The sequence below is a fragment of the Methylobacterium planeticum genome (assembly GCF_008806345.1).
In the GTDB taxonomy this organism is placed as follows: Bacteria; Pseudomonadota; Alphaproteobacteria; order Rhizobiales; family Beijerinckiaceae; genus Methylobacterium; species Methylobacterium planeticum.
The window spans coordinates 1-112,314 of record NZ_VZZJ01000003.1 but is presented as its reverse complement, the minus strand read 5'-3'; the positions used below and the strand labels follow the sequence as shown (position 1 = coordinate 112,314).

Genomic DNA, 112,314 nt, shown 5'->3' with positions numbered 1-112,314 from the left:
TCGTCGAACTGGCTGTCTACGGAGGTGGTGCCATCATGCTGCAATTCGCGTGGCGCCGTTCGACCGAGGATGTCGATGCGGTGGTGCGCGAGGGGTACGATGAGGCGGTTCTGGGACCATCCGTAGCCCATGTCGCCACTCGGATGAACCTCGACCCCATGTGGCTGAACGACGCCGTAGGCATGTTCACGCCGCTCGATGAGCAGGACACGCTTTTCATGCTGTCCGGCAGCTATCCTGCCGGTGCGCAGCCAGGGCTGAGAACCTTCGTCGCGAAGCCGCACTACCTCCTGGCGATGAAGCTCCAGGCCCTTCAGAACCTCGATCGCGGCGATCGTGACATCAACGATGCGCGGATGCTCGCGAGCCACCTCGGTCTGACCGACGTGGCCGAGCTGGATAGGCTCTACCGATCCATCTACGACGACGCGCCGCCTGAGACGGCGCGAAGCCGGTTCGCGGCTGTCGTGGAGGTGTCCAAGCCATGAGGCCGCGCTCCCTTCGCGAGGTTGTCGAGCGCTCCCGACGCGATCCGGATTGGGAGCATCACCTCCGCGAATTCCTCGACGCGTTCTACCTGGCCGATGGGGAGCGGGTGCGACAGACGGGCTTCATCGCGGAGGAGCCGGGGCTGCTGGGCCACGCGCGCGCCGATGCCTTCCTGGGCGGCGTCGGCGAACATCTGGCCCGGCGCTGGGGGCTCGCGGTCCCGGTCTGGGTCCGCGACGACGCCCGCTACCTGACGACGGCCATGTTCGTTCCGGACGAGAGGAACCTGCGCCCCTACCTGATCTGCGTCAGTCCCGTGGCGTTTCGGGCGCGCCTGATCTTCACCGGGCCCGATCCCCTGCAACGCGCGCGTTTCCCGTATCGGCGCGGCGTCGTCAGCTTCCCGGACTCGTTTCCGGGCGCGCCCGAGGCGTCGGCCTGATCCCGTCGCGGGTGCGTCCGCTCCGTCAGACCGATCCGACGGTCCGCAGCCGCGCCCGCGGGTGGATCTCCGCCTGGCTCATCACCGGCGTCTCGCGGCGGAAGCGCTCGATGATCGAGCGGACGAAGGGCCGGGCCTGAACGGAGGTGACGAGCACCGGCATCTCGCCCATGCGGGCGGCCGTCTCGAAACGGTCGCGGACGGTGTTGACGAATTCCGACAGTTTCGACGGCTGCATCGCGAGGTAGCGCTCCTCGCGCTCGCCGACGATCGATTCGAGGAAGGCCTGCTCCCAGCTCGGGGAAAGGGTGATGATCGGCAGCATGCCGTCCGGGCCCTGGTACTGGGCGCAGATCTGGCGGCCGAGGCGGGCGCGGACGTGCTCGACGATGTCGCGCGGGTTCTTCACCGAGCCCGCTACCTCGGCGATGCCCTCGACGATCGAGCCGAGGTCGCGGATCGAGACCCGCTCCGCCAGCAGGAACTGCAGCACGCGCTGGATGCCCGTCGTCGAGATCTGGCTCGGCGCCACCTCCTTGAGGAGTTCCGCGTGCTCCTTCGAGAGCTCCTTCAGGAGCTTCTGGACCTCGACATGGTTCAGGAGCTCCGAGACGTGGGCCTTGATGATCTCGGTCAGGTGCGTCGAGACCACGGTCGCGGCGTCCACCACCGTGTAGCCCTTGAGCTGCGCCTGATCGCGCAGGGACGCGTCGATCCAGGTCGCGGGGAGCCCGAAGGTCGGTTCCAGCATGTGCTGGCCCGGGAGCTGCACCTGGCCGCCCATCGGGTCCATCGCCATGAATTGGCCCGGGAAGATCTGGCCGGTGCCGGCCTCGATCTCCTTCACCCGCACCACGTAGGCGTTGGCGTCGAGCTGCACGTTGTCGAGGATGCGCACGGAGGGCATCACGAAGCCCAGCTCGGCCGCGAGCTGGCGGCGCAGGGCCTTGATCTGGTCGGTGAGCCGGTCGCCCGCCTCGCCGTTGACGAGGGCGAGGAGCGCGTAGCCCATCTCGAGCTTGAGGTCGTCGAGCTTGAGGAGGTCGGTGACCGTCTCCTCCTTCGCCGCGCTCGTCGCCGCGGCATCGATCGGCGCGCCGTCCGCATCCACCGGCGGGGCTTCCCGGGCGGTCTTGGCGATGCGCCACGCGGCGTAGCCCGAGGCCCCCCCGAGGGCCAGGAACGGCAGCATCGGCATGCCGGGCAGGAGCGCGATCAGCACCATCACGCCCGCCGACATGCCGAGCGCCTTCGGATAGTTGGCGAGCTGCTTGCCCAGCGCCTTGTCGGCGGAGCCCTTCACGCCGGCCTTCGAGACCAGGATGCCGGCCGCCGTCGAGACGATCAGCGCCGGCACCTGGGAGGCGAGGCCGTCGCCGATGGTGAGGAGCGTGTAGCTCTTGGCGGCGCCGAGGAACGGCATGCCCTGCTGGGCGACGCCGATGATGATGCCGCCGATGACGTTGATGAAGGTGATCAGGAGCGCCGCGATGGCGTCGCCGCGCACGAATTTCGAGGCACCGTCCATGGCGCCGAAGAAGGAGGATTCCTCCTCCAGCGCCGCGCGCCGGGCCTTGGCGGCCTTCTCGTCGATGAGGCCCGCCGAGAGGTCGGCGTCGATCGCCATCTGCTTGCCCGGCATCGCGTCGAGGGTGAAGCGGGCCGCGACCTCGGCGATGCGCCCCGAGCCCTTCGTGATGACGACGAAGTTCACGATGATCAGGATCGCGAACACGATGATCCCGATGACGAAGTTGCCCCCCATCACGAAGTTGCCGAAGGCCTCGATGACGTGGCCCGCCGCCGCCGTTCCCTCGTGCCCGTGGCCGAGGATCAGCCGCGTCGAGGCGAGGTTCAGCGCCAGCCGCAGCATGGTGGCGATCAGGAGGAGTGTCGGGAAGACCGTGAACTCGAGCGGATTGTCGATGAACAGGCCCGTCATCATGATCAGGACGGACAGGATGATCGAGACCGCGAGCAGCAGGTCGAGCAGGATCGCGGGCAGCGGGAAGATCAGCACCGTGAGGATGCCCATCACCGCCGTGGCGAAGAACAGGTCGGTGCGCCGCGTCAGCGCCTCGAGGTTGCCGCGGGTCGGCAGCGAGAAGCCGCCGAAGCGCGGGAGCCCGGAGGTCGTGGCCGGCACCGTCGCCGTTTCGCTCATGAGGCTCGCATCCCGCCGACGCACACGCAGACCCGGCAAGATTTGCCGGGCTTAGGGTTAGCGTCGCGTTAACGCGAGGGCCGCCGGGCTCCGCTCACGCTGGAACCCGCATCCGACCCGGTTGCTTGAAGGGACACGATCCGCAACCGCTCAGAGGCCTTTCCCATGCGCACGACTCTGGCACTCGCCGCTGTCCTGACCCTCGCGGGGGCGGGGGCCGCCTCTGCCCAGGCCAGTCCGGCTCCCGATCCGAATTCGGAGACGAAGGCCGGTCCGCATTCCGGCGGCATGCCCCACGGCACCGTCGGCGCGAAGCTCGAGACCGGCGCCAACAGCTTCACGGAGGGGCAGGTCAAGGACCGGTTCGCCAAGATGGGCTTCGGCGAGGTCAAGGACCTCAAGAAGGACGATCAGGGCATCTGGCGCGGCATGGCCACCCATGCCGGCAAGGAGGTCAGTATCGGCATGGACTACAAGGGCAACGTCGCCGCGCAATAGTCCCACCCGCACCATTGGAGGAACGCATCATGGCGACACGAGCCATCACCGCCCTGTTCGACGCGTACGACGACGCGGCCCGTGCCGTGGACAAGCTCGAGGCCGAGGGCATTCCCCACAGCGACATCAGCATCGTGGCCAGCAACGAGGACGACCGCCATGCCGCGCGGCTGAGCGGCGAGCCGGCCGTCTCCCGGCGGGATCCGAACGAGGAGAGCGACGCCGCCGACGGCGCCGGCACCGGGGCCACCCTCGGGACCGTGCTCGGGGGCGGCGCCGGCCTCCTCGCCGGGCTCGGTCTCCTGGCGATCCCCGGCGTCGGCCCCGTGGTGGCGGCCGGCTGGCTCGTGGCGACGGTGACGGGGGCGGGTGTCGGCGCGGTCACCGGCGGCCTGCTCGGCGGCCTGACGGGCGCCGGCCTGAGCGAGCACGAGGCCGAGACCTACGCCGAGGGCGTGCGCCGGGGGGGCACCCTGGTGACGGTCCGCGCCGACGACGCCCAGGCCGAGCGGGTCCTCGCGCTCCTCGATCAGCACGGCTCGATCGACCTCGACGAGCGTGCCCAGAACTGGCGTTCACAGGGCTGGACCGGGGGCACGGCCCGCCCGGCGACCGAGGAGATCGGCTCGACCGCCATCGGGGCCGCCGGCTCGACCACGACGGGGCTCGATACGGAGAGCGGCCACACCCTGTTCCCGGCCGACGAGGGCCGCGTGCCGGGCACGAGCCCGGCACGCGAGGCGAGCCCGGGCGTCAGCGGCGGGCCGAAGCAGACCCTCGATCCGACCGGGCGCTGAATCCGGCCGCGGGCGGCTCGGCGCCGCCCGCGTTCAGGACATCTGCTTGCGGGCGAACAGGGCGCCGGCGAAGAGCACGGCGGCGCCGGCCGCGATCAGGCTGATCATCAGCAGCGCGCGGGGCTGCTGCGCCGACTGGGCCTGAACCGGCTGGACCACGAGGCTGAAGAACTCGATCTGGCGCGCCGCGATGATGCGCGCCCGCTCGCTCGCGGCCAGCACCTTGGCGTAGTACTTCTCGGCGTCCTTGCGCTCGTTCTCCAGGGTCTCGAACCGCGTGAGCGCGTCCGAGAGCAGGCGCTTCTGCTCCGGATCCTGGCTCGCCGATTGCCGCTCGATCCGCGCGATGTTGTCGTCGAGATCCTTGATCTGCGTCTTCAGGTCGAGGATGCGGCGGGATTCCGGCCCGAGATCGCGCTGGCTCAGGGTCAGCTGCACCGAGAGGTTGATGCGGGCGGTGCGCAGCTCGCTGATCACCTTGAGGTTGGCGTCGTTGGTCTTCTGGGCGTCGAGCACGCCCTCGCGGTTGCGCAGGTCGCGGGTGGCGACCCGGATCGCGGTCAGGCGCTCCTCGGCGAGCTTCAGCTCCCGGTTGCTCTCCGCCAGGGCGTCGTTGCGGGCCGCCGTGCTGAGCGCGTTCACCATCCGCTCGCTCTCGCGCAGGACGGCCTGCGTGATCGCCAGCGACTCGGCCGGATCGAAGGCGTTCACCGTCAGGGTCATGATCCCCGAACCCTGCTCGATCTCGACGTCGACGCGGTTGCGCCAATACTTGAGGAACTTCTCGATCGGCTTGTCGGGATTGAAGCGCGACAGGAAATCGGTCTCGGGGCGGGTGAACATCTCCCGGAGCGGTAGCTCGGCCGAGACTGCCTCGACCATCGGCCGGCTGAGGATGTAGTTGTAGGTGATCAGGGTGTCCTGGGCGACCATCGAGTGGGGCACGCCGCTGTTGGTACCGACCGAATCCGGGGACGCCTTCTCGACCGAGCCGATGGCCGGGCGCAGGGCGAAGCGGGCCTCGGTGACGTAGCGGTCGGAGGCGATGAGGCCGTAATAGACCGCGCCGACCAGCGTCGGCAGCACGAAGCAGAGGAGGAAGAGGAGCGGAACCCAGGGGTCGCTCTTGACGTGGCTCGGATAGGAGCGAATGCCCTTCTTGCGGTCCGCGAACCGCGAGAGCCGCGCGATCTGCCGCAGCGAATCGGCGACGGCGGCCGACCGGTCCGCGGTGGTGAGTGGCTGTCCCTGCGGGTTGCGGATCTCGACGGTCATCGATTCTGGTGATTCCGATGCCTGGCGGACAGGCCCCTGTCCCGTCCTGTCGCACCCGTGCGCGGCAAAACCATGTCCACGCTCACGCGTTGAGGCGTCGGTACACCTCGATCGCGTCGTTGACGTCCTCGTAGATGATGGCGCGCCCGTTGAGCAGGACGATCCCCTGGCTGCACCAGGAGCGGATCGTCTCCATGTCGTGCGAGACCATGATGACGTCGGCATGCTCGCGCCGGGCCGCGAAGACCTCCGTGCAGCGCTTGGCGAAGCGCGCATCGCCCACCGCCGTCACCTCGTCGATGAGGTAGCAGTCGAAGGGGATCGCCATGCTCATGCCGAAGGCCAGCCGGGCGCCCATGCCCGAGGAATAGGTCCGGATCGGCACGTCGAGATAGCTGCCGAGCTCCGCGAAATCCTCGACGAATTCCAGCACCCGGCGGGGATCCTCCCCATAGATGCGCGCCACGAAGATGACGTTGTCCCGCCCCGTCATCTGCGGGTGGAACCCGCCGCCGAAGCCCAGCGGCCACGAGACCCGCAGGCCCCGCTTGATCCGCCCGCTCGTCGGCTCCTCGGTGCCGCCGATGAGGCGCATCGTGGTCGACTTGCCGGCACCGTTGATGCCGAGGATCCCGTAACTGACCCCGGGCTTCAGCGTGAGCGAGACCCGCTCCAGGATGGTGCGGCGATGGCCGTCCGTCCGGTAGATCTTGGTCACGTTCTCGAAACGGATCACGGACGGACATCGCTCCCGGTCACGGGGCGAGCCTGCCCGCACCGTTCACCGACCTGCCGCCCGAAAGCGGCGAATCTGAGGATGGGGGTGTCGGCGAGCGAGAGCGTTATTCCGAAATGACCATGCCCGGGTTGTGGCGGGATGTCGGTCCGCTCAATGGAGGATCGAACTGCCCCGTTCAGGCTACCTCAATGCTCGTTGAACGACCGGCCCATCGCCTCGAAGAAGGGCGAGACCATGTAGCTCAGCGCGGTGCGCTCACCCGTGGTGATCACGACCTCGGCGGGCATGCCGGCGACGAGGCGGTCCTTCATCAGGTCGGGGATCTCGAGCTTGCTGATCTCGACGATGCCGAGGAAGTAGGGCTGGCGCGTCGTCTCGTCGATCAGCCGGTCCCGCGAGACCGATTCGAGATTACCGAGGATCGCCGGGATGCGGCGCGAGTGGAAGGTCGGGAACTTGATCTCGGCCGGCATGCCGGCATGGACCGTCTCGAGATCGTTCGGCGAGAACTGGACATGCACCACGAGCTTGTCGTCGTTCGGCACGATCTCCATCAGGGGTTCGCCGGAGCGAACGACCTGGCCCACGGTGTAGACCTTCAGGCCCTGGACCACGCCCGAGCGCGGCGACTTCACCTCGAGCCGCTTCAGGACGTCCTGGGCCACCGAGAACTTCTCGCGCAACTCGGACGCCTTCTGGCGTGCCTCGAGGAGCTGGCCGGCCACGTCCTCCTGGAACTTCTGCTTGATCTGCGTGATCTGCAGGCCCGCCTCGCCGATGCCGTTCTCGGCCTTCGCCGTGTCGGCGATCGAGCGGCCGATGACGCCTTCGAGGCGGGTGCGCTCGCGCTCCATCACGAGGAGGCGCGAGAGCGGGATGAGGTTCTTCTCGCGCAGGGCGCGCAGACCGGTCAGCTCCTGGTTGATGAAGCCGACCTGCTCCTCGACGGAGGTCTTCTCGACGGCAAGCCCCCGGATCTCGGTCTTGAGCTGGGTGATGCGGGCCTCGAGCAGCTCGATCTGGCCCTTGAGCGAAGCCTGCCGCTCCTTGAACTGATTCGTCTGATCGCTGATCACCCGCGCCAGCAGGGGTTCGGTGCGGCGGGCGACGATCTCCTGCGGGAGCTCGGGCGCGGACGCACCGTCGCGCTCGGCCGACAGGCGGGCCTCGAGGACGAGGGTCGCATCGAGCTGGCCGCGGAACAGGTCGACGCTCGCGCGCGACTGGACCGGGTCGAGGCGCATCAGCACCGCCCCCTGCTCGACGGTCTGGCCTTCCTTCACGAGGATCTCGCGGACCATGCCGCCCTCGTAGTGCTGAACGACCTTGCGGCTGTTCTCCACCGTGATGGTGCCGGGGCTCACCACGGCCCGGTCGAGCCGCGCCACCGCGGCCCAGGCGCCCATCACCCCGAAGGTCGAGAAGATGAGCGCGTAGCCCGCGATGGCGTGGTGCTTCCAGGTCGTCAGGCCGCGCGGATGGCGCAGGGCCTCCGTGACGGCGGGGGAGTTCGTGGCGGCCTCGCCGCTCGGAACCCCGATTCGGTCGATCGCGGTCTTCAGGGTCGCGGCGGTGGGGAGAGAAATCTTCGCCGGAAGCTTGATCTTCATGGCCTTCAACCTGCCGCCCGTTGCGCTTCCATGCCGAGGCGCGGCGCCGCAGCCCCGCCCACCGCCGCCGCCGGATTCGGCACGACCCGCGGACCGGCGACGCGGCCGAGGATCTCCTCGCGGGGGCCATAGGCCTGCACGGTGCCGCTGTTCATCACCAGGACGGTGTCGACCGCCGTCAGGATGTTGACCTTGTGGGTCACGATCATGATCGTCGTGCCCAGGCGCTTCAACTCCTGGACGGCCTGCATCAGGGCTTCCTCGCCGGCGGCGTCGAGGCTGGCATTCGGCTCGTCGAGGACGATGAAGCTCGGGTTGCCGTACATGGCGCGGGCCAGGGCGATCCGCTGGCGCTGGCCGCCCGAAAGCGCCTGGCCGCCATTGCCGATCTGGGTGTTGTAGCCCTCCGGAAGCGACTGGATCAGCTCGTGGCAGCCCGCCTTCTGGGCGACTGCGATCACGGCCTCCTCGTCAATCTCCTCGAAGCGGGCGATGTTCTGCGCGACCGTTCCGGCGAACAGCTCGACATCCTGGGGCAGGTAGCCGATGTGGCGGCCGAGCACCTGCGGATCCCAGTGCGAGAGATCGGATCCATCGATGCGCAGCGATCCGCCGACGATCGGCCAGACCCCCGTCACGGCGCGCGCCAGGCTCGACTTGCCGGCGGCGCTGGGGCCGACCACCCCCACGATGGTGCCCGGCGCGAGGCGGAAGCTCACGCCGCGCAGGATCGCCTGCTGCTTGCCCGGTGCCGCGACGACGAGGTTCTCGGCGTCGATCTGGCCCTTCGGCCGCGGCAGGTTCATGCGCTCGGGCTCGGGGCCCGCGATCTCGATGAGGCGCACGAGGCGGCCGTAGCTGGCGCGCACCGCCGTGAAGCCCTTCCAGTTCGCCACCAAGAGTTCGACCGGCGCCAGGGCGCGACCGATGATGATGGAGGCAGCGATCATCGAGCCCGGCGAGATCTCCCGATGGATCGCCAGGTAGGCGCCGACGCCGAGGATCAGCGTCTGCAGGAACATGCGTACGAACTTCGTCGAGGCGACGATGAGGCCGGCCCGGTCGCTGGCCAGCGCCTGCAGGGTCAGGACCTCGGCATGGCGGCGGCCCCAGAGCGTCCGCAGGGCACCGAGCATGCCCATCGCCTGCAGAACCTCGCCGTTCCGGAACGTCGCCTGCGCGTATTGGCCGGCCGCGTTCGAGGCCTGGCTCGCCGCGGCGAGCTCACGCTTCGTCACGACTTCGTTGATGATCGTCAGCGCGAAGATCATCAGGCCGCCGATGATCGCCATCCAGCCGAACCAGGGATGCAGGATGAAGCAGGCGAGCAGGAAGATCGGCGTCCAGGGGGCGTCGCAGAACGCCAGCAGGCCGCTGCCGGTCAGGAACTCGCGCACCGCATCGACGTCGCGCAGCGCGACCGCGTGACCGCCCTCGGGATTGCGCAGGTTGCCGCGGTGGACCGCGCCGAAGATCGGGCCGGCGATCTTCTCGTCGAACAGGATGCCGCCGCGCACCAGCAGGCGGGAGCGGAGCATCTCCAGCAACGCGTAGACCACCAGCGCGAAAGCCGCGATCACCGTGATGCCGACGAGTGTCGTCTCGTTACGGCTGCCGAGAACGCGATCGTAAACCTGCAGCATATACAGCGGGCTCACGAACATCAGCAGATTGATGAAAAAGCTGAATACGATAGCCGTGACGAAGACAGGCCGCGTCGCCTTGATGCCATCCTTCAAGATAGACGGTCCTGCGCCCATGCCCCTCGTGCTCATTCTGTGGACCTATGGCGTTCAACGCGATGTTGAAGGAATCAGAAGGGTTTACAGATTAAGGTTTTGTGAACGGATAAACTGACAAGCTTGGGAACCGGGGATTTTCCCTTGGCAGGAGACGGGAAAAGTCAATTCTTCGGAGGCCCGACTCAGGCGCCACGCTGGCTTTTAGTCATCCCATCGGCAGCCAAATCCCCTAACAGAATGTTCGGTGCCTGACCATACCTGCCAATGGGCGGAAACGGATTCTCATCGGGTTCGGGGGCAACTTAGCGGTGGGTGTCGCCGCGGGGACTCACCTGCCTGCTGACCACCACCGTTTCCCCCAATCAAGCCGGATTGTGGTCCGCCAATGGCTCCAGCATGACCGGCGGGTAGTCAGGCATCTCGGCAAAATCGAGGCGGCATCGCAACGCGTTGGCCGCAGGCGCCTACCCCTCCTGTACCGATGCACAGGGCACAGCGGGGGCCCGAGAGCGCAAGCGCTTGCCCTCCCCAAGCTAGCCTGACAGAGACTGTCCGATATGGCGATCAATCGCGTTTCACTTCGGGCTCTCGCGAGCCTTCTGCGTCTCTCCCCGTCCGCTCCTCCGATCACAGTGCCTCCGAACCTTCGGGGCAGTGTCGACGCCTATCGCGGTGGTGTCCTCACCGGGTGGGCCTACGATCCCAAGAATCCGGATGCCGCCGTACCAGTCGAGGCACGGCTCGGCGGCGTCGTGGTGGCGCGTGAGCGCGCTGACCGGTTTCGTGAGGATTTAAAGGCCGCTAAGATCGGATCCGGGCGCCACGCCTTCGCGATGCGCTTGGAGCCGGACATCATTGCCAAGGAAAAGCTGCCGGGACAGGTGCTGGAGGTCTATGTCGTCGGCAACCCAGCCAAGTTCCTCGGAAAACTCTCGATCTCGCAAGTCTTTCAGCCAGACGCGTCGCAGGAAATTCCCTACGCGATCATTCAAGGCATGCAGGAGAGAGTTCTCGCAAGCCTTGGCGTGATATCGCCTGCGAACGGCGCAGAGGTCAAACCTCCGGCCAAATCTGCGGCGGCGCATCCGGCTTACATGCCCCTACTCAGAGCCGTTGGACACGAGGAGCGCGCGTTCAATTTTGGCGAATTCTCTCGAAGGCCGCTGCTCTCGCCCTATGCCGAGCAGTTGAGGGACCGCCTCAACCTCAAGGAGCGCTTCCCGGGAGATGATGATCAGGACCACTTCTACCGGTGGTACATCGATGAGTACGGCAGTACCCGGTACCCGCATCGGGCGCCGTTCACTGCGCGGGAAATCTCGTACTTGAATGAACCGATCCCCCTCGGTGGCAGCAAGTACGCTCTGTCGCGCGTTGCCTTGTGGTATGCACTCGACGATGTCGAAATCCGCACGTCCCTCGCCCTCGCGACGGATCCCGGATATCGCCGCGTCGCCTATTGGTGGGCCAGTCAGAAGGCAAACGCGCTCCATGTAGAGGATTGCCTTGTCTCTCACCGCATGGAGACGTTCCTGAGGGCGATACCAGGACCGTCGCAGCGAAGCTTCCTGCCGCTCTCCACCTTCATGGAAGAGGCCTTCGCCCACGATCCCAACTTGTCCTGGGTCTCGAATATGGACGATTCGCAGATCCGGATCTGCTGCTACTTCGTGGTGCTCCTCGAGGCAGCCCATAATCCCGGGATCCTGAGATTTCTTCCGAGAGAAGTAATCGATTACTTTCTCCTTGATCGCAGCCCTAACTTCGAGCTTGTTTCCACATATATTGCTGACAGATGCGAGAGCCGGAACAGGCTTACCCTCAAAACCTATCAAGCGCTGATCGACAGGCAGGGCTTCGACATCGCACGTGCGTGCTACAGGACGCTGACGCCGGATGGCGATCGGATCGATGCGGCGCGCCTGCGACCACGGGCAGCCGCAGATTCGCGAGCGTTCGTTCAGGTCATTGCACCGTTCGAGAAGACGTCGGGCTTGGCCACCGCAGGGCGGTCGACGCGTGAATTGATCAGGCATACGGGCATTCCGGCCCGTTCGGTCAATTTTTCGATCGATAACCCGCAACCCGGTGCCGATGATAGTGATTACGATCAGATTTTATCCGCTGGGGCCGCGGTCAACGTCATTCACATCAACGCCGATCTTTTGCCGCTTGTCTTTGCGTACTCACCGGACGTGTTTACCGGCTCGTACAATGTCGGATTTTTTTTCTGGGAGCTCGACAAGATCCCGACATGCCATCGGCTGGCTCTCGAGCTTGTCGACGAGATTTGGGTGGCTTCCGAGTACAATCGCCGCTGCTACGCGCAAGCGACAAAGAAGCCGGTCTTGAATATGCGCCTGGCCGCTCAAGATCTCGCCTCGATCGACGTCGCGAGCGCTCGCTCCGAGATGAATGCACTCGCGGGTACGACCGACGAGGTATTTATCTTCTTCCTGACCTACGACTCGCTATCTTATATACAGCGGAAAAATCCGATGGCTGCAATTAGGGCTTTTCGCGAGGCTTTCCCTGACGAACGCGATGTGAGGCTCGTGATCAAAACGCACAATGCGTCCGTGATCAACGAATCGGGAACGTCCCACGAGTGGCGATATCTGCTCGACGCCTGTCAGTCCGATTCGCGCATCAGCCTGATCGATCGCACGGTGAGTCACGAGACAATCCTGCAATTAGTCAGTGCGGCCGATTGCTACGTCTCATTACACCGCTCGGAGGGCTTCGGCCTCGGCATGCTGGAGGCGATGCAACTCGGCACGCCCGTCGCCTGCACCGGGTACTCGGGAAATGCGGATTTCTGCACGCCGGAAACCGCCTGGTTGATCGAGTATGACGAGGTTCGGCCAAAGGCGGGCGACTATGCCTATGCCGGTCCCGAGCACCGTTGGGCGGAGCCGCGTCACGCAAGCACTGTGAAAATCCTCAGGGCGGTCCGTAGGAATGCGGCGGAGCGGACGCGTCGCGCGACCAACGCATCCGAATTGGTGTCGGAACGGTATCGGCCAGAGACCCTGTCCCGCCTCATCGGTGTCCGGATCCGGCAGATCTGCTCGGACCGCGGTATCCAGATCTAACGAGGAGCCGCGATCCGCAGAATGCTTCTGGATCGCCGGCGTCCCTCCGAACTAAATCGGATGCGTCGTCGATTGCAGCGAAGACTTGCTGCCGCCGCAGCCAACGCTTCCGGTGATCAGCTCCGTGCCGAATCAATCGGATTTCCGCGCGAGCGAAGTTGGACCGCTGCGTCACTTATCGTCCGTAGACGTCCTCGACGCGGATGATGTCGTCCTCGCCCGTATAGGAGCCGACCTGCACCTCGATGAGTTCGAGGGGGATCTTGCCGGGGTTGGTCAGGCGGTGCATCGAGCCGATCGGCAAGTAGATCGCCTCGTTCTCATGCACCAGCACCACCCGCTCGTTCAGCGTCACCTCGGCCGTGCCGCGCACCACCACCCAGTGCTCGGCCCGGTGATAATGCTTCTGCAGCGACAAGCGCCCGCCCGGCGAGACCTGGATCCGCTTCACCTGGAAGCGCTCGCCGATGTCGATGCGCTGGTACCAGCCCCAGGGGCGGTACATGCGCCGATGCGCCTCGGCTTCCGGGTAGCCCTTGGCCCGCAGCACGCCCACCAGATCCTTGACCTGGCCGGCTTGGGCCTTGGACGTCACCAGCACGGCGTCGGGGGTCGAGACCACCACGACATCCTCGAGCCCCACCACCGCGGTCACGTGCTCGCCCTCGCTGTGCACGAGGCTGCCGCGGGTGTCGATCAGCTCGACCCGGCCCCGCACGGCGTTGCCCGAGGCGTCCTGCGCGAGCACGCTCCAGACCGCATCCCAGGTGCCGACATCGGACCACGCGAACGAGACGGGGAGCACCCCGGCCAACCGGGTCCGCTCCATCACCGCGTAATCGATCGAGGTCTTGGGCGCCTGCGCGAAGGCCGCCGCGTCGAGGCGCACGAAGTCGAGGTCGCGCACCGCGTTGTCGAGGGCGGCCCGCGCGGCCGCCAGGATCGCGGGGGCATGCGCCTCGAGTTCCGCCAGCATCACGTCGGCCCGGAACAGGAAGTACCCGGAATTCCAGACCGCCCCCTCCGCGAGCAGGCGCTCGGCACCGGCGCGGTCCGGCTTCTCGACGAAGCGGGCGACCGCGTAGGCGCCGGGCGCCTCGGGCAGGTCCTCCCCCGGCTGAATGTAGCCGTAGGCGGTGGCCGGGCCGGTCGGCGTGATGCCCAGCGTCATGATGTGGCCGGCCCGCGCGCCCTCCGCCGCGGCGCTGGCGGCGGCCACGAAGGCGTGCGTATCGCCGATGACGTGGTCAGCGGCCAGGATCAGGACGACGGCTTTCGGGTCGGTGCGGGCGGCGTGGCAGGCCGCCACCGCGACGGCGGCGGCCGAATCGCGCCGCTCGGGTTCGAGCAGAATGTCGGCCGGCACCCCGGCCTCGGCCAGCTGTTCGGCGACGATGAAGCGGGCCTCGGCCTGCGTGAGGACGCTGAGGCGCCCGAACACCGCCGGGTCGGCGACGCGGGCCGCCGTGGCCTGGAAGGTCGACTCGGTCTCGCTGACGAGCCGCGAGAACTGCTTGGGCATGCTCTCGCGCGAGGCGGGCCAAAGCCGCGTCCCGGAACCGCCGCACAGGATCACCGGGAGGATCAGGTCAGGCTGAGACATCGCACACCGCCGCATTGACTTCCGGAAGGCTGCTCACGTGGGAGCAACGTGCCCCCTTCTGAACGATCGCGGCCGGCTCTGTAAACGTTGCCCGGCGCCGCCACGGCTGCGAAGCCGTCACGATTCCAGGACGTCGCTTCATTCGAGACGTGCAGTCCGATCGGGCAAATCCGGGCCGAAGCCCGGGCGCCCGCCCGGCGAGGGGCCGATCAGCCCGATCCCTCGCGGGCCACCGTCTCCCGCCAGAAATCGAGGGTGTCGGCGAGCGTCGTCTCCCAGGCAATGCGGGGTGCCCAGCCGAGGGCGGCGCGCGCGCGCGACGCGTCCCCGATCGCCAGCGGCGTATCGTTTGGCCGCATCCGCGCCGGATCGGGCTCGATCCGGATCTCGCGACGCGCCAGCGCCCGCAGGCCTTCGAGCGCGTCGCCGATCCGACGCGGAACCCCGGAGGCGATGTTCAGGATCGTGCCGCTCGCGAGATCGGGCAGAAAGATCGCCCGCACATAGGCGTCCACGACGTCGCGCACGTCGAGGAAGTCGCGCAGGGCGTCGAGGTTGCCGACCTGAAGCGTCGGGGGCTGGAGCCCGGCCTCGATGCGGGCGACCTGCGCCGCGAAGGCCGGCACCACGAAGGCCGTCGTCTGCCCGGGGCCCGTGTGGTTGAACGGCCGGAGCCGCACCGACCTCAGGCCGTCTCGGGCCATCTGGCCGACGAGCAGGTCGGCCGCGGCCTTCGACGCGGCGTAGGGGTTCGTCGGGTCGAGGAGCGCGGCCTCGTCGAGGGCGCTCGTGCGCGCCTTGAAGGTGCCGCCGTAGACCTCCGAGGTGCCGACGAAGAGAAAGCGCGCCTCGGGGGCCTCCCGCATCACCGCCCCGGCGAGAGTCATCGTTCCGATCAGGTTGATGCGGAATGTCCGCTCCGGGTCGAGGCGTGCCTCCTGGAGCGCCGCGATCGCCGCGAGGTGCACCACGGCGGTCGGCCGCACCGACCGGATGGCGGCGCGCACCTGCCCGGGATCCGTGATGTCGAGGTCGACGGTCTCGCAGGCCGCGACCGGGTCCTGACCCGAAGCGCCCGGCGACGCGCCGTGCCGGCCGGCGACGATCCGGATCTCCGCCCCGTACGCGGCCAGCGCATGGACAAGGTGACGCCCCACGAACCCGCCCGCACCCGTGACGAAGATGCGCTCCGTCATGTCCGCGTCTCCGATCGCGACCCCACGTGCTGCCGCTCTAGCGAATGCCGGAGAGCCGCTTGAGGTCGGCGTCCACCATTTCCTGGATCATCGCCTCGAGGGTCGTCTCGGGCTCCCAGCCCAGCTTGGCCTTCGCCTTGCCCGGATTGCCGAGCAGCACGTCGACTTCGGCCGGGCGGAACAGGTCGGGGTCGATCACGAGATACTTGTCCAACGACAGCCCGACATGGTCGAAGGCGATGCGGCACATGTCGCGAACCGTCACGGTGCGGCCGGTCGCCACGACGTAGTCGTCGGCGACGTCCTGCTGCAGCATCAGCCACATCGCCCTGACGTAGTCCCGGGCATGGCCCCAGTCGCGCTTGGCGTCGATGTTGCCGAGGCGCAACTCGTGGCCGAGGCCGAGCTTGATCCGGGCGACCCCGTCCGTCACCTTCCGGGTCACGAACTCGATGCCGCGCAGCGGGCTCTCGTGGTTGAAAAGGATGCCGCTCGACGCGTGCAGGCCGAAGCTCTCCCGGTAATTCACCGTCATCCAGTGGCCGTAGAGCTTGGCCGCGGCGTAGGGCGAGCGCGGGTAGAACGGGGTCGTCTCGCTCTGCATCGGCTCCTGGATCAGGCCGTACATCTCGGAGGACGAGGCCTGGTAGAAGCGGGCGTCCGGCTTCTCGATCCGGACGGCTTCGAGCACGTTGGCGCAGCCGAGGCCGGTGACCGCCCCGGTCAGAAGCGGCTGCTGCCAGGAGGTCTTGACGAAGGATTGCGCCGCCAGGTTGTAGACTTCATCGGGTTGAACGGAGCGCACGACCCGCATCAGGCTCGACAGGTCCGAGAGATCGCCGTCGACGAGCTTGACGTCGTCCACGATGCCGAGCCAGCGCAGGCGCAGGTCGTTCACGTCCGTCGTGCTGGAACGCCGAACCAGCCCATGGACCTCGTATCCGTTCCGATGGAGGAGCTGAGCCAGATAGGCTCCGTCCTGACCGGTGATACCGGTGATCAAGGCCTTCTTCATGAAACGCTCTGCTGTCCAGTCTGAGGAAATCGCGCTCGCGCGGCTCAGGACGCGATATAGCCCCACAACCCGGACGTCAAAGTTCGCGTGCCCGTCCGCTGCGCGCTCGCGCGAACACAGGGCGCGAAAGCAGGGATTGCATCGGGACGGCGCTTATGGCCATCCCTTGTGGAATCCTCCACGCCGCCAGCCCTCGGAGATCCGTCATGTCGCGGCTCGTCAATCTCGAGCGTTTCGCCAAGGTCCGCGCCCTGCACGACAGCACGGACCATGAGGGCGAGCGGGCCGCGGCTCGCCAATACCTCGACGCGGTCGCCGCGGAGGGGCTCCCCGGCGCTCCTGTCCAGGGCGCCGCGACGGCTGGCCCCTCCGCGCAGGCAGCGGGTGAGATCTACCTGGAGGTCCAGCTGTACGGGCAGGTTGGTCCGTTCCGGGTCATGCGGGTCGTGCGCAGCGATGTCAGCCTCGGCCTCACCCACGTCGTCGTGGTCAGCCGCACCGAGCGCGAGCCGACCTTCATCGCGGGCTTTCCCGACACGGAAGAGGGCATCGGCATCGCCGATTACGTCGGTCCCGCCGTCGTCCAGGCCCTCGCCCTGGCCCGGGGCGGAGCCGGCGCTGCGGGCGAGCGCGCGTGAGCCCTCGCGGGAAGAGGCGAGGGGCACGTCGCCGGTCCGTGCAACGGGATGCCGACGCTTTCCTTGACAGGGCGGCCGTGATCCGACGATTCCGGCCCGCGCGGGGCTCGGGCGTCCCGCGGGACGAGGACGCGTGATGCAGGTGGTCGAGACGGACATCCCGGCGGTGAAGGTGGTTCGACCGGCGCGTTTCGGAGACGATCGCGGCTGGTTCTCCGAGACCTACCGGGCCGACCGGCTCGGCCAGGCCGGGATCGACACTGCCTTCGTGCAGGACAACCAGTCCTTCTCCGCTCCCGTCGGCACCGTGCGGGGCCTGCATTTCCAGTTGCCCCCCGCGGCCCAGGCCAAGCTCGTGCGCGTGCTCGCCGGTGCCATCCTGGACGTCGCCGTCGACCTGCGCCGAGCCTCCCCCACCTACGGCCGCCACGTGGCGGTGCGCCTCGACGCGGCCGGGGGCGACCAGCTCTTCGTGCCGGCCGGCTTCGCCCACGGCTTCTGCACCCTCGAGGCCGACACCATGGTGGCCTACAAGGTCGATGCCTATTACAGCCCCGCCCACGACCGGGCACTCCTGTGGAACGACCCGGCGCTGGCCATCGCCTGGCCGGTCACGGCCGAGACCGCCATCCTGTCGGGCAAGGACAAGCTCGCCCCGACGCTCGCCGCCCTGCCCGAGACGTTCTGAGCCGAGATGTTCGGCGTCGGCCCCGGCCCGGCGCCCGTGAGAGGAGACGCCCATGCGCATTCTGGTGACCGGGGGCTGCGGCTTCATCGGCTCGGCCCTCGTCCTGCACCTCGTCGCGGAACTCGGCCACGAGGTGATGACGCTCGATGCGCTCACCTACGCGGCCAATCCCGTCTCCCTGGCGGCGCTCGCCGACGATCCGCGCCACCGCCTCGTCGAGGCCGACATCTGCGATACCGCCGCCGTGCGGGCCGCGTTCGCCGCGTTCGCGCCGCAGGCCGTGATGCACCTGGCCGCCGAGAGCCATGTCGACCGCTCGATCAGCGAGCCGGGCGCCTTCATCCGCACCAACGTGATCGGCACGCAGGTGATGCTCGATGCCGCCCGCGGCCATTTCGAAGGCCTGAGCGGGTCCGAGCGCGCCGCCTTCCGCTTCCTCCACGTCTCGACCGACGAGGTCTACGGTTCCCTGCCCCCCGGCGGGTTCTTCACCGAGGCGAGCCGCTACGACCCGCGCTCGCCCTACTCGGCCTCGAAGGCAGCGTCCGACCACCTGGCGCGCGCCTGGCACGAGACCTACGGCCTGCCGGTTCTGGTGACGAACTGCTCGAACAATTACGGGCCGCGCCACTTCCCCGAGAAGCTGATCCCGCTGATGATCCTCAACGCGCTGGAGGGCAAGCCGCTGCCGGTCTACGGAGACGGGCTGAACGAGCGGGACTGGATCCACGTCGAGGACCACGCAGGCGGGCTGGTGGCGGTGCTGGAGCGGGGCCGGATCGGCGAGACCTACCTGCTCGGCGGGCGGGCGGTGCGCTCGAACCTCGACGTGGTGAGAGCCCTGTGCGCGGCCTTCGACGCCGTGCGGCCGGACCGGGGCCCGCACGAGCGCCTGATCACCTTCGTGGCCGACCGGCCGGGCCACGACCGGCGCTACGCCATCGACCCGGGCAAGGCGGAGGCAGAGCTCGGCTGGTCCCCGTCGAAGCGCTTCGAGGCAGCCCTCACCGAGACGGTGCGGTGGTATCTCGACAACGAGGCCTGGTGGCGCCCGATCCGCGAGGGCCGCTACAAGGGCGAGCGGCTCGGCCTCGGCGCGAGCCCGGCCGCGGGTCGCTGAGCGCATGGATATCCTGATCCTCGGCGGCGCCGGCCAGGTCGGCACGGAACTGCGGCAGGCCCCCTGGCCCGAGGGTGTGCGCCTGCACGCGCCGGACCGGGGCAGTCTCGACATCGCCGACGAGACGGCGCTCGCGCGTGCGCTCGGGGCGCGCAGCTACGCGGTCGTGATCAACGCCGCCGCCTACACGGCCGTCGACAAGGCCGAGACGGAGGTCGGAGAGGCCTGGCGGCTCAATGCCCTGGCGCCGGCCTATCTCGCCGCCGAGACGCGCCGGCGCGCCGTCCCCCTCGTGCAGGTCTCGACCGACTACGTCTTCGACGGGACGGGCACCGGGCCCTACGCCCCCGACGCCCCCGTCAATCCGCAGAGCGTCTACGGCGCCAGCAAGGCGGCCGGCGAGTGGGCGGTGCGCAGTGCCAACCCGCACCACGCCATCCTGCGCACCGCCTGGGTGGTGAGCCCGCACCGGGGCAACTTCGTCAAGACGATGCTGCGCCTCGGGTCCGAGCGGGATCGGCTCGGCGTCGTCGACGACCAGCAGGGCTGCCCGACCTCCGCCGCCGACCTCGCGGCGGCCCTCGTGGTGATCGCGACCCGCCTCGCCGCCGACCCGCAGGCGCCGACGGGCACGTTCCATTGCGTCAATGCGGGCGTGACCACGTGGTGCGGCTTCGCCCGGGCGATCCTCGCGGGGGCGGCGCGGCGCGGCGGGCGCGCGGTGCCGGTGGACGCCATCCCGACGAGCGCCTATCCGACGCCGGCCCGGCGGCCGCACAATTCCGAACTCTCGACGACGAGCCTGACCCGGGCCTTCGGGATCGCGCCGCGGCCCTGGGCCGAGGCGCTCGACGACATCCTCGATCGGCTCGTCGGGCCGGTCGCCAGCCAGGAGCGCTGAGACATGAAGGGCATCGTACTGGCCGGCGGCTCCGGCACGCGCCTGCACCCGGCGACGCTGTCGATCAACAAGCAGCTGCTGCCGGTCTACGACAAGCCGATGATCTATTATCCGGTCTCGGTGCTGATGCTGGCGGGCATCCGGGAGATCCTGATCATCTCCAGCCCTGAGCACCTCGACAATTACAAGCGTCTGTTCGGCACCGGCGAGCAGTTCGGTCTGAGCTTCTCCTACGCGGTTCAGCCGCGCCCCGAGGGGCTGGCTCAGGCCTTCGTGATCGGGCGCGACTTCGTCGGTGCGGATCCGGTCGCCCTGATCCTCGGCGACAACCTGTTCTTCGGCGCCGGCATGTCGGAGCTGCTGGCGCGCGCCGCCGGGCGCGGGGCGGGCGCCACGATCTTCGCCTACCACGTCGAGAACCCGCAGGCCTACGGCGTGGTCAGTCTCACCCCCGAGGGACGGCCGACCAGGATCGTGGAGAAGCCGCGGGCGCCCGATTCGACCTGGGCGGTGACGGGGCTGTACTTCTACGACAACCAGGTCCTCGACATCGCCGCCGGGGTGCGGCCGTCGGCGCGGGGCGAGCTCGAGATCACGAGCGTGAACGAGGCCTACCTGCAGCGCGGGCAGCTCGCCGTCGAGCGCATGGGCCGGGGCTATGCCTGGCTCGACACCGGCACCCATGACAGCCTGCTGGAAGCCTCCGAGTTCGTGCGCACGATCCAGAACCGGCAGGGGCTGCAGGTGGCCTGCCTGGAGGAGATCGCCTTCCTGCAGGGCTTCATCGACCGCGCGCAGCTCGTCGCCCGGGGCGAGCTCTTCGCCAAGACCGCCTACGGGCAGAACCTGCTGCGCCTCGCCCAGGAGTGCTGAGGCGCCGCTCCATATTTCAGTCGTGATCGTGGGCCAGGGAGGGGCGCGAGACCTCCGGGCCCAGAACACCTCATGATCACCGATCAGCAAGCCCTGGCGCCCCGGCGCACCCGCATGGACGCCTACCTGCAGGTGCTCCATGCCCTGATGCTGCGCGACATGCGCACCCGCTTCGGCGGTTCCTATTTCGGCTACGCCGTGGTCGTGCTCTGGCCGGTGGTGCACACCTTCATCCTGGTCGCCATCTACGTGTTCCGCAAGGTTCCGGCGCCGCTCGGCGACAGCCGGGCCCTGTTCTTCGCCTCCGGCGCGGTGCCGGTGCTGATCTTCCAGTACATCTCCCGCGAGGTGATGAAGTCGGTCCTGATGAACAAGCCCCTGACCTATTATCCGCAGGTCAAGAATTTCGACGTCATCTTCGCCCGCATCCTTGTCGAGATCGTCACCGGCTTCCTCGGGCTGATGCTGGTGTTCCTGATCCTGCTCGCGATCGGGGTCGATCCGCGGCCGGCCGATCCGGTGATGGCGGTCGGCGGCTACCTGGCGGCGATCCTGCTCGGCATCGGCATCGGGACGATCAATGTCGGCATCGCGTCGTTCTTCCCGGGCTGGCTGATGGGCTACGCCCTGTTCGGGATCATCATGTACATCTCGAGCGGGGTCTTCATCCTGCCGAACTACCTGCCCGAGCAGATGTATGAGGTCCTCAAGTGGAACCCGGCGCTGCAGATCGTCGAGTGGGTGCGGCTCGGCTATTACCCGGGTCTCCAAGTGCAGGTCGATTATCTCTACATCATCCTGTTCGCCCTGACCTCTCTGACGATCGGGCTGCTCCTCGAGCGCCACGTCCTGCGCAAGCGCACCTGAGGTCGGGCCGGCTGCGAGACGGTGTCGGTTTTTCGGCGCTGCAATTGCTGCGTGCCGTCAACCCTCGGATACGTGTCGCGCTCAGGTCACAAATGGCGGGCGATTGAACCGAGGCGGGAAACCAGCGATTAACCCTGTCCGGCCTATGCCCTAACGAAGAGGCACGGGAAACAACCGCAGACCGATGCTCGCACGCACGCGCCTGATCCGTTCCGCCCTCCTGGCGCTCGCTCTGATCGGGGCCGGGCCGGCGGATGCGCAGGACGGCGACAAGCCCCGCCTCGGGGCGGTCGCGATCGCGGCTGATCTGGCCGGCAGCCCGAACGGCCCGACCAAGCTCACGCTCACGCTGTCGAAGCCCGTCGAGGCGCGCGCTTTCGTGATGGAGCGGCCGGACCGGGCCGTGATCGACCTCGCCGAGGTGAACTTCCAGCTCCCCGCCGAGACCGGCCGGCGCCGGGAGGGCCTGGTGCAAACCTTCCGCTACGGCCTGTTCGCCCCCGGCCGCTCGCGCATCGTGGTCGATCTCGCGGGCCCCGCCACCGTGGGACGGATCGAATCCGTGACGCGCCCGCGCGACGGCGCCGTGCTGCTCTCGATCGAGTTCCAGCGGGCCGACCGCGAGGCGTTCCGCAAGGCCACGGTGTCGAGCGACCCATCCCCGGCCCAGCGCAGGTTTTCGGGCGCCGTCGAGCCCGCCGATGCGCGCCCGCTCATCATGGTCGATGCCGGGCATGGGGGCATCGATCCGGGCGCCATTGCGGCGACGGGGGCCTTCGAGAAGGATATCGTGTTCGGCTTCGCGCAGGCGCTGGTGAAGCGCCTCGAGGGCAGCGGGCGCTACCGCGTGCGCATGACCCGCGACCGGGACGTGTTCGTGCCGCTGGGCGAGCGGGTGCGGATCGCCCGTGAGGCCAAGGCCGACCTGTTCGTCTCAATCCACGCCGACTCGATCTCGGCTGCTCCCCAGGTGCGCGGCGCCACGATCTATACCGGCTCCGAGAAGGCCACCGACGCCGAATCCGCGCGCCTGGCGGACCGCGAGAACAAGGCCGACGCCGCCGCCGGCACCGATTCGAGCGAGGGTCCGAGCGACATCGCCGACATCCTGCAGGAGCTGACCCTGCGGGAGACCCGTGGCTTCTCCTCGGGCTTCGCCCGCACCCTGATGGGCCAGCTCGGTCCCGTGATGGAGATGAGCGCCAAGCCCCACCGGGAGGCGGGCTTCAAGGTCCTGCGCTCGCCGGACGTGCCGAGCGTGCTGGTCGAGCTCGGCTACCTGTCGAGCAAGCGCGACCTCGACCTCCTGCAATCCGAGTCCTGGCGCGAGAGCGTGACGGGGTCGATGGCCAGGGCCGTCGACCTGTTCTTCACGAACCGCGCCACCCTGGTCCGGCCCCCAGGGCCGGCCCGCCGCTCGGCCGCCATCGCCCCAGTTTCACCATAGATCCGGTGTCGATACGGGGTTAACGAAGCCCCGGTCGCGACGTCGCGCAATCGACATCCGTCAGCGGGCATGACACCACCGCCTGGCCGCCGCGATGCTCGTGATCGAGCGAGCGGGCGCGCCTGGACGCGAGCGCGTCCGCAGGTGGCGGCAGCAACCGACGACGGGACACCGGATGCGCTTCATCCTTCGCTTCTTCGCCTTCCTGTTCAGCGCGGGGGCCGTGGTGTTCGTCCTCCTCGCGGCGGCCGGCGCCTTCTTCTACTGGAAGTACAGCCAGGACCTGCCGGACCACGCCGCGCTCGCCAATTACGAGCCGCCGGTGATGACCCGCCTCCACGCCGCGGACGGCTCGCTGCTGGCCGAGTACGCGCGCGAGCGCCGCCTCTACCTGCCGATCCAGGCGATGCCCAAGATCGTGGTCGCGGCCTTCCTGTCGGCCGAGGACAAGAACTTCTACAAGCACGGCGGCATCGATCCCGAGGGCATCGTGCGTGCCGCGCTGACCAACGCCAAGAGCGGCAAGAAGCAGGGCGCCTCGACCATCACCCAGCAGGTGGCCAAGAACTTCCTCCTGTCGAGCGAGCAGACCTTCGACCGCAAGATCCGCGAGGCGCTGATCGCGCTGCGGATCGAGGCGACCTATTCCAAGGACAAGATCCTCGAGCTCTACCTCAACGAGATCTTCCTCGGGACCATCGTGCCCGGCCGCAACCTGCACGGCGTCGCGGCGGCGGCGCTCGATTATTTCGGCAAGTCCGTCCACGAGCTGACCATCAACGAGGCGGCCTACCTCGCGGCGCTCCCCAAGGGCCCGAACAACTATCACCCCTACCGCAAGACCCAGGCGGCTCTGGACCGGCGCAACGAGATCATCCGCCTGATGGCGGAGAACAGCTACATCACCAAGGAGGAGGCCGAAGCCGCCAAGAAGATGCCGCTCGGCATCAACCCGCGCGTCGCCTTCCCGAACGCCGCCAACGCCAACTACTTCACCGAGGAGGTCCGCCGCGAGATCTCCGAGCGCTACGGCGAGAAGAAGCTCTACGAGGGCGGCCTCTCGGTGCGCGCCACCCTCGACCCGAAGATGCAGGCCTGGGCCCGGAAGGCGCTGGTGGACGGGCTCGTCCGATACGACCAGTCGCATGGCTGGCGCGGCGCGCAGACCAAGGTCGACCTGACCGGTCGCGACTGGGGCATGGCGGTCGCCGAGGTCCCGGCGCTCGGCGACGTGGCGCCCTGGCGCCTCGCCGTCGTGCTCTCGACCAGCGGGGGCGGGGCCCAGATCGGCCTGCAGCCCCGGCGCGAGGCCGCCGGCACGGTCTCGAAGGAGCGCGAGACCGGAACGATCCCGGCCGAGGGCCTGAAGTGGACCGGCCGCGGCGCGGCCTCGGCCCTCAGCCCCGGCGACGTGATCTATGTCGAGGCGATCGACGGTGGCCGCGGCCAGTTCCGCCTGCGGCAGAAGCCGGAGGTCTCCGGCGCCATCGTGGCGATGGACCCCTATACGGGCCGCGTCCACGCCATGATCGGCGGCTTCTCCTACGACGAGAGCGAGTTCAACCGCGCCACCCAGGCCCAGCGCCAGCCCGGCTCCTCGTTCAAGCCGATCGTCTACTCGGCGGCCCTCGACAACGGCTACACCCCGTCCTCGATCGTGCAGGATTCGCCGATCACCATCGAGGCCGGCCCCGGCCAGGAGGCCTGGACGCCCTCGAACTACGACGGCAAGTCCGGCGGGCCGCACACGCTGCGCTACGGGATCGAGCACTCGAAGAACCTGATGACGGTGCGCCTCGCCAAGGACGTGGGCATGCCGCTCATCGCCGAGTATGCCCGCCGCTTCGGCGTCTACGACGATATGCTGCCGGTGCTGCCGATGTCGCTCGGCGCCGGCGAGACCACGGTGATGCGCATGGTCACGGCCTACTCGATGCTCGCCAATGGCGGGCGCCGCATCCGGCCGACGCTGATCGACCGGATCCAGGACCGGACCGGCGAGACGATCTACCGGCATGACAATCGCAAGTGCATCGGCTGCGACGCCGAGAAGTGGTCGGGCCAGGACGAGCCGAAGCTGGTGGACGATTCCGAGCAGGTGCTCGATCCGCTCACCGCCTACCAGATGGTCTCGATCATGGAGGGCGTGGTCCAGCGCGGCACCGCGACCATCCTGAAGCAGATCGGCAAGCCGCTCGCCGGCAAGACCGGAACCACGAACGACGCCAAGGATGCCTGGTTCGTGGGCTTCTCCCCGGATCTCGCGGTCGGCGTCTATATCGGCTTCGACAAGCCGCGCTCGCTCGGCGACCGCGCCACCGGCGGCGGACTCTCGGCGCCCATCGCCCTCGACTTCCTGAAGCAGGCCCTCAAGGACAAGCCGCCGACGCCCTTCCGCGTGCCCCCGGGCATCAAGCTCATCCGCGTCAACGTCGCGTCCGGCATGCGCTCCGGCTCGGGCGAGGGCGGCGGCACCATCCTGGAGGCGTTCAAGCCCGGCACCGCCCCGCCGGACGCCTACGTGGCCCAGCCCGCCGCCCCGCCGCCCGGCGCCGTGCCGCCGGATGCCGACCGCGCGGCCCAGGCCGGCGGGCTCTACTGAGACCGGCCGTCGGGACGGGGCGGGCCACGCGGCGCCGCCCCGTTTCTCCGCGGTCAGACGCATCGGGCGCGAGGCCCGGTCGTGTCAGTTGCGCAGTTCGGACCCTTCGCTCGGCCGCGGGGCCGGGACCACCGCGTCGAAGCGCTCGATGAAGCGCAGGCCGTCCCAGAGTTCGACGGCGTGCTCGCCGCTCAGCCTCTCGCCGAGGGCGAGGGCCGCGTGGTCGTCCTCCGCCGGCACGCGTTCGGTGCGCAGCACCAGACCCTCGGCCGTGAGGATCAGGGCGCGATAGCGCGGGCGGTGCGGGCCGGCATCCGGCCATGCGGGCCCGGAGGGAGCATTGGCCATGCTGGCTCCTGTTGGCATTGCGGGTCGCGGTCCGTGACCGCGGGCCGGCCTAGATTGCTCCCAATGAATGCAAAATACTAGCGGCCCCGCTTCAGCGAGGCGCCTGGGCGAGGCTGCGGCCCCGGGCCTGGCGTCGGCGCAGGAACGCCAGGGCGGGCCGCTCGAAGGCCAGGTGATAGGCGAGCCCGAAGCCCACGCCGAGGAGGATGCAGAGCGCGAGGCTCACGGGCCAGGGGCGCAGCGCCTCGAAGCGCCCGGCGATCCGCGCCCCCAGCGAGGCCACCGGGTTGTGCACGAGATAGATTGCGTAGGAGGCGTCGCCGAGCAGGATCATCCAGCCTGGGGCCGCGAGCGATCCGGCCCGCTCCAGCCAGACCGCGCCCGCCACCAGGACGGCGACCGCGAAGCCGAAGCCCATGCGGGCCGGGCCGGCGGGGTCGGTCCCGAGGGCGAAGAAGGCGACGAGCGCCGCGAGACCGATGACGAGCGCGGGCCCCGCCCAGGCCGGCGAGGCCCTGCGCACCGCCAGCGCCGCCAGCATCCCGGCGACGAACTCGGCGTTGATCGGCGCGAACAGGCTGAGCCAGGTCGGCGCCGCGTAGCTGGTCTCGAGGCCGAGCCAGATCCCGGCGAGGATCAGCCCGACCCAGGCGGCGACGATCCAGGCGAAGCCCCGCACGAAGTAGGAGAGCAGGAACAGGGCATAGAACATCATCTCGTGGACGAGGGTCCACGCTGCCGCGAGCGCCGGCGGAGCACCGGTCGGCAGAAGGGTCAGCGAGGTCACGAGGCTCCAACTGCGCTGGCTTCCCGAGACCTGCGGCAGGACGAGATAGAGGCCGATCATCGCGAGGGCGACCGGCCAGTAGGGCACGTAGATGCGCATCAGCCGCTTCACCGCGTAGGCGCGCGCCGCGGCCGCCCCCGCGGGATCGTCCCGATGGGCGTGCAGGATGATGAAGCCGCTGAGGACGAAGAAGAAGTCGACTCCGAAGGCGCCCCGCTCGAAGGCGAAGAAGGCTGCCTCCGGCAGGGCCTGCGCGTAGTCGCGGGTCGCGATCGCCGCGTGGTAGGCGACGATCGACAGCGCCGCGACGGCGCGGCCGGCCTGCAGGACGGTGATGACCCTGTCGCGTCTGCCCGTCATCCCGTCGCCCTGCCTGCCGGCTCCTGCATAGCCCAGGAACCCCGCCCCGCCTGTATCCGCGCGGCCACCGGCGGGGTGCGGCTCAGAACGAGGCGCGCACGCCGCCGAAGAGGCTGCGCCCGTTGCCGGGGTAGAAGGCCGCCAGCGCCGCTGCCCCGCCCACCGTCGCGGCGGCGTTCGTCACCACCGCGATGTCCGACACGTAGCGCGCATCCGTGAGATTGCGGGCATCCACGAACAGCGAGACGCCGTTGGCGAAGTCGATTCCGGTCTGGATGTTGAGCAGGGCGTAGCCCGGCACCTGCAGGGTGTTGGCGTGGTCGGCGAAGGCGCCCCGCGGCACCCAGTCCACCGAGGGCGCTAGGTAGAAGCCGCTCGGATGCGTGTAGGTGAGGATAGTGCGCAGCACGTCCCGCGGGATGCCGGCGATCTGGTTGTTGCCGAAGATCGGGTCGTTGACGAAGCGGAAGTCGTTGTGGGTCCAGATCTGGCTCACCGTGAGCCGGTCGCCGATCCCCGCGAGGTCGCGGGTCAGGTCGAGGCTCGCCGCCGCCTCGACGCCCTGGTGGCGGGTGCGGGGCGCGTTGAAGGTCGCGGCCGGGATGTTGAGGCCGGGATTGACCGAGAAGTTGATCAACTCGTCCCGGATCTCCGAGCGATAGAGGGTCACGTCCCAGGACAATCGGTCGATCCGGCCGCGCGTGCCGGCCTCGTAGGTCCAGGCACGCTGGGCCTGGAGCGGCACGAAGGTGGTGTTCAGGGTGTTCGTCTGAACCAGATCGCTGAAATCCGGCACGTCCCGCGAGCGGGTGACGTCGCCGAAGACCTGGATCTCGGGCAGCGGCTGCCAGAGCAGGCCGAGCTTCGGGTTGACGCCCTCGTAGGTCTCGTTGGCGAAGGAGGCGAACTGGCTGGCCCCCGTGAAGCCGCCCTTGTTGCTGTATGTCCGGTTCGAGGAGAACAGCTTCGCGCCCGTCATCAGCGCCACGTCCGGCAGGAACCAGAAGCGGTTCTCGCCGTAGGCTTCGAGGTTCGAGGCGCTCTGGAGCGCGTTGAGCGTCTGGGCGCCGCGGTTGCCCTGGACGTTGAGGTATTGCTGCGCCGAATTATGTCCCGCGAAGGCGCGCAGGCCGAGGATCGTGTCGTTGCGGAAGCCCGCGACGTCGAAGCTGCCCGACCAGTGCGGGGCGATGCCGTAGGTCCAGCCGTCCTGGTCGATCACCTGGAAGATCGGGTGGTAGAGCGACTTGTGGATCGCCCAGGTGTCGATATCGAGCTTGCCGACGTCGAGCACGAACGAGGTGCGGTTGGCGATCCGCTCGGTCTCGACCTTCCGCGACTGGTTGCCGGTGATGGCGGTCGGGTTGGCGAGGCGCGGGTTGTTCAGGCTGTTGTCGAGGGTGAGCGAGCCCGGCAGCTTCTGGTCGGTGAGGTAGACGCCGACGTAGAACCGGGTCTCGACGCCCGGCGCGAGCTGATAGCCGACATTGGCGTTGACGTTCTGCGTGCGCTGGGTCTCGTGGTCCCGGTAGCCGTCCGAGTTCGTCAGGGTGCCGTTGATGAGGAAATCGGCCGGCCCCGAGATGCGGGAGAACTGGAAGTTCTCGCGGATCGTGCCGAACGAGCCCCCGTCGACGCGCAGGATGTTCGGTGCGAAGGCCGTCTGGGCGGTCGGCGTCACGAAGTTGACCGCGCCGCCGAGCGTCGTCGCCCCGAAGGTGAGCGCGTTGCCGCCCTTGTAGACCTCGACCGAGCGCAGGGCGAGCGGATCGATCTGGTAGAAGTCGCCGCTGCCGTCCGCGAGGTTGAACGGGATGCCGTCCTGCAGCACCTCGATGCCGCGCAGGTGGAAGCCGCGGCTGATGCCCGACCCGCGCACCGAGAGGCGCAATTCCTGGCCGTAGCGCTCCTGCACGTAGACGCCCGGAACATCCTTGAGCACGTCCCGCAGGGTGTTGGCGTAGCGGTTCTGGAAGGTGGCCGCGTCCACGAAGGCGACCGAGCCGACCGTGGCGTTGACCGCCGCGCGCTGCTCGGCGACGCTCGGCACCGTCAGGGAGCCGGGGGAGGGCGTCCCGCTGACCGAGAGCTCGGGCAGGGCCGCGCTGGCCGCGGCCGGCTCGGCGAGGGCGCGGGGGGCGCCCGACAGGATGAGGGCGAGCGCCAGGGCGCCCGGTTGGAGAACGCGAGACATCGGTCGGACTCCGGACGGCGCCCGACCCGGTCCGGGGGCTGCGCGTCCAAGCGAGGAGAGGGTGCGCGAACGCGCGCGCACGGATTGCGTGGGGGGCGGCCGGGCGCCGCTCGCCCGAGCCCGGGGACGCGGCGCCATCGGCGTGCCCGGTCCCGCCCGTCAGTGGTGGCTGTGGCCGCCCGCGGCCTCGCCGCCGGGCCCCTGCGCGCCGATCGGCGCGACCGTGAAGGTCACCGGCACCGTGCCGGCGCGGGCGAAGGTGAGGCTGCCCTGGACCGTCTCGCCGGCCTTCGGACCGCTCTTCAGGTCCTGGAACATCAGGTGGAGACCGCCGGGTTTCAGCTCGACGGTCTCGCCGGGCTTGATCGTCAGGCCGCCCTCGACCGTCGCCATCCTCATCACGCCGCCCTCCATGGACATGGCGTGGATCTCGCCCCGCTCCGCCTGCGGGATCGCAGCGGCCGTCAGGGTATCCGGCTGGCTGCCGGTGTTGGTGATGCGCACGTAGCCGCCCGCCACCTTGGCGCCGCCGGGCGTCGCCCGCATCCAGGGCGTCTCGATCGAGAGGTCGCCGGCCTTCATAGCGGGGACTTGCACGGCGGGGACTAGCGCGGCGGGGACTTGCACGGCGCCCTTCTGCGCCGCCGCGACAATGCGCACGCCGGGGGCGGGCGACTTCAGGTCCTTCGCGCTCTGGCCGGCGGCCGGGACCTCGCTCCAGCGGTACTGGCCCGTCGTGCAATCCTGCTCGATCGGGAAATAGACGGTGCTTCCCGGCGCGAAGGCGTCCGAGACCCGAGCGAAGAAGGTGAACTCGTCGATCTGGTCGTCCGGCAGCTCGCCACCGGTCCAGGTGATCGTCTTGACCCCCTCGCTCACGCTGCCGTGGAAGGATTGGTAGGGCCGCTCGTAGGCGCCCCGCGCGGTGGCGATCTGCCAGCCGGCCTTCGGCATCGGCTTGGCGCCGACCATGCCCTCGGGGATCGTCACGCTCACCCGCGTCGTCGGCCGCCCGTCGCAGCCATGCGTGATCTGGATGACGCCGCGGTAGCTGGCGTTGGGACTCGCCTCCTTGCGCTCGAGGGTGGCGTGCGCGAGGGCGACGGTGGTGGACAGGGTGAGGACGAGGGCGGCGCAGAGCTCGGCCCGGGGAATGCGGTGCATGGCTGGATATCCGTCGGTCTGAAGGGATCGGGTGGGATCGGTTCAGACGACGGGCGGCCCTCGCGGATGCGCGATCGATCCGGGCGGTCCACGGGCCGACGCGGCGGCGACCGGCTCCCAGGCGATTCGGATCGCGGCGCGGCGCGACCACGCGAGCAGGGTCGCGGGCGGGCGCGGCGGCTCCGCGCCGGCGGCGAGGTGGGCCGCGAGGCAGCAATCGCCCGAATGGTGCGGGACCGGCCCGGCCGGCCCGTCATCGACGGGGCCGTGCGTGTCCATCGTCAGGCAGAGCACGCCGCCGGGGGCGGGGGCGCCCAGCGGCATCAGTCCGCCCAGGAAGGCCTGCAGCACGAACGCGTAGAGCGCGATCACCGCCGTGACCGCGCGCAGGCTCCTCGCTCTGGTGTGCCTCGTGCCCATGGGTTCTCCCTTAGGCGATGGGCGACCGCCGCGCCATTGTTGCCACAGGGCGGGCCGCCGCGCTGTTGCCGCAGGGCCGCACAGGGGCGTCGCGTGCGGTCGATGTGCGCCCCGGCACGGCGACGCCATATTCTGGCCCGGAGAGCATGGGTTCTTAACCGTACCTCGACACCTTGAGGGCATGGGATGCGCGGCGCCTCGACGCCGCGATCCAGACCTGCCCCAGCCATGGACCAGAGCTTCCGCCCGATGCTGACACAGGCTCCCACTCCCCGCGCGCTCGGCCTCGCCCTCCTCACCACGGTGGCGCTGGCCGCGGCCCCGGCGCTCGCCCGCGATCCCGGCGGTTTCGCCCAGGCCGAATGGGCCCAGGACTACGCCTCGCCCGCCACCATGCAGGTGCAGCGCTCCTCGACCCCGATCCTGTCGCCGCAGACGGTGGCGGCGACCGAGCAGATGGTCGAGCGCTACAAGGACATTGTCGCCCGGGGCGGCTGGCGTCCGGTCTCCGGCGCCGACCGCCTGCGCATCGGCGCCAAGAGCCCCGTCGTCGCCGCCGTGCGCCAGCGCCTGATCGTCACGGGCGACCTCGACGCGACCTCGGGGGCCTCGGGCGTCTACGATTCCTACGTCGCGGCCGCCGTGAAGCGCTTCCAGGCCCGCCACGGCCTGAGCCAGACCGGAACCATGAGCCAGGCCACGCAGCAGGCCATGAACGTGCCGGCGGATGTCCGCCTGCGCCAGCTCGAGATCAACGCGGTGCGCCTGCGTTCCTATTCGGGCAACCTCGGCAACCGATTCGTGATCACGAACATCCCGGCGGCCCTGGTCCAGACCGTCGAGAACGGTCAGGTCGTGACGCTCCACGCCGCCGGCGTCGGCAAGATCGACCGCCAGTCGCCGATCATGAACACCAAGGCGACGCAGATCAATTTCAACCCCTTCTGGACGGTCCCGGCTTCCATCGTGAAGAAGGACCTCATCCCCAAGATGCAGAAGGACGCGACCTACCTCACCGAGAACAAGATCCGCATCTTCTCGGGCGAGACCGAGATCTCGCCGGCCTCGGTGAACTGGAACTCGGACGAGGGCACGCGCTACCGCTACCGCCAGGATTCGGGCGCCGACTTCAACTCGATGGGCATCGTGCGCATCAACATCCCGAACCCCTACGGCGTGTTCATGCACGACACGAACACCAAGGGCGTGTTCGGCGACGATTTCCGCTTCATCTCCTCGGGCTGCGTGCGCGTGCAGAACGTGCGCGAGTACATCACCTGGCTCCTCAAGGACACGCCCGGCTGGGGCCGCGCCGAGGTCGAGCAGGCGATCGAGAGCGGCAAGCGCGTCGACGCCACCCTCAGCAGCCCGGTGCCGGTCTACTGGACCTACATCACGGCCTGGGCGACCCCGGACGGCCTCGTGCAGTTCCGCGACGACATCTACAAGCGCGACGGCGTCAACGTGCCCTCGACGATCTCGGCCCCGACCCCGGTCGCGAGCGCGCAATCGACCGTGCCGGAGAGCTTCGAGCCGGGCGACGAGGAGAACTGAGCCGCCGGGCGGGTCGGGACGATTTCACGAGGCCCGCGCCTTACCCGAGGCGCGGGCCTTTTTCTGTTGCACGCATCGGGTGCAGATCCTGGCGAAGCACTCAGGTGTCGGGATACCGGGACCAGACTTCAGACGGTCGAGCGTTTCCAAGCCTTGGCGCGCGCCTTGAAGGACGGTCGATTGGCTTCGCGTCGTCGGCTTCGCGGCCCCCTACCGATCCTCAGGGCTGAGGCGACACCTTCGCGTCCAGCACGGCCTTGAATGCCGGCCACTGCGCCTCGACCGATCGGGCATAGGATATGGCCTCTTCGGCGTTCAGGATGCGTCCGTCGCTCGTCTCGAAGACGAGGCCCTGCACGGCCGATTGGAGCAAATTCCTAAAAACGTCCGGTGATATCTCGTCCCCAACCCGGATCTCCGCGGGTCGAACGCCGCACGTCCCATCCCATCAAATCTTTTTCATCATGGACACAAATTCGCCTGTGCTTGGCCTGGCATCCCAGCGCGTGTAGAGATCGTGGTCTGAACGCCCGCCCGTGCACGCCGACGGGTCAGCCGGGTGCGTCACCCGATCATAAGAGCAAGAGGCCATCCATGACCGCCGGTACCGCCGCCGACAAGCACTTCTCGAACACGTTCTTCGCGGCCTCCCTCGCCGAGGCGGATCCCGAGATCTCGAAGGCCGTCGAGCAGGAACTCGGCCGCCAGCAGCACGAGATCGAGCTGATCGCCTCGGAGAACATCGTCTCGCGCGCCGTCCTCGAGGCGCAGGGCTCGGTCCTGACGAACAAGTACGCCGAGGGCTATCCGGGCCGGCGCTATTACGGCGGCTGCCAGTTCGTCGACGTCGCCGAGAACCTCGCCATCGAGCGCGCCAAGCGCCTGTTCGATTGCGGCTTCGCCAACGTGCAGCCGAATTCCGGCTCGCAGGCGAACCAGGGCGTGTTCATGGCCCTGATGCAGCCCGGCGACGTCTTCCTCGGCCTCGACCTCGCGGCCGGCGGCCACCTCACCCACGGCGCCCCCCCGAACGTCTCGGGCAAGTGGTTCAAGCCCGTCTCCTACACCGTGCGCCGCGACGACCAGCGCATCGACATGGAGCAGGTCGAGCGCCTCGCCCACGAGCACAAGCCCAAGGTCATCATCGCGGGCGGCTCGGGCTACCCGCGCCACTGGGACTTCGCCAAGTTCCGTGAGATCGCGGACGCGGTCGGCGCCTACTTCTTCGTCGACATGGCCCACTTCGCGGGCCTCGTGGCGGCCGGCGTCCATCCGTCGCCGTTCCCGCACGCTCACGTCGCCACCACGACGACCCACAAGACGCTCCGCGGCCCCCGCGGCGGCATGATCCTGACGAACGACGAGGCGCTGGCCAAGAAGTTCAACTCGGCGATCTTCCCCGGCCTCCAGGGCGGCCCGCTGATGCACGTCATCGCCGGCAAGGCCGTGGCATTCGGCGAGGCCCTGAAGCCCGAGTTCAAGATCTACGCCCGCCAGGTCATCGAGAACGCCAAGGCCCTCGCCGACACCCTGATCTCGGGCGGCTACGACATCACCTCGGGCGGCACCGACAACCACCTGATGCTCGTCGACCTCCAGAGGAAGGGCCTCACCGGCAAGGCGGCGGAAGCCGCGCTGTCGCGGGCCGACATCACCTGCAACAAGAACGGCGTGCCGTTCGATCCGCAGAAGCCCACCATCACCTCGGGCATCCGCCTCGGCACCCCGGCCGGCACCTCGCGCGGCTTCGGCGTCGCCGAGTTCAAGCAGATCGGCGGCCTGATCGTCGAGGTGCTCGATGGTGTCGCGGCCAAGGGCGAGGCGGGCGATGCGGCGGTCGAGGCCGCCGTCAAGGAGAAGGTGCACGCCCTCACGGCGCGCTTCCCGATCTACGGCTGAACCATCGGCGCGGATCCGGCGGGTTGACCTTCCGGAGCTGCGCACACCACGTTAGAGAACGGCCGCGGATCGCCGATCCGCGGCCGTTTTCGTTCGATCCGAGAGTGAGGCAGGTCCGCCCGATGCGGTGTCCCTATTGCGGCGGCTCCGACACGCAGGTGAAGGATTCGCGCCCGAGCGAGGACGGCGCCGCGATCCGCCGCCGCCGGGTCTGTCCCGATTGTGCCGGCCGGTTCACCACCTTCGAGCGCGTCCAGCTGCGCGAGGTCACGGTGCTCAAGCGCTCGGGCAAGCGCGTCCCCTTCGACCGCGACAAGCTGCAGCGCTCGATCGACGTGGCCCTGCGCAAGCGCGCGGTCGACCCGGAGCGGATCGAGCGCCTCGTCAGCGGCATCACCCGCCAGCTCGAGAGCAGCGGCGAGGCCGAGGTGACGAGCGAGTCGATCGGCGAGCTGGTCATGGAGGGGCTGAAGGGGCTCGACGACGTCGCCTACGTGCGCTTCGCCTCGGTCTACAAGAACTTCCGCGAGGCCAAGGACTTCGAGGACCTGCTCGGCACCCTCGGGCCGGCCGCCGGCCACGTGAACCCGGACGCGGTGCCGCCCCGGCGCAAGGCGCGGGTGCGCCCGTGAGCGCGGATGACCGGTTCATGCGCCTCGCCCTCGCGGTGGGGTACCGCAACCTCGGACGCACCGCCCCCAACCCCTCCGTCGGAGCCGTGGTGGTGGCGGGGCCCCCGGGCCGCGAGCGCGTCGTGGGCCTCGGCGCCACGGCGCCCGGGGGCCGGCCCCACGCCGAGCCGCTGGCGCTCGCCATGGCGGGGGAGGCCGCGCGCGGCGCCACCCTCTACGTGACGCTCGAGCCCTGCTCGCATCACGGCCGCACGCCCCCCTGCACGGACGCGATCATCGCCTCGGGCGTCGCCCGCGTCGTCACGGCGATCGAGGATCCGGACCCGCGGGTCGCCGGGCGCGGGCATGGGCTGATCGAGGCCGCCGGCCTCGCGCTGACGACCGGCGTGCTGCGCGCCGAGGCCCATCGCGACCATCTCGGCCACATCCTGCGCGCCACCCGGGGCCGCCCGGCGGTCAGCCTGAAGCTCGCGCGCACCCGGGACGGCTTCGCGGCGGGATCCCCGAAGGAACGCCTGCGCATCACCGGGCCGATCGCGGATGGGGCGGTCCACCTGTGGCGGGCCCATGCAGACGCCATCCTGGTGGGCATCGGCACGGCGCGGGCCGACGACCCCTCCCTCACCGTGCGGCTGCCCGGACTGGCACAGCGCTCGCCGCTGCGGGTGGTGCTCGACTCGCACCTGCGCCTGCAGCCCGCCAGCACCCTGGTCCGCGGCGCCCGCGACGTGCCGACCCTGGTGATCACCACCCGCACCGCCCCGGCCCATGCCAAGCGCACGCTGACGACCTTCGGCGTCGAGGTCGCCAGCGTCGCGGCCGATCCGGCCGGCCGCGTCGACCTGCGGGCCGCCCTCGCGCTCCTCGCCGGGCGCGGCATCACCCGGCTCTGCAGCGAGGGCGGGCCCTATCTCGCCGACGCGCTGGCGGCGGCCGACCTCGTCGATACCTGCACGCTGATCACGGGCCCGGTCGCCCTCGGCCATGCCGACGGGCTGCCCGCCATCGGCCCGCGCCTGGCGCAGGCCCTGGAAAGCGGCCATCTCCGCGCAGTCGAGACCCTCGATCTTGGGCCCGACCGCGCCGTCACCTTCGAGCGGAGGCTCCCATGTTCACCGGTCTCGTCTCCGATATCGGAACCGTCGTCGGCGTCACCGGCGACGAGCGCCTGCGACGCCTGCTGATCCGCTCGCACTACGACCCGGCCTCGATCGCCCTCGGAGCCTCGATCGCCTGCTCGGGGCCCTGCCTCACGGTGGTCGCGGTGGATGCGGCGGATGGCGGCGCGGTCTTCGCCGTCGACGCGGCGGCCGAAACCCTCGCCCGCACCACCGCCGGGCTCTGGCGCGAGGGCACCCGCCTCAACCTCGAACGCTCCCTCAAGATCGGCGACGAACTCGGCGGCCACCTCGTCACCGGCCATGTCGACGGCCTCGCCGAGATCGTCTCCCGCGAGCCCGTCACGGGCGGGGAGGGCGATTGGGGGGCGAGCGAGCGCTTCACCCTCCGGGCCCCGGGCCCCTTCGCGAGGTTCATCGCCCAGAAGGGCTCCGTCTGCCTCGACGGCACCTCGCTCACCGTCAACACCGTGGAGGGCGATCGGTTCTCGGTGCTGCTCATCCCCCACACCTTGCAGGTGACCACCTGGGGTGAGCGCCGCGAGGGCGACCGGCTCAACCTGGAGGTGGATCTCATCGCCCGCTACGCCGCGCGTCTCAGCGAGAGCCGCGAGGTCCCGCAGCCGGCCTGAGACGATCGCGGCGGCCTCCGGGCACGCGCAGGCCTCCTGCGCGCTTGTGGTGCGGCGACCTTCGGTCTAGTGCTCGCGTCCCGCAGCCGGGCCCACATCGCAGCCCGAGGCCGAGGCGCGGGCACCAGATAAGATTCCGGGGAAGCGGCCGGGCAAGGCGCGAAGCACGTTTGCATCCACGAAGGCCACGATGGTTTCGACGTCATCCTCCCCCCGCCGCGAGGCGAATCCGGACCCGGCCCTGAAGGACGCGCGCGTCCTCGTGGTCGAGGGACGCTTCTACGACGACATCGCCGACGAGCTCCTGGCCGGCGCGCGGGGCGCGATCGCGGCGGCCGGCGCGCGGGCGATCACCGTCACGGTGCCGGGCGCCCTCGAGATCCCGGCGACCATCGCGATCCTGCTCGAGGCCGCCGAGCGCGCGGGCGAGCCCTACGACGCGGTGGTGGCCCTCGGCTGCGTCATCCGCGGCGAGACCGGCCACTACGACATCGTCGCGGGCGAGAGCGCGCGGGCCCTGATGGACCTCTCGGTCGCCCGGCACCTGCCCCTCGGCAACGGCATCCTGACGGTCGAGACCGAGGCGCAGGCCCTCGCCCGCGCCCGCGTCGCCGAGATGAACAAGGGCGGCGGGGCGGCCGAGGCGGCGCTCGCCGTGCTCGCCCTGAAGCGGGCGGCCTCGGCCGCCTCCGTCGCGGAGGCCTGAGGCCATGAGCAAGGTCAACGAGCGCACCGGCGCACGCCTCGCGGTGGTGCAGGCCCTCTACGAGATGGAGATCTCCGGCAAGGGCGTCCTCGACGCGCTGGCCGAGTTCGAGGCCTTCTGGATCGGCCAGGAGATCGACGGCGTCGCCCATCCGGCGGCGGACGCGGCCTTCTTCCGCGATCTCCTGCGCGGCGCCGTCGAGGAGCAGCGCGCCATCGACCCGCAGGTGGACCGCGCCCTGTCGCAGGGCTGGCCCCTCAAGCGCCTGGAGGCGGTGCTGCGCGCCATTCTGCGGGCGGGGGCCTACGAGCTGATGTTCCGCCGCGACGTACCGGCCCGCTCGGCGATCTCGGAATATGTCGACGTCGCCCACAGCTTCTACACCGGCGAAGAGCCGGGCCTCGTCAACGCCGTCCTCGACAAGGTCGCGCGCGAGGTGCGCCCCTCCGAACTGGCCCTGCCGGACACCAAGCGGGGGTGAGCGCGGCTGCGGAGAGCGGGCGCCTGACCGAGGACGCCCTGATCGCACGCTACTTCGCGCCGCTCGCCGGTCCCGGCGCCGACGGTCTCCGGGACGATGCCGCAACTCTGACCCCGAGCCCCGGCCACGACCTCGTCCTCACGGCGGACGCGATCGTGGCGGGCGTCCACTATTTCCCCGAGGATCCGCCCGCCTCGATCGCCCGCAAGGCGCTCGGGGTGAACCTCTCGGACCTCGCCGCCAAGGGTGCGCGGCCCCGCGGCTACCTCCTCACCCTGGCGCTTCCTCCGGACTGGACGGAGCCCTGGCTCGCCGGTCTCACGGACGGACTCCGGGAGGCCGCGGAGGCCTTCGGCTGCCCGCTCCTCGGCGGCGACACCGTCCGGGCGGCCGGGCCCGCGCTTCTCGGGGTCACGGCGCTCGGCGAGGTGCCGGCAGGCACCATGGTCCGGCGCCCGACCGCGCGGATCGGCGACCGTATCTGCGTCACCGGCACGATCGGCGACGCGGCGCTCGGCCTCGCCCTGCGCCTCGCGCCGGACGCGGCCTGGGTCGCCGGCCTCGGCGAGGCCGAGCGGGATCACCTGCGCGACCGCTACCTGCATCCGCGCCCGCGCCTCGCCCTGGCGGCGACGCTCCGCCGCTACGCCAGCGCCGCGATGGACGTCTCGGACGGTCTCGTCGGCGACCTCGCCAAGATGCTGAGGGGCGCCGGCCGCGGCGCCACCGTCGACCTCGCCGACATCCCCCTGTCGCCGGCGGCCGCGCGCGCCGTCGCGGCCGCGCCCGACCTCCTCGGCACCGCGCTGACCGGAGGCGACGACTACGAGATCGTCTGCACCGTCGCGCCGGACCATCTCGATGCCTTCCGGGGCGAGGCGCTGGCGGCAGGGGTCCCGCTCGCGGTGATCGGCAGCGTCGAGGCGGATGCCGGCGCGCCGGTCTTCCGGGACGGGGAGGGGGCGAGCCGCAGCTTCGCGGCCGGCGCCTTCAGCCACTTCTGAGGCGGCGCCTCAGCGGGCGGGATCGGTGGGTCCGAGGCTCCCGTTGCCGCCGATATGCGCCACGCTCTCGGGCGGCAGGCCGAGCTGCACCCGCACGTCGTCCATCAGGCGCTGCGCCACGATCGGCATCCAGAGGGCGAGGTCCGCCTGCGTCAGAGCCGGCCGGCCCATCGGGGGCTCGTCGCGCTTCGGCGGCGCCGAGAACGCGCGCTGCAGCACACGGAGAAGCTCGGGCCGCATTTCCGGCGGCTGATCGTTCAGGCGCTCGGCGACGAGGAACTGGACCGCGCTCGTCAGAACCTCGATCGTGGCAGCCAGCTTGGCGACTTGGTCGCTGCTCATGGGGTCGGTCTCCGCGCTTCGAAGCGGGCCCGTCCTAGACCATTTTTCCCCGCGATGGCGCGGTGGCGCGCGGTTTGCCGGCACGGAGGTCCCGGACATTCCGGGGCGGCAACTCTATTGCGCACATGCAGAGTTGCGTGCCGGCCCGGCGGCGCGGATACTCGTCGCATGCTGCATTGCAGCAATGCAGGATGTTCGCAATGGTACGCGGTGTTTGCGCTTGGCCGTGAAGTTTGGCAATCAGGACGCACACTTCCGGGGAGGAGTGCACAGACCGGGCCTTCGTCCCATGGCCGTCCCGGCCAAGCCCGGTAACAAAAGCCCAACGCCAGGCACCAGAACCAAGGACGGTAGAATGACCGCATTGCTGCTGATCATCCTGGGCGGGCTCTGCGCCGTCGCCTACGGAATCGTCACGATCAACGACGTGATGAAACGCGACGCCGGGACCCAGCGCATGCAGGAGATCGCGGGGGCGATCGCCGAGGGCGCGCAGGCGTATCTGCGCCGTCAATACGCCACCATCGGGATCGTCGGCGTCATCCTGTTCGTGGCGCTCGCCTATTTCCTCGGGATCAAGGTCGCCATCGGCTTCCTCATCGGCGCGGTGCTCTCGGGCACGGCCGGATTCATCGGCATGAACGTCTCGGTGCGGGCCAACGTGCGCACCGCCCAGGCCGCCTCGACGTCGCTCGGCGGCGGCCTCGAGGTCGCGTTCAAGTCCGGCGCCGTCACCGGCATGCTGGTGGCCGGGCTCGCGCTGCTCGGCGTCGCCCTCTACTACACCTACCTGACCCGCTTCGCCGGCCTCGCGCCCGCGAGCCGCGAGGTCATCGACGCCCTCGTGGCGCTCGGCTTCGGCGCCTCGCTGATCTCGATCTTCGCCCGCCTCGGCGGCGGCATCTTCACCAAGGGCGCGGATGTCGGCGGCGACCTCGTCGGCAAGGTCGAGGCCGGGATCCCGGAGGACGACCCGCGCAACCCCGCCACCATCGCGGACAACGTCGGCGACAATGTCGGCGACTGCGCCGGCATGGCGGCCGACCTGTTCGAGACCTACGCGGTCACGGTCGTGGCCACCATGGTGCTCGCCGCGATCTTCTTCGCCGGCCAGACCGACATCGGCGGCCGCAACGTCCTCGAGGCGATGATGCTCTACCCGCTGGCCATCGGCTCGGCCTGCATCCTCACCTCGATCGCCGGCACCTACGCGGTGCGGCTCGGGGCCAACCAGTCGATCATGGGCGCCCTCTACAAGGGGCTGATCGCCGCCGGCGTGCTCTCGGTCGGCGCCATCGCGGCGGTGAACTTCGCCCTGTTCGGCGGCCTCGCCACCGAGTTCAAGACCACCACGGGCGTCAGCTTCACCTCGGGCGGCCTCCTCGGCTGCGCGGTGATCGGCCTCGTGATCACCGCGATGATCGTCGTGATCACCGAGTACTACACCGGCACCAACTATCGCCCGGTGAAGTCGATCGCGGACGCTTCCGTGACCGGCCACGGCACCAACGTGATCCAGGGACTGGCGATCTCCCTCGAGTCGACGGCCCTGCCCGCCCTCGTCATCGTCGGCGGCATCATCGCCACCTACGCGCTCGCGGGCCTGTTCGGCATCGCCATCGCGGTCACCGCGATGCTGGCGCTGGCGGGCTTCGTCGTCGCCCTCGACGCCTTCGGGCCGGTCACCGACAATGCCGGCGGCATCGCCGAGATGGCGGGGCTTCCGCCGGAGGTGCGCAAGTCGACGGACGCCCTCGATGCCGTCGGCAACACCACCAAGGCGGTGACCAAGGGCTACGCCATCGGCTCGGCGGGCCTCGGTGCCCTGGTGCTGTTCGCGGCCTACACCTCGGACCTGAACTACTTCATCCAGAACGCGAGCCCGACCCAGTACCGGTTCTACCAGGGGCTCTCGATCGATTTCTCCCTCTCCAACCCCTACGTGGTGGTCGGCCTGCTGCTCGGCGGCCTCATCCCCTACCTGTTCAGCGGCATCGCCATGACGGCGGTCGGGCGCGCCGCCGGCGCCGTGGTGGAGGAGGTCCGCCGCCAGTTCCGCGAGAAGCCCGGCATCATGCAGGGCACGGACCGGCCCGATTACGGCCGCGCCGTCGACATGCTGACCCGGGCCGCCATCAAGGAGATGGTGGTGCCCTCGCTGCTGCCCGTGCTCTCGCCGATCGTGCTGTTCTTCGTGATCCAGGCGATCGCGGGCAAGAGCCAGGCCTTCGCCACCGTCGGGGCGATGCTCCTCGGCGTCATCATCACGGGGCTCTACGTCGCCATCTCGATGACCTCGGGCGGCGGCGCCTGGGACAACGCGAAGAAGTACATCGAGGACGGCCACTACGGCGGCAAGGGCTCGGACGCCCACAAGGCGGCCGTGACCGGCGACACCGTCGGCGACCCCTACAAGGACACGGCGGGCCCCGCCGTGAACCCGGCGATCAAGATCACCAACATCATCGCCCTGCTGCTGCTCGCGGTCCTCGCCCACAGCTGAGCGTCCCTCCGGAAGCCCGAAGCGCGCCCGCCGCAGGCGGGCGCGCTTTTTGTCGCTGCTCCGATCCAGCCGCCGCGCCGACGCGCGCCAAGCGGCGGATTGCATGTTCGCCCGTTTGAATCCAAGCTCCTGCGAAAGCTACTTCCAGCGTATCCGGCCGTGCGAGCGGGCTGCGCGAAAGGTATCGCGATGCGCTGACGGAGTCCTGTGAGGTACAGGAGCTTCACGGCAGCCGGTCTTGGCAATGTCAGGTAGCGAATGATGCGCGGAGCGATGTGCGAGATCTGCCGCGGAGCAGGCGTTCCGCATGAATGACAGGAACGACGGCTTCCTGTCTCGGCGAGAAAGCCCCAATACAATTAAAAGTTGCGAATCGTATTCTGGCTCGCTTGCGAGTGCGGCGCGCCTGGCATTCTCCTCGCGCGAGATGCTGCACCGGGTCGAGAGCTTCGGGCTGACGGGGAACTGGGGCTGGACCTTTGCGACTGGCGCCCTGGTCTGGTCGCCGGGCGTCCACCGCCTCCTCGGCCTCGAGCTTGGCACCGTGCGGCCGAGCGGGGAGGCATTCCTCGCCGCCGTCCATCCGGGCGACAGAGACGCCGTCGCACGTGCCTTCGCGGCGATGCGCGAGGGGATCCTGAGCGATCAGCGCTTCCGCTTGATCCCCCGGGACGGGGCGGAGCGCACGCTTCTCGGCCACAGCGAAACCTACCACGCGCCGGACGGACGCCCGATCGGTGCGGCCGGGCTCGTCATCGACATCACCGACCGCGAGCGGATCGGGCTCGCGCGCACGGTCGAGAGGCGCCGCCGCAGGAGCCTGTTCCGGGAGACGGGCGCCTACTTCGCGCACATCCCGATGAACCCGTTCGATCCGTACCCACCCGAGCTGCTGGAGCTGACGGGCAGGCGGCTGGAAGAGTTTCACGACGACTGGCTCTGCGCGATCCCGGCGGAGGAGCACGGCTACTGGAAGGGGCCACTTCTCCAGTCCTGGGCGGATGTCCGGCCCTTCACCTACCTTTACACGCAGATCCTCGGGAACGGCGATCGCGTGCGCTACCGCGGCACCTTCGCCCCGATCCTCGACGCGACGGGCACGATCGATGCCTGGGCCGGCTTCACCGGCCCGGAGCGGATGCCGATCGGACCGGCCGGGGGCGTGCTCGCCGAAGGGCTGGAATCCGCGGTCGCCGGCTGGCACCTGCGGGCGGCCCGCGCGCTCCTCGACTGGTCGATGATGGATTTCGCGAAGGCGAGCGGGCTCTCCTTCTCGACGATCCGGCGGCTCGAGGAGAATATCGAGACCGCGGCCGCGCACAGCCGCCGCATGGCGATCGCGGCCCTTCGGCGAGCCGGCATCCGCTTCACGCTGATGGATGGCAGCACGATCGCGGTCGCCCGCACCTGACAGGGCCCGGCGTCTGGCGGGCCGCCTCCGGGGTGTGCGCAGCCGCACCCGCACATGCACACGTGCCCTGGCAGCCGGGGACGCGGCAACCACGTAACGGCTCACCGCGTGACCCCGGTCACGGATGATCGGCCCGCGCCCGTCGTGCGGCGCCGTCCTGCCCTGACGAGAGACTCCATGCCCTCACTGTTCGATCCGATCCGCATCGGCGCCATCGAGGCGCCGAACCGCATCTTCATGGCGCCGCTCACCCGCGGCCGCGCCAGCCGCGCGCATGTCCCGACCCCGATCATGGCCGAGTACTACGCGCAGCGCGCCGGCGCCGGCCTGATCCTCTCCGAGGCGACCGGCATCAGCCAGGAAGGTCTCGGCTGGCCCTACGCGCCGGGCATCTGGTCGGACGAGCAGGTCGCGGCCTGGAAGCCCGTGGTCAAGGCCGTGCACGAGGCGGGCGGGCGCATCGTCTGCCAGCTCTGGCACATGGGCCGGATCGTCCACCCCGACTTCCTCGGCGGCGGCAAGCCGGTCTCGTCCTCCGCCACCACGGCGCCCGACGCGGCGCATACCTACGCGGGCAAGAAGCCCTATGCCGAGGCGCGCGCCCTCCCGGTCGAGGAGATCCCGCGGCTGCTCGCCGACTACGAGCGCGCGGCCCGCAACGCCCTCGCGGCGGGCTTCGACGGCGTCCAGATCCACGCGGCGAACGGCTACCTGATCGACCAGTTCCTGCGCGACGGCCCGAACCGGCGCACGGACGCCTATGGCGGGCCGGTCGAGAACCGCATCCGCCTCCTGACCGAGGTGACCGAGGTGGTCGCGAAGGTCGCCGGCAAGGATCGCACCGGCGTGCGTCTGTCGCCGAACGGCGCCATCCAGGGCGTCGACGATTCCGATCCGAACGCCCTGTTCGGCGCGGCGGCCGAGGCGCTCGGGCGCATCGGCATCGCCTTCCTGGAGCTGCGCGAGCCCGGCCCCGACGGCACCTTCGGCAAGGCCACTCACCCGCCGGTGGCGCCCGCGATGAAGAAGGCCTTCGGCGGGCCCCTGATCCTGAACTCGGATTACGACGGCCGCAGCGCCCAGGCCGCGCTCGATGCCGGCGACGCCGACGCGATCGCCTTCGGGCGCACCTTCCTGGCCAACCCCGACCTGATCGAGCGCATCGCCGCGGACGCGCCCCTGAACAAGGACGTGGCCAGGACCTGGTACAGCCAGGGCCCGGAGGGCTACGTCGACTATCCGACCCTCGCCGACGCGAAGGCCGCCTGACCGCCCGGGCGCCGGTGCCGGGGTCGGCCCCGGCATCGGCCCCGATCGGCGTGGGTGCCGCCCCACCTGCACATATTCGAGGCGGTCCGTGCTCCCGCCCCTAGGCTGTGGCCAGCGCCGCGCCTATGTGATTGCGGGTGCCCGAGGAGCAGCCCTGTTTGGAACCGACCGCGCCTGGCGCACCTTCGAAGCTGAGATGGACCGAGGCGGAGCGGCTCGCTGAGCTGCGCGACCTCGGGATTCTCGACAGCCGGCCGGACCCCGCCTACGACGACCTCGCCCGGATCGCGGCGCTCGTCTGCGCGACGCCGGTCGCCCTCGTCAGTTTCGTCGACGAGACCCGGCAATGGTTCAAGGCCGAGATCGGCTTCGGCTGCACGGAGACCCCCCTCGACCAGTCGATCTGCGCCTACGCCCTCTTGCAGGAGGAGGTGCTGATCATCCCCGACTTAACCGCCGACCCGCGCACGGCGGCCAATCCCCTGGTGACGGGGGAGCCGCGCATCCGCTTCTACGCGGGCGCGGTGATCCGGAGCGCGGCGGGCATCCCCCTCGGCTCCCTCTGCGTGATCGACAGGCTCGCGCGCCCCGATGGGCTCACCGGGGCGCAGGCCGCGACCCTGACGGCGCTGGCGCGCCAGCTCTCGAGCCTCCTCGAGTATCGGCGCAACCTCGACCATATCGCGATCCGCGAGGCCGAGATCGAGGCCAGCGAGCGGCGCTTCCGGGTGATGACCTCCGCGATGCCGCAGATGGTCTGGACCACGCTGCCCGACGGCTACCACGACTATTACAACGACCGCTGGTACGCGTTCACCGGCGTGCCCCACGGCTCCACCGACGGCGAGGGTTGGAACGGCATGTTCCACCCGGACGACCAGGCGCGGGCCTGGGCGCGCTGGCGGCACAGCCTCGCCACGGGCGAGCCCTACGAGGTCGAGTACCGCCTGCGCCACCACACCGGCGTCTACCGCTGGACCCTCGGGCGGGCCATGCCGATCCGCGACGCCGAGGGCCGCATCGAGCGCTGGTTCGGCACCTGCACCGACATCGAGGACCTGAAGCGGGCGGAGGCCGAGGCGCGCAAGCTCGCCGCCGTGGTCGAAACCTCGAAGGACTTCATCGGCATCACCGACGAGACCGAGCAGACCGTCCACCTCAACGAGGCGGCGCTGCGGCTCGTCGGCCTGCCCGACCTCGCCGCGGCGCGCGAGACCGTGATCGCCGACTACTTCACCCCGGCGAGCCAGCGCATCGTCAACGAGGTGGTGCTGCCGACCGTGCGCCGGGACGGCTGGTGGGAGGGCGAGCTCGCCTTCCGGCATTTCGCCACCGGCGAGCCGATCGCGGTGCTCTACAACATCTTTCCCGTGCGCGACGCCACCGGCGCGCCGGCGGGCTACGCCACGGTGACCCGCGACCTGCGGGAGAGCAAGCGCGCCGAGGAGGCGCGCGACCTGCTGATCCGCGAGCTGTCGCACCGCATCAAGAACATCTTCGCGGTGGTCGGCGGCATCGCGGCCCTCACCGCCCGCAGCGATCCGGCCGCCCGCAGCTTCGCGGAGGCCTTCCGCGAGCGCCTCGGCGCCCTGGCCCAGGCCCACGAATACGTTCGCCCGCACTCCCCCGCGAGCGCCCCCGCGGTGAAGGGGCAGACCGTGCTGGGCCTGATGCGCCTGATCATGGCGGCCTACGCGCAGGACGGCCGCGAGCGGGTCGTGGTCGAGGGCGACGACACCCCGATCGGCGAGCGGACCGCCACGTCGCTCGCCCTCATCATGCACGAGCAGGCCACGAACGCGGTGAAATATGGCGGCCTCTCGAGCGAGACCGGGCGCGTGCTCCTGGTCGGCCGCAGCGACGGCGCGCATTACGACCTGACCTGGGCCGAGGCCGGCGGCCCGCGGATCACGCAGGCCCCCTCGCGCCGCGGCTTCGGCACGGTGCTGGCGGAGCGCAGCGTCGCGGGGCAGCTCGACGGCACCCTCGAGCACGACTGGGCGCCCGAGGGCCTGGTGATGCGCCTGCGCGTGCCCGTGGCGAACCTGCGCTTCTAGGGCGCAGCGCCCACACAGCATGACCGGTCCCGCGAACAGCCCCGGCGCGCCGCCGCGCTACCGCCTCGTCATCCTGGATTTCGACGGGACCCTCGCCGACACCTTCCCGTGGTTCTGCGGCGTCATCAACGACGTGGCCGACCGCTACCGCTTCCGCCGCGTCGCCGAGCACGAGACCGAGGCGCTGCGCGGGCTCGGGGCCCGCGCCATCATCGCGCATCTCGGCGTGCCGCGCTGGAAGCTGCCCGCCATCGCCCGGCACATGCACGCCCTCGCGGCCCGCGACATCGCGGGCCTGCGCCTGTTCCCCGGCATCGACGCGATGCTCGACGGCCTGGAGGCGGGGGGCGTCCGCCTCGCGGTGGTCAGCTCGAACACGGAGGCCAACATCCGGCAGGGGCTCGGCGCCCGCAATGCCGGCCGGATCGAGGATTACGCCTGCGGCGCGGCGCTCTTCGGCAAGGCCCGGCGCCTGCGCGCGGTGATCCGACGCAGCGGCGTGGCGCCGGGCGCGGTGCTCAGCATCGGCGACGAGATCCGCGACGCCGAGGCGGCGGCCGAGGTCGGCTGCGGCTTCGGCGCGGTGGCCTGGGGCTACACCCGCGCGGACGCCCTGGCGGCGCTCAAGCCGGACCACCTTTTCGCCGATCCGGCCGAGATCGTCGCCGCCGCGCTCGGCGCCTCACCCGCACAGGCCCCGGGCGTCGGCCTGCGCGAGACCATCTGACGGGAGCGTGCGAGGGGGCGGCTCCCGGGAGCCGCCCGGATCCGCCTCACATGCCGCGGTTGGCGCCCGGCACGTTGCTCTGGCCGGAGCCGAAGGGCTCGTAGCGGGTCAGGCCGCGGAAGAGCTGGCTCAGGAAGGCGCGGTCGGCGCCGCTGGTGGGCGTGGTGCGCTCGATGAAGTCGAAGACCTTGCCGTCCTGCAGGCCGTAGAGGGCGACGCGCTCGACCTTGAAGCCGGCGCTGAAATACACCGCCGTCACCTTCTGGTCCTCGACCTGCTCACCGAGGAACAGCACCGTGCGGCGCGTGTTCTGGGTGATGTAGTACCAGGACTTGTTGCCGACCGTGGAGACCGTCGAGGGCGTGCCGAGGATCTGCAGCACCTGCTCGGCGCTCATGCCCGGCTTCACCGTGGCGAGGGCCGCCTGGTCGATCTGATAGCCATGGCGCAGGTCTTCGCCGATGCAGCCGGACATGCCGACGCCGACGAGGCCGATCACGGCGAGACGAGCGAGCGACGAGACGAGACGGCGCGACATCGGCCCCCCTTGATCTTGTTGCGAAAGCAGACGCGTTTGCGGCACCCGGTCGGGAGCGCCGCGGGGGCGCTTGCACCTTGGCCGTGGGTTGCCGTACCGCGGGGTTATGGTTTTGACAAGGCAAGCACGGCCACACCCGGGGCAGGACGCACAGGGCTCGCGCGATGAGCCGGCGGGGACAGCATGATCGGCCGATTCTTCCGCCGCAGCGATACGCGCCGCCGCACCGTCGAGGCGCTGCACCTGCGCATCAACGCGGCCTCGCGCCAGCCCGCGCTCTACACCGCGCTCGGCGTGCCGGACAGCGTCGAGGGGCGCTTCGAGGGCCTGTGCCTGCACGTCATCCTGACGCTGCGGCGCCTGAAGCGGCTTCCCGCGCCGGCCTCGGACGTGGCTCAGGACCTCGTCAACTCGGTCTTCCAGCAGCTCGACGCCTCCCTGCGCGAGCTCGGGGTCGGCGATTTCGGGGTGCCCAAGCGCATGAAGAAGCTCGGCTCCGCCTTCTACGGCCGCGCCAGCGGCTACGAGGCCGCCCTGGATGCGGGCGACCGGGCGGCCCTCGCGGCGGCCCTCGCCCGCAACGTCCTCGGGCGGGAGGAGCCCGATGCGGCCGCGGGCCTTGCCGCCTATGTGGTGGCGAGCGACGCGGCGCTCGCGGACAGCGACCTCGACGCCCTGCTCAGCCTCGGCCCGACCTTCCCCGATCCGGCCCAATATGGAGATGGCGCATGACCCGGGATGCCAGCATCGGCCCGCTCTCGCGGCCCATGAACGTGGAGCGCCTGGCCCAGGGGCGCGGCGTCGTCACCGTGGAGGCGAGCCAGGCCGAGTGCGACGCCCTGGCCCGGGATTTCCGCATCCCGGCGATCCGCGACCTCGTCGGCCGCTTCGACCTCTCGGGCTCCCTCAACAGGCTCCTCGTCACCGGCACGGTCGAGGCGATCGTGACGCAGGTCTGCACCGTGAGCCTCGAGCCCTTCGAGGCCAAGGTGTCCGAACCCGTCGAGGTGACGTTCACGAACACCGACGCCTTAGCCGGCACGGATGCGGAGGATGTCGACGTGCCGGACCCGATCGTCAGCGGCCGGATCGACTTCGGCACGCTCACCGCCGAGTTCCTGGCCCTCGGCCTCGATCCCTATCCGCGCAAGCCCGGCATCGCCTTCGAGCCGGCCCAGGCCGGGGAGGACATCCGGCCCTTCGACGCCCTCAAGCGCCTGCGCTCCGACGAGGCCTGACAGGGGCTCCCAGCGCCGCATCCTCAGATTTCGTTTGCCCGGCGGGCCTGGATCGCTATTTTCCGCCCCGCCGGGCGGGGGTCCACGCACCATTCTGGGCCGCGGGCCGGCAGCCCTTCGCTCAGAGGCCGCGACGCGAACAGAATGTCTCAACGGGTGTGCATCTCGCTCGACGCCATGGGCGGCGACCACGGGCCGTCGACCGTCGTGCCGGGCGCGGCGCTCGCGCGCGAGCGCCATCCCGGCATGACCTTCCTGATGTTCGGCGACGAGGCGATCCTGACGCCCCTCGTCGCCGCCGAGCCGCGCCTCGAGGGCGCCGTCGAGATCCGCCACACCACGATCTCCATCGCCATGGACGACAAGCCGAGCCAGGCGGTGCGCCAGGGCCGCGGCAAGTCCTCGATGTGGCAGGCGATCCAGGCCGTGCGCGACGGCCATGCCGACGCGGCGGTCTCGGCCGGCAACACCGGCGCCCTGATGGCGATGTCGAAGATCTGCCTCAAGACCATGTCGGGCATCGAGCGCCCGGCCATCGCCTGCCTGTGGCCGACGGTGCGGGGCGAGAGCGTGGTGCTCGATGTCGGCGCCACCATCGGCACGGATGCCGAGCACCTCGTCGAGATGGCGGTGATGGGCGCCGCCATGGCCCGCATCGTGTTCGACCTCGACCGGCCGACCGTCGGGCTCCTCAATGTCGGCACCGAGGAGATGAAGGGCAACGAGGCGGTGAAGGAAGCCGCCCGGCTGCTGCGCGAGATGGAACTACCGAACTTCGCCTATCACGGCTTCGTCGAGGGCACGGATCTCGGCCGCGGCACCACCGACGTGGTGGTCACCGAGGGCTTCACCGGCAACATCGCGCTCAAGACCGCCGAGGGCACCGCCAAGCAGATCGCCGCCTACCTGCGCTCGGCGATGAGCCGGACCCTGTCGGCCAAGATCGGCTACTTCTTCGCCCGTCAGGCCTTCGAGGCCCTGCGCGAGAAGATGAACCCGAGCCGCGCGAATGGCGGCGTCTTCCTCGGCCTCGAGGGCATCGTCATCAAGAGCCACGGCTCGGAGAACGCCCAGGGCTTCGCGGCGGCGATCGACCTTGCCCACGACATGGCCCGACACGACCTGATGCGGACGATCCGCGACATGCTCGACCAGACGCCCGCCGTGGTCACGGCCTGAGGCCCGCGGGGGAAGGATCCACCATGGTAGCCCTGCGTTCCGTCGTCGTCGGCTGCGGCTCCAGCCTGCCCGCCCGGGTCGTGACGAACGACGACCTCGCCCGGCGCGTCGAGACCTCGGACGCCTGGATCGTGCAGCGCACCGGCATCCGCCAGCGCCACCTCGCGGACGAGACCGAGACCACTTCGGTGCTGGGCATCCGCGCCTGCCGGGCGGCCCTCGAGGATGCGCGGCTCGGGCCCGAGGACATCGACCTCGTCATCTGCGCCACCTCGACCCCCGACCACACCTTCCCGTCGACGGCGACCCAGATCCAGGCCGGGCTCGGCATCCACCAGGGCGCCGCCTTCGATCTGCAGGCGGTCTGCGCCGGCTTCGTCTACGGGGTCGCCACCGCCGACAAGTTCCTGACCACGGGCTCGGCCCGGCGCGCCCTCGTGGTCGGCGCCGAGACCTTCTCGCGCATCCTCGACTGGGAGGACCGGACCACCTGCGTGCTGTTCGGGGACGGTGCCGGCGCCATCGTGCTGGAGGCGCGGGAATCCGCCGGCACCCGGGACGACCGCGGCGTGCTCAACGCGAGCCTGCGCTCGGACGGCCGCCACCGGGACAAGCTCTACGTCGATGGCGGGCCGGGCTCGACCGGCACCACCGGCCACCTGCGCATGACCGGCAAGGAGGTGTTCCGCTTCGCGGTGGGCTCCGTCACGGACGTGATCGCGGATGCCTTCCGGCTCTCCGGCACCAGCGCCGAGGAGCTCGACTGGTTCGTGCCGCACCAGGCCAACCGCCGCATCATCGAGGCCTCCGCCGACAAGCTCGGCATCGCCCGCGAGAAGGTGGTGCTCACCGTCGACCGGCACGGCAACACCTCGGCGGCCTCGATCCCGCTGGCCCTCGACGTCGCCCGCAAGGACGGCCGGATCCGGGACGGCGACCTCGTGATGATCGAGGCGATCGGCGGCGGCTTCACCTGGGGCGCCGCCCTGATCCGCTGGTGAGGCGCCGGACTCGAGCCCTGACATTTTCCCGAAACCATGTCGGGACCCGCGGTTGACCCCGGCTTGAACGCGGATTAGCGTGGCGGATCATAGAGATACGTCGCAAACGTCGAATCGCCGAGGGGGCAAACGCATGTCAGGGAAGACGGTCACACGCGCCGATCTGAGCGAGGCCGTCTACCAGCAGGTCGGTCTCTCGCGCACGGAATCCGCGGCCCTCGTCGAGACCGTGCTGTCCGAGATCTGTGCCTGCCTGTCGCAGGGCGAGACCGTGAAGCTGTCCTCGTTCGGCTCCTTCGTGGTGCGCAGCAAGGGCAAGCGGGTCGGCCGCAACCCGAAGACCGGCGTCGAGGTGGCGATCGAGCCCCGGCAGGTCATGGTGTTCAAGCCTTCGAACGTGCTCAAGGCCCGCATCAACGGCCTGAACGGGGCCGGCCCCCACGACGATTCCGACGATTGAGCCGTCCGCCGGGTCGGCCGGGCCGCCCCCCTAGGCCCCGGCGTCCCGAATTCCGTCCAGCCCCCGGCCGCCGCTGCCGGGGCGCCTCGAGAAGGGCCCGACCATGTCGCTCGCAGCCACGAACGATGGCCCGCCCGAGGACGACCGCGCCGGCCCCGAGAAGCGCCCGGGCGCCTTCCGCACCATCAGCGAGGTGGCCGAGGACCTCGACGTGCCCCAGCACGTCCTGCGCTTCTGGGAGACGCGGTTCTCGCAGATCCGCCCGGTGAAGCGGGCGGGCGGGCGCCGCTACTACCGCCCCGAGGACATCGACCTCCTGCGCGGCGTGCGCCACCTGCTCCACGGCCAGGGCTACACCATCAAGGGCGCCCAGCGCATCCTCAAGGAGAGCGGCGTGCGCTTCGTGCAGGCGGTCGGGCGCGGGGAGGCGGACGTCGCCGCGCCCCCCGCCCAGGAATCGGAGGCCGAGGGCGGGGCCGGCCTGTCCGAGCCGGGGGAGTTCCTGGCCGAGACGGGGCGCGCCGCGATCGAGGCGGCCCTCGCCGAGCTCTACGCCTGCCGCAACGCCCTCGCGGCCCTGCGGGGCCCGCCCGAGGGCTGACCCCGCGACGCCTCCCCCCGCAAGCCCTTGCGGGCGTTCCGCCTTTTCAGGTTGCCCCTGGAACGATTCGCGTCCGGGCCGATCGAACTTTGCGGTGGGATCGGCGTTACCGGCGCATGAGCGCGCCCCGCCAGCCGATGTCGCCCACCCAGGAGCTGATCAGCCGCGTGATGCGGATCGTCCGGATCTGCCCGGACGCCGCTGCCGAGGTGCTGGAGCTGATGTTCCTCGTCAGCCAGATCGAGGCCCTGACCAGCGTCGACCGGGAGTACCGGGACGCCCGGCGGGTGATCAGCCGCCTGCGCAACCCCCTCTGGGACATGGGGCCGACCGACCGGGAAGCCCTTCTCCAGGCCGCCGAGAGCATCCGCAAGGCCTGCCGCCTCAAGGAGGCCGACATCCCGGCGACGCCGATCTCGGATATCGGCGAGCGGGAGCGGATCGAGCGCAAGCTCGCCATGGTGCTGTCGGGCGAGTTCAACGCCGCCCAGATCGCCCGGATCACCGGGGCGGTGGCGGCGGTGCTTCAGGAATAGGCAGGCGGCCCTCGACGGCGACGCTCGCGATCCCCACATCGGGTCAGCCAGCGATCCAGTCCGCCGGAGGCCGGCGGGAGGTCGCCTGGGCCAGGAGACCCGCTTCATGACAGCCGTCCGCCCGCTCGTCGCGCTCGTTGCCGGCAGCCTTCTCGCGGCCGCGCCGACCTTGGCGCAGACCACCATCACGAAGAGCGAGACCGCCGCGAGCGGCAAGTCTGTGCGCCTCGCGATCGTGCCGAACCTGAAGAAGGATTGCTCGGCCGGGCCGATGCCGGAGATCCGCATCTCCGTGGCGCCGAAGAACGGCGCGACCATCAACAAGGTCGGGAAGCAGAAGACACCGGCGAGCTATCGCTGCCCCAACAAGGAGGTCGCGGTGCAGGGTTTGTTCTACCAGAGCAAGGACGGATTCACCGGCACCGACGAGGTGACGTTCGAGATCAAGAACTCCGATGGCCAAGTTCAGACCCAGAACATCAAGATCACGGTCGGGGCGGCGCCGGCCAAGAAGGACGGGGACGGCAAGAAGGACGCGACGGACCTCTGATTTGAGGCGGTGACGCCGCGGCCGTGCACAGTTTTTCGGGCTCTCAGAGCTTGAGCGGCGCCGAAAACGGCACGGTCAACAGTTCCGAACCCTGATGGACAGGGCTCGGAACCGCGAATGTGGTTGGCGGACCTGTTGCACGCATCACACGGCGGAACGGCGTGTTGACCGCACTGCGACAAAAGCGGGCCTGTCAGTTGCATCCGAGGCGAGACAGGATGAAGCTGTCTCCGTCGTGGAAGGGGTTATCGAATGCCATTGCAGTCGACGAACGACCTGTTTCAGAGCTTTGCCCGAGGGTACGAGGCTCGGCGCGACACGGAGATGAGCCTATCCGAGTTCCTCGACGCCTGCCGCGACGAGCCGCTGATGTATGCGAGCGCGGCCGAGCGCATCCTCGACGCCATCGGCAAGCCGGAATTCGTCGACACCTCGAAGGACGCCCGCCTCGGCCGCGTGTTCATGAACCGGACGATCCGGACCTACCCGGCCTTCTCCGAGTTCTACGGCATGGAGGAGACGATCGAGCGCATCGTCTCGTTCTTCCGCCACGCCGCGCAGGGGCTCGAGGAGCGCAAGCAGATCCTCTACCTGCTCGGACCCGTCGGCGGCGGCAAGTCGTCGCTCGCCGAGCGCCTCAAGGCCCTGATGGAGGTCCACCCCATCTACGTGCTCAAGGCCGGCAACGAGATCTCGCCGGTCTTCGAGAGCCCCCTCGGCCTGTTCGACCCCGAGATCATGGGCGAGGAGATCCAGAGCCGCTACGGCATCCCGCGCCGCCGCCTCACCGGGCTGATGAGCCCCTGGGCGCTCAAGCGCCTCGACGAGTTCAACGGCGACATCGCGAAGTTCACGGTGATCAAGGTGCGGCCCTCGCGCCTGCGCCAGATCGGCATCGCCAAGACCGAGCCCGGCGACGAGAACAACCAGGACATCTCGAGCCTCGTCGGCAAGGTCGACATCCGCCGCCTCGAGACCCTGTCCCAGGCCGATCCCGACGCCTATTCCTACTCGGGCGGCCTGAACCGGGCGAACCAGGGCATCCTCGAATTCGTCGAGATGTTCAAGGCGCCCATCAAGATGCTGCACCCGCTGCTCACGGCGACGCAGGAGGGCAACTACGTCGGCACCGAGAATATCGGCGCGATCCCGTTCACGGGCGTGATCCTCGCCCACTCGAACGAGGCCGAGTGGCAGACCTTCAAGACCAACAAGAACAACGAAGCCTTCATCGACCGAATCTACGTCATCAAGGTGCCCTACTGCCTCCGGGTCACGGAGGAGCAGCGCATCTACGAGAAGCTGGTCTCGGGCTCGGAGCTGGCGCGTGCCGCCTGCGCCCCCGGCACGCTGGAGATGCTGGCCCGGTTCTCGGTCCTGTCGCGCCTGCGCGAGCACGCGAACTCGAACCTGTTCTCCAAGATGCGGGTCTATGACGGCGAGTCCCTGCGCGAGGTCGATCCCCGCGCCCGCTCGATGCAGGAGTACAAGGACACCGCCGGCGTCGACGAGGGCATGGACGGGATCTCGACCCGCTTCGCCTTCAAGGTGATGGCGGCGACCTTCAACCACGACACCACCGAGGTCTCGGCGGACCCCGTCCACCTGATGTACGTGCTGGAGCAGGCCCTCCGCCGCGAGCAGCTGCCGCCGGAGACCGAGAAGCGCTACCTCGAGTTCATCAAGACGGAGCTCGCGCCCCGCTACGCCGAGTTCATCGGCCACGAGATCCAGAAGGCCTACCTCGAATCCTACCACGATTACGGGCAGAACCTGTTCGACCGCTACATCGACTACGCGGACGCCTGGATCGAGGATCAGGACTTCAAGGATTCCGAGACCGGGCAGCTCCTCAATCGCGAGTTGTTGAACCAGGAACTGACCAAGATCGAGAAGCCGGCCGGCATCGCGAACCCCAAGGATTTCCGCAACGAGGTCGTGAAGTTCGCGCTCCGCTCCCGGGCCCAGCACGGGGGCCGCAACCCGAGCTGGACCAGCTACGAGAAGCTGCGCGAGGTGATCGAGCGGCGCATGTTCAGCCAGGTCGAGGAACTGCTGCCCGTCATCTCCTTTGGTTCCAAGAAGGATGGCGAGACCGAGAAGAAGCACGGCGAGTTCGTGGAGCGGATGGTCGATCGCGGCTACACCGAGCGGCAGGTGCGCCGCCTCGTCGAGTGGTACATGCGGGTGAAGCAGGCGGGGTGAGCCTCCCCCGCTCCGGGGGAACGGTTTTGGACCCTCCGCCGCCACAGTTTCGGGCGATCGGCCGGGAATACTGAACCGGTCGAGACTTGAGGGCGAAGGCGAAGAGACCGGATGCACATCGTCGACCGTCGGCTCAATCCAGGCGGCAAGAGCCTCGCCAATCGGCAGCGCTTCCTGCGCCGGGTCAAGGATGTGGCCCAGCGCGCGGTGCGTGAATCCGCCCGTGAGAAGGACATCAAGGACCTCGGCAAGGACGGGCGCGTCTCGGTGCCGGCGGACGGGGTGCGCGAGCCCCGCTTCTCGCGCCAGTCCGGCACCGGCCTGCAGGACCACATCCTGCCCGGCAACAAGACCTACGTGGAGGGCGACCGCATCGAGCGCCCGTCGGGCGGCGGGGGCGGCAGCGGCTCGGGCGAGGGCGGCGAGGGCGGGGAGAACAGCGAGGATGCCTTTCGCTTCGTCCTGACCCGGGAGGAGTTCCTCGAGCTGTTCCTCGAGGATCTCGAGCTGCCCGACCTCGCCAAGCGCCGCCTCGCCGTGGTCGAGACCGAGGGGCTGCGCCGCGCCGGCTACACGGTGACGGGCTCCCCCGCCAACCTCGCCCTGACCCGCACGCTCCGCAACTCGATGTCGCGGCGCATCGCCCTCAAGCGGCCGAAGCCGGACGAGATCGCGGCCCTCGAGGCCCGCATCGCCGAGGCGCGGCCGGGCGATCCTGCCCTGTCGGACCTGCTCCTCGCCCTCGAGATGCTGCGCGAGCGCTCGAAGCGCATCCCCTATGTCGACCCGATCGACCTGCGCTACCGCCGCTTCGAGCCCTATCCGAGGCCGGTGGCCCAGGCGGTGATGTTCTGCCTGATGGACGTCTCGGGCTCGATGACCGAGCACATGAAGGACCTCGCCAAGCGGTTCTACATCCTGCTGCACATCTTCCTCACGCGCCGCTACCGGCACGTGGAGATCGTGTTCATCCGCCACACCGACCGGGCGACCGAGGTCGACGAGGAGACCTTCTTCGGCTCCCGCGAGACCGGCGGCACCCTGGTCTCCTCGGCCCTCGTCGAGATGAAGCGCGTCATCGCCGAGCGCTACTCGCCCGACGACTGGAACATCTACGCGGCCCAGGCCTCGGACGGCGACAACGTCTCGAGCGACGGGCCGACCTCGACGGAATTGCTGCGCAGCCACATCCTGCCGGCGTGCCAGCACTTCGCCTACCTGGAGGTCGGCGACGAGAACGGCCCGCGCGCCGGCTTCGTCGAGCACCGCACCACCCTGTGGCGGACCTACGAGGGCATCGCCAAGTCGGGGGGGGCCATCGCGATGCGGAAGGTCAACCACCGCCGCGAGATCTACCCCGTCTTCCGCGAATTGTTCGGCCGCAAGGACGCGCAGGCGAGCGCGGAGGGCTGAGGCCGCCTGGGGGCGGGCGCCGCCGCCCGCCCTGACGAGATGCGCCCCTCCCGAGGGGGCAGGGGTCCAAGGAAAAGGACGGTTTTCATGGTCGGCAGCCTGAGCCGCACGAAGCCCCAGACCATCTCCGGGTCGGTCAAGCCGCTGTTCACCGGCAACGACTGGGACTTCGACACGATCCGGCGCATCCACGACGCCTGCGAGGCGATCGCCGGGCCCGAGCTCGGCCTGTCCTGGTATCCGAACCAGATCGAGATCATCACGGCCGAGCAGATGCTCGACGCCTACGCGTCGATCGGCATGCCGCTGTTCTACAAGCACTGGTCCTTCGGCAAGCACTTCGCCCAGCACGAGGCGGGCTATCGCCGCGGCCTGATGGGGCTGGCCTACGAGATCGTGATCAACTCCGACCCGTGCATCTCCTACGTGATGGAGGAGAACACGGCGACGATGCAGACCCTCGTGATCGCGCACGCCGCCTTCGGCCACAACCACTTCTTCAAGAACAACTACCTGTTCCGGCAATGGACCGATGCCGAGGGCATCCTCGACTATCTCGACTTCGCCAAGAGCTACATCTCGCGCTGCGAGGAGCGGTACGGGCACCAGGCCGTGGAGCAGGTGCTGGACGCCGCCCACGCCCTGATGAGCCAGGGCGTCCACCGCTATCCCCGGAAGAAGCGGCCCGACCTCGCCTCCGAGCAGCGCCGCGAGCGCGAGCGCGAGCAGCACGGCGAGCAGATCTACAACGACCTCTGGCGCACCCTGCCGCAGAAGGCGGCGGGGGCCCGGCCGGACCTCGCGGCCGAGCGCCGCCGCGCCCTCCTCGAACTGCCGCAGGAGAACATCCTCTACTTCCTGGAGAAGGCCGCCCCGCGCCTGCGCCCCTGGCAGCGCGAGATCCTGCGCATCGTCCGCCTCGTGGCCCAGTACTTCTACCCGCAGCGCCAGACCAAGGTGATGAACGAGGGCTGCGCCACCTACAGCCACTACCGGATCATGAACGCGCTGTCCGAGAAGGGCCTGATCGGCGAGGCGGCCTATCTCGAGTTCCTGCAATCGCACACCAACGTCATCCGCCAGCCGAACTACGACGACCGCTCCTATGGCGGCCACAACCCCTACGCGATCGGCTTCGCCATGATGCAGGACATCGCCCGCATCGTGGAGCTGCCGACCGCGGAGGACCGCCAGTGGTTCCCCGAGATCGCCGGCACCGGCGACGCCATGGCGGTCCTGCGCGACATCTGGGCGAATTACCGGGACGAGAGCTTCATCGCGCAGTTCCTCAGCCCGAAGCTGATGCGGGACCTGCGCCTGTTCCACGTCGTCGACGATCCCGAGGAGCCCGAGCTGCGGGTCGAGGCGATCCACGACGAGCGCGGCTACCGGAAGATGCGCCGCTCCTTCGCCCGGCAGTACGACGTGGCCTGGCTCGACCCCGATATCGAGGTGATCGACGTCGACCTCGAGGGCGACCGCCGCCTGATCCTGCACCACAGGGCGCTGAACCGCATCACCCTGCAGAAGGACGACGCCAAGCGGGTGCTGCAGCACCTCGCCGACCTCTGGGGCTACGATGTCGTGTTGAAGGAGGTCGACCCCGCGACCGGCAGCGTGCTCGGCGAGCACGCGGCGAGCGCCCGGCCGATCTTCTTCTGAGGCCCGCGCGGGGAGGGGCGCCGGCCCGGCCCCCCGTCGCGACCCGGATCTCAAACCTCGTCCGCGGACGCGGCGAAGGTCGGCCGCATCCGCTCAGATGTAGTGGCGGAACACCACCTCGCCGTCGCGGGCGATCGCCACGAGGTCGCTGGCGCCCCGGTAGGCCGCGACGGTGCCGCCGAGGATGAGGACGAGGCCGAGGAGCAGCGGGTTGGCGATCGGGGCCACCGCGAAGGCGAGCGCGACCACCACGACGACGAGGCGATGGGCCTGAACTGCAACGGTCATCTGGGCTGCCTCCGCTTCGTCCGGTCACTTCGCGTGACGTGTAGCGAACGGTGTTTGCGCAAATGTTTCGTCGCACAGGCTCGTTGGTTTCGTGGTGCCGCGCCGCACATCGGCGCGCGGGGCGGCCCCTCGGCGGCGCCTACGGCCCGTAACGGCGGCCGGTCTCGGCGTAGACGTGGCGCTCGGCCTTGCTGACGATGCTGGCGGGGTCGTGCCCGCGCAGCCGGGCCAGGAGCAGCAGGTCGGTGATGAGATCGACGATGTCGCACTCGGCGATGTCGTCCCCGGCCCGGACGGAGGGCCAGCGGCGCAACGTGGCATGGGCTTGCGTGTGGGCCCGGGCGTGACTCGCAAGGGCCTTCCGGGCGAACTCGGCGCGGCGGGCTTCGGTGGGCATGGCGGCAGATCCCGTGGCAGCGTGACCCCGGGCCGTCCGGCCGCGATGCGAGCGCGGGCCGGTTCGGCCTCGTCTCCTGACCGGATCAACGGGGGCCCGGGGCCGGCGGTTCGCCGCCTGGGTCCGCCCCGGGCCGCCGCGTGCGCTAGCGCGCCGGCCGGATCAGGCCTCCAGGACCTTGCCGGGGTTCATGATCGCCTGCGGATCGAGGGTTCGCTTCAGGGCGCGCATCAGCGCGAGGGCGTCCGGACCGTGCTCCTCCTCCATGAATCGGATCTTCTTCTGGCCGATGCCGTGCTCGCCGCTGCAGGTGCCGTCGAGGGCGAGCGCCCGGCGCACCAGCCGGTCGATCAGGGCGGTGCCCCGCGCCACCTCGTCCGGCGCGTCGGGGTCGACGAGGAGGAGGCAGTGGAAGTTGCCGTCGCCCACATGCCCGACGATCGGGGCGACGAGGCCGCTCTCCACGATGTCGGCCTTCGAGGCCTCGACGCATTCGGCGAGACGCGAGATCGGCACGCAGACGTCGGTGGAGATCGCCTTCGCGCCCGGCCGCAGGCTCAGGGCGGCCCAGTAGGCGTCGTGGCGCGCCTGCCAGAGGCGGCTGCGCTCCTCGGCCTGTGTGGCCCAGGCGAAGGGCCCGCCGCCCTGCTCGGCCGCGATCTCGCCGAAGCGCTCGGCCTGCTCGCGCACCGAGGCGTCGGTGCCGTGGAACTCGCAGAGGAGCAGCGGGGTCTCGGGAAGGTCGAGCTTCGCGTAGGCGTTGCAGGCCCGCACCTGAACCTCGTCGAGAAGCTCGATCCGGGCGATCGGCAGCCCGGACTGGATCGTCAGGATGGTGGCGTCGCAGGCCGAGCCGATGCTCGGGAACGGGCAGATGCCCGCCGAGATCGCCTCCGGGATGCCGCTGAGGCGCAGGGTCAGCTCGGTGATGATCCCGAGGGTGCCCTCGGAGCCGACGAGGAGCCGGGTCAGGTCGTAGCCGGCGGAGCTCTTGCGGGCGCGGCTGCCGGTGCGGATCAGCGTGCCGTCGGGCATCACGGCGGTCAGCGCCAGCACGCTGTCGCGCATGGTGCCGTAGCGGACCGCGTTGGTGCCGGAGGCCCGCGTCGCCGCCATGCCGCCGAGCGAGGCGTCGGCGCCGGGATCGATCGGGAAGAACAAACCCTGGTCGCGCAGATGCGCGTTCAGCGCCTTGCGGGTGACGCCGGCCTCGACCACGCAATCGAGGTCCTCCGCGTGCACCGCGAGGATGCGGTTCAGCCCCGAGAGGTCGATCGAGATCCCGCCGTAGGGCGCGTTGACGTGGCCCTCGAGGGACGAGCCCGTCCCGAAGGCGATGACGGGCATCCCGTGCTCGGCGCAGATGCGCACCACCGCCTGCACCTCCGCGGTGCTGTGGGGAAACACCACCGCGTCCGGGGGCTGGTTCGGCACCCAGGTGAGGGTGCTGGCATGCTGCTCGCGCAGGGCGAGGCCCGTCGACACCCGCGCGCCGAACCGCGCCACGAGGGCCGCCAGCGCCCGCCCGAGGGTCTCGGGGTCGGGCCGCTGGCGAGATGCGGGCGTGATCGCGTGCATGTTCGCGTGCATGGCATCCTCTGCGTGCCGTGGGGCCGCCCTGCCGGAGCTGCCGGGACGGAGCTGCCGGGACCGGCCTGCCCAGGCCGATACCGGAAGGGCCCGCGCGGGACAAACCGCGGGGAGCCGCTATTCCGGATAGGAGGGCATGCCGGCGGCGTCCTGCGCCGCCGCGCGGGCCTTGCGGTCGGCCTCCACCTCGGCCGCGTTGGCGGCCTCCTGGGCCGCCTGCTGAGCGGCGTCCTGCCGGCTCGACCGCGCCCGGCTGGCGCAGCGGTCCCGCAGGTCCCGCAGCTCCTCCTCGGTCAGGGACTCGATGCCGATGTAGCGGTTGTGCGCCGCGCTCGCGCGGATCAGCTCGTCGAGCTTGGCCTGGATCGCCGCCCCGTCCCGGTTCTGCGTATTCTGGATCAGGAACACCATCAGGAAGGTCACGATGGTGGTGCCGGTGTTGATGATCAGCTGCCAGGTGTCGGAATAGTGGAAGAAGGGCCCGCTCACCGCCCAGGCCAGGATGACCACGAGGCAGAGCGCGAAGGCGCTCGGCCGCCCCGCCGCGTGCGCGACCGAGGAGGCGAATGCGGTGAATACCCGGGCGCGCGTCAGAATGCTCCGCGTCATGGATGCCTTTCCGATGAGCCTCCGCGCGGCGCGGCATCCCTCGGGCCGCTCCGCCAGGACCATCCGATCGAACCCCCAGCCGCAGAGTAACGGCGCGGGAGCGAAGACCGATCCCGCGGGGCATGCGGCGGCTTGTGGACAGGCAGGGGGCCAGAACAGAAAAAAGCGACCCGAGGGCCGCTTCGCGCCTCGCGCTGCCGATGCAGGCGAGGAATGGTCGGAGCGAGAGGATTCGAACCTCCGACCCCTAGTCCCCCAGACTAGTGCGCTAACCGGGCTGCGCTACGCTCCGACGCCCCAAAGGGCCTGCGCGTCTTAGCTTTCCGGTCTGGGCTGCGCAACCCCCATCCTGATGCCGGACCGGCGCCGGTGCCGGCATGGCTGGCCCTCGGCGCGCCGGGACGTTAACCGGGCGCAGCAGCCGGCGCCGCGCCGGTCTCCGGCCGGCTCCCGCTCGCCCGGGATCCCGCCCCGCAAGTCCTGTCCCACAAGTCCTGCTCCGCAAGTCCCGCCCCGCAAGTCCAGCCTGCCGCGCCGCCTGGAGGATCATGCCCGAGACCGCGATTGCCTTCGATCTCACCCGCCTCATCACCCGCCTGCGCCACGCCAGCCCCTCGGGGATCGACCGGGTCGACCTCGCCTATGCGCGCCACGTCCTCGCCGGGGCGGGTCCGCGCTTCGGGCTGGTCTCCACCGGGCTCGGCCCCCGCATCCTCGACCGGGAAACCTCCGAGGCGATCGTCGCGGCGGTCGCGGCGGGCTGGGTCGAGGATATCGCCGCGGAGGCGGATCCCGTCTATCTCCGGCTCGCGGCCCGGCTGGCGGGGCGGCCGGATCCGGGGGCTGCGGCGCGGCCGGCGGCGTCCGGCCCCTGGGGGCGCCGGCGGGTCCAGGCCGAGACCGCGGGCCGCACCCTGCGGGGGACGGGGGTCGCGGCGCTGCCGCCCGGCACGCTCTACGTCCACACCTCGCACCTGCGCCTCGACCGGCCGGAGCGGTTCGACTGGCTCTACGACCGGCCGGACATCCGCCCGGTCTTCTTCGTCCACGACCTGATCCCGATCACCCACCCGGAATACGGGCGCCCCGGCGAGGCCGGGCGGCACGCGGAGCGGATGCGCACCATCGCGCGCCACGCCCACCGCATCATCGTCAACTCGGGCGATGTGGGCGATCAGGTCTCGCGCCACATCGCTTGGCTCGGGCTTGCGCCAAAGCCCGTCACGGTGGCCCATCTCGGGGTCGAGCCGGTGTTCCGCCCCGAGGGGCCGGGCTTCGCCCCCGAACGCCCGACCTTCCTGGTCTGCGGCACGATCGAGCCGCGCAAGAACCACCTGCTGCTGCTCCAGGCCTGGCGGGCGATGGCCGAGCGCCGGGCGGGTGACGGGGCGTCCAGCCGGGTCCTGCCCCGCCTCGTCCTCGTCGGGCGCCGGGGCTGGGAGGCGGAGAACATCGTCGACATGCTGGAGCGCTGCGCGGCGATCCGCGAGCCCGTGATCGAGGTCTCGGGGCTGTCGACCCCCGGGCTCGCCGCCCTGATGCGCAGCGCCACCGCCCTGCTGATGCCCTCCTTCACGGAGGGCTACGGATTGCCGGTGGTGGAGGCCGCCGCCAGCGGCCTGCCCGTGATCGCCTCCGACATCCCGGTCCACCGCGAGATCGGCGAGGGCTTCGCGGAGTTCCTCGATCCCCTCGACGGCCCCGGCTGGATCCGGGCCGTCGAGGATCTCGGCGCGCCGGGCTCGGCGCGGCGGGCCACCCTCGCGGCGCGCCTCGACGGCTATGCCGGCCCGAGCTGGGCCGCCCATTTCGCTCAGGCCGAGGAGGCGCTGCAGGGGTGAGCGGCGTCGTGGGCCCGCGGATGGCCGCGCCCGCACGGAGGGTCGTGGCCGCCAGCAGGGCGATGCGGAAGCCGGCGCCGGCGGCGTCCCGGTTGCCACGCTGACGACTGACGAATATGAAAAAGCGTCAGCCCGCGCTTCGGCCGCGGCGATTCCGACGCTTGCCTGCCTGTCACTCCGCCGCCGGGCGCCTCGCCCGGCGGTCATCGCGCCGGTCGGGGATCCCTGCCGGCGACCGATGCCGGCGGACGATCCGCGGGGCGGGTCGGTCCGCGGAACGCGCCGCGGCCTGTCGCCTGCGACCCCGCGCGTCGGGTATGGAGTTGCGCCGGGCGGCGCGGAACGGCCCGCCGCGGCGGGGCCGCGAGGGTCAGGAAAGGGGAGCGTATGAAGGTTGTGGATCTGGACCGGGACGCGATCAAGCGCGGCCTGGCGGACGGCACGCTGCTCGTCATCGACGTGCGCGAGCCCCACGAATTCGAGGCCGGCCACATCCCGGGCTCGGTCACGCACCCGCTCTCGAGCTTCGACACCGCGGCGCTCGCGGCCCTGGTGGCGGAGGACGGGCGCCGGCCGGTCTTCTCCTGCGCGGCGGGCGTGCGCTCGCTGCACGCCCTGTCGGCGGCGCAGAATGCGGGCCTGCCGATCGAGGCGCATTACCGGGGCGGCTTCAAGGACTGGTACGGCTCCGGTGAACCGGTCGCGTAGCTCCGGGCCGGGCCCGTTCCGTCGCCCCGTTCCGGTTTCAACCGGGAATCATCCGGCTCCGGCCGTTCGTTCCGCAGGATTGTGCGGAAACGCACCCCATGACGGGCGCCGAGCTTCTACGGCGCAAGGCGCAGGGAAAACCAACATGCGCAAGCGGCTCACAAGCCTTCTGAATCGACTCGGCTTCACCGCGGGCCTGCTGGGCCTCGGCCTCGCGGCCGGCCCGGCCCTGGCCCAGGCCCCCGGCGGCCCGCCCCCGACCGTGTCGGTGGCCAAGCCCGTGGTGCGCGAGATCGTCGAGCGCGACGCCTATACGGGCCGGTTCGACCCGGTGGAGTTCGTCGAGGTCCGGGCCCGGGTGACGGGCTACCTCGACAAGATCGCCTTCCAGGACGGCGCCACGGTGAAGAAGGGCGACCTGCTCTTCGTGATCGACCGGCGGCCCTACAAGGCGGCCCTCGACCAGGCCACCGCGACCCTGACCTCCGCCAAGGCGCGCCTGAACTTCACCCAGACCGATCTCGACCGCGCCCAGACCCTGAGCCGCTCGGGCAACATCTCCGAGCAGGTCACCGACCAGCGCCGGCAGGCCTCGCAGACCGCGCAGGCCGACGTCGACAACGCCGAGGCGGCCCTGCGCCAGGCCCAGCTCAACTACGACTTCACCGAGGTGCGCTCGCCGATCAACGGCCGCATCAGCCGGCGCCTCGTCACCGAGGGCAACATCGTCATCACCGACCAGACCCTCCTGACCACGATCGTCTCCCTCGACCCGATCTATTTCGGCTTCACGGTCGATGAGCGCTCCTTCCTGAAGTACCAGGGCTCGCTCGGCATCGGCATGGGCCAGACCCAGCAGGGCAAGGGCGTGCCGATCCTGATCGCGCTCACGGGCGAGGAGAAGCCGACCCGCAAGGGCTCCCTCGACTTCGTGGACAACCGCGTCGACAACCAGACCGGCACGGTGCTCCTGCGCGCCACGGTGGAGAACCAGGACGGCTTCATCAAGCCGGGCCTGTTCGGCATCGTCTCGCTGCCGGCGACGAAGCCCTACCAGGGCATCCTGCTCCCCGACGACGCGGTCACGGCCAACCAGGACAAGCGCATCGTCTACGTGATCGCCGAGGACGGCACCGCCGCCGCCCGGGAGATCAAGCTCGGCCCGAAGGTCGACGGCTACCGGGTCATCCGCGAGGGATTGAAGGGCGACGAGACCGTCGTCATCAACGGGCTGACCCGCGTGCGCCCCGGCGCCAAGGTGACGGCCGAGATGAAGACGCTGCCGCCGAGCCGAAGCTGAGCCGGGCCCGCCCCGGCGCGGCCGGACCCGGGACGGCCCAGCCGAACCGCTCTACCTGACGCGGCGCTCCCGGGGGCGGGGTCTCCGCGACAGGCTCGAACCGATGACCGTCGCGCCCGGGGCCACGAGGCCCCGGGCGCCGCGCCGCAGACGACGCAAGCCGCCCACCGCCTCCAGGGGTGCCGGGTGGCGAGAGGTTTGGACCGATGCGCTTTGCCCACTTCTTCGTCGACCGGCCGATCTTCGCCTCGGTCACGTCGATCATCTTCCTGCTCCTCGGCTTCGTCGCCTACGAGGCGCTGCCGGTCTCGCAATATCCCGAGATCGTGCCGCCGACCGTGACCGTGCGCGCCTCCTTCCCGGGCGCCAACGCCGAGACCGTGGCGGCCACCATCGCGACGCCGATCGAGCAGGAGGTCAACGGCGTCGACAACATGCTCTACATGACGTCACTGTCGACCAACGACGGCAACATGCTGCTGACGGTGACCTTCAAGGTCGGCACCAACCTCGATATCGCTAACGTCCTCGTGCAGAACCGGCTCTCGGTGGCGCAGCCGCGCCTGCCGCCGGACGTGCGCAACCTCGGCGTCACGGTGCGCAAGGCCTCGCCCGACCTGATGCTGGTGGTGCACCTGCTCTCGCCGAAGCGGACCTACGACCAGAACTACCTCGCCAACTACATCTACCTGAACATCCGCGACGAGATGCTGCGCCTCGACGGCGTCGGCGACATCTCTATCTTCGGCGGCAACGAGTACGCCGAGCGCATCTGGCTCGACCCGAACAAGCTCGCGGCCTACGGGCTGACGACCACCGACATCACCACCGCCCTGCAGGAGCAGAACGTGCAGGTGGCGGCTGGCGCCCTCGGGGCCCCGCCCGCGCCCTCCTCGAACGCCTTCCAGCTCGTGGTGCAGTCGCAGGGGCGCTTCCAGACGCCGGAGGAATTCGCCGAGGTCATCGTCAAGGCCGCGGACGGGCGCCTCGTGCGCATCAAGGACGTGGCCCGCGTCGAGATGGGCCAGAAGGACTACACCACCAACTCCTTCCTGAACGACACGCCCGCCGTCGGCATCGGCGTGTTCCAGCGCCCGGGCACCAACGCCCTCGACGCCGCCACGCAGGTGCGCGCCACGATCGACCGGCTGAAGAAGAACTTCCCGCCGGACGTCGAGTACCGCATCGCCTACAACCCGACCGAGTTCATCGAGGAATCGATCCAGGAGGTCTACAAGACCCTGTTCGAGGCGGTGGCCCTCGTGGTCATCGTGGTGCTGGTGTTCCTGCAGAGCTGGCGCACGGCCCTGATCCCCGTGATCGCGATCCCGGTCTCGCTCGTGGGCACCTTCGCGGCGATGGCGGCCTTCGGCTTCTCGCTGAACAACCTGACCTTGTTCGGGCTCGTGCTCGCCATCGGCATCGTGGTCGACGACGCCATCGTGGTGGTGGAGAACGTCGAGCGCAACATGGAGCAGGGGCTCTCGCCGGGCGAGGCCGCGCACAAGACCATGGACGAGGTCGGCGGCGCGGTGGTGGCGATCGCGCTGGTGCTCTCGGCGGTGTTCATCCCGACCGCCTTCATCCCGGGCATCTCGGGCCAGTTCTACAAGCAGTTCGCCCTGACCATCGCGGCCTCGACCATCATCTCGATGTTCAACTCGCTGACGCTGTCGCCGGCGCTGTGCAAGCTGCTGCTGAAGCCCCACCACGCCCGCAAGAAGCCGAAATTCTTCCTCGCCCGCTTCGTCGCCTGGCTGGCGAGCCTGTTCAACCGCGGCTTCGACGCGCTCTCGCACGGCTACGCCCGGGTGATCGGGGCGCTGACCGGCTACGTGGTCGGGCTGCTCGTCATGATGGTGCTCTACGCGGGCATCATCGCGGCGACGCTCCACCTCGCGCAGACGACCCCCACGGGCTTCATCCCGGACCAGGACCAGGGCTACCTGATCGGCGTGGTGCAGCTGCCCTCGGGCGCCTCCCTCGACCGCACCACGGACGCGGTGAACCGGGCCGCGGCCGAGGCCCGCAAGATCGACGGCGTCACGAACACCGTCATCATCGCGGGCTTCGACGGCGCCACCTTCACCAACACGACGAACTCGGGCGTCATGTTCATCACCCTGGCCAACGCCAAGGAGCGGGCCGCGCAGGGCCGCACCGCGGCGGTGATCACGGGCGACGTGCTCAAGGCGACCGCCAGCATCCAGGAGGCGCGGGTCATCGTGATCCCGCCCCCGCCCGTGCGCGGCCTCGGCAATGGCGGCGGCTTCAAGATGCAGGTGGAGAGCCGGCAATCCTCGGCGATCGGCCCGCTGCTGGCGGCCGCCGGCGACCTGATCGGGCAGGCCAACCAGAGCAACGACGTGCAGCGGGTGTTCACGACCTTCGGCAACGACACGCCGCAGCTCTACCTCGACATCGACCGCACGGTGGCGCGCATGCTCAACGTGCCCCTCGCCAACGTCTTCGCCACGGTGCAGGCCAATCTCGGCGGCGCCTACGTGAACGACTTCAACACGCTGGGCCGGATCTACCAGGTGCGCGTGCAGGCGGACGCGCCGTTCCGGCTCTCGAAGCAGGACATCGAGCAGCTGAAGGTGCGCTCCTCCACCGGCGCCCTGGTGCCGATGGGGACGCTCGCCCAGATCCGCGAGATCACCGGCCCGCAGATCGTGCAGCGCTTCAACCTGTTCTACTCGGTGCCGGTGCAGGGCGTGGCCAAGCCCGGCGTCTCGACGGGCCAGGCGCTGACCGCGATGGAGCAGATCGCCGCCAAGGCCCTGCCGGAGGGCATGGCCTACGACTGGACCGAGATCGCGTTCCAGCAGAAGGCCACCGGCAACACGGCGATCTACGTCTTCGGCCTCGGCGTGCTCCTGGTCTTCCTGGTGCTCGCCGCGCAGTACGAATCCTGGGCGCTGCCGCTCGCGATCCTGCTCGTGGTGCCGACGGGCGTGCTCGCGGCCCTGTTCGGGGTGCAGCTGAGAGGGCAGGACAACAACATCCTGACCCAGATCGGGCTGATCGTGCTCATCGGCCTCGCGGCCAAGAACGCGATCCTGATCGTCGAGTTCGCCCACGACATCGAGCAGACCGAGCGCAAGGGCCCGGTCCAGGCGGCGGTCGAGGCCTGCCGCCTGCGCCTGCGCCCGATCCTGATGACGGCCTTCGCCTTCATCCTCGGCGTGCTGCCCCTCGTCATCGCCACCGGCCCCGGTGCCGAGATGCGCCAGGCGCTCGGCACCGCGGTGTTCTTCGGCATGATCGGCGCGACGGTGTTCGGCCTGTTCCTGACCCCGGTCTTCTACGTCGCCATCCGGCGCGTGCTGATCTGGGTCGCGAAGAAGCGCGGCAACGACCCGTCCGGCCCGACGCCGGACCGGGACGACGTGCCCCACGGCTCGCCCGCCCATTCCTAGGGCGGAGCCTGAAGAAACCCGGCGACGGCCCGCGATCCGTCGCGGATCGAGGCCGGGGAACGGAAGGGCGCGGGTTGCCGTCGCGACGGGGGGCGGCCCGCCCCATCCCGCCGGGACGCAGTCCCGCCGGGATGCAATCCCGCCGGCGGCCTGATACCTGACGCCATCGCCGCCTCAAGGACGAGACGCCCGTGCCCGGTTACCTGCCCTTCGCGGGCGCCCTCGCGCTGCCCGCCTATACCTGCGACAATTGCGGCTTCTGGCAGCGCCATTTCGAGGCGCCGCCGCATTGCCCGATGTGCCTCGACGCGCGCCACGTGGTGCCGCAGGACGGCTGGCGCTTCTGGACCGAGCCGGAGGCGCAGGCGCGGTTCCCCTGCCACTGGCAGGAGCTGGAGCCCGGCATCTGGCGCTTCTGGAACGAGCCGGTCTCCGGCATCGGCCCGAGCGCCTACCTGATCCAGACGCCGGCCGGCAACATGGGCTTCGAGGCCTGCCCGGTCTTCAGCGAGGCCGCGCTCCAGCACATCGCGGGCCTCGGCGGCATGGCGGTCCTCTCCGCCTCGCACCCGCATTCCTACGGCGCCCTGGTGCAGCTTCAGGACCGCTTCGACCCCGAGCTCTGCCTGCCGGCCGCGGACTTCACCTGGAGCGCGGCGCTCCAGGTCTCCTGGCCCTACGACGATGTCCTGGAGCCCCTGCCGGGGTTGGAGCTGCACCGCACCGCCGGGCATTTCGACGGGCACGCCGTCCTGTTCGACCGCTCGCGAAAGATCCTGTTCTGCGGCGACGCGCTGAAATTCGAGCTCGACCCGGAGGATGCCCGCCGCGCGCTCACGATCTCGGCCCACAAGGCCTTCGTGCGCGGGGTGCCGCTGACCACGAACGAGCTGCGCCGCTACCGCGACGTCTTCGCCCGGCTCGACTTCACCCAGACCTGGACGCCCTTCGAGCCCGCGGCCAATTGCGGGCGCGCCGAGGTTCTGGCGCTGATCGACCGGATGCTCGCCACGCGCCCCCACGCCGCGCCGGTGCCCCTCGACAGCCTGCGCTGACGGCCCCGCTCTCCGCGCGATCGAGTTCTGACGCTTGGTGCGCGGACCGATGGTGCGCTCGGGGTCACGAGCCGACAAGATTAAGGGAGCGATGTCGGCCACCAGCCTCAGCGCCGCGCGACCGCGATGCGGTTGCCGTTGAGGAGCAGGGAGCGGATGCCGGCAATGCGCATCGCGGCGATCACCGCGTGGCGCGAGCGGGCGGCCGGGCTCTCGCCATCGTCCTCGAGGCGCCGGACGGTGGAGAAGGAGAGGCCGCTCGCCCGGGCGAGGTCGGACATCGACCAGCCGAGGAGGGCGCGGGCCGCCCGCAGGTGGTGCCCGCGCACGGCCTGCTCCAGGCCCGCCCGGGCCCCGTCCGTGATCGGCAGGCCCGCGGTCTCGGCGGGCTGGGTGATGCTGCTCCACTCCACGATCGACCCCGCCGCGTCGAGGACCGGGACCGTGACGACGACGAAGCGCCGGTTGCCGCCATGCGCCAGGGGCACCAGCGGCGTGGCGATGTGGACCAGCCCGGCGGCCTGCGCCTCGATGCTGAGGCCGCGCCAGTGCTCGCGCTCCCCCGGATGGATCGTCAGGAAGGGGTCGTCCGCCACCGCGTCGGGGGGCAGCCCCGTCAGGGCGAACAGCTCCGGCGGGAAGTGGAACTCGCCCTCGATCGAGTTGGTGAACTGGAAGCCCTGGCTCTGCTCGAACAGGGCCCAGCGCCGGCGCCGCTCCAGGGCCTGCGCCCGCGCGAGATGCGCCGGCTCGGTGATGTCGAGCACCGTGCAGGCGGCGGCGCGCGGGCGGGCCTCCGGGGAGACGTAGACCTCGCCGCGGGTGGACAGGATGCGCACCGACCCGTCCGGGCGGATCACCCGGACCCGGTGGTCGCGCAGGAGCCCGTCCTCCACGATCTCGGACGCGGTCTCGATCACCGCGAGGTCCTCGGGATGCACCCGGTTGCGGAAGGCGTCGTAATCCGGCCGCAGGGCACCGGGGGCAAGCCCGAGGATCCGGTGGAGGCCGAGGGACCAGGTCTGGATGCCGGTGTCGAAGTTCCAGCTCCAGTGGCCGGTGAGCCCGAAGCTCTCCACCAATTGCAGGTAGGCGTGGGACGAGAAGGCGAGCCCCGCGACCGTCACGACGCGCACCCGCGCCGCGCCGGCCGCGCCCGAGGCTCAGCGCGAGATCCTGCGAAGGAGAATGATGACGCTCCGCAATCGTGGCGTCCACTCGCGCGCGCTTGCCGCCGGGTCCCATCGCACCCACGCGCGCAAAGACCGAGATCCATCTCCGTTGTCCCAGCATGAAAGCGGGCCGCGACGGCTCTGATCCTGCGTCACGGCGCCGGGGTCGGGCTTAGCATGCGGGATGATGAAACTTAAGACCTGCGGCGATCATGGAATGTAGCTGTTCATGATCGAGCACAAGGACAGGCAAGAAAAACCTTAAGGTGTGTGCAGTGCAACCTGAGGCGATCGATTGGTCTTGGCGCGACCGCGGCATCCGCGAATTCTGACGCTTTTCTGTCCTTATCCGCCGCATCTCTCGGCCGCCGCGGCCGGCGGGGAGGCCTTCCCGTCCGGGAAGGCCCCGTGCGGTCAACGCTTCGTGTTCGCGGCCGTCTGGCCGAACATCACCTTCTTGGCGTCCTCGCTCATGGTCTTGCCGAAATCCGGGTTGACCTCCGGGGCGCGCGCGTAGGCGGCCCGGGTCCCGGGGCGCTCGGCGATGGCGCCGAGCCAGCGCTTGAGGTGGGGATGCTCGTCGAGGTTCTGGCCCTGCTTCTCCCACGGCACGATCCACGGATAGGCCGCCATGTCGGCGATCGTGTAGTCGGCGCCTGCCACGAAGGCCCGGTCGGCGAGGCGCCGGTCGAGGACGCCGTAGAGCCGGTTGGTCTCGTTGACGTAGCGGTTGATCGCGTAGGGGATCTTCTCGGGGGCGTATTGCGAGAAGTGGTGGTTCTGCCCGAGCATCGGCCCGAGGCCGCCCATCTGCCAGAACAGCCATTGCAGGGTCTCGGCCCGCCCGCGCAGGTCCGCGGGCAGGAAGCGCCCGGTCTTCTCCGCGAGGTAGAGCAGGATCGCGCCGGATTCGAACAGCGAGACCGGGGCGCCGCCGCCGTCCGGCGCGTCGTCGACGATCGCCGGCATGCGGTTGTTCGGGGCGATCGTCAGGAAGTCCGGCTTGAACTGGTCGCCGCTCCCGATGTTGACGGGCCTGATCCGGTAGGGGAGGCCGGCCTCCTCCAGAAACATCGTGACCTTGTGGCCGTTCGGCGTCGGCCAGTAATACAGATCGATCATCGGAACTCCTGAGATAACGTCCGGTGCGGGCCGCCCTCGCGGCGCAGGTGGGACGCAGGCGTACCGAGGTCAAGCGAGCCCTGGCCCAAGCTTGACATCGCCCTCCGCCCTGCGAGCCTGAAGCCCTGGCCCGGATGCTCCGCCGGGGAGCGGCCCCGGATCCGCGCGGCAGCGAAGGGACATCAGGGGAGGAGCATGGCGACTTCCGGGATCGACGCCGTCCGGGCGCGCCTCGCCGCCCGCCCGCGGCCCGCCGACCTCGCGGCGCGGCGCGAGCGCCTCGACAGCCTCGGGGCCGATTACGCGCTTCCCGCCGACGTCTCCGTCGCGCCGGCCGGGATCGGCGACGTGCCGGCGGAATGGACCCGCACCCCCGCCGCCGACCCGGCGCGGGTGCTCCTGTTCCTGCACGGGGGCGGCTACATCTCGGGCTCGCTCGCCAGCCACCGCCACATGGTCGCCGAGGCGGGGCGGCAGGCGGGCGCCCGCACCCTCGCGGTGGCCTACCGGCTCGCCCCCGAGCATCCCTTCCCGGCGGCCCTCGACGACGCCCTCGCGGCCTATCGGGGCCTCCTCGCCCTCGGGATCGCGCCCGGCGCCGTCGCGCTCGCCGGCGAGAGCGCGGGGGGCGGCCTCGCGCTCGCCACCCTCGGGCGCCTGCGCGAGGCCGGGGACCCGCTGCCGGGCTGCCTCTGGTGCAGCTCCCCCTGGGTCGACCTCGCGCTCACGGGCGGGAGCCTGGCGAGCAAGGACGCGGTCGACCCGCTGATCCACCGCGGCTACCTCGCCGAATTGGCGGCCGACTACCTGCAGGGCACCGACCCGCGCGACCCCCGGGTCTCGCCCCTCTACGCCGACCTCGCGGGCTTGCCCCCGACCCTGATCCAGGTCGGCTCCGCCGAGACGCTCCTCGACGATGCGGTGCGGCTCGCCGGCGCGGCCGGGGCCGCCGACGTGGCCGTGACCCTGGAGGTCTGGCCGCACATGATCCACGCCTGGCACCTGTTCCACCCGGAGCTTGCCGAGGGCCGGGCCTCCCTGGCGAGCGCCGGCCGCTTCGTCCGGGCAGCGCTCGACCGGCGCGCCGGCGGATGAGCCCGGGGGGCGCCGGGGCCGGGCGCATCACCGGCGCGGCCTGCCTCGGCATGCTGGCGGTCGGCGCCAACGGCACCGCCATCATGGCGGCCCTGCCGACCATGCGCGGCGACCTCGGCCTCGGGCGAGCGGAGCTCGAATGGGCGGTGAACGCCTACCTGCTGGCCTCGGCGGCCTGCATCATCCTCGGCGGCAAGGCGGCCGACCGGACCGGGGCCCGCCTCGTCGCGGTGGCGGGGCTCCTCCTGTTCGCGCTGGCCTCCGGCGTCATCGCGGCGGCGGACGGGGCGGTGTCGCTCCTGGCCGGCCGCACCCTGCAGGGGCTCGGCGCCGCCTTCGCGGTGCCGGGCAGCCTCGCGGCCGTGAGCGCCGCGGCGGCGGCGGAGCGGCGCAGCGCCGCGATCGGCGCCTGGGCCGGCGCCCTGCTGCTCGGCTTCAGCCTCGGCCCGCTGATCGGCGGCGTGCTCACCCACGCCCTCGGCTGGCGGGCGCTGTTCGGCGCCAATGCCCTGGCGCTCCTCGTCGCCGCCGGCGGGCTCGCGAGCGCCGGCCGCCTCGCCCTGCCGCCCCGGGCATCACTGCTGCACGGCTTCGACGGGGCGGGGTTCCTCTGGCTCGCGGGCGGGATGGTGGCGACGATCTTCGCCCTGCGCGGGCTCGGCGAGGCCCGGCACGCGCCCCTCGGCCTCGTGGCGCCCCTCCTGCTCGCGGGCGCGAGCCTCGCCCTGTTCGCCCGGGCCGAGCGCGCCCGCGCCGACCCCCTGGTGGATCTCCGCCTCCTCGCCCGGCCGGACTTCCTGCGCCCGGCCGGGACGGGAGCGGTCGCGATGTTCTGCATCCTGCCGCTCCTCCTCTACTTCAACCTCGATGCGCAGGACCCGCGCGGGCTCGGGCTCGGCCCGATCGGGGCGGGCCTCGCCCTGCTGCCGCTGAGCGCCGGCCTGTTCGGCCTCGCGCTCCTCGGCCCGCGCCTCGCGGAGCGGCTCGGGCCGCGCCGCCTGATCGGGGGCGCCATGCTGCTGATCGTCGCCGCCTGCGCGGGGCTCGCCGCCGCGTCGGCGGCGCGCTCGCTGCCCGGGCTCGGTCTCGGCCTCCTCCTGATCGGGGCCGGCCTCGCGCTGCCCTACGCGGTCGCGCCCCGCCTCGCGCTGGCCGCGCTCCCGGCCGGGCAGGCCGGGCAGAGCTCGGGCCTCATCAACGCCTGCACCTTCCTGGGCGGCAGCCTCGGGATCACCCTCGGGGGGCTCGCCTACGGCTTGGCCGGGCTGCCGGGGGTGCTCGCGGTCCTGGCCGGCGCCGCGCTGCTCGGCTTCGGCCTCGCCCGGACCCTGCCCGGGCCGGCCCGCGCCCCCGCGGCGCCGACCGCCCTTGCCGGGACGGGGCGGAGTCCCTAGAAACCTTGGCATGTCGGGGTGTAGCGCAGTCTGGTAGCGCACCTGGTTTGGGACCAGGGGGTCGTAGGTTCGAATCCTATCGCCCCGACCAAGATCTCCGGAGCCGTTGAGTCGAACGATGTCGAGCGCGCGCATCTTCCAGCCGTCGAAGGATGCCTCCCAGTCGGGCATGGCCCGCACCAAGCAATGGCTGCTCGAATTCGACCAGACCAGCCCGCGGGAGACCGATCCGCTGATGGGCTGGGTCGGCTCCTCGGACATGCTGCAGCAGGTCCGGCTCGAGTTCGACACCCGCGAGGAGGCCGTGGCCTACGCCCAGCGCGCCGGCATCGCCTACCGGGTCGAGGAGCCGCACAAGCCGGTCGTGCGCAAGGGCCTGTCCTACTCGGACAACTTCAAGTTCAATCGCACCGCACCCTGGACCCACTGATCCGGGCCTGCGGCGCGGAACATCCCCATCGTCCGGTCCGGGCCCGAATCCGGCGGATCGCTCATGATTTGTTCCGCCTGTCGCGGAACGCCGCGTAGGGCGGCGTCATGGCGTCGGGGCGGATCTGGCGCAGGCGCATCGGTTGCTCGTCGAGCGGCTTGCACAATTCCGCGTAGATGCCCGCGGTGAGCATCCCGTAGCTGTCCGCCTCCTCCGCCGCATAGGCGAAATAGCCCTCCCGGACGCCGGAGAGCCGCATCGCCGCGTGGCACATCGGGCAGGGCTGCCCGCTGGCGTAGACGATGCACCCGGCAAGGTCCCGGCTCCCGAGCCGCCGGCTCGCCTCCCGCAGCGCCACCATCTCGGCATGGTCCGTCGGGTCGTTCGTCCGGTGGATCGTGTTGACCGAGCGCGCCAGCACCGTCCCGTCCTTGACGATCACCGCGCCGTAGGGCGAGCCGCCCTCCGCCACGTTGTCCTGCGCCAGCGCGACGGCGTCGCGCAGATGGGCATCATGCTCGCTCATGGGGGCCTCCTGACGGGATCGCGGGGTCAAACGCGCCCGGCCCGGCTCCGGTTCGTCAGAACGCGTAGCGCACCGTGCAATAGGGCATCCGCTCGGCGAGGAGCGCCTGGAACCGGGCGAGCCAGCGCCCCTTCCAGCCGCTGCGGTAGCGCAGGTTCTCGCCACCGCCCTCCGAGCGCTTGGCCTCCTGGATGTCCGGCCGCCACAGCAGCGCCTCGGCCTTCGGATGCCAGCCGAGATTGACCTCGTGCAACGCCGAATTGTGCGTGAGCAGGATGATCTCGCACTTGAGTTGTGCCTTGGCGGCGTCCGAGATCGAATCGTCGATCTGCGCGAACAGGGTCCGCCAATCCGCCTCCCAGCCCTCGTAAAGGATCACGGGCGAGAAATTCACGTGGACCTCGTAGCCGGCGGCCACGAAGTCGTCGATCGCCGCGATGCGCTCGGCGATCGGCGAGGTCCGGACATCGACGATGCGGGCGATGCGCTCGGGCATCAGCGAGAAGCGGATCCGGGTCTTGCCCTCCGGCGCGTAGCCGAGGAGGTCGCGGTTCACCGCCTTGGTGGCGAAGGAGCCCTTGGCGTTCGGGATCTCGCGGAACAGGGCGACGAGGTCGCGCACGTTGTCGCCGATCATCGCGTCGACCGAGAGGTCGCCGTTCTCGCCGATGTCGTAGACGTGGCATTCCGGGTCGATGCTGTCCGGCGCCGGCAGCGGCCCCTGCCGCGCGGCGTGCCGCCGGATCGCGCCGCAGACCGCCTCGACATTGACGAAGAGCGAGATCGGGTTGGCGAAGCCCTTGCGGCGCGGGACGTAGCAATAGGCGCAGGCCATGGCGCAGCCGTTGGAGGTCGAGGGCGCGATGAAATGGGCGCTGCGCCCATTCGGCCGCATCGTCAGCCCCTTCTTCACCCCGAGCACCAGGGTCGAGCGCTTGATCCGCACCCAATCCTCGACGGAGCCGGCATTTCCGTGCAGCGACGGGATGTTCCAGTGCGAGGGCACGGTGATGCGCTCGGCCTCGGGGAAGCGGTCGAGGATCTCCCGCCCGCGCGCGAAATCCGCGACCGCGGGCTCGTGGTAGATCGTCCGGATCTCGATGATGTCGCGGAGGAGGGCCATGCGGATCGGGTGCGGCGCGACTCGATGCGGCCGCCCTCTCCATATGGCGCGCCGGCCTCAGAGGCGGGAGAGGAGCTCCGCCTTCTTCTGCGCGAACTCGGCCTCGGTGAGGATGCCCTTGCCGTGCAGGTCCGCGAGGCGCTCCAGCGTGGCGAGGATTTCGGCCGGGTCGTCGCCCACCCGCGCGGGTCCCGGCGCCGGGCGCGGCTCGGTCGCGGCCGGGGGCTCCGCCGCGGCGGCTGGCGCCGCGGGGGCCGGCTCGGGTGCCGGCCCGTCGACCCGCTTCAGGGCCGCGAGATCGACGTGGCCGTGGACGCTCGAGAAGCGCAGCGTCCCGTTCGATTGCGAGGCTCCGGTGATGTGGTGCTCGCCCGTGTCGTAGAGGGCGAGGCCGCTCGCCGACTCGATGGCGAGACGGCGCGTCTGCGGGAAATAGGCGTAGCGCAGGCCGTTCTGCGCGCCGGTGGTGGCGGGCCAGCCGAGCTCGGCCGGGTACCAGGCATCCGGGGCCGAGGCGGCCGCTGTTGCGTTCCCGCCGTCCCAGCCCGCCCGCGGCAAGGCGCCGGACAACGCGTTGCAGAGGCTCGAGACCCGTGCTTTGAGGTCCGCGTCGAACATCCGCCCGACCATCACCATGCCGCCCGAGAACCACTGGCCCATGCCGCCGAGATCCGGATGATCGAATTGCGCCATCGTGCCGTGCCCCGCTTCGAGGGCGCGCAGCAGGTGGCGCACCGCGTCGACGCTGACCCCGTGTCTCTCCGCGATGACGGCCAAGCCGCCCGACCGCTCGCGCTCGCTGCCCTCGTCGATCATGTGCCGTCTCCGCCCAAAGCCGACCGGAGGCTGGCCCGCAGCCCTCCGGCATCCCGATATCCCGCCGCCGGTCCCGGCACGCAAGAAGCGCGCTCGACACCCCGGTGCATGCCCGATCTCAGCAAGGCCGCTCAGCCGGACTCCGTTCCGGCGAAGGGTTGCGAACATCCCGGCGGATCGTGGCCTCCGGTCCTCGCTCCGCGGGCGTTGGCGCTCGGTTCCGGCGCGGAGCGTTCCAGGTTTCGGCTCACCGCCGGGACCTCGGATCACCGGTTCTGCGCACGCTGCGCTGCAGCGCAAAAATTTTCCGCGCTACGGACCTTCGCCGCGGTCGGGACGTTCACGTTCCGGCTCGGGCACCCCCGTCCGCCGCAGGCGCGGCCCCCACACGCGGCAGGGTGTCTACTACCGGAGTGAACATGGCCGACCAAACCAGAAACGGGGCAAACCTGGGTGCCTCGACCCGCGCCGCGCGGTCGCGGATCCGCGAAGGCTTGCCCTATCCGCGCGGCGCCACCTGGGACGGCCTGGGCGTGAATTTCGCGCTCTTCTCCGCGCATGCCACGAAGGTCGAGCTCTGCCTGTTCGACGATGCCGGCGAGCGCGAGATCGAGCGCATCCAGCTGCCCGAATACACCGACGAGGTCTGGCACGGCTATCTGCCGGACGCGCGTCCCGGCAGCATCTACGGCTACCGCGTGCACGGCCCCTACGAGCCGAAGGCGGGCCACCGGTTCAACCCCAACAAGCTGCTGATCGACCCCTACGCCAAGGGCCTCGTCGGCTCGATCGAGTGGAACCCGGCCCTGTTCGGCTACCAGATGGAGACGGGCGACGACCTGACCTTCGACGAGCGGGACAGCGCCCCCTACACCCGCCGCTCGCGGGTCATCGATCCCGCCTTCACCTGGGGCCGGGACCGCAAGCCCCACGTGCCGTGGGAGAAGACGATCTTCTACGAGGCCCACGTGAAGGGCCTGACCAAGCTCCACCCGATGGTGCCCGAGCGCCTGCGCGGCACCTATGCGGGCCTCGGGAACCCGGCGGTCCTCGACTACATCAAGAGCCTCGGCGTCACCTCGGTCGAACTGCTCCCGGTGCATGCCTTCGTGCAGGACGATTACCTGCAGCAGAAGGATCTGGTGAATTACTGGGGCTACAACACGATCTCGTTCTTCACCCCCGCGCGCCGCTACGCGGCGGTGCCGGACTTCGCCTTCTCCGAGTTCAAGGAGATGGTGGCCCGGATGCACGGCGCCGGCCTCGAGGTCATCCTCGACGTGGTCTATAACCACACCGCCGAGGGCAACGAGAAGGGGCCGACGCTCTCGTTCAAGGGCATCGACAATGCCTCCTATTACCGGCTGCTGCCGGGCCAGGAGCGCTACTACATCAACGATACCGGCACCGGGAACACCTTCAACCTCTCGCACCCGCGCGTGCTGCAACTCGTCACCGACAGCCTGCGCTACTGGGCGACCGAGATGCGGGTCGACGGATTCCGCTTCGATCTCGCCACCATCCTGGGCCGCGAGCCCTACGGCTTCGACGAGGGCGGCGGCTTCCTCGACACCTGCCGGCAAGACCCCGTCCTCAACTCGGTGAAGCTCATCGCCGAGCCCTGGGATTGCGGCCCCGGCGGCTATCAGGTCGGCGGCTTCCCGCCGGGCTGGGCCGAGTGGAACGACCGCTTCCGCGACGACGTCCGCGGCTTCTGGAAGGGCGACGAGGGCCTGCTCCCGTCGCTCGCCTCGCGCATCACCGGCTCGGCCGACAAGTTCAACAAGCGCGGACGCCGCCCCTGGGCCTCGGTGAACTTCCTCACCGCGCATGACGGGTTCACGCTGAACGACACGGTCTCGTACAACGAGAAGCACAACGAGGCGAACGGGGAGGGCAACCGCGACGGCCACTCCCACAACCTGTCCTACAATTTCGGGGTCGAGGGGCCGACGGACGACCCGGAGATCCGGGCGGTGCGCCTGCGCCAGATGCGCAACATGCTGGCGACGCTGTTCCTCTCCCGCGGCACGCCGATGCTGCTCGCGGGCGACGAGTTCGCCCGCACGCAGAACGGCAACAACAACGCCTATTGCCAGGACAACGAGGTCTCCTGGATCGACTGGGAGGCGGTGGGCGCCGAGGAGCGGGACCTCGCCGAGTTCACGCAGCGCCTGATCCTGCTGCGCAACGCCCTGCCGATCCTCACCCGCGGGCGCTTCCTCACGGGTGCGTTCGACGAGGATCTCGGCGTCAAGGACGTGACCTGGCTGCGCCCGGACGGCGGCGAGATGGCGTCGGAGAACTGGAACGAGGGCGGCGCTCGCGCGCTCGCGGTGCTCCTCGACGGCCGGGCTCAGGCGACCGGCATCCATCGCCGGGGGGGCGATGCGACCCTGCTGATCCTCTACAACGCCTATCACGACCTCGTCTCGTTCACGCTGCCGGAATCGGTCGGCGGCACCGCCTGGACGCGTCTCCTCGACACCAACCTGCCCGACAGCCAGGACATCGAGAGCTTCAAGGTCGGCGAGCGCTACGACGTGACCGGCCGCTCGATGCTGATGTTCGTGCTCAAGCCCGAGGAGGCGCCCGGCGAGGCGATCACCGAGATGGAGCGCTCCTACCAGCACGTGATGCAGGCCTTCGACCGGGCGAACATCGAGAACGTCCGCTTCCACCTCGACTCGGAGGAGTGAGGCGCTCCGGGCGACCGGACCGGCGCTTCCGGGACGCCGAGGGATCTGTCACAGGGTTTGCGACGATTGTGCGCCGCCGCGCGTTGGGGAACAATGCGCGGCGGCTCGCGTGAAAGGGGTATCGCGTGATGGCCAAGATCCTGCTTGTCGAGGACCACGAGGAGATCTGGGATTTCCTGTCCCGCCGCCTCAAGCGTCGCGGCTACGACGTCATCCTGGCCCATGACGGCGAGGCGGGCGTGCAGCAGGCCCGGGCAGGCCGGCCCGACGTGATCCTGCTCGACATGAACCTTCCGGTCCTCGACGGCTGGTCCGCCGCCCGCGCGCTGAAATCGGGCACCGACACCCAGCGCATCCCGATCATCGCCCTCACCGCCCACGCCATGTCTGGGGACCGGGACAAGGCCATCCAGGCCGGCTGCGACGATTACCATCCGAAGCCCGTCGATTTCTCGAAGCTGCTCAGTCAGATCAGCGCGGCCCTCGGCGAGGCGGCACCGGCGGCCTGAGGGACCCGCGGGGCCGTTTGGGCGTGGCGACGTGCGTTGTCGAGGGAGAGGCGTAGAGCATGAGCGATGATCCCGTCACGGCCCGCCGACTGAGGCAGGCGCTGCCGGTCTTCGTGGCCCTCGCCTCGTTCCTGCTGGTCGTGGCCGTGATGGCCGCGCTGTATTTCGGCCGCGACATCCTCGTGCCGGTCACGCTGGCGATCCTGCTCAGCTTCGTCCTCGTCCCCGCCGTCCGGATCCTGCGGCGCGTGGGGATGCCGCGCGTCCCCGCCGTCCTGCTCGTGGTGGTGATCGCCTTCGGGGCGCTGGTCGGCATCGGCACCCTGATCGCCAACGAGGCGGCTCAGCTCGCCGCCGACCTGCCGCGCTACCAGATCACCATGCGCGAGAAGGTCACGGCGCTCCGCGGCGCGACGGCGAGCCAGGGCACGTTCTCGCGCATCATCGACATGGTGCAGGACCTCGGTGCCGAGCTTCAGCCCGCCCCGGCCGGCGAGGCGGCCGCCAAGCCCGGCACGCCCGAGCACCCGCTGACGGTGGAGATCAAGGCCGCCAAGGCCGGCGTGATCGAGACCTTCGGCACCTTCGCGGGGCCGATCCTGCATCCGCTGGCGACCACCGGCCTGATCCTGATCTTCACGATCTTCATCCTGCTGCAGCGCGAGGATCTCCGGAACCGGATGATCCGGCTCGCCGGCTCGGGGGACCTGCGCAAGACCACGGCGGCGATCGACGATGCGGCGAGCCGGCTCAGCCGCTTCTTTCTGGCCCAGCTCGCCCTCAACATCGCCTTCGGCATCATCATCGGCGTGGGTCTCTGGCTGATCGGCGTGCCGAGCCCCACCCTGTTCGGCGTGCTCGCGGCGATCCTGCGGTTCGTGCCCTATGTCGGCGCCGCGATCAGCGCGCTTCTGCCCCTCGTCCTCGCCGCCGCGGTCGATCCCGGCTGGAGCATGGTCATCGCGACCGCGGCCCTGTTCCTCGTCGTCGAGCCCATCGCCGGCCACGTGATCGAGCCCCTGCTCTACGGCCACTCGACCGGGATCTCGCCGGTGGCGGTGATCCTCGCGGCGACGATCTGGACCTTCCTGTGGGGGCCGATCGGCCTCGTCCTGGCGACGCCGCTGACGGTCTGCCTCGTGGTGCTCGGCCGCCACGTCGAACGGCTCTGGTACCTCGACGTGATGCTGGGCGATCAGCCGGCGCTGTCGCCGCCCGAGATCTTCTACCAGCGCATGCTCGCCAACGATCCGGCCGAGGCGATCGACCAGGGCCGCGAGTTCCTGCGCGAGCGCGCCCTCGTGACCTATTACGACGAGGTCGCCCTGGCGGGCCTCCTGATGGCGCAGGAGGACCGCTCCCGCGGCACCCTCGACCGCGACCGCCAGGACCAGGTCGGTGCCGCGATCCGCACCGTGGTCACCCGCCTCGGCGAGGCGCGGGTGCGCCGGCGCGTCGGCAAGGGAACGCCGCGGATCGGCAGCACCGAGACGGCGGCGGCCGTCGCGGCGGCGGGCCCCGACCGGCAGGTCGCCGCCATCGTGCTGTCGCGCGAGGACCTCGATCCGGCCTGGCGCGGCAAGGTTCCGGTGCTGTGCGTCTCCAGCCGAGGCCCCTTCGACGAGGCCGCCACCCTGATGCTGAGCCAGATCCTGGGGCGTCACGGCCTCGCCTCGGAGGTGATCTCCCTCGCGGCCCTGCGGGCGGGGGAGCGGCCGGAGCATTCCGATTTCGCCCTGATCTGCTTCTCCTACCTCGAGCCCGTGAGCCTCTCGACGATCCGCTTCACTGTGCGGCAGGCGCGCGCCGCGGTCCCGGGGGTGCGCATCCTCGTGGGGTTCTGGCGCGAGCGCGACCCCGCGACCCTCGACCGGCTGCGCCGCGCCACCTCCGCCGACATCCTGGTGACGTCCCTCAACGACGCGCTGGCGGCCGTCCTCGACGCCTCGCGCCTGCCGGCCGCGCCGCCGGCGCCCGCGCCGGTCCAGGGGCCCGTGCTCCTGCGGGAGCCCGCCGCCGCGGCGCCGGCCTAGTCGCGGGGCGGCATCAGCTTGATGGCGACGCCGTGGCCCTCCTCCTCGAAGATGTGGGCCACGTCCTGAACCTGCCACCGGCCCGGCTCGGCCCCGAAGGCCAGGATCACGCACTCGCCGATGCGGGGCAGGGCCTCCCCGAGGGCGAAGAGGATGGTGCGGCGCACCAGCGAGGCGCCGGCCCCGGCGGGCGCGATGAACACCACGTCGATCCCGGCCACGCGCGCCTCCTCAGGAACCTGCTCGCGCCACTCTGCGATTCTCATGGTCATGGGCGTGGGAATACAACCCAGAGATGCAAAGCCGCGAGCAAACGCGCGGCGTGAATCGCGTCCCGACGCCCTCGATACTGCTTGAATTCCTTATCAGGTTCGCCGAGGCAAGAAGATCGGTGCGTCCGGGGCTGATTTCTCATGAAGTCGGGACGCCTGTTGCAGCGATGTCGCGAAGGCGGCGGGGTGCGTCGCCATCCGCACCGAACGGATCCTGCCGCACCGCAGCGGCGCGACGGCGATGCACGGGCCCAGTCGGTCGACAGCCTGGGCGCGGATGAATAGAACCACCGTGCACGGTTGGATGGTGCCCAGTGCGGTCCGGACCGCTGAACCCGGTGTGACACACGCGAGCATGGTCGACATTCCCGAGAAGCCCCCGACCGGCACGAGGACCCGCGTCAGCTCGGGCTCCTCCGGCCCCATCACCGATCATCATGCCGACATCTTCTTCGCCGCGGTGGAGACCACGCGGATGCCGATGATCGTCACGGATCCCCACCAGCCGGACAACCCGATCATCTTCGCCAACAAGGCGTTCATCGCGATGACGGGCTTCACCACCGAGGAGGTGATCGGCCGGAACTGCCGGTTCCTGCAGGGCCCCGAGACCGACCGGGAGACGATCGCGGACCTGCGCGGCGCGATCGCCGAGCGCCGGGAATTCGCCACCGAGATCCTGAACTACCGCAAGGACGGCTCCTCGTTCTGGAGCGCGCTGTTCGTCTCCCCGGTGATGAACGTCGACGGGGACCTCGCCTACTTCTTCGGGTCGCAGCTCGACGTGTCGCGCCGCCGCGACGCCGAGGAGGCGCTCGGCCAAGCCCAGAAGATGGAGGCCCTCGGGCAGCTCACGGGGGGCATCGCGCACGATTTCAACAACCTGCTCCAGGTCATCGTCGGCTATGTCGACATCCTGGCGGCGGGGATCGAGAAGCCCGATGCCGACCGGGCCCGCCTGGGACGGGCCACCGAGAACATCCGTCAGGCGGCCGAGCGCGCCACGACGCTCACGCAGCAGCTCCTCGCCTTCGCCCGGAAGCAGCGCCTGGAGGGCCGGGCCGTCAACCTCAACACCCTCGTCGAGGGCATGGCCGACATGGTCAACCGCTCCCTCGGCGCGCAGATCAGCGTGGAGTTCCGGCTCGCCGAGCGCCTCTGGAACTGCCGCGTCGACCCGACCCAGGCCGAGGTCGCGATCCTCAACGTCCTGATCAACGCCCGCGACGCGATGCCGTCGGGCGGGCGCGTCGTCATCACCACCGAGAACCGCACGATCGACGAAAGCGACGGGACCGGCGTCGGGCCGCTGCGGGGTGGGCGCTATGTCGGCATCAGCATCACCGATTCGGGCACCGGCATCCCGCCGAACCTGCTGGCGCGGGTGATGGACCCGTTCTTCACCACCAAGGACGAGGGCAAGGGCACGGGCCTCGGCCTCTCCATGGTCTACGGCTTCGCCAAGCAATCGGGCGGGGCGGCCCAGATCGAGTCCGCGATGGGGGAGGGCACGACGGTGCGCCTCTCCTTCCCGGCGACCGAGGGCGACGACCACGCCGCGCCGCGGATCTCGCAGCGGGTGGTCGACCGCCCCGGCACCGAGACCGTCCTGATCGTCGACGACCGGGAGGACGTGGCCGAGCTCGCCCGGGCGATCCTGCGGGATTTCGGCTACACCACCCTGACGGCCGCCAACGGGCGCGAGGCCCTCGACATCCTCGATGCCAGCGAGCAGGTCGACCTGCTCTTCAGCGACCTGATCATGCCCGGGGGAATGAACGGCGTCGTGCTGGCCCGCGAGGCCCGCAAGCGTCAGCCGCGCCTCAAGGTTCTGCTCACCACCGGCTACGCCGAGGCGAGCCTGGAGCGAACCGATGTCGGGGGTTCGGAGTTCGACATCCTGAACAAGCCCTACCGGCGCACCGACCTCATCCGGCGCGTGCGTGCGGTCCTGGATGGGCCCACCGACGTCGGCTGACCGGCGGCGGGCCGAGCGTGAGGAGCGTAGCATGTCCCGCGGCGACAAATCGAAATACACCGACAAGCAGGTCCGCAAGGCGGAGCACATCGCCGAATCCTACGTCGATCGTGGGGTGCCGGAGGCCGAGGCGGAGGCCCGGGCCTGGGCGACGGTCAACAAGGATGACGGCGGCGGCAAGAAGCCCGGCGGCTCCGGCCGCGGCAAGGTCACCGGGCACCCGGCGGCCCACAAGGGCGGTGCCGCGGGCGGCAAGGCCGCGGCCACCCGGACGGCCGCCGAGCGCTCGGCCTCCGCCCGGAAGGCCGCGGCGACCCGCAAGCGCAACGCGGCGGCCAAGGCCTCCTGACGACGGCGGACGGGCGCGCGGACGCACCCCCGCCCGCATCCGCGGGCACGGCGAGCGCTACTTCACGTTCGCCCGCTCGGCGGCGAGCCGTTCGGCGCGGCCGCGCTCGTCGGCCGTGAGGCCGGTCAGGGTCTGGTCGAGCCACGCGTCGGAGAGCCCCTGGGCGGCCGCCGCGAGGTTCCAGGCCGCCGCCTCCACGAGGTTCTTCGGGACGCCGCGCCCGACCGCGTAGAGCCGCGCCACGCGGTTCTGCGCGATGGCGTTGCCGCGGGAGGCCGCGTGCAGGAAGTAGCGGGCGGCCCGGGGCTCGTCCTTCGTCAGGCCCGTCCCGTTGAACAGCAGGATCGCGAACTCGACTTCGCCGGCGAGATCCCCGTTATCGGCCGAGCGCCGGAACCAATCCGCCGCCCTGGACGGGTCCTTCGGGACCCCGCGGCCCTGGAGATAGAGCACGCCGAGATCGTGCTGGGCGGGGCCGAGCTCCGCATCCGCAGCCTTGCGGAAGAGGGTGGCGGCCCGCGCCTGGTCCGCATCCGTGCCCGAGCCGAGCAGGAGCAGGGCGAGGTTGTAGGCGGCGCTCGGCTGCCCGGCCTCGGCGGCCTGTTCCAGCCAGCGCCGGCCCGCCTTCGCGTCCTTGACCATGCCGCGGCCGTCCATCGCCATCAGCCCGAGGGAAGCCATGGCCTGCGGCTCGCCCTGGGCGGCGGCGAGGCGGTACCACTCGGCCGCCTTCTGGGCGTCCTGCCGGATGCCCAACCCCTGGTTGTAGAGTTCGCCGAGCAACGTCATCGCGGCCGTGTCCTTGCGGTCGGTCTCGATGCGCTTGGTGGCCTCGCGAAAGGCCGTGACGTACTGGCCGCGCTGATAGGCCCCGTAGGCGAAGTCCGGAGCCTTGTCGGAGGGCGGCGGCCGGGCGCCGCCGTTGTAGTTCGGGGTGTAGGGTGAGGGCAGCTCGCGCGTCGGCGCCTTGGGCGACTCGCCCTTCGCGTCGGCCTTGGGTGCCTCGACCTTCGACTGGGCCCTGGCAGGGCCGCCGGGTTGCGTCGCCGCGGGCGGCGTCGGTGCCGCGAGCGCCGTGCCGGCGACCAGGGACACGACGGCCGCGAGCGGTCCCGCCAGCTTCACGAAGCGGCCCCGGAGGCGGCGAGCAGCGCCTGCGCCCGGGCCACCGCCGCCGGTTCGGACATCCAGATCCCGCTCTCCAGCCCGACGAACTCGGAGCCCGTCGCGACGAGGCCCGCGACCTCGGCCTCGGCCGCGGCGACCGCGATGCAGGGCGTCTCGAAGATCTCGGCCCACCAGGCCGCGCGCTCCCGCACCGCATCCGGGTCCGGCGCGGCGCCGTCGGCGTAGAGGCCGCCGATCATCAAGTAGTCGATGCCGGCCTCGCCCGCATCCATCGAGGCGTGACGGCTCTCGATGCTGCCGGTCCCCAGGATGCGCCCGTCGCGCAGGCGGCCCCGCAGGTCCGCCAGGACTCCCTCGCCCGGCTTGTCGACATGGACGCCGTCGGCGCCGCCGCGGGCGGCGACGCTGACGAGGTCCCCGTCATGACCCGCGCAGGCCACCACGAGGGCGGCGCCCGCCTCCTGCACCGCCGGCGCGACGCGCTTCACCAGGGCGACGAGGCTGCGCTCGTCGCTCGGGGCGAGGCGCAGCAGCACGGCGGCCACGTCGCCCGCCGCGCAGCCCGCCCTGAGGGCCGTGACGAGGCCGTCGGCGTGGCTCCCGTCGACGCGGTGGGGCGTGAGGAGGGCGAGGCGGGTCTGCGGTTCGGTCATGGGATCTCGCGCCGGGGTCTCGCGCGTGGCGCGGCTCAGTGCGCCCCGCCGATCTTCGGGTCGAGGGAGCCATCGGCGTAGCGCTTGGCCATCGCGCCCACCGAGACGGGGCGGATCTTCGAGCCCTGGCCGGCGGTGTTGAATTCCTCGAAGCGCTGCTTGCAGAGCTTCGTCATCGCGTCCATCGCGGGCTTCAGGTACTTGCGCGGATCGAACTCGGCCTTGTTCTCGGTGAGGACCTTCCGGATCTGGCCCGTCATTGCCATGCGGTTGTCGGTGTCGATGTTGATCTTGCGCACGCCGTGCTTGATGCCGCGCTGGATCTCGTCGACGGGCACGCCCCAGGTCGGCTTCATCTCGCCGCCGAACCGGTTGATGATGTCCTGGAGGTCCTGGGGCACCGAGGAGGAGCCGTGCATGACGAGGTGGGTCGAGGGCAGGCGCCGGTGGATCTCCTCGATCACGTTCATGGCGAGCACCGCGCCGTCGGGCTTGCGGGTGAACTTGTAGGCGCCGTGGCTCGTGCCCATCGCCACCGCGAGGGCGTCGACCTTGGTGGCCTGCACGAACTTCACGGCCTCGTCCGGGTCCGTCAGGAGCTGATCGTGCGAGAGCTCGCCCTCGGCGCCGTGGCCGTCCTCGGCCTCGCCAGTGCCGCTCTCGAGCGAGCCCAGCACGCCGAGCTCGCCCTCGACCGAGACGCCGGCCCAATGCGCCATCTCGGAGACCTTGCGGGTGATCTCGACGTTGTAGGCGTAGTCCGCCGGCGTCTTGCCGTCGGCCTTGAGGGAGCCGTCCATCATCACCGACGTGAAGCCGTACTGGATCGCCGTGGCGCAGGTGGCTTCGTTGTTGCCGTGGTCGAGATGCATGCAGACGGGGATGTGGGGATAGATCTCCACGAGGCCGTCGATCATCTTGGCGAGCAGGACGTCGTTGGCGTAGGCGCGCGCCCCGCGGCTCGCCTGCAGGATCACCGGGCTATCGGTGGCGTCCGCCGCCGCCATGATGGCGAGGCCCTGCTCCATGTTGTTCATGTTGAAGGCCGGCACGCCGTACTCGTACTCGGCCGCGTGATCGAGAAGCTGCCTCAACGTGATCCGCGCCATGATCCCACTCCTCGTCCCAAGGGGCCGTCTGTCCGCCCGTATATAGGCGCCGGGGCAACCGTGGCGGGCACCGCGACGCGAAAATTTCGTGGCTGTCCCCGGCTTAATACCGCGCGCGGCGCGGCCCCCCCGCCCGGGCGGGGCCGCCGCCAATCCGCCGGCCCGGTCCTTCCGGAACGGGCGAGGCCTTGCGCGCGGGCGCGGACCTACTTCGCCCGCAGGGCCTCGACGCCCGGCAGGGCCTTGCCCTCGAGCCATTCGAGGAATGCGCCCCCCGCGGTCGAGACGTAGGAGAAGGTTTCGCCGACGCCCGCGTGGTTGAGGGCCGCCACCGTGTCGCCGCCGCCCGCCACCGAGACGAGGCGGCCGGCCGCGGTGCGCTCGGCGGCATGGCGCGCCGCCGCGACCGTCGCGGCGTCGAAGGGCGCGAGCTCGAAGGCGCCCAGCGGCCCGTTCCAGACCAGGGTCGCCGCCGCGTCGATGGCCGCCTCGATCTCGGCGACCGAGCGCGGGCCGGCGTCGAGGATCATGCCGGCCTCCGGCACGGCGTCGACCGAGACGGTCTCGTGGGGGGCGTGCGCCGCGAAGGCGGAGGCCACGACGGCGTCCACCGGCAGGATGATGCGGCAGCTCGCGGCCTTGGCGGCCTCCAGGATGCGGATCGCGGTGTCGGCCAGATCCTTCTCGCACAGCGACGTGCCGACGCCCTTGCCCTGCGCGTGCAGGAAGGTGTTGGCCATGCCGCCGCCGATGACGAGCATGTCGACCTTGGCCACGAGGTTCTGCAGCAGGTCGATCTTCGAGGAGACCTTGGCGCCGCCGACCAGCGCGATGACGGGGCGCCGGGGCGCCTCGAGGCCCTTCGTCAGGGCGTCGAGCTCGGCCTGCATCAGGCGGCCCGCATAGGCGGGGAGCAGGTGGGCCAGCCCCTCCGTCGAGGCGTGCGCCCGGTGCGCCGCCGAGAAGGCCTCGTTGACGTAGAGATCGCCATTGCGGGCGAGCGCCTCAGCGAAGGCCGGATCGTTCGTCTCCTCGCCCGCGTGGTAGCGGGTGTTCTCGAGGAGGAGCACGTCCCCGTCCTTCAGCGCGGCCACCGCGGCCCCGGCCGCCGCGCCGACGCAATCCGCCGCGAAGGCGACCGGGCGGCCGAGATGCCGGCTCAGGGTCTCGACGACGGGCTTAAGCGAATCCTTCGGGTCGGGCTTGCCCTTCGGCCGGCCGAAATGGGCCAGGAGGACGACCCGGCCGCCCTGGTCGGCGATCTCCCGGATCGTCGGCACCACGCGCTCGATCCGGGTCGCGTCGGTGACGCGCCCGTTCTCCATCGGCACGTTGACGTCGACCCGCAGCAGAACGCGCTTGCCCCGCAGGGCGCCGGCATCGTCGAGGGTGCGGAAAGCGGTCATCCTGGCCTTGTATCCGGTTCGGGGGGCTTCGCGCGGCGATCAGGGCTCAGCGCGGCGGCGGGAGCAGGTTCTGGAGGTTGAGGCGCTGCACGGCGACCATCAGGACCACCGTCAGGACGGCGGTGATCACCGCGGTCAGGACGAGGGCGCCGGCGCCGGGCAGGCGCTTGGTGCGGTCGCCCACGGCGCGGACCTCGGTGCGCAAGGCGGCGAGGTCGGATTGGCGGGCGGCCTCGTTCATGCGCGTCGAGGCGTTCTCGACCTTGTCCTCCACCCGCGAGAGCAGGGCCTCGGAGCGGGCGTACTTGTCCTCGATCCGCGCGCACTTGTCCTCGATCCGGGCCAGCTGGTCGGCGAGGTGCGAGCCCGAGATCGGGCCGCCCTGGACCGGCGCCGGGGCGGGCTTGTCGGCCACCGGCACGGGCGCCTTGGCGGATGCAGGCGCGGAAGAAGGCGCAGGCGCGGAAGAAGGCGCAGGCGCGGAAGAAGGCGCGGGCGCAGGCGCGGGCACGGCCGGCGGAGGGGTCGGCGTCGGGGGCGGGGAGGCGGGGATGAAGTCTGGGCCCGTCGCGGTCTTCGGCGAAGCGTCGGTCATCTCAGGCACACCTCTGCGGTCAGGAGCGGTCGCGGCGCGGCCGCGAGGCCCCGTGTATCATCGGTTCGCGGGTCCGGTCGCCCGAAGGCGCCGCCGGCCGGGGTGCCGGTGCGCCTTCGCACGTCGAGGGATCCGAGATAGCGCCTCAGATGAGCTTGGCCATGGCGACCGCCGTGTCGGCCATGCGGTTCGAGAAGCCCCACTCGTTGTCGTACCAGGACAGGATGCGCACGAAGGTGCCGTCCATGACCTTGGTCTGGTCGAGGTGGAAGGTCGAGGAATGCGGATCGTGGTTGAAGTCGATCGACACGTTCGGCCTGTCGGTGACCCCGAGCACGCCCTTGAGCGGTCCGCCCGCGGCCGCCGCCTTGATCGCCTCGTTGATCTCCTCGACCGAGGTCGCGCGCTTGGCCGTGAACACGAGGTCCACCGCCGAGACGTTCGGGGTTGGCACGCGGATCGCGGTGCCGTCGAGCTTGCCCTTCAGCTCGGGCAGGACGAGGCCGACGGCCTTGGCGGCGCCGGTCGAGGTCGGGATCATCGAGAGCGCCGCGGCGCGGCCCCGGTAGAGATCCTTGTGCATCTGGTCGAGGGAGGGCTGGTCGTTCGTGTAGGAGTGGATCGTCGTCATGAAGCCGCGCTCGATGCCGACGGTGGCGTTGAGGACCTGGGCCACCGGCGCGAGGCAGTTCGTGGTGCAGGAGGCGTTCGAGACCACGAGGTGGTCGGCCGTCAGCTTGTCGTGGTTCACCCCGTACACCACCGTGAGGTCGGCCCCGTCGGCGGGCGCCGAGACGAGGGCGCGCTTGGCGCCGGCGTCGAGATGGGCCTTGGCCTTGTCCCGGGCGGTGAAGATGCCGGTGCATTCGAGGGCGATGTCGACGCCGAGGTCGCGGTGCGGCAGCTCGGCCGGGTTGCGCACGGCCGTGACCCTGATGCGCTTGCCGTCGAGGACGAGGAAGTCGCCGTCGACGCCGACGTCACCCGGATAGCGGCCGTGTACGGAATCGAAGCGCAGCAGGTGGGCGTTGGTCTCGACCGGCCCGAGATCGTTGATGGCCACGACCTCGATATCGCTGCGGCCGGCCTCGTGGATGGCGCGCAGGACGTTGCGGCCGATGCGTCCGAAACCGTTGATGGCAACCTTCACCGTCACGGCGTGACTCCTTCCTGGTGCGCGGCGCCGATGCTCGTGCGCCGTCCGTCGTGGAGAGCGGGCTGGCTTGGCCGCCGGCCAAAGCCCGCTCCGTGCAAAACCCGACCCGCTCTGTGCGAAACCTGCTTGAACCTGCGATGAACCGAAGCCGCACCCGGTCTCGCGCCGGCGCCGAGGATCATCCGGCCGAGGGATGACGCGCGCGGGGACCTGGGCATTGTCACGGGCTGAGTTCCGGCATGTCGCGCCGTCACCAGCGGGTGAGCGGGCGGCGGCTGTCTAGCATGGCACTTCGGGGTGTCAAAGCACCCCGGATGACAATCCCCCGTCGTTGACCGGAGGCCCGACTCGGTACGGGGACGGACAGCGTTTTCCCGCACAAATTCGCGCATCGGCGGCTAGAAATCTCGGGCCGTCTGGCCGAAACCTTGCCCCGGGAGGCGATCCATGACCCCGAAGATAAAAAGCTCCGGCGCGCCATGACGGCGATCGACGATGCGCTGGCCCGGCTCGACACCGCGCTCGGCCGGCTCGAGGCCACGGTGGATCGCCGCCTCGAAGGGGAGCGCAGCCCGGACGAGCGCGAGACCGAGCTCGCTCTGATGGCGGAGGACCGGGCCCGCCTCGCCGCCGCCCTCGATGCCGCCAGCGCCCGCCTCGCCGAGGTGGAGGCCACCGCCGACGCGGTGGGCCAGCGCCTGGACCGGGCGATCGACGCCGTCGAGGGCGTGCTGACGCGGCCCCCCGACGATCCGCGTCCCACCGCCTGAGACCGGATCCCTGTCCGCATGCCCCAGATCAACGTCACCATCGACGGCAAGAACTACCGCATGGCCTGCGGCGACGGCGAGGAGGCGCACCTCACCGAGCTCGCGACCGGCCTCGACGCGCGCATCTCCGAGATGCGGCGCGCCTTCGGGGAGATCGGCGACATGCGCCTCCACGTCATGGCGGCCCTGACGGTCTCCGACGAGCTGTCCGAGCTGAAGCGCCGGATGGCCGCCCTCGAGGCGGAGACCGCGGCCCTGCGCCGTCAGGTCGAGGGCGCGGCGGCCGAGCAGGCGGAGCGCGAGGGGCAGATCGCCCGCGGGGTGACCCGGGCGGCCGAGCGCATCGAGCGCCTGTCCCAGGCCCTCGCGGGCGGCTGAGGCCTCGATTCCGCCTCGGCATCCGGAGCCCGCCGCGGCCCCCGGAGCGCGGGCTCGGCGCCCGGGGGCGACGCATGATTCGCGCGGCAGGCTCGCTTTTCCCGCTCGTTTTCCCCGTTCGCTTTTCCTGCCCACTTTTCCTGCGCCCCGGCGCCCGTCGCCCCTGGCGCGGCCGCCCGGGCGACGCTACATGTGGTCTGCGGAGCTGCAGGGTTCGTCAGGAGAACTTTTCCCCGGGGCCTTATCGACTCCCTCGGGAGCTGTCCCTGGCCTTGTCCCTGGACTTGGCCAACACGGCGCCCACCTACTCTGTAGGTTTCCCGGGATCGACACTCCAACGGCTCACGTGGCTCCGCACTCGACGTCTTCCATCAGCGCCCTCAAGGCCGATCTCCGCCGCGCGGCCCTGGCCCGCCGGGACGCCCTCGACCCCGACCACCGCCGCGCCGGCGCACGGCGCGTCGCCGCTTCCGTGCTGGCCCTGCCGGGCCTCGCCGAGGCGCCGATCGTCGGGGCGTTCTGGCCGATCCGCAGCGAGGTCGATCCCCGCCCGATCATCGAGGGCCTGTTCGCGCGCGGGCAGCGCGTCGTCCTGCCGAAGGTGACCCCGGAGGGCCTCGTCTTTCGCGAGTGGCGCTCCGGCGAGGCTCTGGTGCGCGGCGGCTTCGGCCTCAGCGAGCCCCGGGACGACCGGCCGCCCCTCGATCCGACCGCCCTCGTGGTGCCGCTCGCCGCCTTCGACCGGCGCGGCCAGCGCATCGGCTACGGCCGCGGCTACTACGACGGGGCCATCGCCCGCCTCTCGCGCCCGGACCCGGTTCTCACCGTCGGGATCGCCTTCGCGACCCAGGAGATCGACGAGGTGCCGGCCGAGCCCCACGACCGTCCCCTCGACCACCTCATCACCGAGGACGGTCCCGTTCCTCTCCGGAAGGTCTGACACAGCCGATGCGCCTCCTCTTCCTCGGGGACGTCGTCGGGCGTCCGGGCCGCAACGCCGTCACCGACCGGCTTCCGGCCCTGCGCGAGCGCTGGCGCCTCGACTGCGTCGTGGTCAACGGCGAGAACGCGGCCGGCGGCTTCGGCATCACCGAGAGCATCTGCGACGAGATCCTGCAGGCCGGGGCCGACGCCGTGACCCTCGGCAACCATTCCTTCGACCAGCGCGAGGCGCTGGTCTTCATCGCCCGCCAGCCGAAGCTGATCCGCCCGGCCAACTACCCGTCCGGGACCCCGGGGCGGGGGGCCACCATCGTGGAGACCCGGGCGGGGGCGCGCGTCCTTGTGGTCAACGTGATGGGCCGCATCTTCATGGACGCGATGGACGATCCCTTCGCGGCGGCCGAGCGCGAGCTCTCGGCCTGCCCGCTCGGCGACGCGGCCGACGCGGTCGTCGTCGACATGCATGCCGAGGCGACGAGCGAGAAGCAGGCCCTCGCCACCTTCCTCGACGGGCGGGCGAGCCTCGTGGTCGGGACCCACACCCACGCGCCCACCGCCGACCACCGCATCCTCCCCGGAGGCACCGCCTACCTCTCGGATGCCGGGATGTGCGGCGACTACGACAGCGTGCTGGGGATGCAGAAGGACGAGCCCCTGCGCCGCTTCCTCCAGAAGACGCCGGGCTCGCGCCTAGAATCGGCGCAGGGGCCCGGAACCCTGTGCGGCGTCGCGGTCGAGACCGACGCCGCCACCGGCCTCGCCACCCTGGTGGCGCCTGTGCGGTTCGGGCCGCACCTCGAGGAAACCTGGCCCCGGGCCTGGGATTAGCCCCAATCCACCGTGGCCCGCCGGCCGGCCCGGCTTGATCGGGCCGGCACCTGTCGCCACACTGCGCCGAAGATGATCCGGCGTGCCGTTCAAGCTTGAAGCGGTCCTGAGCCTGCAATCGAAGAGTTGCGACCGATGGCGGCCCGTTCTGCGACCCCGACCCTGACCAAACCCAGCATCCATCTGGTGCGGATGCTGGTGTTCCTCATCCTCGTCGGGTTCCTGGCCTTCGTCCTGTTCCGGCAGGTCACCCCGGCCTTCCTGGCCAATCCCGGGCTGAACGGCCTGATCCTCGGCGTGCTGCTGATCGCGGTGCTGCTCGCCTTCGGGCAGGTCGCGCGCCTGTTCCGCGAGGTCTCCTACGTCAACGCGGTGGCGGCGGGCGAGGCGCCGCGCCGGCCCCCGGGCCTGCTCGCCCCCCTGGTTCCCGCCATCGAGGCCCGGCGCGAGGGCGCGACGCTGCCCGGCGTGCGCGCCTTCCTGGATACCGTCTCGGCCCGCCTCGACGAGGGCCGGGACATCCTGCGCTACATCGCGGGCCTGCTCATCCTCCTCGGCCTGCTCGGCACCTTCTGGGGCCTGATCGACACGCTCTCGGCCGTCGGCAACGTCATCAAGTCGATGCGGGGCGGGGGCGAGGCGAGCGTGATGTTCGACGAGCTGAAGAACGGCCTCGCGGTGCCCCTCGGCGGCATCGGCCTCGCCTTCTCGGCCTCCCTGTTCGGCCTCGCCGGCTCCCTCGTCATCGGCTTCCTCGACCTCCAGGCCGGGCAGGCCCAGGCCCGCTTCCACAATCAACTCGAGGATTGGCTGGTCTCGGGGGAGGTCGAGGCGGCCGCGCCGGGCGTCGCCCCGGCGCCGCGCCCGGCCGCGCAGGACCCCGCCTCCGCGGCGGAGCTGCGCGAGGCCGTCGAGCGGCTCACCGCCGTGATCTCGGAAGGCGCCAACGGGCGCGCCGCCACCCAGGCGATGACGAACCTCGCGGAGGGCATCCAGGGCCTCGTGCAGCACATGCGGGCCGAGCAGCAGATGATCCGCGACTGGGTCGAGGCGCAGGCGAGCCGCGAGCGCGAGCTGAAGCAGGTGCTCGACCGCCTCGGCCGCGAGCGGGTCTGAGCCGGTGGCATCCCGGCTGGCGCGGCGCGAGCGCACCCTCAACGTCTGGCCGGGCTATGTCGACGCCCTGGCGACGCTGCTCCTCTCCGTCGTGTTCCTGCTGACGATCTTCGTCGTCGGCCAGTTCTTCCTGTCGCAGGAGATCAGCGGGCGCGACACCGTTCTGCTGAAGCTGAACCGCCAGATCGCCGACCTCACCGACCTCCTGGCCCTCGAGCGCTCGAACCGCCGGGCCCAGGAGGAGACCGCCCAGAACCTGCGCACCACCCTCCTGAGCGCCGAGACCGACCGGGACCGGCTGCGGGCGCAGGCCGAGGCCGGCAGCGCCGCCCAGGGCCAGAGCACCGACCTCGACAAGCAGCTCCAGGCCGAGCGGGGCGCCGCCGCCCGGGCGCTGACGCAGGTCGACCTCCTCAACGAGCAGATCAGCGCCATGCGCCGCCAGCTCGCCGCCCTGGAGGACGCCCTCGCGGCCTCCGAGGCCCGCGACCGCGAGAGCCAGGCGCGCATCGCCGACCTCGGCAGCCGCCTCAACGTGGCGCTCGCCCAGAAGGTGCAGGAACTCGCCCGCTACCGCTCGGACTTCTTCGGCCGCCTGCGCCAGATCCTCGGCAGCCGCAGCGACATCCGCGTCGTCGGCGACCGCTTCGTGCTGCAATCCGAGGTGCTGTTCCCGGCGGGCTCCGCCGCCCTGAAGCCGGAGGCCGGCCCGGAGCTCGACCGCATCGCCGGCGCCATCCTGGACCTCGCCAAGCAGATTCCGGCGGACCTGCCCTGGGTCCTGCGGGTCGACGGCCACACCGATGCGCGGCCGATCTCCAGCTCCCAATTTCCCTCGAACTGGTCGCTCTCGGCAGCGCGCGCCATCGCGGTGGTGCAGTCCATGGCCGCCAGGGGCATCCCGCCCCAGCGCCTCCTGGCCGGCGCCTTCGGCGAGTTCCAGCCCCTCGACGCGGGCGCCACCGAGGACGCCTATTCCCGCAACCGCCGCATCGAGATGAAGCTGACCGAGCGGTAGGCGTCCGGCGGCCCCGGACGTGTCTTCGCGCTACTCGGCCGCCGGGATCGCGGCGGGGCGGGGACGCATCTCCTTGCCTCGGGCGGTCTCGTCGAGGGCGTCGGTGAATTGCAGGGCGGCAAGCTGCGCGTAGAGCGCGCCCTGCGCCAGCAGGCTCTCGTGGGTGCCCTCCTCGACGATGCGCCCCTCGTCGAGGACGAGGATGCGGTCCGCCGCCCGGATCGTGGCGAGGCGGTGGGCGATCACCAGGGTCGTGCGCCCTCCCATCAGCGTGTCGAGGGCGGATTGCACCGCGCGCTCGCTCTCGGCATCGAGGGCCGAGGTCGCCTCGTCGAGGAGCAGGATCGGCGCGTCCTTCAGGATCGCCCGCGCGATGGCGACGCGCTGGCGCTGCCCGCCGGACAGGGTCACGCCGCGCTCGCCGACCGGGGTGGCGTAGCCCTGGGGCAGGGCCCGGATGAACGAATCCGCGTGCGCGAGTTCCGCGGCACGGCGCACCTCGGCCTCGGTTGCCGATGGGCGCCCATATGAAATGTTCTGAAAAACCGTGCCCGAGAACACGGTCGGATCCTGCGGAACCAGGGACAGGCGCTCGCGCAGGGCCTCGGGATCGACCCGGGCGATATCCACCCCGTCGACCCGCACGCTGCCCGATTGCGGGTCGTAGAAGCGCAGCAGCAGCTGCAGGACGGTGGTCTTGCCCGCCCCCGAGGGCCCCACGAGGGCGATCCGCTCGCCGGGCCGGATGGCGAAGCTGATCCCGTCGAGCGATGCGCGCTCGGTCCGGGTCGGGTAGGCGAAGCGCACGGCGTCGAAGGCGACCTCGCCCCGCGGCGGCCGCGGCAGGCTCAGCGGTTCGTCCGGCGTCGCGATGGCGGGTTCGGCCGCCAGGATCTCGCCGAGGCGCTCGGCGGCGCCGGCGGCCTGCGCGAGTTCCCCATACACTTCAGAGAGTTGGCCGAGCGCGCTGGCGCCGAAGACGGCGTAGAGCACAAATTGCGACAGCTGGCCCGCCGACATCGCGCCCGTGAGGACGCCCTGCGCGCCGTACCACATCACCCCGACGACGCTGGCCGAGATCAGGAAGATCGCCACCCCGGTGAGCAGCGCCCGGGCCCGGATCGAGTCGCGGGCGGCCGAATAGGCGTTCTCGGACGCCTCGGCGAAGCGGGTGGCCGTGGCCTGGCCCATGCCGAAGGCCTGCATGGTGCGCACGGCGCCCACGGCCTCGGCCGCGTAGGCGGACGCGTCCGCGAGGCGGTCCTGCGCGGCCCGGGAGCGCCTGCGCACGCCCCGCCCGGAGAGGATCAGCGGGAACACGATGAGCGGAATCGCAATCAGTACCAGGATCGAGAGCTTCGGGCTCGTGATGACCATCATCACCACCGCCCCGATGAACAGGAACGCGTTGCGCAGCAGGATCGAGATCGAGACGCCGAAGACGGACTTCACCTGGGTCGCGTCCGCCGTCAGACGGGAGACGATCTCGCCGGATTGCGCCTTGTCGAAGAAGGCGGGGTCGAGGGTCGTCAGGCGGCGGAAGACGGCGGAGCGCAGGTCCGCGACCACGCGCTCGCCGAGCGTCACCACCGTGTAGTAGCGCCCGGCGCTCGACAGGGCGAGGACGGCCACGACCCCGAGCAGGGCCATGAAGTAGGCATCGATGACGCTGTGGCCCTCGGGGGAGAAGCCGTGGTCGATGACCCGCCGCATCGCGATCGGAACCACCAGCGTCGCGCCGGAGGCGGCGAGCAGCGACACGAAGGCGGCGAGGATGCGCCCGCGATAGGCGGCGGCGAACGGGATCAGCGGGCGCAGCGCGCCGAGCGATGCCTTGCCGCGCTCCTCGCTGCCGCGGCTCTGGTTACGGGCGGCCATCGTGCCTCATTGTCGTTGCTCCCTCACTCAGGTGTCTTCTACGCTTGTTCGCGGCTTAAGCCTGCGGTATACGCGCGCCTTCATCCGATTGCGCGTGTTCAATGGCCGCGGGCCGCCAGACGGGCCGGTCGGCGTGGCTATTCGAGGACTTCGTCATGGCAAAGAGTGCGGCCGACAAGGCCAAGGGGACCGAGCATCCCGATTACCATTTCATCAAGGTCGTGATGACCGATGGGTCCGACTACATGACCCGGTCGACTTACGGCAAGGAGGGCGACACCCTCAATCTCGACATCGATCCGCTCACGCATCCGGCCTGGACCGGCGGCGAGCAGAAGATGCTCGATCGCGGCGGCCGTGTCTCGCGCTTCAACTCGCGGTTCGGCAGCCTCAGCTTCGGCAAGAAGTAGATCGATCGACAGGCCGCCTGTCCCCCGGGCATGCGGTGTCGAAACGACGCGAGCGGGCGGCATCCCAGGATGCCGCCCGCTCGCGTTTCTGCGCCCGGATCCTCCAAGCCCCGGGGTTCGGAGGAGCCGCGCGTCCCGAGGATCAGTGCGTGCTGCTCGCGAAGACCGAGCGCAGCAAGCCCTGCTGGGCCGCAACCGGGCTCTCGCGGGTCGTCGGCGTCGGGCGGTCGTCCGAGATCAGCGTGTCGAGGTGCAGGATCCGGGCGTGCAGGCGGCGGGCGCGCAGCACGAGGTCCTGAAGGCGGAGCGGGAGCATCGCCAGAGCCTCCGCACGGATCTGATCCGGCATCGCGAGCTTCACACGGGTCTTCTCCTGGAGCGCCTGTCCGGGCGTGATCTCGCCCTCGGCGACGGCGCGCTGCACCAGGAGCCAGGACGCGATCTGCATCAGCAGGGTGGTGAGGCGCATGCTCTCGGCCGCGTAGCCGAGGGTCGCGTCGCGCGAGATCAGTCGGGATTCCTCGCGGCCCTCGCCGTCGAGATAGGCGGCCGTCTCTTCGACAAGCGCCATTCCATCGCGGAACAGCGCCCGGAACGCCTCGGAGGCGACGTAGGTCTCGCCGAAATTGACCCAGTCCCGCTCGTCCCGGAACGTGACGTCGAACCCGTTCATCGTGCCTCCTGTGCCGCGGCCGGTTCAGCGTCGTCCCGATCTGGGACGTCCCCGGCGTCTTCACGGCCCATGGCGCAACTCTAGCGCCGAAGCTGCGTCTCCGCTGGGTTAACCGGAAGGTAACGTTAACGCGGCCATTCGGTGCCGTCGGCGCCGGCCGGGGAGCGAGAGGGACCCGGACGAAAAAAAGCCGCCCAGGGCGGGCGGCTTTGGATGAGTCTACAGGGAGGCATCAAACAGAGTGGACGGAGGTACCACTCGACATCCAGACATCTGGACTGCTCCCTTCATGCGCCAGAAAGGTTAACCGGCGGTTAAGGGAGAGCACTCAAGCCGCCATGCTCTCGAACAGACCGCGCCCATCGGTGCCGCCGACCAGCCCTTCGACGAAATTCTCGGGGTGCGGCATCAGCCCGAGGACGTTGCGCTGCTCCGAGTAGATGCCGGCGATCGAGTTCAGCGACCCGTTGCGGTTGGCATCGACGGTCAGCGCACCCTGCGCATCGCAGTACCGGAAGGCGACGCGGCCCTCGCCCTCGATCCGCGCGATCGTCTCCGGATCGGCGAAGTAATTGCCCTCGCCATGGGCGACGCAGACGTCGATCACCTGCCCCTCGGCGTAGGCCGAGGTGAAGCGCGTGTCGTTGCGCTCGACGCGCAGCAACTGCCGATGACAGAGGAAGCGCCGGTTGACGTTGCGCATCAGGACGCCCGGAAGCAGGCCCGACTCGCACAGAATCTGGAAGCCGTTGCAGATGCCGAGGACGAGGCCGCCCCGGCCAGCATGGGCCCGCACGGCATCCATGGCAGCCGCGCGCCCGGCGATGGCACCGCATCGCAGGTAGTCGCCGTAGGAGAAGCCACCGGGCAGGACCGCGAGGTCGGTCCCGGCAGGGAGCTCCGTGTCGGCGTGCCAGACCTTGACCACCTCAGCCCCGGCGAGGCGCAGGGCCCGCGCCACGTCGGCATCGCGGTTGGAGCCGGGAAAGACGACGATGGCGGCGCGCATCAGACGATCTCGATCGCGTAGTTCTCGACCACCGTGTTGGCGAGGAGCTTCTCGCACGCGGTCCGGAGGGTCGCCTCGACCCCTGCGCCGTCCGCGGCCACGATCTCCACGTCGAACACCTTGCCCTGCCGCACGCTGCCGACCTCCTCGATACCGAAGGATTTCAGCGCGGACTCGATCGCCTTGCCCTGGGGATCCAAAACACCGGTCTTCAGGGTGACGATGATTCGCGCTTTCATGGCAGGAAACTCGTATGAGGGCTGGGCAGGTTGCCGATAGGGCGTAACGCACGCGCTGGCAACGGCATGATGCGCGCGGATCGGCCCGGGCAAGGGACCGACGGGCCGCAGGCTTACGCGATCCGGGGTTCCAGTGAAGCGGGACGGCGAGCCGGTCAGCGCCGTGGCGCCGGCGCCGAGCGCAGCGGCTCGATGCTCGTCGCGCGGCGCCAGAGCTGCAGCATGATCCAGGCGGCGAACAGGCTGAAGAGGCCCATCAGCACGTGCCCGACGCGGTCACCGAGGTCAAGCAGGCCGGCGAGGGCCCACCCCGCAGCGATCGCCACGGCGAACACCTCAGTCCCGACCAGCACCATCATGCTGACGATCGTGATCAGATTGCGCGTGTTCACGTGACTCGTTCCGTCGTCAAGCGGGCCTCGGCGTGGTTGCCCCAGCCACGCCCCGAGGCGCAGTAGCGCGATTACTCCGTGCTGCGCAACCGCGCGACCGGTGTGCCCGAACCCGACCCGATCCTCATCCCGGACTTTGCCGGGCGGTTATCCGCCCGGCGCCGCGATCGACGGCGCCGGACTTTCGGGGCCTCAGCGGGGCGCGCGCTTGGCGAGGATGCGCTGGAGGGTCCGGCGGTGCATGTTGAGGCGCCGAGCCGTCTCGGAGACATTGCGTCCGCAGAGCTCGTAGACCCGCTGGATGTGCTCCCAGCGCACGCGGTCCGCCGACATCGGGTTCTCGGGCGGATCGGCCCGCTCGCCCGGCTGCGCCATCAGGGTGCCGTGGATCTCGTCGGCGTCGGCGGGCTTGGCGAGATAGTCGAACGCCCCGAGCTTCACCGCCGTAACGGCGGTCGCGATGTTGCCGTAGCCCGTCAGGATGACGCCGCGGGCCTCGGGGCGGCGCTCCTTCAGCCGCGCGATCACGTCGAGACCGTTGCCGTCCCCGAGGCGCATGTCGATGACAGCGAAAGCGGGCGCGCGCGCTTCGACCATTGAGACGCCTTCGGCCACGCTCTCGGCGACCTGGACGTGGTAGCCGCGGCTCTCCATGGCGCGCGCGAGGCGCGTCGAGAAAGGCTTGTCGTCGTCGACGATCAGCAGCGAGCGATCGCTGAAGGCGGCCAACGGATCGTTATCGGCGAGTGTCAGGGCATCGGCGCCGGGCGCCGACGTTCCGGTCTGCGTCAGCATCGACGCTCCTCCAGTTTCATCGTGTCTGTTCAGGATCTTATATAGGCGCTGGGTCGCGCTGCGTCAGGGGCGGCGGAACACTGAATTCAGGGGTATGCCGGGGTGCGGCACCACGTTCGAACAGGTGCCTCGCCCAGGAAATCCGCACGATGGCCCCACTTGTTCCCGGCTGCGACGCATTCGAGAGTGAGAGCTGAGCGCCCGAGCGCTCGATCAGGGTCTTGGCGATGAACAGGCCGAGGCCGAGGCCGGCGCCGACCGCGTCTCCACCGACCACCCGGTCCGGGTTGCGCGTCGTCACGTAGGGCTCTCCGGCGCGGAGCAGGACCTCGCTGGAGAAGCCGGGGCCGTCGTCGCGAATCTCGAGCGACACGCGATCCAGCGTCCAGCGTGCCTCGATCACCACCCGGGACTCGGCGAAGTCCACGGCATTGTCGACAATATTGCCGAGGCCGAACATCACGCCGGGATTGCGGCGGCAGACCGGTTCCGGCCCGTCGCCCTGGCTCGTGGCTTCGAGGACGGTCCCGAGCGCGCGCTGGGGCGCGACCAGCTCCTCGACGAGATGGCTGAAGCTGACTGTCTGGAGAAAGCCGCCCTCGTCACCGTCGAGCGAGGTGAGCTTCGACAGGATCCCGCGGCAGCGGTCGACCTGTTCGCGCAGGAGGTGCAGATCGTCGGCCACGGCGGGTGAGGCGGTCGGCCCGAGCTGGCGCACCAGCTCCTTCGTGACGACCATGATGGTTCCGAGCGGCGTGCCGAGCTCGTGGGCCGCTGCGGCCGCGAGCCCGTCGAGCTGCGAGAGATGCTGCTCGCGCGCGAGGACGAGCTCCGTCGCAGCCAGCGCCTGAGCGAGCTGGCGCGTCTCTTCCGCGACACGCCAGGCGTAGACGCCCGTGAAGGCGGTGCCGAGCAGGATCGCCGTCCACACGCCGGAGATGTATAGGAACGGCAGCTCGATCCGTCCATCCGAGAACCACGGCAACGGCCGATGCACGAGGGCGAGCAGGGTCGCCAAGCCGATGGCGAGGAGACCGAGCGCGAGCGTCCGCTCCGGTGGCAATGCGGTCGCCGAGATGAGGACGGGGGCCAGGAACAGCAGCGAGAACGGGTTCTGCAGGCCGCCGGTCAGGAAGAGCAGGGCGGCGAGTTGGATGATGTCGAAGGCGAGCAGGAGAGCCGCGGAATCGTCGCTGAGCCGGTAGCTCGCGGGGAAGCGGATCCGCAGCGCCAGATTGAGCCAGGACGATGCCGCGATCACCAGGAAGCACCAGCCGAAGGGCAGGGCGAGGCCGAGGCCGAACTGCGCGCCGACGACCGCCGCGCTCTGCCCGGTGATCGCGAGCCAGCGCAGGCGCACGAAGGTATCGAGTCTCAAATGGCGTGCGTTGCGGGAGAAGCCGCTCGTGCTCGTGACTGGCATGGCCTGCTGACGATAGGGTCCTGCGCTGCACCGTCCAGACTTCGCGTCACGTTCGTTGTGCAGCGATTCATCTGGGAACCTGTAGGATCGGCAGTAGGTTGCCACGCGCGGGTCGAAAACCCGGGCTTTGGATCGACGTAGAGGCGCGTGCCATGGATTTGGCTTACTTCTGGTACGAGGGTGCGCGGGCGATGCTGACGCCTGTCCGCGTCGGCGCCGACATGGTCCGGCACAGCCTCGCCAACCCGGCCAATCCCCTGGCGTACTCGCCCTATGCCCGCTCCATGTCGGCGGGCTGCGAGATGTTCGAGCGGGTCACCCGCCGCTACGGCAAGCCGAGTTTCGGCATCAACGAGACCCGCATCGATGGGGTGAGCGTTCCGGTCAGCGAGCGGATCGTGTGGGAGCGACCCTTCTGCCGGGTCATCGCATTTGATCGCGGATACCACCATGCCACCGCCGGGGCGCAACCGAAGCTCCTCATCGTGGCCCCGATGTCGGGGCACTACGCCACGCTCCTGCGCGGCACCGTCGACGCGATGCTGCCCAACCATCAGGTCTTCATCACCGACTGGGCCGATGCGCGCATGGTGCCGCTGGTCGAGGGCCGCTTCGATCTCGACACCTACATCGACTACCTCAAGGACATGTTCCGCGATCTCGGGCCGGACCTGCACGTCATGGCCGTGTGCCAGCCCGCGGTGCCCGTCGCGGCCGCGGTCGCGGTGATGGAGGCCGAGGCCAGCCCCTCCGTGCCCGTGTCGATGACGCTGATGGGCGGTCCCATCGATACGCGGCGGTCGCCGACCGCCGTGAACTGCCTCGCGCAGGAGCGCGGCCAGACGTGGTTCGAGCGCAACTGCATCACCCTGGTTCCGCCCCTCTACCCGGGCGCGTGGCGCCAGGTCTATCCGGGGTTCCTGCAACTCTCGGGCTTCATGGCGATGAACCTCGACCGGCACGTCAACGCGCATGCCGAGATGTTCGATCACCTCGTCACCGGGGACGGTGACTCCGCCGAGAAGCACCGGGAGTTCTACGACGAGTATCTGGCCGTGATGGACCTCACGGCGGAGTTCTACCTGCAGACGGTCCGGACCGTGTTCGTCGAACACGCGCTACCGCGCGGGACGATGCTGCATCACGGCGTCCCGGTCGACCTCGGCGCGATCCGCCGCTGCGCCATCCTCGCGGTCGAGGGCGAGAACGACGACATTTCCGGGGTCGGGCAGACACAGGCCGCCCTCGAACTGACGCCGAACCTCCCGGCCTCGCGCAAGGCCTATCACCTGCAGACCGGCGTTGGGCATTACGGGGTATTCAACGGGTCGCGATACCGGACCGTCATCGCGCCGCGCATCAGTTCCTTCATCTGCGAGATGCAGGCTCAGCCGGCCGAAGCGCAGCCCTACCTCCGGCGCGTCGTCTGAGGCGCGGAGTCGCCCGAAAGCCGCGCCTCCTGAAAACGCGTGCGCCGGCCGAAGCGCGACTGGAGGGACCGACCGCGTGAGGCTAAGCTGGCCTCATGCCCCTCGCCCTCCTGCGCCGGCCGGATCCTGACCATCTCGACATCGTCCATGGCGGCGAGACCCTGCGCATCGCCGTGCGCCGGTTGCCGGCTGCGCGTCGGCTGACGCTGCGGGTGTCTCAGGCGACCGGGGAGGTGGTGATCACGCTGCCGGCCCGGACCGCGATCGCGACTGCGCAGCGATTCGCCACCAGCCACGGCGGGTGGATCGCGGCCCGCCTCGCGCGGTTGCCGGAGCGCGTGCCCTTCGCGGGCGGCGCGCTCCTGCCCCTCCGCGGCGTGTCTCACCGGATCATCCACCGGGGCGTTCGGAGCGGTGCGACCACGCTGGTCGGCGACGGTCCCGAGCCCGCCATCTCGGTATCCTGCGAGGCCGCGCACATCGCGCGACGGGTTCGCGAGTTCCTCGAGCGCGAGGTTCGGCGTGACCTCGCGGTGGCGGTCGGCCGCTACACGGAGCGGTTGGGGCAGGGGCCGAAGCGCATCACCGTGCGCGACACGCGAAGCCGTTGGGGCTCCTGCACGGCACGCGGCGACCTGAACTTCTCTTGGCGACTGATCATGGCGCCGCCCCTGGTGCTCGATTATCTCGTCGCCCACGAAATGGCCCATCTGCGCGAGATGAACCACTCGAACCGGTTCTGGACCCTGCTCGGCGGCCTGTGCCCCCACGTCGATGAGGCGGAAGCATGGCTCAAGCGGTACGGGGCGACGCTGCATCGGTACGGCTGAGCCGGAAGGGGCTCAGCCCTTCGACCGGAGGACGCGGACCTCCTCGACGGGCCAGGTCGGCCGCGGATCGACCTGTCCGGGATAGAGCGTGCGCGGCGCGACGCTGTCGCAGACCTCGCGTTGCCGGATGATCGTCGCATGGCCGTTCGCGTCGCGCCGCCGCACGTAACCGCCGTCGCGGCAGAAGCCCGCGATCTCGGCCGCGCTCCCGTTGCGCCGTCCGTAGGGGTTTCGAGATACGGGGGGATGCTCGATCGTCAGCGGGCCGCTGCGGTTGAGGGAGCGCTCGATATACGTCGTCTCCCCGATCGGGAGCGGGTCAGCCGCCGCCTGCGAGAGGCCAGCGAGGACGAGGAGGGCCGGCAGGGCGAGGTGACGCATGGAGGGCGCTCCGGTGCGAGGGACTGATCAGGTTCATAATTAGAGCGTAGCCGCACGCGCGGATAGCTCATTATGGCAACAATGAGCCGACCGTCTTCGCTTGACAGCGGACGGCCCAGCATGGTCGGAACACCGGGCTTTCGGCCCGGCGCCCATCTCGGCACCGGGGCGCACGAAGAGGGATCGGCGCGTGGGTCTGCGAACTGGGCTGGCTGCTGCAAGGCGTCTCACCGTGGCACTTGCCCCTGCAATGCTCGCGCTCGCCGGTTCCGGCCCCGCCCAAGCGCAAGGCATGGTGCGCAAGACCTTCGAGGATTGGCAGCTTCGCTGCGAGACGCCGGCCGGCGCCAAGGCGGAGCAATGCGCCATGGTGCAGTACCTCGCCGCCGAGGACCGACCGAACCTGACCCTGGTGGTCATCGTCCTGAAGACCGCGGACAATCGCGGCTACCTGCTGCGGGTCGTGGCCCCCCTCGGGGTGCTGCTGCCCTCGGGACTCGGCCTGAAGATCGACCAGACCGACATCGGACGCGCCGGCTTCGTGCGCTGCCTGACGACGGGATGCGTCGCGGAGGTGGTGATGGACGACACTCTGATCCGGCAATTCAAGGCCGGCACACAGGCGACCTTCATCGTCTTCCAGACGCCGGAGGAGGGCGTCGGGATTCCGCTGTCGATGAAGGGTTTCGGTGCCGGCTTCGACAGCCTGAAGTAAGCAGTGCAGAGAAGGACCGCGAGGGCGCGAAACGGCATGGTACGGACAAGCCGGCGGGATCACGCGAAGAAGGGATGGCTGCGGCTCGGTGGATTGGTGGCGCTCGGGGTTCTCGCAGCCTCGGGCCCGCGTGCCGAGGAGGGCAACTTCCTGTCGAATATCTTCAAGTACGGCGGGACGACCGTTCCCCCCTCGCAGGCCCCGGAACTCGAGGCGCCCTACTGTCCGCCCGTTGGGGTCACCGAAGGGGGCGCAGCGCTGCAGGCCATGGGCGGATCCGCCGGCAATGCGGCGAGCATCCGGACCCAGATGAGCCTCGGGCGGCTGGCTCGCGAATGCGTTCGGCGCCAGGACGGGTCGATCAGCGTCAAGGTCGGGGTGGAAGGGCGCGTGCTTCTCGGACCCGCCGGCGCGCCCGGCCGTTTCGATGTGCCGCTGACGATCGTGATCAAGTACGACGACAAGGTGGTCACATCGCGCAGCCACCGGACGTCCGTGACCGTCGCGCCCGGCGAGGCCCAGGGCTTCTTCTCCGTCATCGAGGAGGATCTCGTCGTGCCCGCTGCGATGACGCGCGATTACGAGATCGAGGTCGGCCTCGGCGGTGGCGCGAAAGCCAAGAAGGCGCCCGCGCGGCGCAAGCCCGTACCGGCCGCGAGCGCGGGTGGCGAGCCCGGAGCCGCACAATGAGGCGCTCGCTCCGATCGTCGAGGGCGATCTCCTGATCCGACTGGGTCCCGCTCGACCGTGGCTCGGACGGCAGACGAATTTCCGCTTGGAGCCCTGCGACGATCCTGTGTTCGATCAGCGGCTGGTCCTCGAAGAGGATGCCCGTGGCGGCTGGATCGTCCTGAGCTACGCCAACGACGCGACCGCGGCGGCGCTGCGCCCCCTGCTGCGTCTCGTCCGCGCCGAGGGGGCAATCCAGGATTTCGTTCTGCCTGGCGTGATGCTGGCCCGGGCGCATTGGCTCGGCCTGCTGCCCCCGGACGTTGCCGAGATCCGGCTCGCCGTCGATGCGGGCTCAGGGTTCGCCCTGGAGCGCGTCGGGCTGCGCAGCCATGCGGGCCTCCTCGGGGAATGCCTCGTCAAACGGCCCCTGCGGGCGTTCGCAGCCGCGTATCAGATGGCTCGCCGCGATGAACGGCGCTTCCGCGATATCCTGCGCGGTGCCTGCGCGACGGAACCGCTGTCACGCTACTCGGCTTGGTCGGCGGCGCGCCAGGGCCCGTCCCGCCAGAGGATTTACCCGCGCGGACCCAGGATCCGTGTGCTCATCCCGGTTCGGCGAGGGGAGGGGAGGGGGCTCGCGCCGACGATCGGGAGTCTGCGTGGGCAGACGCACCAGGATTGGCGGGCCGTCATTCGATGGGCGGCCGGTGAGCTGCGGCGCGCGACCCCAGAGGATGTCCGGTTCGTCCACGAAGCCTGGCGAGAGACCGATCATGTGGACGATCTGCTCGCTGATGCGGATGCGCTCTGCGTCGTCGATCCAGGCGAGACGCTGACCCCCGATGCCCTCGCGCTCCTCGGACACGCGGCGGCGGAGCGGCCTGAACTCGATCTCGTCTACGGGGATGCGGTGCACGGGGCGGGCGCCCCCGTCCTCAAGCCCGATTGGAGCCCCGACCTCGCGCTCACGACCGGCTACTTCGACAAGCCGGCGCTCCTCACGCGCGCGCTGATCGAACGATGGCCGCTCCGGATGGCCGGGGCCATCGATGGGTTCGCCGAAGAGCTTCGATTGTCCGTCGCCACGACGGCGCGGCACGTGGCCCATGTGCAGCGCATTCTCAGCCGGACGCAGCGTCCGCCCGCCGATCTGATACCAGGGGCTGCGGCGCTATCGCGGCATCTGCAGTCGGTCATGGCACCCGTCGAGTCGGACGTCGCGGCCGGACATGTCGACCTGCGCTGGTCCATGCCCAAGCCTGCGCCCTCGGTGAGCATCGTGATCCCGTCGCGGGACCGCTACGACCTGATCACGCGGGTCTGCCGGGGCATCCTGCACGAGACGAGCTACCCGACGATCGAGGTCGTGATCGTGGACAACGGGTCGAGCGATGCCGACGTGCTCGGCTTCTACGAGACGTTGCGCGCCGACCGGCGTGTTCAGATCATCATCGAACCGGCGCCGTTCAACTTCTCCGCGATGGTCAATCGGGGCGTCGCGGCCGCGAGCGGCGACATCGTGGTTCTCCTCAACAACGACGTCGCAATCCTGGCGCCGGATTGGCTCGACGCAATGGTGCGCCAAGCTGCCCGGCCCGAGGTGGGCGCGGTCGGGGCGAAGCTCCTCTACGGCAACGGAACCCTGCAGCATGCCGGGGTCGTCGTGGGCCTCGGAGGCCGCGCCGGCCACATTCTGCGGCGCAGGTCCAGCGAGACGCCTGGGCATCTCGGACGCCTCAAGGTCGCCCACGAGGTCTCGGCGGTGACCGCCGCATGCCTCGCCGTCTCGCGCGCGAAGTACGACTCGGTCGGCGGCTTCGACGCCGAGGCGTTCCCGATCGATTTCAACGATGTCGATTTCTGCCTGCGGCTCGGCAAGGCCGGCTACAAGACGGTGTGGACGCCGGCCGCGGTCCTCGCGCACCTGGAATCCGTGAGCCGTGGCCCGGCGGTCGGCGAGGCGCGTCAGCGTTTCGAGCGCGAGGCCCACGGCTTCGTCGAGCGCTGGCGCGATACGATCCGCCACGACCCGTTCTACCATCCCGCCCTGTCGCTCACGACCTTCGGCGAGGATCTGGAGTGAGTTCACTCCGGAACGGCAGGGGGCCGCCGCTGCCGCGTGGCCCCCTGCCGTTCCCGATCGCGCGCGGCCGGAGCGTAAACGCCGGCCCGCTGCCTTACTGGACGAGACGGGGGCCGCCCGTCTGGACCTTCTCGTTCTCCGACATGATTCCGAGCCGCTTGGCGACTTCGGTATAGGCCTCGATCAGGCCGCCGAGATCCTTGCGGAAACGATCCTTGTCGAGCTTGTCGGACGACTTGATGTCCCACAGGCGGCAGGAATCCGGGGAGATCTCGTCAGCGACCACGATCCGCATCATGTCGCCTTCCCAGAGCCGGCCCGTCTCCATCTTGAAGTCGACGAGGCGGATTCCGACGCCGAGGAAGAGCCCCGACAGGAAGTCGTTGACCCGGATGGCGAGCGCCATGATGTCGTCGATCTCCTGCGGCGTCGCCCAGCCGAAGGCCGTGATGTGCTCTTCCGACACCATCGGGTCGTTGAGCTGGTCGTTCTTGTAGTAGAATTCGATGATCGAGCGGGGCAGCTGCGTTCCCTCCTCGAGGCCGAGCCGCGTGGCGAGCGAGCCGGCCGCCACGTTGCGCACCACGACCTCGAGCGGGATGATCTCCACCTCACGGATGAGCTGCTCGCGCATGTTCAGGCGGCGGATGAAGTGGGTTGGTACGCCAATATCGTTGAGGTGCTGGAACACGAATTCCGAGATCCGGTTGTTCAGCACACCCTTGCCGTCGATGATCTCATGCTTCTTCGCGTTGAAGGCGGTCGCGTCATCCTTGAAGTGCTGGATGAGCGTCCCGGGCTCAGGTCCCTCGTAGAGGACCTTCGCCTTGCCCTCGTAGATGCGACGGCGGCGGTTCATAGGCGTGTACCGTGGTTTGAGGAAGTCCATGGGCCGTGACTCCTGGGCGACGAAATGATGTGCGGAATCCGCGGCGTGGCGACCTGATGGAAGGTCGGGCCGCGAGAGCGCATCATTGCCGAAGGCCCTCGGCGACCGCCTGGCAAACTACCCGAAGCGGACTTTCAGCACAACGCGTTAGCCGTGCGGCTGATCCCCCGCGGACGCCGGCCGAGCCTCGACCGCCAAGCCTCGACCGCCAAGCCTCGACCGCCAAGCCTCGACCGCCAAGCCTCGACCGCCAAGCCTCGACCGCCAAGCCTCGACCGCCAAGCCTCGACCGCCAAGCCTCGACCGCCAAGCCTCGACCGCTAAGCCTCGCGCGGGGTCACACGGTCTTCGAGGGATAGCGGCAGAGGTCGGTGATGGGGCAGCGGGGGCATTCGGGCCTGCGCGCCTTGCAGATGTAGCGCCCGAAGAGGATGAGCCAGTGATGGGCGTTGAGCCGGTAGGGTGCCGGCACCAGGGCCTCGAGGCCGGCCTGCACCTTGTCGGTGGTCGGAGCCACGATCAGCGGGATCCGGTTCGCCACGCGAAAGATGTGCGTGTCGACCGCGATGGTCTCCTTTCCGAAGGCGACGTTGAGCACCACGCTCGCGGTCTTCGTGCCGACGCCCGGCAGGATTTCGAGGTCGCGGCGCAGAGGGGGCACCTCTCCGCCATGCCGCTCCACCAGGATGCGGGAGAGGGCGATCACGTTCTTCGCCTTGGTGTTGAAGAGCCCGATCGTCCGGATGTAGCCGCGCACAGTCTCCTCGCCGAGGGCCAGCATCTTCTCGGGCGTATCGGCGAGCGCGAAGAGCGGAGCGGTGGCGAGGTTGACGCTCTTGTCGGTTGCCTGGGCGGAGAGGACCACGGCGACCAGGAGCGTGAAGGCGTTGCGGTACGCGAGTTCCGCACGGGGCTCGGGATTTGCCGCGCTCAGACGCGCGAAGATCTCCCGAACCGTCGCGGCATCGACGGGCGAGGGGGCCGTCTCGATGCGTGCGACAATCGGCTGGGCGAGGGTGCCCCGGATCGGCGCTTTCCGGACATTCGACGTCTTCCTGGCGGGCATCCGCGCGTTATATTGCGCTTATGGCGAGCGGCAACCTTTCTGCCCATCCCGACGGGCTCGATCCAAACGCGATCGAGCGGCCGGTCTTCGCGGCAACGATCCGTCCTCATCAATCCCTCGGCCGGACCGGTTTTCGCGTCGTCATGGCGGGATGCTGCCTCGTGTCTCTCGTGACCTCGATCTGGTGCTGGCGGATGGGCTTCTGGCCGATCGCCGGGTTCTTCGGCCTCGATATGATCGCGCTCTACGCGGCTCTGAAGGTCAGCCTTCGGCGTGGGCGTTCCTTCGAGGAGGTGATGATCTCGCAGCTCGAGATCCTGCTCGCCCGCGTCAGCCACCGCGGCGAGCGGCGCGAATGGCGCTTCAACCCGCTCTGGACGAAGCTGACGACCGTCGAGGACGACGAGTACGGGCTGCAGCGCGTCACGCTGGTCTCGCGTCGGCAGCATGTCGTGGTGGCACGCGATGCCTCGCCGGACGAGCGGGCGCGCATCGCCCGCGGCCTGACCCACGCGCTCGCCGTGGTGAAGAAGGGATTTTGAGGGGCGTCGCAGATCCGCGGGTCCGAGAGAGCGAAAATTCGCGATGGTTCCCCCCTGATGCTGGATGCGCGCGGCTCCAGGCCCGCCTGTCACACGGGTGTCGGGAAGGGGTGGTTGGGATTGGGGTTCGGATTCTTGGGTTGACGGGCCGGAGCGGGCTGCGTATACCGCTGCTCATAGGCGCCGGCCGCGGAAGCGGCCCGGTCGCCGAAACATCTCTTGGACAATCTGGGCTGATGAGCTCGGCTTCGGTCGGGTGAGGCGCTTA

105 protein-coding genes, 2 tRNA genes and 1 other RNA gene (1 of these 108 only partly in view) are annotated in these 112,314 nt (G+C 70.2%); 65 read left to right on the top strand and 43 right to left on the bottom strand.

The window, feature by feature from the left end:
* Both F6X51_RS04255 and F6X51_RS04250 read left to right on the top strand, forming a co-directional pair.
* On the top strand, window positions 1–488 hold the 3' portion of the coding sequence (locus tag F6X51_RS04255; protein ID WP_150961980.1) for a hypothetical protein. The gene continues 79 nt to the left of window position 1, outside the view; 488 of the gene's 567 nt are visible here — the last part of the coding sequence; the start codon falls outside the window, past its left edge; its stop codon occupies window positions 486–488.
* Complete coding sequence (locus F6X51_RS04250; protein ID WP_150961979.1) at window positions 485–931, top strand: hypothetical protein; 447 nt, start codon at window positions 485–487, stop codon at window positions 929–931. The genes F6X51_RS04255 and F6X51_RS04250 overlap by 4 nt, the downstream gene beginning before the upstream one ends.
* Before the next feature lie 25 nt (window positions 932–956).
* On the opposite strand, the gene flhA is transcribed toward F6X51_RS04250, so the two are convergent.
* The gene (flhA, locus tag F6X51_RS04245) at window positions 957–3,095 is read right to left on the bottom strand and encodes a flagellar biosynthesis protein FlhA (RefSeq protein ID WP_150961978.1); all 2,139 of its coding nucleotides are present in this window, start codon (window positions 3,093–3,095) and stop codon (window positions 957–959) included.
* 165 nt (window positions 3,096–3,260) lie between these two features.
* Between flhA and F6X51_RS04240 the strand changes: the two genes are divergently transcribed.
* Entirely contained in the window at window positions 3,261–3,593 is a 333-nt protein-coding gene (locus F6X51_RS04240) for a hypothetical protein (protein ID WP_150961977.1), read from the top strand.
* Window positions 3,594–3,622: 29 nt separating this feature from the next.
* Window positions 3,623–4,390 (top strand): general stress protein, encoded by a 768-nt coding sequence (locus F6X51_RS04235; protein ID WP_246696617.1) that lies wholly within the window; start codon window positions 3,623–3,625, stop codon window positions 4,388–4,390.
* A gap of 33 nt (window positions 4,391–4,423) precedes the next feature.
* Here F6X51_RS04235 and F6X51_RS04230 read toward each other — a convergent pair whose 3' ends face one another.
* The 4 genes from F6X51_RS04230 to F6X51_RS04215 all read right to left on the bottom strand — a co-directional run bounded on the left by F6X51_RS04230 (window position 4,424) and on the right by F6X51_RS04215 (window position 9,774).
* Window positions 4,424–5,665, bottom strand: a complete 1,242-nt coding sequence (locus F6X51_RS04230) for a capsule biosynthesis protein (protein WP_150961976.1) — start codon at window positions 5,663–5,665, stop codon at window positions 4,424–4,426.
* Between the two features lie 82 nt (window positions 5,666–5,747).
* Window positions 5,748–6,401: an ABC transporter ATP-binding protein gene (locus tag F6X51_RS04225; RefSeq protein ID WP_150961975.1), complete on the bottom strand. Its 654-nt coding sequence runs from the start codon at window positions 6,399–6,401 to the stop codon at window positions 5,748–5,750.
* A gap of 188 nt (window positions 6,402–6,589) precedes the next feature.
* Window positions 6,590–8,014 carry an HlyD family type I secretion periplasmic adaptor subunit gene (locus F6X51_RS04220; protein WP_150961974.1) on the bottom strand — a complete coding sequence of 475 codons (1,425 nt, stop codon included), beginning with the start codon at window positions 8,012–8,014 and terminating at the stop codon, window positions 6,590–6,592.
* A gap of 5 nt (window positions 8,015–8,019) precedes the next feature.
* Window positions 8,020–9,774: a type I secretion system permease/ATPase gene (locus tag F6X51_RS04215; protein ID WP_150961973.1), complete on the bottom strand. Its 1,755-nt coding sequence runs from the start codon at window positions 9,772–9,774 to the stop codon at window positions 8,020–8,022.
* A 539-nt stretch (window positions 9,775–10,313) separates the two neighbouring features.
* Between F6X51_RS04215 and F6X51_RS04210 the strand changes: the two genes are divergently transcribed.
* Window positions 10,314–12,851 (top strand): glycosyltransferase, encoded by a 2,538-nt coding sequence (locus F6X51_RS04210; protein WP_150961972.1) that lies wholly within the window; start codon window positions 10,314–10,316, stop codon window positions 12,849–12,851.
* A 175-nt stretch (window positions 12,852–13,026) separates the two neighbouring features.
* Here the strand turns inward: F6X51_RS04210 and F6X51_RS04205 are convergent, their stop codons facing one another.
* The 3 genes from F6X51_RS04205 to gmd all read right to left on the bottom strand — a co-directional run bounded on the left by F6X51_RS04205 (window position 13,027) and on the right by gmd (window position 16,665).
* Window positions 13,027–14,454, bottom strand: a complete 1,428-nt coding sequence (locus F6X51_RS04205) for a mannose-1-phosphate guanylyltransferase/mannose-6-phosphate isomerase (RefSeq protein ID WP_150961971.1) — start codon at window positions 14,452–14,454, stop codon at window positions 13,027–13,029.
* Between the two features lie 209 nt (window positions 14,455–14,663).
* Entirely contained in the window at window positions 14,664–15,650 is a 987-nt protein-coding gene (locus F6X51_RS04200) for a GDP-mannose 4,6-dehydratase (protein ID WP_150961970.1), read from the bottom strand.
* Between the two features lie 37 nt (window positions 15,651–15,687).
* A complete protein-coding gene (gmd, locus tag F6X51_RS04195; protein ID WP_150961969.1) occupies window positions 15,688–16,665 on the bottom strand; it encodes a GDP-mannose 4,6-dehydratase in 978 nt (325 codons plus the stop codon).
* A 206-nt stretch (window positions 16,666–16,871) separates the two neighbouring features.
* Between gmd and F6X51_RS04190 the strand changes: the two genes are divergently transcribed.
* The 8 genes from F6X51_RS04190 to F6X51_RS04155 all read left to right on the top strand — a co-directional run bounded on the left by F6X51_RS04190 (window position 16,872) and on the right by F6X51_RS04155 (window position 25,801).
* Window positions 16,872–17,303, top strand: a complete 432-nt coding sequence (locus F6X51_RS04190) for a hypothetical protein (RefSeq protein ID WP_150961968.1) — start codon at window positions 16,872–16,874, stop codon at window positions 17,301–17,303.
* A 136-nt stretch (window positions 17,304–17,439) separates the two neighbouring features.
* Entirely contained in the window at window positions 17,440–17,991 is a 552-nt protein-coding gene (gene rfbC / locus F6X51_RS04185; RefSeq protein ID WP_150962224.1) for a dTDP-4-dehydrorhamnose 3,5-epimerase, read from the top strand.
* A gap of 52 nt (window positions 17,992–18,043) precedes the next feature.
* Window positions 18,044–19,111, top strand: a complete 1,068-nt coding sequence (rfbB, locus tag F6X51_RS04180; RefSeq protein WP_150961967.1) for a dTDP-glucose 4,6-dehydratase — start codon at window positions 18,044–18,046, stop codon at window positions 19,109–19,111.
* A 4-nt stretch (window positions 19,112–19,115) separates the two neighbouring features.
* Entirely contained in the window at window positions 19,116–20,012 is an 897-nt protein-coding gene (gene rfbD, locus F6X51_RS04175; RefSeq protein WP_150961966.1) for a dTDP-4-dehydrorhamnose reductase, read from the top strand.
* Between the two features lie 3 nt (window positions 20,013–20,015).
* Window positions 20,016–20,885: a glucose-1-phosphate thymidylyltransferase RfbA gene (gene rfbA, locus F6X51_RS04170; protein WP_150961965.1), complete on the top strand. Its 870-nt coding sequence runs from the start codon at window positions 20,016–20,018 to the stop codon at window positions 20,883–20,885.
* A 72-nt stretch (window positions 20,886–20,957) separates the two neighbouring features.
* On the top strand, window positions 20,958–21,752 hold the full coding sequence (locus tag F6X51_RS04165; RefSeq protein ID WP_150961964.1) for an ABC transporter permease: 795 nt from the start codon (window positions 20,958–20,960) through the stop codon (window positions 21,750–21,752).
* A gap of 184 nt (window positions 21,753–21,936) precedes the next feature.
* Entirely contained in the window at window positions 21,937–23,199 is a 1,263-nt protein-coding gene (locus F6X51_RS04160) for an N-acetylmuramoyl-L-alanine amidase (RefSeq protein WP_150961963.1), read from the top strand.
* A gap of 175 nt (window positions 23,200–23,374) precedes the next feature.
* Entirely contained in the window at window positions 23,375–25,801 is a 2,427-nt protein-coding gene (locus F6X51_RS04155; RefSeq protein WP_150961962.1) for a penicillin-binding protein 1A, read from the top strand.
* An 84-nt stretch (window positions 25,802–25,885) separates the two neighbouring features.
* Here F6X51_RS04155 and F6X51_RS04150 read toward each other — a convergent pair whose 3' ends face one another.
* From F6X51_RS04150 to F6X51_RS04130, 5 genes are all read right to left on the bottom strand, one after another.
* Window positions 25,886–26,149, bottom strand: a complete 264-nt coding sequence (locus F6X51_RS04150) for a hypothetical protein (RefSeq protein ID WP_150961961.1) — start codon at window positions 26,147–26,149, stop codon at window positions 25,886–25,888.
* A gap of 91 nt (window positions 26,150–26,240) precedes the next feature.
* Complete coding sequence (locus F6X51_RS04145) at window positions 26,241–27,296, bottom strand: acyltransferase family protein (protein ID WP_150961960.1); 1,056 nt, start codon at window positions 27,294–27,296, stop codon at window positions 26,241–26,243.
* A gap of 82 nt (window positions 27,297–27,378) precedes the next feature.
* The gene (locus F6X51_RS04140; RefSeq protein ID WP_150961959.1) at window positions 27,379–29,490 is read right to left on the bottom strand and encodes a TonB-dependent receptor family protein; all 2,112 of its coding nucleotides are present in this window, start codon (window positions 29,488–29,490) and stop codon (window positions 27,379–27,381) included.
* Window positions 29,491–29,649: 159 nt separating this feature from the next.
* Entirely contained in the window at window positions 29,650–30,654 is a 1,005-nt protein-coding gene (locus F6X51_RS04135; RefSeq protein ID WP_150961958.1) for a DUF1775 domain-containing protein, read from the bottom strand.
* 42 nt (window positions 30,655–30,696) lie between these two features.
* Complete coding sequence (locus F6X51_RS04130) at window positions 30,697–31,074, bottom strand: hypothetical protein (RefSeq protein ID WP_150961957.1); 378 nt, start codon at window positions 31,072–31,074, stop codon at window positions 30,697–30,699.
* A 249-nt stretch (window positions 31,075–31,323) separates the two neighbouring features.
* Here F6X51_RS04130 and F6X51_RS04125 point away from each other — a divergent pair, with 249 nt between their 5' ends.
* A complete protein-coding gene (locus F6X51_RS04125; protein WP_150962223.1) occupies window positions 31,324–32,628 on the top strand; it encodes a L,D-transpeptidase family protein in 1,305 nt (434 codons plus the stop codon).
* A 220-nt stretch (window positions 32,629–32,848) separates the two neighbouring features.
* Here F6X51_RS04125 and F6X51_RS27700 read toward each other — a convergent pair whose 3' ends face one another.
* Window positions 32,849–32,986: a hypothetical protein gene (locus F6X51_RS27700; RefSeq protein WP_191970009.1), complete on the bottom strand. Its 138-nt coding sequence runs from the start codon at window positions 32,984–32,986 to the stop codon at window positions 32,849–32,851.
* Between the two features lie 236 nt (window positions 32,987–33,222).
* Here F6X51_RS27700 and glyA point away from each other — a divergent pair, with 236 nt between their 5' ends.
* From glyA to thiL, 7 genes are all read left to right on the top strand, one after another.
* The gene (glyA, locus tag F6X51_RS04120) at window positions 33,223–34,527 is read left to right on the top strand and encodes a serine hydroxymethyltransferase (protein ID WP_150961956.1); all 1,305 of its coding nucleotides are present in this window, start codon (window positions 33,223–33,225) and stop codon (window positions 34,525–34,527) included.
* 122 nt (window positions 34,528–34,649) lie between these two features.
* Window positions 34,650–35,159 (top strand): transcriptional regulator NrdR, encoded by a 510-nt coding sequence (gene nrdR / locus F6X51_RS04115; RefSeq protein ID WP_210250286.1) that lies wholly within the window; start codon window positions 34,650–34,652, stop codon window positions 35,157–35,159.
* Between the two features lie 17 nt (window positions 35,160–35,176).
* The gene (gene ribD / locus F6X51_RS04110) at window positions 35,177–36,343 is read left to right on the top strand and encodes a bifunctional diaminohydroxyphosphoribosylaminopyrimidine deaminase/5-amino-6-(5-phosphoribosylamino)uracil reductase RibD (RefSeq protein ID WP_150961955.1); all 1,167 of its coding nucleotides are present in this window, start codon (window positions 35,177–35,179) and stop codon (window positions 36,341–36,343) included.
* Window positions 36,268–36,909, top strand: a complete 642-nt coding sequence (locus F6X51_RS04105; RefSeq protein WP_150961954.1) for a riboflavin synthase — start codon at window positions 36,268–36,270, stop codon at window positions 36,907–36,909. The genes ribD and F6X51_RS04105 overlap by 76 nt, the downstream gene beginning before the upstream one ends.
* Before the next feature lie 190 nt (window positions 36,910–37,099).
* On the top strand, window positions 37,100–37,615 hold the full coding sequence (ribH, locus tag F6X51_RS04100) for a 6,7-dimethyl-8-ribityllumazine synthase (protein ID WP_150961953.1): 516 nt from the start codon (window positions 37,100–37,102) through the stop codon (window positions 37,613–37,615).
* A 4-nt stretch (window positions 37,616–37,619) separates the two neighbouring features.
* Complete coding sequence (nusB, locus tag F6X51_RS04095) at window positions 37,620–38,096, top strand: transcription antitermination factor NusB (RefSeq protein ID WP_150961952.1); 477 nt, start codon at window positions 37,620–37,622, stop codon at window positions 38,094–38,096.
* Window positions 38,093–39,100, top strand: coding sequence for a thiamine-phosphate kinase (gene thiL, locus F6X51_RS04090; RefSeq protein WP_246696616.1), 1,008 nt, complete (start codon window positions 38,093–38,095; stop codon window positions 39,098–39,100). The genes nusB and thiL overlap by 4 nt, the downstream gene beginning before the upstream one ends.
* Window positions 39,101–39,109: 9 nt before the next feature.
* On the opposite strand, the gene F6X51_RS04085 is transcribed toward thiL, so the two are convergent.
* A complete protein-coding gene (locus F6X51_RS04085) occupies window positions 39,110–39,442 on the bottom strand; it encodes a hypothetical protein (RefSeq protein WP_150961951.1) in 333 nt (110 codons plus the stop codon).
* Between the two features lie 355 nt (window positions 39,443–39,797).
* Between F6X51_RS04085 and F6X51_RS04080 the strand changes: the two genes are divergently transcribed.
* The 5 genes from F6X51_RS04080 (at window position 39,798) to F6X51_RS04060 (ending at window position 47,409) form a co-directional block, all read left to right on the top strand.
* Window positions 39,798–41,945 carry a sodium-translocating pyrophosphatase gene (locus F6X51_RS04080; RefSeq protein WP_150961950.1) on the top strand — a complete coding sequence of 716 codons (2,148 nt, stop codon included), beginning with the start codon at window positions 39,798–39,800 and terminating at the stop codon, window positions 41,943–41,945.
* Between the two features lie 427 nt (window positions 41,946–42,372).
* Entirely contained in the window at window positions 42,373–43,356 is a 984-nt protein-coding gene (locus F6X51_RS04075) for a PAS domain-containing protein (protein ID WP_191970008.1), read from the top strand.
* Window positions 43,357–43,533: 177 nt separating this feature from the next.
* Window positions 43,534–44,625, top strand: coding sequence for an alkene reductase (locus tag F6X51_RS04070; RefSeq protein WP_150961948.1), 1,092 nt, complete (start codon window positions 43,534–43,536; stop codon window positions 44,623–44,625).
* A 158-nt stretch (window positions 44,626–44,783) separates the two neighbouring features.
* The gene (locus tag F6X51_RS04065) at window positions 44,784–46,682 is read left to right on the top strand and encodes a PAS domain S-box protein (RefSeq protein WP_191970007.1); all 1,899 of its coding nucleotides are present in this window, start codon (window positions 44,784–44,786) and stop codon (window positions 46,680–46,682) included.
* Between the two features lie 19 nt (window positions 46,683–46,701).
* Window positions 46,702–47,409 carry an HAD hydrolase-like protein gene (locus F6X51_RS04060; protein WP_150961947.1) on the top strand — a complete coding sequence of 236 codons (708 nt, stop codon included), beginning with the start codon at window positions 46,702–46,704 and terminating at the stop codon, window positions 47,407–47,409.
* Between the two features lie 46 nt (window positions 47,410–47,455).
* Here the strand turns inward: F6X51_RS04060 and F6X51_RS04055 are convergent, their stop codons facing one another.
* Complete coding sequence (locus F6X51_RS04055) at window positions 47,456–47,947, bottom strand: outer membrane protein assembly factor BamE (protein ID WP_150961946.1); 492 nt, start codon at window positions 47,945–47,947, stop codon at window positions 47,456–47,458.
* Between the two features lie 183 nt (window positions 47,948–48,130).
* On the opposite strand from F6X51_RS04055, the gene F6X51_RS04050 reads away from it, so the two are divergent.
* From F6X51_RS04050 to F6X51_RS04000, 11 genes are all read left to right on the top strand, one after another.
* Window positions 48,131–48,679 carry a ubiquinol-cytochrome C chaperone family protein gene (locus tag F6X51_RS04050; protein WP_150961945.1) on the top strand — a complete coding sequence of 183 codons (549 nt, stop codon included), beginning with the start codon at window positions 48,131–48,133 and terminating at the stop codon, window positions 48,677–48,679.
* Window positions 48,676–49,185: a YceD family protein gene (locus F6X51_RS04045; RefSeq protein WP_150961944.1), complete on the top strand. Its 510-nt coding sequence runs from the start codon at window positions 48,676–48,678 to the stop codon at window positions 49,183–49,185. Before F6X51_RS04050 ends, F6X51_RS04045 begins: the two co-directional genes overlap by 4 nt.
* A gap of 144 nt (window positions 49,186–49,329) precedes the next feature.
* Window positions 49,330–50,364 carry a phosphate acyltransferase PlsX gene (gene plsX, locus F6X51_RS04040; RefSeq protein ID WP_150961943.1) on the top strand — a complete coding sequence of 345 codons (1,035 nt, stop codon included), beginning with the start codon at window positions 49,330–49,332 and terminating at the stop codon, window positions 50,362–50,364.
* Between the two features lie 23 nt (window positions 50,365–50,387).
* The gene (locus F6X51_RS04035) at window positions 50,388–51,365 is read left to right on the top strand and encodes a beta-ketoacyl-ACP synthase III (protein WP_150961942.1); all 978 of its coding nucleotides are present in this window, start codon (window positions 50,388–50,390) and stop codon (window positions 51,363–51,365) included.
* 133 nt (window positions 51,366–51,498) lie between these two features.
* Entirely contained in the window at window positions 51,499–51,825 is a 327-nt protein-coding gene (locus F6X51_RS04030) for an integration host factor subunit alpha (RefSeq protein ID WP_150961941.1), read from the top strand.
* A gap of 103 nt (window positions 51,826–51,928) precedes the next feature.
* Window positions 51,929–52,426 carry a MerR family transcriptional regulator gene (locus tag F6X51_RS04025; protein ID WP_150961940.1) on the top strand — a complete coding sequence of 166 codons (498 nt, stop codon included), beginning with the start codon at window positions 51,929–51,931 and terminating at the stop codon, window positions 52,424–52,426.
* 116 nt (window positions 52,427–52,542) lie between these two features.
* On the top strand, window positions 52,543–52,962 hold the full coding sequence (locus F6X51_RS04020; protein WP_150961939.1) for a hypothetical protein: 420 nt from the start codon (window positions 52,543–52,545) through the stop codon (window positions 52,960–52,962).
* 106 nt (window positions 52,963–53,068) lie between these two features.
* Window positions 53,069–53,512 (top strand): 4-aminobutyrate aminotransferase, encoded by a 444-nt coding sequence (locus F6X51_RS04015; RefSeq protein ID WP_150961938.1) that lies wholly within the window; start codon window positions 53,069–53,071, stop codon window positions 53,510–53,512.
* Window positions 53,513–53,764: 252 nt separating this feature from the next.
* Window positions 53,765–55,717 (top strand): PrkA family serine protein kinase, encoded by a 1,953-nt coding sequence (locus F6X51_RS04010; RefSeq protein ID WP_150961937.1) that lies wholly within the window; start codon window positions 53,765–53,767, stop codon window positions 55,715–55,717.
* Between the two features lie 111 nt (window positions 55,718–55,828).
* Entirely contained in the window at window positions 55,829–57,130 is a 1,302-nt protein-coding gene (locus tag F6X51_RS04005) for a YeaH/YhbH family protein (protein ID WP_150961936.1), read from the top strand.
* Between the two features lie 87 nt (window positions 57,131–57,217).
* Entirely contained in the window at window positions 57,218–58,792 is a 1,575-nt protein-coding gene (locus F6X51_RS04000) for a SpoVR family protein (RefSeq protein WP_150961935.1), read from the top strand.
* Between the two features lie 93 nt (window positions 58,793–58,885).
* Here the strand turns inward: F6X51_RS04000 and F6X51_RS03995 are convergent, their stop codons facing one another.
* From F6X51_RS03995 to F6X51_RS03975, 5 genes are all read right to left on the bottom strand, one after another.
* Window positions 58,886–59,080, bottom strand: coding sequence for a hypothetical protein (locus F6X51_RS03995; RefSeq protein ID WP_150961934.1), 195 nt, complete (start codon window positions 59,078–59,080; stop codon window positions 58,886–58,888).
* Window positions 59,081–59,219: 139 nt separating this feature from the next.
* Window positions 59,220–59,477 (bottom strand): hypothetical protein, encoded by a 258-nt coding sequence (locus F6X51_RS03990; RefSeq protein WP_150961933.1) that lies wholly within the window; start codon window positions 59,475–59,477, stop codon window positions 59,220–59,222.
* Window positions 59,478–59,639: 162 nt separating this feature from the next.
* Window positions 59,640–61,055 (bottom strand): FAD-binding oxidoreductase, encoded by a 1,416-nt coding sequence (locus tag F6X51_RS03985; protein ID WP_191970020.1) that lies wholly within the window; start codon window positions 61,053–61,055, stop codon window positions 59,640–59,642.
* Between the two features lie 129 nt (window positions 61,056–61,184).
* The gene (locus F6X51_RS03980; RefSeq protein ID WP_191970006.1) at window positions 61,185–61,676 is read right to left on the bottom strand and encodes a low affinity iron permease family protein; all 492 of its coding nucleotides are present in this window, start codon (window positions 61,674–61,676) and stop codon (window positions 61,185–61,187) included.
* A gap of 214 nt (window positions 61,677–61,890) precedes the next feature.
* A tRNA-Pro gene (locus tag F6X51_RS03975) sits at window positions 61,891–61,968 on the bottom strand.
* Window positions 61,969–62,224: 256 nt separating this feature from the next.
* On the opposite strand from F6X51_RS03975, the gene F6X51_RS03970 reads away from it, so the two are divergent.
* From F6X51_RS03970 to F6X51_RS03950, 5 genes are all read left to right on the top strand, one after another.
* Window positions 62,225–63,517 (top strand): glycosyltransferase family 4 protein, encoded by a 1,293-nt coding sequence (locus F6X51_RS03970; protein WP_150961930.1) that lies wholly within the window; start codon window positions 62,225–62,227, stop codon window positions 63,515–63,517.
* Window positions 63,518–63,904: 387 nt separating this feature from the next.
* Window positions 63,905–64,225, top strand: coding sequence for a rhodanese-like domain-containing protein (locus F6X51_RS03965; protein ID WP_150961929.1), 321 nt, complete (start codon window positions 63,905–63,907; stop codon window positions 64,223–64,225).
* Window positions 64,226–64,370: 145 nt separating this feature from the next.
* Complete coding sequence (locus tag F6X51_RS03960) at window positions 64,371–65,525, top strand: efflux RND transporter periplasmic adaptor subunit (RefSeq protein ID WP_150961928.1); 1,155 nt, start codon at window positions 64,371–64,373, stop codon at window positions 65,523–65,525.
* Window positions 65,526–65,731: 206 nt separating this feature from the next.
* The gene (locus F6X51_RS03955) at window positions 65,732–68,947 is read left to right on the top strand and encodes an efflux RND transporter permease subunit (protein ID WP_150961927.1); all 3,216 of its coding nucleotides are present in this window, start codon (window positions 65,732–65,734) and stop codon (window positions 68,945–68,947) included.
* A gap of 191 nt (window positions 68,948–69,138) precedes the next feature.
* Window positions 69,139–70,002, top strand: a complete 864-nt coding sequence (locus F6X51_RS03950; protein ID WP_150961926.1) for an MBL fold metallo-hydrolase — start codon at window positions 69,139–69,141, stop codon at window positions 70,000–70,002.
* 107 nt (window positions 70,003–70,109) lie between these two features.
* Here F6X51_RS03950 and F6X51_RS03945 read toward each other — a convergent pair whose 3' ends face one another.
* On the bottom strand, window positions 70,110–71,138 hold the full coding sequence (locus F6X51_RS03945; RefSeq protein ID WP_150961925.1) for a PAS domain-containing protein: 1,029 nt from the start codon (window positions 71,136–71,138) through the stop codon (window positions 70,110–70,112).
* Window positions 71,139–71,588: 450 nt separating this feature from the next.
* Window positions 71,589–72,296 carry a glutathione S-transferase N-terminal domain-containing protein gene (locus F6X51_RS03940; protein ID WP_150961924.1) on the bottom strand — a complete coding sequence of 236 codons (708 nt, stop codon included), beginning with the start codon at window positions 72,294–72,296 and terminating at the stop codon, window positions 71,589–71,591.
* A gap of 195 nt (window positions 72,297–72,491) precedes the next feature.
* Between F6X51_RS03940 and F6X51_RS03935 the strand changes: the two genes are divergently transcribed.
* From F6X51_RS03935 to F6X51_RS03920, 4 genes are all read left to right on the top strand, one after another.
* Complete coding sequence (locus F6X51_RS03935; RefSeq protein ID WP_150961923.1) at window positions 72,492–73,391, top strand: alpha/beta hydrolase fold domain-containing protein; 900 nt, start codon at window positions 72,492–72,494, stop codon at window positions 73,389–73,391.
* Window positions 73,388–74,785, top strand: coding sequence for an MFS transporter (locus F6X51_RS03930; RefSeq protein WP_150961922.1), 1,398 nt, complete (start codon window positions 73,388–73,390; stop codon window positions 74,783–74,785). Before F6X51_RS03935 ends, F6X51_RS03930 begins: the two co-directional genes overlap by 4 nt.
* A 14-nt stretch (window positions 74,786–74,799) precedes the next feature.
* Window positions 74,800–74,876, top strand: a tRNA-Pro gene (locus F6X51_RS03925).
* Between the two features lie 27 nt (window positions 74,877–74,903).
* The gene (locus tag F6X51_RS03920; RefSeq protein WP_150961921.1) at window positions 74,904–75,215 is read left to right on the top strand and encodes an ETC complex I subunit; all 312 of its coding nucleotides are present in this window, start codon (window positions 74,904–74,906) and stop codon (window positions 75,213–75,215) included.
* Between the two features lie 61 nt (window positions 75,216–75,276).
* On the opposite strand, the gene F6X51_RS03915 is transcribed toward F6X51_RS03920, so the two are convergent.
* From F6X51_RS03915 to F6X51_RS03905, 3 genes are read right to left on the bottom strand one after another with little or no spacing between them, the layout of a single operon-like run.
* Window positions 75,277–75,741, bottom strand: a complete 465-nt coding sequence (locus F6X51_RS03915) for a nucleoside deaminase (RefSeq protein WP_150961920.1) — start codon at window positions 75,739–75,741, stop codon at window positions 75,277–75,279.
* Between the two features lie 55 nt (window positions 75,742–75,796).
* Entirely contained in the window at window positions 75,797–76,864 is a 1,068-nt protein-coding gene (locus F6X51_RS03910; RefSeq protein ID WP_150961919.1) for a spore photoproduct lyase family protein, read from the bottom strand.
* Window positions 76,865–76,921: 57 nt separating this feature from the next.
* On the bottom strand, window positions 76,922–77,680 hold the full coding sequence (locus F6X51_RS03905; RefSeq protein WP_150961918.1) for an SHOCT domain-containing protein: 759 nt from the start codon (window positions 77,678–77,680) through the stop codon (window positions 76,922–76,924).
* Between the two features lie 419 nt (window positions 77,681–78,099).
* Here F6X51_RS03905 and glgX point away from each other — a divergent pair, with 419 nt between their 5' ends.
* The 3 genes from glgX to F6X51_RS03890 all read left to right on the top strand — a co-directional run bounded on the left by glgX (window position 78,100) and on the right by F6X51_RS03890 (window position 82,921).
* A complete protein-coding gene (gene glgX, locus F6X51_RS03900; protein ID WP_150961917.1) occupies window positions 78,100–80,379 on the top strand; it encodes a glycogen debranching protein GlgX in 2,280 nt (759 codons plus the stop codon).
* A gap of 128 nt (window positions 80,380–80,507) precedes the next feature.
* Entirely contained in the window at window positions 80,508–80,888 is a 381-nt protein-coding gene (locus F6X51_RS03895; protein WP_150961916.1) for a response regulator, read from the top strand.
* Window positions 80,889–80,947: 59 nt separating this feature from the next.
* Window positions 80,948–82,921, top strand: a complete 1,974-nt coding sequence (locus F6X51_RS03890; protein WP_150961915.1) for an AI-2E family transporter — start codon at window positions 80,948–80,950, stop codon at window positions 82,919–82,921.
* Here F6X51_RS03890 and F6X51_RS27695 read toward each other — a convergent pair.
* On the bottom strand, window positions 82,918–83,193 hold the full coding sequence (locus F6X51_RS27695; protein ID WP_191970005.1) for a hypothetical protein: 276 nt from the start codon (window positions 83,191–83,193) through the stop codon (window positions 82,918–82,920). The genes F6X51_RS03890 and F6X51_RS27695 overlap by 4 nt on opposite strands.
* A 355-nt stretch (window positions 83,194–83,548) precedes the next feature.
* Here F6X51_RS27695 and F6X51_RS03880 point away from each other — a divergent pair, with 355 nt between their 5' ends.
* Window positions 83,549–85,171 (top strand): hybrid sensor histidine kinase/response regulator, encoded by a 1,623-nt coding sequence (locus F6X51_RS03880; RefSeq protein ID WP_150961914.1) that lies wholly within the window; start codon window positions 83,549–83,551, stop codon window positions 85,169–85,171.
* A 31-nt stretch (window positions 85,172–85,202) separates the two neighbouring features.
* Window positions 85,203–85,520: a plasmid stabilization protein gene (locus F6X51_RS03875; RefSeq protein WP_150961913.1), complete on the top strand. Its 318-nt coding sequence runs from the start codon at window positions 85,203–85,205 to the stop codon at window positions 85,518–85,520.
* 57 nt (window positions 85,521–85,577) lie between these two features.
* Here the strand turns inward: F6X51_RS03875 and F6X51_RS03870 are convergent, their stop codons facing one another.
* The 6 genes from F6X51_RS03870 to gap all read right to left on the bottom strand — a co-directional run bounded on the left by F6X51_RS03870 (window position 85,578) and on the right by gap (window position 91,567).
* Window positions 85,578–86,645: a tetratricopeptide repeat protein gene (locus F6X51_RS03870; protein WP_246696615.1), complete on the bottom strand. Its 1,068-nt coding sequence runs from the start codon at window positions 86,643–86,645 to the stop codon at window positions 85,578–85,580.
* Window positions 86,642–87,301 (bottom strand): thiamine phosphate synthase, encoded by a 660-nt coding sequence (locus F6X51_RS03865; RefSeq protein WP_150961912.1) that lies wholly within the window; start codon window positions 87,299–87,301, stop codon window positions 86,642–86,644. Before F6X51_RS03865 ends, F6X51_RS03870 begins: the two co-directional genes overlap by 4 nt.
* 35 nt (window positions 87,302–87,336) lie before the next feature.
* Window positions 87,337–88,410, bottom strand: a complete 1,074-nt coding sequence (gene fba / locus F6X51_RS03860) for a class II fructose-bisphosphate aldolase (protein WP_150961911.1) — start codon at window positions 88,408–88,410, stop codon at window positions 87,337–87,339.
* Between the two features lie 206 nt (window positions 88,411–88,616).
* Window positions 88,617–89,816 carry a phosphoglycerate kinase gene (locus F6X51_RS03855; protein ID WP_150961910.1) on the bottom strand — a complete coding sequence of 400 codons (1,200 nt, stop codon included), beginning with the start codon at window positions 89,814–89,816 and terminating at the stop codon, window positions 88,617–88,619.
* A gap of 46 nt (window positions 89,817–89,862) precedes the next feature.
* Window positions 89,863–90,411 (bottom strand): hypothetical protein, encoded by a 549-nt coding sequence (locus F6X51_RS03850; protein ID WP_150961909.1) that lies wholly within the window; start codon window positions 90,409–90,411, stop codon window positions 89,863–89,865.
* 145 nt (window positions 90,412–90,556) lie between these two features.
* Window positions 90,557–91,567, bottom strand: coding sequence for a type I glyceraldehyde-3-phosphate dehydrogenase (gene gap, locus F6X51_RS03845; protein ID WP_150961908.1), 1,011 nt, complete (start codon window positions 91,565–91,567; stop codon window positions 90,557–90,559).
* A 479-nt stretch (window positions 91,568–92,046) separates the two neighbouring features.
* On the opposite strand from gap, the gene F6X51_RS03840 reads away from it, so the two are divergent.
* The 7 genes from F6X51_RS03840 (at window position 92,047) to F6X51_RS03810 (ending at window position 96,619) form a co-directional block, all read left to right on the top strand.
* Window positions 92,047–92,337 carry a DUF4164 family protein gene (locus tag F6X51_RS03840; protein ID WP_150961907.1) on the top strand — a complete coding sequence of 97 codons (291 nt, stop codon included), beginning with the start codon at window positions 92,047–92,049 and terminating at the stop codon, window positions 92,335–92,337.
* Between the two features lie 18 nt (window positions 92,338–92,355).
* A complete protein-coding gene (locus tag F6X51_RS03835; RefSeq protein ID WP_150961906.1) occupies window positions 92,356–92,715 on the top strand; it encodes a cell division protein ZapA in 360 nt (119 codons plus the stop codon).
* Window positions 92,716–92,914: 199 nt separating this feature from the next.
* Window positions 92,915–93,072, top strand: a non-coding RNA gene (gene ssrS, locus F6X51_RS03830) — 6S RNA.
* Complete coding sequence (locus tag F6X51_RS03825; RefSeq protein ID WP_150961905.1) at window positions 93,062–93,655, top strand: 5-formyltetrahydrofolate cyclo-ligase; 594 nt, start codon at window positions 93,062–93,064, stop codon at window positions 93,653–93,655. The genes ssrS and F6X51_RS03825 overlap by 11 nt, the downstream gene beginning before the upstream one ends.
* A gap of 8 nt (window positions 93,656–93,663) precedes the next feature.
* Window positions 93,664–94,485 (top strand): TIGR00282 family metallophosphoesterase, encoded by an 822-nt coding sequence (locus tag F6X51_RS03820; protein ID WP_150961904.1) that lies wholly within the window; start codon window positions 93,664–93,666, stop codon window positions 94,483–94,485.
* Between the two features lie 135 nt (window positions 94,486–94,620).
* A complete protein-coding gene (locus F6X51_RS03815) occupies window positions 94,621–95,601 on the top strand; it encodes a MotA/TolQ/ExbB proton channel family protein (RefSeq protein ID WP_150961903.1) in 981 nt (326 codons plus the stop codon).
* A 4-nt stretch (window positions 95,602–95,605) separates the two neighbouring features.
* The gene (locus F6X51_RS03810) at window positions 95,606–96,619 is read left to right on the top strand and encodes a peptidoglycan -binding protein (protein WP_150961902.1); all 1,014 of its coding nucleotides are present in this window, start codon (window positions 95,606–95,608) and stop codon (window positions 96,617–96,619) included.
* A 30-nt stretch (window positions 96,620–96,649) separates the two neighbouring features.
* Here F6X51_RS03810 and F6X51_RS03805 read toward each other — a convergent pair whose 3' ends face one another.
* The gene (locus tag F6X51_RS03805) at window positions 96,650–98,497 is read right to left on the bottom strand and encodes an ABC transporter transmembrane domain-containing protein (protein WP_150961901.1); all 1,848 of its coding nucleotides are present in this window, start codon (window positions 98,495–98,497) and stop codon (window positions 96,650–96,652) included.
* 155 nt (window positions 98,498–98,652) lie between these two features.
* Between F6X51_RS03805 and rpmE the strand changes: the two genes are divergently transcribed.
* Window positions 98,653–98,907: a 50S ribosomal protein L31 gene (rpmE, locus tag F6X51_RS03800; RefSeq protein WP_150961900.1), complete on the top strand. Its 255-nt coding sequence runs from the start codon at window positions 98,653–98,655 to the stop codon at window positions 98,905–98,907.
* A 142-nt stretch (window positions 98,908–99,049) separates the two neighbouring features.
* Here rpmE and rcdA read toward each other — a convergent pair whose 3' ends face one another.
* The 6 genes from rcdA to F6X51_RS03770 all read right to left on the bottom strand — a co-directional run bounded on the left by rcdA (window position 99,050) and on the right by F6X51_RS03770 (window position 103,438).
* On the bottom strand, window positions 99,050–99,580 hold the full coding sequence (gene rcdA / locus F6X51_RS03795) for a protease adaptor protein RcdA (RefSeq protein ID WP_150961899.1): 531 nt from the start codon (window positions 99,578–99,580) through the stop codon (window positions 99,050–99,052).
* Between the two features lie 328 nt (window positions 99,581–99,908).
* Window positions 99,909–100,589, bottom strand: a complete 681-nt coding sequence (gene purQ, locus F6X51_RS03790) for a phosphoribosylformylglycinamidine synthase subunit PurQ (protein ID WP_150961898.1) — start codon at window positions 100,587–100,589, stop codon at window positions 99,909–99,911.
* On the bottom strand, window positions 100,589–100,828 hold the full coding sequence (gene purS, locus F6X51_RS03785; protein ID WP_150961897.1) for a phosphoribosylformylglycinamidine synthase subunit PurS: 240 nt from the start codon (window positions 100,826–100,828) through the stop codon (window positions 100,589–100,591). The genes purQ and purS overlap by 1 nt, the downstream gene beginning before the upstream one ends.
* Window positions 100,829–100,983: 155 nt before the next feature.
* On the bottom strand, window positions 100,984–101,220 hold the full coding sequence (locus tag F6X51_RS03780; RefSeq protein ID WP_150961896.1) for a hypothetical protein: 237 nt from the start codon (window positions 101,218–101,220) through the stop codon (window positions 100,984–100,986).
* A 192-nt stretch (window positions 101,221–101,412) separates the two neighbouring features.
* A complete protein-coding gene (locus F6X51_RS03775) occupies window positions 101,413–102,015 on the bottom strand; it encodes an ActR/PrrA/RegA family redox response regulator transcription factor (protein WP_150961895.1) in 603 nt (200 codons plus the stop codon).
* Between the two features lie 37 nt (window positions 102,016–102,052).
* Entirely contained in the window at window positions 102,053–103,438 is a 1,386-nt protein-coding gene (locus F6X51_RS03770; protein ID WP_150961894.1) for an ActS/PrrB/RegB family redox-sensitive histidine kinase, read from the bottom strand.
* A gap of 152 nt (window positions 103,439–103,590) precedes the next feature.
* On the opposite strand from F6X51_RS03770, the gene F6X51_RS03765 reads away from it, so the two are divergent.
* Both F6X51_RS03765 and F6X51_RS03760 read left to right on the top strand, forming a co-directional pair.
* Window positions 103,591–104,868, top strand: a complete 1,278-nt coding sequence (locus F6X51_RS03765) for a polyhydroxyalkanoate depolymerase (protein ID WP_150961893.1) — start codon at window positions 103,591–103,593, stop codon at window positions 104,866–104,868.
* Window positions 104,869–104,963: 95 nt separating this feature from the next.
* Window positions 104,964–105,698 carry a M48 family metallopeptidase gene (locus tag F6X51_RS03760; protein ID WP_150961892.1) on the top strand — a complete coding sequence of 245 codons (735 nt, stop codon included), beginning with the start codon at window positions 104,964–104,966 and terminating at the stop codon, window positions 105,696–105,698.
* Window positions 105,699–105,710: 12 nt separating this feature from the next.
* Here F6X51_RS03760 and F6X51_RS03755 read toward each other — a convergent pair whose 3' ends face one another.
* Entirely contained in the window at window positions 105,711–106,079 is a 369-nt protein-coding gene (locus F6X51_RS03755) for a hypothetical protein (protein WP_150961891.1), read from the bottom strand.
* A 250-nt stretch (window positions 106,080–106,329) separates the two neighbouring features.
* On the opposite strand from F6X51_RS03755, the gene F6X51_RS03750 reads away from it, so the two are divergent.
* The 3 genes from F6X51_RS03750 to F6X51_RS03740 all read left to right on the top strand — a co-directional run bounded on the left by F6X51_RS03750 (window position 106,330) and on the right by F6X51_RS03740 (window position 109,549).
* Window positions 106,330–106,794 (top strand): invasion associated locus B family protein, encoded by a 465-nt coding sequence (locus tag F6X51_RS03750; RefSeq protein WP_150962219.1) that lies wholly within the window; start codon window positions 106,330–106,332, stop codon window positions 106,792–106,794.
* Window positions 106,795–106,890: 96 nt separating this feature from the next.
* Window positions 106,891–107,484: a hypothetical protein gene (locus tag F6X51_RS03745; protein WP_246696614.1), complete on the top strand. Its 594-nt coding sequence runs from the start codon at window positions 106,891–106,893 to the stop codon at window positions 107,482–107,484.
* Window positions 107,485–107,743: 259 nt separating this feature from the next.
* Window positions 107,744–109,549, top strand: a complete 1,806-nt coding sequence (locus F6X51_RS03740) for a glycosyltransferase family 2 protein (protein WP_246696634.1) — start codon at window positions 107,744–107,746, stop codon at window positions 109,547–109,549.
* A gap of 94 nt (window positions 109,550–109,643) precedes the next feature.
* Here F6X51_RS03740 and purC read toward each other — a convergent pair whose 3' ends face one another.
* Both purC and nth read right to left on the bottom strand, forming a co-directional pair.
* Window positions 109,644–110,438, bottom strand: coding sequence for a phosphoribosylaminoimidazolesuccinocarboxamide synthase (gene purC / locus F6X51_RS03735; protein WP_150961889.1), 795 nt, complete (start codon window positions 110,436–110,438; stop codon window positions 109,644–109,646).
* A gap of 337 nt (window positions 110,439–110,775) precedes the next feature.
* Window positions 110,776–111,504, bottom strand: a complete 729-nt coding sequence (gene nth, locus F6X51_RS03730) for an endonuclease III (RefSeq protein WP_150961888.1) — start codon at window positions 111,502–111,504, stop codon at window positions 110,776–110,778.
* A 20-nt stretch (window positions 111,505–111,524) separates the two neighbouring features.
* Here nth and F6X51_RS03725 point away from each other — a divergent pair, with 20 nt between their 5' ends.
* A complete protein-coding gene (locus F6X51_RS03725; protein WP_150961887.1) occupies window positions 111,525–112,046 on the top strand; it encodes a DUF2244 domain-containing protein in 522 nt (173 codons plus the stop codon).
* Window positions 112,047–112,314: the final 268 nt, after the last annotated feature.

Bases quoted from the DNA above. Each gene is read 5' to 3' on its own strand.
- F6X51_RS04250 (WP_150961979.1), top strand. From the start codon at position 485: ATGAGGCCGCGCTCCCTTCGCGAGGTTGTCGAGCGCTCCCGACGCGAT.
- flhA (WP_150961978.1), bottom strand. From the start codon at position 3,095: ATGAGCGAAACGGCGACGGTGCCGGCCACGACCTCCGGGCTCCCGCGC.
- F6X51_RS04240 (WP_150961977.1), top strand. From the start codon at position 3,261: ATGCGCACGACTCTGGCACTCGCCGCTGTCCTGACCCTCGCGGGGGCG.
- F6X51_RS04235 (WP_246696617.1), top strand. From the start codon at position 3,623: ATGGCGACACGAGCCATCACCGCCCTGTTCGACGCGTACGACGACGCG.
- F6X51_RS04230 (WP_150961976.1), bottom strand. From the start codon at position 5,665: ATGACCGTCGAGATCCGCAACCCGCAGGGACAGCCACTCACCACCGCG.
- F6X51_RS04220 (WP_150961974.1), bottom strand. From the start codon at position 8,014: ATGAAGATCAAGCTTCCGGCGAAGATTTCTCTCCCCACCGCCGCGACC.
- F6X51_RS04215 (WP_150961973.1), bottom strand. From the start codon at position 9,774: ATGGGCGCAGGACCGTCTATCTTGAAGGATGGCATCAAGGCGACGCGG.
- F6X51_RS04210 (WP_150961972.1), top strand. From the start codon at position 10,314: ATGGCGATCAATCGCGTTTCACTTCGGGCTCTCGCGAGCCTTCTGCGT.
- F6X51_RS04205 (WP_150961971.1), bottom strand. From the start codon at position 14,454: ATGTCTCAGCCTGACCTGATCCTCCCGGTGATCCTGTGCGGCGGTTCC.
- F6X51_RS04200 (WP_150961970.1), bottom strand. From the start codon at position 15,650: ATGACGGAGCGCATCTTCGTCACGGGTGCGGGCGGGTTCGTGGGGCGT.
- gmd (WP_150961969.1), bottom strand. From the start codon at position 16,665: ATGAAGAAGGCCTTGATCACCGGTATCACCGGTCAGGACGGAGCCTAT.
- F6X51_RS04190 (WP_150961968.1), top strand. From the start codon at position 16,872: ATGTCGCGGCTCGTCAATCTCGAGCGTTTCGCCAAGGTCCGCGCCCTG.
- rfbC (WP_150962224.1), top strand. From the start codon at position 17,440: ATGCAGGTGGTCGAGACGGACATCCCGGCGGTGAAGGTGGTTCGACCG.
- rfbB (WP_150961967.1), top strand. From the start codon at position 18,044: ATGCGCATTCTGGTGACCGGGGGCTGCGGCTTCATCGGCTCGGCCCTC.
- rfbD (WP_150961966.1), top strand. From the start codon at position 19,116: ATGGATATCCTGATCCTCGGCGGCGCCGGCCAGGTCGGCACGGAACTG.
- rfbA (WP_150961965.1), top strand. From the start codon at position 20,016: ATGAAGGGCATCGTACTGGCCGGCGGCTCCGGCACGCGCCTGCACCCG.
- F6X51_RS04165 (WP_150961964.1), top strand. From the start codon at position 20,958: ATGATCACCGATCAGCAAGCCCTGGCGCCCCGGCGCACCCGCATGGAC.
- F6X51_RS04160 (WP_150961963.1), top strand. From the start codon at position 21,937: ATGCTCGCACGCACGCGCCTGATCCGTTCCGCCCTCCTGGCGCTCGCT.
- F6X51_RS04155 (WP_150961962.1), top strand. From the start codon at position 23,375: ATGCGCTTCATCCTTCGCTTCTTCGCCTTCCTGTTCAGCGCGGGGGCC.
- F6X51_RS04150 (WP_150961961.1), bottom strand. From the start codon at position 26,149: ATGGCCAATGCTCCCTCCGGGCCCGCATGGCCGGATGCCGGCCCGCAC.
- F6X51_RS04145 (WP_150961960.1), bottom strand. From the start codon at position 27,296: ATGACGGGCAGACGCGACAGGGTCATCACCGTCCTGCAGGCCGGCCGC.
- F6X51_RS04140 (WP_150961959.1), bottom strand. From the start codon at position 29,490: ATGTCTCGCGTTCTCCAACCGGGCGCCCTGGCGCTCGCCCTCATCCTG.
- F6X51_RS04135 (WP_150961958.1), bottom strand. From the start codon at position 30,654: ATGCACCGCATTCCCCGGGCCGAGCTCTGCGCCGCCCTCGTCCTCACC.
- F6X51_RS04130 (WP_150961957.1), bottom strand. From the start codon at position 31,074: ATGGGCACGAGGCACACCAGAGCGAGGAGCCTGCGCGCGGTCACGGCG.
- F6X51_RS04125 (WP_150962223.1), top strand. From the start codon at position 31,324: ATGCTGACACAGGCTCCCACTCCCCGCGCGCTCGGCCTCGCCCTCCTC.
- glyA (WP_150961956.1), top strand. From the start codon at position 33,223: ATGACCGCCGGTACCGCCGCCGACAAGCACTTCTCGAACACGTTCTTC.
- nrdR (WP_210250286.1), top strand. From the start codon at position 34,650: ATGCGGTGTCCCTATTGCGGCGGCTCCGACACGCAGGTGAAGGATTCG.
- ribD (WP_150961955.1), top strand. From the start codon at position 35,177: ATGCGCCTCGCCCTCGCGGTGGGGTACCGCAACCTCGGACGCACCGCC.
- F6X51_RS04105 (WP_150961954.1), top strand. From the start codon at position 36,268: ATGTTCACCGGTCTCGTCTCCGATATCGGAACCGTCGTCGGCGTCACC.
- ribH (WP_150961953.1), top strand. From the start codon at position 37,100: ATGGTTTCGACGTCATCCTCCCCCCGCCGCGAGGCGAATCCGGACCCG.
- nusB (WP_150961952.1), top strand. From the start codon at position 37,620: ATGAGCAAGGTCAACGAGCGCACCGGCGCACGCCTCGCGGTGGTGCAG.
- F6X51_RS04085 (WP_150961951.1), bottom strand. From the start codon at position 39,442: ATGAGCAGCGACCAAGTCGCCAAGCTGGCTGCCACGATCGAGGTTCTG.
- F6X51_RS04080 (WP_150961950.1), top strand. From the start codon at position 39,798: ATGACCGCATTGCTGCTGATCATCCTGGGCGGGCTCTGCGCCGTCGCC.
- F6X51_RS04075 (WP_191970008.1), top strand. From the start codon at position 42,373: ATGCTGCACCGGGTCGAGAGCTTCGGGCTGACGGGGAACTGGGGCTGG.
- F6X51_RS04070 (WP_150961948.1), top strand. From the start codon at position 43,534: ATGCCCTCACTGTTCGATCCGATCCGCATCGGCGCCATCGAGGCGCCG.
- F6X51_RS04060 (WP_150961947.1), top strand. From the start codon at position 46,702: ATGACCGGTCCCGCGAACAGCCCCGGCGCGCCGCCGCGCTACCGCCTC.
- F6X51_RS04055 (WP_150961946.1), bottom strand. From the start codon at position 47,947: ATGTCGCGCCGTCTCGTCTCGTCGCTCGCTCGTCTCGCCGTGATCGGC.
- F6X51_RS04050 (WP_150961945.1), top strand. From the start codon at position 48,131: ATGATCGGCCGATTCTTCCGCCGCAGCGATACGCGCCGCCGCACCGTC.
- F6X51_RS04045 (WP_150961944.1), top strand. From the start codon at position 48,676: ATGACCCGGGATGCCAGCATCGGCCCGCTCTCGCGGCCCATGAACGTG.
- plsX (WP_150961943.1), top strand. From the start codon at position 49,330: ATGTCTCAACGGGTGTGCATCTCGCTCGACGCCATGGGCGGCGACCAC.
- F6X51_RS04035 (WP_150961942.1), top strand. From the start codon at position 50,388: ATGGTAGCCCTGCGTTCCGTCGTCGTCGGCTGCGGCTCCAGCCTGCCC.
- F6X51_RS04030 (WP_150961941.1), top strand. From the start codon at position 51,499: ATGTCAGGGAAGACGGTCACACGCGCCGATCTGAGCGAGGCCGTCTAC.
- F6X51_RS04025 (WP_150961940.1), top strand. From the start codon at position 51,929: ATGTCGCTCGCAGCCACGAACGATGGCCCGCCCGAGGACGACCGCGCC.
- F6X51_RS04020 (WP_150961939.1), top strand. From the start codon at position 52,543: ATGAGCGCGCCCCGCCAGCCGATGTCGCCCACCCAGGAGCTGATCAGC.
- F6X51_RS04015 (WP_150961938.1), top strand. From the start codon at position 53,069: ATGACAGCCGTCCGCCCGCTCGTCGCGCTCGTTGCCGGCAGCCTTCTC.
- F6X51_RS04010 (WP_150961937.1), top strand. From the start codon at position 53,765: ATGCCATTGCAGTCGACGAACGACCTGTTTCAGAGCTTTGCCCGAGGG.
- F6X51_RS04005 (WP_150961936.1), top strand. From the start codon at position 55,829: ATGCACATCGTCGACCGTCGGCTCAATCCAGGCGGCAAGAGCCTCGCC.
- F6X51_RS04000 (WP_150961935.1), top strand. From the start codon at position 57,218: ATGGTCGGCAGCCTGAGCCGCACGAAGCCCCAGACCATCTCCGGGTCG.
- F6X51_RS03995 (WP_150961934.1), bottom strand. From the start codon at position 59,080: ATGACCGTTGCAGTTCAGGCCCATCGCCTCGTCGTCGTGGTGGTCGCG.
- F6X51_RS03990 (WP_150961933.1), bottom strand. From the start codon at position 59,477: ATGCCCACCGAAGCCCGCCGCGCCGAGTTCGCCCGGAAGGCCCTTGCG.
- F6X51_RS03985 (WP_191970020.1), bottom strand. From the start codon at position 61,055: ATGCACGCGATCACGCCCGCATCTCGCCAGCGGCCCGACCCCGAGACC.
- F6X51_RS03980 (WP_191970006.1), bottom strand. From the start codon at position 61,676: ATGACGCGGAGCATTCTGACGCGCGCCCGGGTATTCACCGCATTCGCC.
- F6X51_RS03970 (WP_150961930.1), top strand. From the start codon at position 62,225: ATGCCCGAGACCGCGATTGCCTTCGATCTCACCCGCCTCATCACCCGC.
- F6X51_RS03965 (WP_150961929.1), top strand. From the start codon at position 63,905: ATGAAGGTTGTGGATCTGGACCGGGACGCGATCAAGCGCGGCCTGGCG.
- F6X51_RS03960 (WP_150961928.1), top strand. From the start codon at position 64,371: ATGCGCAAGCGGCTCACAAGCCTTCTGAATCGACTCGGCTTCACCGCG.
- F6X51_RS03955 (WP_150961927.1), top strand. From the start codon at position 65,732: ATGCGCTTTGCCCACTTCTTCGTCGACCGGCCGATCTTCGCCTCGGTC.
- F6X51_RS03940 (WP_150961924.1), bottom strand. From the start codon at position 72,296: ATGATCGATCTGTATTACTGGCCGACGCCGAACGGCCACAAGGTCACG.
- F6X51_RS03935 (WP_150961923.1), top strand. From the start codon at position 72,492: ATGGCGACTTCCGGGATCGACGCCGTCCGGGCGCGCCTCGCCGCCCGC.
- F6X51_RS03930 (WP_150961922.1), top strand. From the start codon at position 73,388: ATGAGCCCGGGGGGCGCCGGGGCCGGGCGCATCACCGGCGCGGCCTGC.
- F6X51_RS03920 (WP_150961921.1), top strand. From the start codon at position 74,904: ATGTCGAGCGCGCGCATCTTCCAGCCGTCGAAGGATGCCTCCCAGTCG.
- F6X51_RS03915 (WP_150961920.1), bottom strand. From the start codon at position 75,741: ATGAGCGAGCATGATGCCCATCTGCGCGACGCCGTCGCGCTGGCGCAG.
- F6X51_RS03910 (WP_150961919.1), bottom strand. From the start codon at position 76,864: ATGGCCCTCCTCCGCGACATCATCGAGATCCGGACGATCTACCACGAG.
- F6X51_RS03905 (WP_150961918.1), bottom strand. From the start codon at position 77,680: ATGATCGACGAGGGCAGCGAGCGCGAGCGGTCGGGCGGCTTGGCCGTC.
- glgX (WP_150961917.1), top strand. From the start codon at position 78,100: ATGGCCGACCAAACCAGAAACGGGGCAAACCTGGGTGCCTCGACCCGC.
- F6X51_RS03895 (WP_150961916.1), top strand. From the start codon at position 80,508: ATGGCCAAGATCCTGCTTGTCGAGGACCACGAGGAGATCTGGGATTTC.
- F6X51_RS03890 (WP_150961915.1), top strand. From the start codon at position 80,948: ATGAGCGATGATCCCGTCACGGCCCGCCGACTGAGGCAGGCGCTGCCG.
- F6X51_RS27695 (WP_191970005.1), bottom strand. From the start codon at position 83,193: ATGACCATGAGAATCGCAGAGTGGCGCGAGCAGGTTCCTGAGGAGGCG.
- F6X51_RS03880 (WP_150961914.1), top strand. From the start codon at position 83,549: ATGGTCGACATTCCCGAGAAGCCCCCGACCGGCACGAGGACCCGCGTC.
- F6X51_RS03875 (WP_150961913.1), top strand. From the start codon at position 85,203: ATGTCCCGCGGCGACAAATCGAAATACACCGACAAGCAGGTCCGCAAG.
- F6X51_RS03865 (WP_150961912.1), bottom strand. From the start codon at position 87,301: ATGACCGAACCGCAGACCCGCCTCGCCCTCCTCACGCCCCACCGCGTC.
- fba (WP_150961911.1), bottom strand. From the start codon at position 88,410: ATGGCGCGGATCACGTTGAGGCAGCTTCTCGATCACGCGGCCGAGTAC.
- F6X51_RS03855 (WP_150961910.1), bottom strand. From the start codon at position 89,816: ATGACCGCTTTCCGCACCCTCGACGATGCCGGCGCCCTGCGGGGCAAG.
- F6X51_RS03850 (WP_150961909.1), bottom strand. From the start codon at position 90,411: ATGACCGACGCTTCGCCGAAGACCGCGACGGGCCCAGACTTCATCCCC.
- F6X51_RS03840 (WP_150961907.1), top strand. From the start codon at position 92,047: ATGACGGCGATCGACGATGCGCTGGCCCGGCTCGACACCGCGCTCGGC.
- F6X51_RS03835 (WP_150961906.1), top strand. From the start codon at position 92,356: ATGCCCCAGATCAACGTCACCATCGACGGCAAGAACTACCGCATGGCC.
- F6X51_RS03820 (WP_150961904.1), top strand. From the start codon at position 93,664: ATGCGCCTCCTCTTCCTCGGGGACGTCGTCGGGCGTCCGGGCCGCAAC.
- F6X51_RS03815 (WP_150961903.1), top strand. From the start codon at position 94,621: ATGGCGGCCCGTTCTGCGACCCCGACCCTGACCAAACCCAGCATCCAT.
- F6X51_RS03805 (WP_150961901.1), bottom strand. From the start codon at position 98,497: ATGGCCGCCCGTAACCAGAGCCGCGGCAGCGAGGAGCGCGGCAAGGCA.
- rpmE (WP_150961900.1), top strand. From the start codon at position 98,653: ATGGCAAAGAGTGCGGCCGACAAGGCCAAGGGGACCGAGCATCCCGAT.
- rcdA (WP_150961899.1), bottom strand. From the start codon at position 99,580: ATGAACGGGTTCGACGTCACGTTCCGGGACGAGCGGGACTGGGTCAAT.
- purQ (WP_150961898.1), bottom strand. From the start codon at position 100,589: ATGCGCGCCGCCATCGTCGTCTTTCCCGGCTCCAACCGCGATGCCGAC.
- purS (WP_150961897.1), bottom strand. From the start codon at position 100,828: ATGAAAGCGCGAATCATCGTCACCCTGAAGACCGGTGTTTTGGATCCC.
- F6X51_RS03775 (WP_150961895.1), bottom strand. From the start codon at position 102,015: ATGCTGACGCAGACCGGAACGTCGGCGCCCGGCGCCGATGCCCTGACA.
- F6X51_RS03770 (WP_150961894.1), bottom strand. From the start codon at position 103,438: ATGCCAGTCACGAGCACGAGCGGCTTCTCCCGCAACGCACGCCATTTG.
- F6X51_RS03765 (WP_150961893.1), top strand. From the start codon at position 103,591: ATGGATTTGGCTTACTTCTGGTACGAGGGTGCGCGGGCGATGCTGACG.
- F6X51_RS03760 (WP_150961892.1), top strand. From the start codon at position 104,964: ATGCCCCTCGCCCTCCTGCGCCGGCCGGATCCTGACCATCTCGACATC.
- F6X51_RS03755 (WP_150961891.1), bottom strand. From the start codon at position 106,079: ATGCGTCACCTCGCCCTGCCGGCCCTCCTCGTCCTCGCTGGCCTCTCG.
- F6X51_RS03750 (WP_150962219.1), top strand. From the start codon at position 106,330: ATGCTCGCGCTCGCCGGTTCCGGCCCCGCCCAAGCGCAAGGCATGGTG.
- F6X51_RS03740 (WP_246696634.1), top strand. From the start codon at position 107,744: ATGCTGGCCCGGGCGCATTGGCTCGGCCTGCTGCCCCCGGACGTTGCC.
- purC (WP_150961889.1), bottom strand. From the start codon at position 110,438: ATGGACTTCCTCAAACCACGGTACACGCCTATGAACCGCCGCCGTCGC.
- nth (WP_150961888.1), bottom strand. From the start codon at position 111,504: ATGCCCGCCAGGAAGACGTCGAATGTCCGGAAAGCGCCGATCCGGGGC.
- F6X51_RS03725 (WP_150961887.1), top strand. From the start codon at position 111,525: ATGGCGAGCGGCAACCTTTCTGCCCATCCCGACGGGCTCGATCCAAAC.